The 113,110-nt window shown below is 50.8% G+C and carries 118 protein-coding genes and 1 tRNA gene (1 of these 119 cut by a window edge); 43 read left to right on the top strand and 76 right to left on the bottom strand.

Going from position 1 to position 113,110, the window contains the following annotated elements:
- The 31 genes from EG028_RS12115 to rpsJ all read right to left on the bottom strand — a co-directional run.
- On the bottom strand, positions 1–215 hold the beginning of the coding sequence (locus tag EG028_RS12115) for a hypothetical protein (protein WP_120516899.1). The gene continues 592 nt to the left of window position 1, outside the view; the window shows 215 of its 807 coding nt (coding positions 1–215); its start codon is at positions 213–215; the stop codon falls past the left edge of the window.
- Positions 216–494: 279 nt separating this feature from the next.
- Positions 495–983 carry a 50S ribosomal protein L17 gene (rplQ, locus tag EG028_RS12110; protein ID WP_120516900.1) on the bottom strand — a complete coding sequence of 163 codons (489 nt, stop codon included), beginning with the start codon at positions 981–983 and terminating at the stop codon, positions 495–497.
- Positions 984–1,089: 106 nt separating this feature from the next.
- Positions 1,090–2,085, bottom strand: coding sequence for a DNA-directed RNA polymerase subunit alpha (locus tag EG028_RS12105; protein ID WP_120516901.1), 996 nt, complete (start codon positions 2,083–2,085; stop codon positions 1,090–1,092).
- A 73-nt stretch (positions 2,086–2,158) separates the two neighbouring features.
- Positions 2,159–2,764, bottom strand: a complete 606-nt coding sequence (rpsD, locus tag EG028_RS12100; RefSeq protein WP_120516902.1) for a 30S ribosomal protein S4 — start codon at positions 2,762–2,764, stop codon at positions 2,159–2,161.
- Positions 2,765–2,932: 168 nt separating this feature from the next.
- Positions 2,933–3,331 (bottom strand): 30S ribosomal protein S11, encoded by a 399-nt coding sequence (rpsK, locus tag EG028_RS12095; protein WP_119078771.1) that lies wholly within the window; start codon positions 3,329–3,331, stop codon positions 2,933–2,935.
- 105 nt (positions 3,332–3,436) lie between these two features.
- A complete protein-coding gene (gene rpsM / locus EG028_RS12090) occupies positions 3,437–3,817 on the bottom strand; it encodes a 30S ribosomal protein S13 (protein WP_120516903.1) in 381 nt (126 codons plus the stop codon).
- Positions 3,818–3,861: 44 nt separating this feature from the next.
- Positions 3,862–3,978: a 50S ribosomal protein L36 gene (gene rpmJ / locus EG028_RS12085; protein ID WP_072360626.1), complete on the bottom strand. Its 117-nt coding sequence runs from the start codon at positions 3,976–3,978 to the stop codon at positions 3,862–3,864.
- 34 nt (positions 3,979–4,012) lie between these two features.
- A complete protein-coding gene (gene infA / locus EG028_RS12080; protein ID WP_012789309.1) occupies positions 4,013–4,231 on the bottom strand; it encodes a translation initiation factor IF-1 in 219 nt (72 codons plus the stop codon).
- Positions 4,232–4,487: 256 nt separating this feature from the next.
- Entirely contained in the window at positions 4,488–5,306 is an 819-nt protein-coding gene (map, locus tag EG028_RS12075) for a type I methionyl aminopeptidase (RefSeq protein WP_120516904.1), read from the bottom strand.
- A 125-nt stretch (positions 5,307–5,431) separates the two neighbouring features.
- The gene (secY, locus tag EG028_RS12070; protein WP_120516905.1) at positions 5,432–6,775 is read right to left on the bottom strand and encodes a preprotein translocase subunit SecY; all 1,344 of its coding nucleotides are present in this window, start codon (positions 6,773–6,775) and stop codon (positions 5,432–5,434) included.
- Between the two features lie 79 nt (positions 6,776–6,854).
- On the bottom strand, positions 6,855–7,301 hold the full coding sequence (rplO, locus tag EG028_RS12065) for a 50S ribosomal protein L15 (RefSeq protein WP_120516906.1): 447 nt from the start codon (positions 7,299–7,301) through the stop codon (positions 6,855–6,857).
- A gap of 95 nt (positions 7,302–7,396) precedes the next feature.
- Positions 7,397–7,582, bottom strand: coding sequence for a 50S ribosomal protein L30 (gene rpmD / locus EG028_RS12060; RefSeq protein ID WP_120516907.1), 186 nt, complete (start codon positions 7,580–7,582; stop codon positions 7,397–7,399).
- A 76-nt stretch (positions 7,583–7,658) separates the two neighbouring features.
- A complete protein-coding gene (gene rpsE, locus EG028_RS12055; protein ID WP_120516908.1) occupies positions 7,659–8,177 on the bottom strand; it encodes a 30S ribosomal protein S5 in 519 nt (172 codons plus the stop codon).
- A gap of 59 nt (positions 8,178–8,236) precedes the next feature.
- Positions 8,237–8,590 carry a 50S ribosomal protein L18 gene (gene rplR, locus EG028_RS12050; RefSeq protein WP_120516909.1) on the bottom strand — a complete coding sequence of 118 codons (354 nt, stop codon included), beginning with the start codon at positions 8,588–8,590 and terminating at the stop codon, positions 8,237–8,239.
- A 120-nt stretch (positions 8,591–8,710) separates the two neighbouring features.
- Entirely contained in the window at positions 8,711–9,265 is a 555-nt protein-coding gene (gene rplF / locus EG028_RS12045; protein WP_120516910.1) for a 50S ribosomal protein L6, read from the bottom strand.
- A 120-nt stretch (positions 9,266–9,385) separates the two neighbouring features.
- Positions 9,386–9,784, bottom strand: coding sequence for a 30S ribosomal protein S8 (gene rpsH, locus EG028_RS12040; RefSeq protein ID WP_120516911.1), 399 nt, complete (start codon positions 9,782–9,784; stop codon positions 9,386–9,388).
- A 101-nt stretch (positions 9,785–9,885) separates the two neighbouring features.
- Positions 9,886–10,155 carry a 30S ribosomal protein S14 gene (gene rpsN / locus EG028_RS12035; protein ID WP_120516912.1) on the bottom strand — a complete coding sequence of 90 codons (270 nt, stop codon included), beginning with the start codon at positions 10,153–10,155 and terminating at the stop codon, positions 9,886–9,888.
- 6 nt (positions 10,156–10,161) lie between these two features.
- Positions 10,162–10,737, bottom strand: coding sequence for a 50S ribosomal protein L5 (gene rplE, locus EG028_RS12030; RefSeq protein ID WP_120516913.1), 576 nt, complete (start codon positions 10,735–10,737; stop codon positions 10,162–10,164).
- Positions 10,737–11,075 carry a 50S ribosomal protein L24 gene (rplX, locus tag EG028_RS12025; RefSeq protein ID WP_120516914.1) on the bottom strand — a complete coding sequence of 113 codons (339 nt, stop codon included), beginning with the start codon at positions 11,073–11,075 and terminating at the stop codon, positions 10,737–10,739. The genes rplE and rplX overlap by 1 nt, the downstream gene beginning before the upstream one ends.
- A gap of 193 nt (positions 11,076–11,268) precedes the next feature.
- On the bottom strand, positions 11,269–11,637 hold the full coding sequence (gene rplN, locus EG028_RS12020) for a 50S ribosomal protein L14 (RefSeq protein ID WP_120516915.1): 369 nt from the start codon (positions 11,635–11,637) through the stop codon (positions 11,269–11,271).
- 71 nt (positions 11,638–11,708) lie between these two features.
- Positions 11,709–11,966 (bottom strand): 30S ribosomal protein S17, encoded by a 258-nt coding sequence (gene rpsQ / locus EG028_RS12015; RefSeq protein ID WP_120516916.1) that lies wholly within the window; start codon positions 11,964–11,966, stop codon positions 11,709–11,711.
- 103 nt (positions 11,967–12,069) lie between these two features.
- On the bottom strand, positions 12,070–12,273 hold the full coding sequence (rpmC, locus tag EG028_RS12010) for a 50S ribosomal protein L29 (RefSeq protein ID WP_120516917.1): 204 nt from the start codon (positions 12,271–12,273) through the stop codon (positions 12,070–12,072).
- A 64-nt stretch (positions 12,274–12,337) separates the two neighbouring features.
- On the bottom strand, positions 12,338–12,757 hold the full coding sequence (rplP, locus tag EG028_RS12005; protein WP_120516918.1) for a 50S ribosomal protein L16: 420 nt from the start codon (positions 12,755–12,757) through the stop codon (positions 12,338–12,340).
- A 51-nt stretch (positions 12,758–12,808) separates the two neighbouring features.
- Positions 12,809–13,606 carry a 30S ribosomal protein S3 gene (rpsC, locus tag EG028_RS12000; RefSeq protein ID WP_120516919.1) on the bottom strand — a complete coding sequence of 266 codons (798 nt, stop codon included), beginning with the start codon at positions 13,604–13,606 and terminating at the stop codon, positions 12,809–12,811.
- 57 nt (positions 13,607–13,663) lie between these two features.
- Complete coding sequence (gene rplV, locus EG028_RS11995; protein WP_120516920.1) at positions 13,664–14,017, bottom strand: 50S ribosomal protein L22; 354 nt, start codon at positions 14,015–14,017, stop codon at positions 13,664–13,666.
- 130 nt (positions 14,018–14,147) lie between these two features.
- Complete coding sequence (gene rpsS / locus EG028_RS11990) at positions 14,148–14,414, bottom strand: 30S ribosomal protein S19 (protein WP_120516921.1); 267 nt, start codon at positions 14,412–14,414, stop codon at positions 14,148–14,150.
- A gap of 59 nt (positions 14,415–14,473) precedes the next feature.
- Entirely contained in the window at positions 14,474–15,307 is an 834-nt protein-coding gene (gene rplB, locus EG028_RS11985) for a 50S ribosomal protein L2 (protein WP_120516922.1), read from the bottom strand.
- 95 nt (positions 15,308–15,402) lie between these two features.
- Positions 15,403–15,702, bottom strand: coding sequence for a 50S ribosomal protein L23 (rplW, locus tag EG028_RS11980; protein ID WP_120516923.1), 300 nt, complete (start codon positions 15,700–15,702; stop codon positions 15,403–15,405).
- Between the two features lie 67 nt (positions 15,703–15,769).
- Entirely contained in the window at positions 15,770–16,414 is a 645-nt protein-coding gene (rplD, locus tag EG028_RS11975; RefSeq protein ID WP_120516924.1) for a 50S ribosomal protein L4, read from the bottom strand.
- A gap of 1 nt (position 16,415) precedes the next feature.
- Positions 16,416–17,039 carry a 50S ribosomal protein L3 gene (gene rplC, locus EG028_RS11970; protein ID WP_120516925.1) on the bottom strand — a complete coding sequence of 208 codons (624 nt, stop codon included), beginning with the start codon at positions 17,037–17,039 and terminating at the stop codon, positions 16,416–16,418.
- A 167-nt stretch (positions 17,040–17,206) separates the two neighbouring features.
- Entirely contained in the window at positions 17,207–17,512 is a 306-nt protein-coding gene (rpsJ, locus tag EG028_RS11965) for a 30S ribosomal protein S10 (RefSeq protein WP_012789286.1), read from the bottom strand.
- A gap of 221 nt (positions 17,513–17,733) precedes the next feature.
- Between rpsJ and EG028_RS11960 the strand changes: the two genes are divergently transcribed.
- Entirely contained in the window at positions 17,734–18,516 is a 783-nt protein-coding gene (locus EG028_RS11960) for an energy transducer TonB (protein ID WP_162946489.1), read from the top strand.
- Positions 18,517–18,580: 64 nt separating this feature from the next.
- Here the strand turns inward: EG028_RS11960 and EG028_RS11955 are convergent, their stop codons facing one another.
- Positions 18,581–19,180 (bottom strand): porin family protein, encoded by a 600-nt coding sequence (locus tag EG028_RS11955; RefSeq protein WP_120516927.1) that lies wholly within the window; start codon positions 19,178–19,180, stop codon positions 18,581–18,583.
- 195 nt (positions 19,181–19,375) lie between these two features.
- Between EG028_RS11955 and EG028_RS11950 the strand changes: the two genes are divergently transcribed.
- Positions 19,376–20,485 (top strand): PQQ-dependent sugar dehydrogenase, encoded by a 1,110-nt coding sequence (locus EG028_RS11950; protein WP_120516928.1) that lies wholly within the window; start codon positions 19,376–19,378, stop codon positions 20,483–20,485.
- A 170-nt stretch (positions 20,486–20,655) separates the two neighbouring features.
- On the opposite strand, the gene EG028_RS11945 is transcribed toward EG028_RS11950, so the two are convergent.
- A complete protein-coding gene (locus tag EG028_RS11945; protein ID WP_120516929.1) occupies positions 20,656–21,243 on the bottom strand; it encodes a hypothetical protein in 588 nt (195 codons plus the stop codon).
- A 204-nt stretch (positions 21,244–21,447) separates the two neighbouring features.
- The gene (gene fusA / locus EG028_RS11940) at positions 21,448–23,592 is read right to left on the bottom strand and encodes an elongation factor G (protein ID WP_120516930.1); all 2,145 of its coding nucleotides are present in this window, start codon (positions 23,590–23,592) and stop codon (positions 21,448–21,450) included.
- A gap of 695 nt (positions 23,593–24,287) precedes the next feature.
- Between fusA and EG028_RS11935 the strand changes: the two genes are divergently transcribed.
- From EG028_RS11935 to EG028_RS11915, 4 genes are read left to right on the top strand one after another with little or no spacing between them, the layout of a single operon-like run.
- Complete coding sequence (locus tag EG028_RS11935) at positions 24,288–24,794, top strand: T9SS type A sorting domain-containing protein (RefSeq protein WP_162946491.1); 507 nt, start codon at positions 24,288–24,290, stop codon at positions 24,792–24,794.
- Between the two features lie 16 nt (positions 24,795–24,810).
- Entirely contained in the window at positions 24,811–25,965 is a 1,155-nt protein-coding gene (gene porV / locus EG028_RS11930; RefSeq protein ID WP_120516932.1) for a type IX secretion system outer membrane channel protein PorV, read from the top strand.
- Positions 25,966–25,991: 26 nt separating this feature from the next.
- On the top strand, positions 25,992–26,384 hold the full coding sequence (locus EG028_RS11925; RefSeq protein WP_120516933.1) for a hypothetical protein: 393 nt from the start codon (positions 25,992–25,994) through the stop codon (positions 26,382–26,384).
- Between the two features lie 5 nt (positions 26,385–26,389).
- Positions 26,390–29,446 (top strand): collagen-like domain-containing protein, encoded by a 3,057-nt coding sequence (locus EG028_RS11915; RefSeq protein ID WP_185096815.1) that lies wholly within the window; start codon positions 26,390–26,392, stop codon positions 29,444–29,446.
- A 108-nt stretch (positions 29,447–29,554) separates the two neighbouring features.
- Here EG028_RS11915 and EG028_RS11910 read toward each other — a convergent pair whose 3' ends face one another.
- The 5 genes from EG028_RS11910 to EG028_RS11885 form a co-directional block, all read right to left on the bottom strand.
- Entirely contained in the window at positions 29,555–29,914 is a 360-nt protein-coding gene (locus tag EG028_RS11910) for a hypothetical protein (RefSeq protein ID WP_120516934.1), read from the bottom strand.
- Positions 29,915–30,002: 88 nt separating this feature from the next.
- Entirely contained in the window at positions 30,003–30,470 is a 468-nt protein-coding gene (gene rpsG, locus EG028_RS11905; protein WP_120516935.1) for a 30S ribosomal protein S7, read from the bottom strand.
- A 32-nt stretch (positions 30,471–30,502) separates the two neighbouring features.
- Entirely contained in the window at positions 30,503–30,883 is a 381-nt protein-coding gene (gene rpsL, locus EG028_RS11900; protein WP_027318727.1) for a 30S ribosomal protein S12, read from the bottom strand.
- A gap of 135 nt (positions 30,884–31,018) precedes the next feature.
- A complete protein-coding gene (locus EG028_RS11895; RefSeq protein WP_120516936.1) occupies positions 31,019–31,318 on the bottom strand; it encodes a hypothetical protein in 300 nt (99 codons plus the stop codon).
- Between the two features lie 908 nt (positions 31,319–32,226).
- Positions 32,227–33,333 carry a branched-chain amino acid aminotransferase gene (locus EG028_RS11885; protein WP_241559120.1) on the bottom strand — a complete coding sequence of 369 codons (1,107 nt, stop codon included), beginning with the start codon at positions 33,331–33,333 and terminating at the stop codon, positions 32,227–32,229.
- A gap of 125 nt (positions 33,334–33,458) precedes the next feature.
- On the opposite strand from EG028_RS11885, the gene EG028_RS11880 reads away from it, so the two are divergent.
- From EG028_RS11880 to EG028_RS11865, 4 genes are read left to right on the top strand one after another with little or no spacing between them, the layout of a single operon-like run.
- Positions 33,459–33,956, top strand: a complete 498-nt coding sequence (locus tag EG028_RS11880) for a hypothetical protein (RefSeq protein WP_123864649.1) — start codon at positions 33,459–33,461, stop codon at positions 33,954–33,956.
- Between the two features lie 51 nt (positions 33,957–34,007).
- Positions 34,008–34,595: an RdgB/HAM1 family non-canonical purine NTP pyrophosphatase gene (rdgB, locus tag EG028_RS11875; RefSeq protein WP_120516938.1), complete on the top strand. Its 588-nt coding sequence runs from the start codon at positions 34,008–34,010 to the stop codon at positions 34,593–34,595.
- Positions 34,582–35,022, top strand: a complete 441-nt coding sequence (locus EG028_RS11870; protein ID WP_120516939.1) for an acyl-CoA thioesterase — start codon at positions 34,582–34,584, stop codon at positions 35,020–35,022. Before rdgB ends, EG028_RS11870 begins: the two co-directional genes overlap by 14 nt.
- Complete coding sequence (locus EG028_RS11865) at positions 35,019–35,591, top strand: nitroreductase family protein (protein WP_120516940.1); 573 nt, start codon at positions 35,019–35,021, stop codon at positions 35,589–35,591. The genes EG028_RS11870 and EG028_RS11865 overlap by 4 nt, the downstream gene beginning before the upstream one ends.
- 4 nt (positions 35,592–35,595) lie before the next feature.
- Here the strand turns inward: EG028_RS11865 and EG028_RS11860 are convergent, their stop codons facing one another.
- The 12 genes from EG028_RS11860 to EG028_RS11805 all read right to left on the bottom strand — a co-directional run bounded on the left by EG028_RS11860 (position 35,596) and on the right by EG028_RS11805 (position 53,486).
- Positions 35,596–37,143, bottom strand: coding sequence for a glycerol-3-phosphate dehydrogenase/oxidase (locus tag EG028_RS11860; protein ID WP_120516941.1), 1,548 nt, complete (start codon positions 37,141–37,143; stop codon positions 35,596–35,598).
- A gap of 392 nt (positions 37,144–37,535) precedes the next feature.
- Positions 37,536–39,026 (bottom strand): glycerol kinase GlpK, encoded by a 1,491-nt coding sequence (glpK, locus tag EG028_RS11855; protein ID WP_120517022.1) that lies wholly within the window; start codon positions 39,024–39,026, stop codon positions 37,536–37,538.
- A 10-nt stretch (positions 39,027–39,036) separates the two neighbouring features.
- Complete coding sequence (locus EG028_RS11850) at positions 39,037–39,387, bottom strand: PadR family transcriptional regulator (protein WP_120516942.1); 351 nt, start codon at positions 39,385–39,387, stop codon at positions 39,037–39,039.
- 47 nt (positions 39,388–39,434) lie between these two features.
- Complete coding sequence (locus EG028_RS11845; RefSeq protein WP_120516943.1) at positions 39,435–40,850, bottom strand: glycoside hydrolase family 125 protein; 1,416 nt, start codon at positions 40,848–40,850, stop codon at positions 39,435–39,437.
- Between the two features lie 66 nt (positions 40,851–40,916).
- Positions 40,917–42,053: a sialidase family protein gene (locus EG028_RS11840; protein WP_120516944.1), complete on the bottom strand. Its 1,137-nt coding sequence runs from the start codon at positions 42,051–42,053 to the stop codon at positions 40,917–40,919.
- Complete coding sequence (locus EG028_RS11835; RefSeq protein ID WP_120516945.1) at positions 42,050–44,623, bottom strand: sodium:solute symporter family transporter; 2,574 nt, start codon at positions 44,621–44,623, stop codon at positions 42,050–42,052. Before EG028_RS11835 ends, EG028_RS11840 begins: the two co-directional genes overlap by 4 nt.
- A 9-nt stretch (positions 44,624–44,632) precedes the next feature.
- Positions 44,633–45,562, bottom strand: coding sequence for a dihydrodipicolinate synthase family protein (locus tag EG028_RS11830; RefSeq protein WP_120516946.1), 930 nt, complete (start codon positions 45,560–45,562; stop codon positions 44,633–44,635).
- 1 nt (position 45,563) lies between these two features.
- A complete protein-coding gene (locus EG028_RS11825; RefSeq protein WP_120516947.1) occupies positions 45,564–47,051 on the bottom strand; it encodes a RagB/SusD family nutrient uptake outer membrane protein in 1,488 nt (495 codons plus the stop codon).
- A 79-nt stretch (positions 47,052–47,130) separates the two neighbouring features.
- The gene (locus tag EG028_RS11820; protein ID WP_120516948.1) at positions 47,131–50,487 is read right to left on the bottom strand and encodes a SusC/RagA family TonB-linked outer membrane protein; all 3,357 of its coding nucleotides are present in this window, start codon (positions 50,485–50,487) and stop codon (positions 47,131–47,133) included.
- 492 nt (positions 50,488–50,979) lie between these two features.
- Positions 50,980–51,672: a FadR/GntR family transcriptional regulator gene (locus EG028_RS11815; protein WP_120516950.1), complete on the bottom strand. Its 693-nt coding sequence runs from the start codon at positions 51,670–51,672 to the stop codon at positions 50,980–50,982.
- Between the two features lie 49 nt (positions 51,673–51,721).
- Entirely contained in the window at positions 51,722–52,216 is a 495-nt protein-coding gene (locus tag EG028_RS11810) for a cupin domain-containing protein (RefSeq protein ID WP_120516951.1), read from the bottom strand.
- 109 nt (positions 52,217–52,325) lie between these two features.
- A complete protein-coding gene (locus EG028_RS11805; RefSeq protein ID WP_120516952.1) occupies positions 52,326–53,486 on the bottom strand; it encodes a PepSY-associated TM helix domain-containing protein in 1,161 nt (386 codons plus the stop codon).
- A gap of 131 nt (positions 53,487–53,617) precedes the next feature.
- Between EG028_RS11805 and EG028_RS11800 the strand changes: the two genes are divergently transcribed.
- From EG028_RS11800 to EG028_RS11785, 4 genes are all read left to right on the top strand, one after another.
- On the top strand, positions 53,618–53,989 hold the full coding sequence (locus tag EG028_RS11800; RefSeq protein WP_123864648.1) for a hypothetical protein: 372 nt from the start codon (positions 53,618–53,620) through the stop codon (positions 53,987–53,989).
- 635 nt (positions 53,990–54,624) lie between these two features.
- A complete protein-coding gene (locus EG028_RS11795) occupies positions 54,625–55,215 on the top strand; it encodes a TetR/AcrR family transcriptional regulator (RefSeq protein WP_120516954.1) in 591 nt (196 codons plus the stop codon).
- A 37-nt stretch (positions 55,216–55,252) separates the two neighbouring features.
- A complete protein-coding gene (locus EG028_RS11790; RefSeq protein WP_120516955.1) occupies positions 55,253–55,498 on the top strand; it encodes a hypothetical protein in 246 nt (81 codons plus the stop codon).
- Positions 55,499–55,530: 32 nt separating this feature from the next.
- The gene (locus EG028_RS11785; RefSeq protein WP_120516956.1) at positions 55,531–56,805 is read left to right on the top strand and encodes an MFS transporter; all 1,275 of its coding nucleotides are present in this window, start codon (positions 55,531–55,533) and stop codon (positions 56,803–56,805) included.
- Positions 56,806–56,867: 62 nt separating this feature from the next.
- On the opposite strand, the gene EG028_RS11780 is transcribed toward EG028_RS11785, so the two are convergent.
- A complete protein-coding gene (locus EG028_RS11780) occupies positions 56,868–57,203 on the bottom strand; it encodes a VOC family protein (RefSeq protein ID WP_241559121.1) in 336 nt (111 codons plus the stop codon).
- Between the two features lie 249 nt (positions 57,204–57,452).
- Between EG028_RS11780 and EG028_RS11775 the strand changes: the two genes are divergently transcribed.
- The 5 genes from EG028_RS11775 to EG028_RS11755 all read left to right on the top strand — a co-directional run bounded on the left by EG028_RS11775 (position 57,453) and on the right by EG028_RS11755 (position 61,664).
- Complete coding sequence (locus EG028_RS11775) at positions 57,453–58,079, top strand: TetR/AcrR family transcriptional regulator (RefSeq protein WP_120516958.1); 627 nt, start codon at positions 57,453–57,455, stop codon at positions 58,077–58,079.
- A gap of 62 nt (positions 58,080–58,141) precedes the next feature.
- Positions 58,142–59,458: an ABC1 kinase family protein gene (locus EG028_RS11770; protein ID WP_120516959.1), complete on the top strand. Its 1,317-nt coding sequence runs from the start codon at positions 58,142–58,144 to the stop codon at positions 59,456–59,458.
- 52 nt (positions 59,459–59,510) lie between these two features.
- A complete protein-coding gene (locus EG028_RS11765) occupies positions 59,511–60,542 on the top strand; it encodes a hypothetical protein (protein WP_120516960.1) in 1,032 nt (343 codons plus the stop codon).
- Between the two features lie 46 nt (positions 60,543–60,588).
- Positions 60,589–61,185: a zinc-ribbon domain-containing protein gene (locus EG028_RS11760; protein WP_120516961.1), complete on the top strand. Its 597-nt coding sequence runs from the start codon at positions 60,589–60,591 to the stop codon at positions 61,183–61,185.
- Positions 61,186–61,265: 80 nt separating this feature from the next.
- The gene (locus tag EG028_RS11755; protein ID WP_123864647.1) at positions 61,266–61,664 is read left to right on the top strand and encodes a hypothetical protein; all 399 of its coding nucleotides are present in this window, start codon (positions 61,266–61,268) and stop codon (positions 61,662–61,664) included.
- 58 nt (positions 61,665–61,722) lie between these two features.
- Here the strand turns inward: EG028_RS11755 and EG028_RS11750 are convergent, their stop codons facing one another.
- The 3 genes from EG028_RS11750 to EG028_RS11740 are packed head-to-tail and all read right to left on the bottom strand — an operon-like array spanning position 61,723 to position 68,784.
- Positions 61,723–64,044, bottom strand: a complete 2,322-nt coding sequence (locus tag EG028_RS11750; protein WP_120516963.1) for an arylsulfatase — start codon at positions 64,042–64,044, stop codon at positions 61,723–61,725.
- A 24-nt stretch (positions 64,045–64,068) separates the two neighbouring features.
- A complete protein-coding gene (locus EG028_RS11745; protein ID WP_120516964.1) occupies positions 64,069–65,538 on the bottom strand; it encodes a SusD/RagB family nutrient-binding outer membrane lipoprotein in 1,470 nt (489 codons plus the stop codon).
- Between the two features lie 24 nt (positions 65,539–65,562).
- On the bottom strand, positions 65,563–68,784 hold the full coding sequence (locus tag EG028_RS11740; RefSeq protein ID WP_120516965.1) for a SusC/RagA family TonB-linked outer membrane protein: 3,222 nt from the start codon (positions 68,782–68,784) through the stop codon (positions 65,563–65,565).
- A gap of 634 nt (positions 68,785–69,418) precedes the next feature.
- On the opposite strand from EG028_RS11740, the gene EG028_RS11735 reads away from it, so the two are divergent.
- Genes EG028_RS11735 through EG028_RS11725 form a run of 3 tightly spaced genes read left to right on the top strand, consistent with a single transcriptional unit; the run spans position 69,419 to position 72,231 of the window.
- A complete protein-coding gene (locus EG028_RS11735; protein WP_120516966.1) occupies positions 69,419–70,552 on the top strand; it encodes an FG-GAP repeat domain-containing protein in 1,134 nt (377 codons plus the stop codon).
- Between the two features lie 20 nt (positions 70,553–70,572).
- Positions 70,573–71,097, top strand: a complete 525-nt coding sequence (locus EG028_RS11730) for a DinB family protein (RefSeq protein WP_120516967.1) — start codon at positions 70,573–70,575, stop codon at positions 71,095–71,097.
- 42 nt (positions 71,098–71,139) lie between these two features.
- Positions 71,140–72,231, top strand: coding sequence for a suppressor of fused domain protein (locus EG028_RS11725; RefSeq protein ID WP_120516968.1), 1,092 nt, complete (start codon positions 71,140–71,142; stop codon positions 72,229–72,231).
- Positions 72,232–72,279: 48 nt separating this feature from the next.
- Here the strand turns inward: EG028_RS11725 and EG028_RS11720 are convergent, their stop codons facing one another.
- A complete protein-coding gene (locus tag EG028_RS11720; RefSeq protein WP_120516969.1) occupies positions 72,280–73,428 on the bottom strand; it encodes an acyltransferase family protein in 1,149 nt (382 codons plus the stop codon).
- A 110-nt stretch (positions 73,429–73,538) separates the two neighbouring features.
- Here EG028_RS11720 and EG028_RS11715 point away from each other — a divergent pair, with 110 nt between their 5' ends.
- The gene (locus EG028_RS11715) at positions 73,539–73,790 is read left to right on the top strand and encodes a DUF4342 domain-containing protein (RefSeq protein WP_120517023.1); all 252 of its coding nucleotides are present in this window, start codon (positions 73,539–73,541) and stop codon (positions 73,788–73,790) included.
- A gap of 31 nt (positions 73,791–73,821) precedes the next feature.
- Positions 73,822–74,238 carry an ADP-ribosylation/crystallin J1 gene (locus EG028_RS11710; protein ID WP_120516970.1) on the top strand — a complete coding sequence of 139 codons (417 nt, stop codon included), beginning with the start codon at positions 73,822–73,824 and terminating at the stop codon, positions 74,236–74,238.
- Between the two features lie 76 nt (positions 74,239–74,314).
- Here EG028_RS11710 and EG028_RS11705 read toward each other — a convergent pair whose 3' ends face one another.
- The gene (locus EG028_RS11705; protein ID WP_120516971.1) at positions 74,315–74,725 is read right to left on the bottom strand and encodes a c-type cytochrome; all 411 of its coding nucleotides are present in this window, start codon (positions 74,723–74,725) and stop codon (positions 74,315–74,317) included.
- Between the two features lie 165 nt (positions 74,726–74,890).
- On the opposite strand from EG028_RS11705, the gene EG028_RS11700 reads away from it, so the two are divergent.
- From EG028_RS11700 to EG028_RS11675, 6 genes are all read left to right on the top strand, one after another.
- Positions 74,891–75,286, top strand: coding sequence for a hypothetical protein (locus tag EG028_RS11700; RefSeq protein WP_120516972.1), 396 nt, complete (start codon positions 74,891–74,893; stop codon positions 75,284–75,286).
- A 46-nt stretch (positions 75,287–75,332) separates the two neighbouring features.
- Positions 75,333–75,779: a YqgE/AlgH family protein gene (locus EG028_RS11695; protein WP_120516973.1), complete on the top strand. Its 447-nt coding sequence runs from the start codon at positions 75,333–75,335 to the stop codon at positions 75,777–75,779.
- Between the two features lie 231 nt (positions 75,780–76,010).
- Positions 76,011–77,057 carry a right-handed parallel beta-helix repeat-containing protein gene (locus tag EG028_RS11690; protein ID WP_120516974.1) on the top strand — a complete coding sequence of 349 codons (1,047 nt, stop codon included), beginning with the start codon at positions 76,011–76,013 and terminating at the stop codon, positions 77,055–77,057.
- Between the two features lie 183 nt (positions 77,058–77,240).
- Positions 77,241–77,645 (top strand): ribosomal maturation YjgA family protein, encoded by a 405-nt coding sequence (locus tag EG028_RS11685; protein ID WP_120516975.1) that lies wholly within the window; start codon positions 77,241–77,243, stop codon positions 77,643–77,645.
- Positions 77,646–77,657: 12 nt separating this feature from the next.
- Positions 77,658–78,266 carry a Crp/Fnr family transcriptional regulator gene (locus EG028_RS11680; RefSeq protein WP_221198103.1) on the top strand — a complete coding sequence of 203 codons (609 nt, stop codon included), beginning with the start codon at positions 77,658–77,660 and terminating at the stop codon, positions 78,264–78,266.
- Positions 78,267–78,333: 67 nt separating this feature from the next.
- Positions 78,334–79,125: an alpha/beta fold hydrolase gene (locus EG028_RS11675; protein ID WP_120516977.1), complete on the top strand. Its 792-nt coding sequence runs from the start codon at positions 78,334–78,336 to the stop codon at positions 79,123–79,125.
- Positions 79,126–79,206: 81 nt separating this feature from the next.
- Here the strand turns inward: EG028_RS11675 and EG028_RS11670 are convergent, their stop codons facing one another.
- Entirely contained in the window at positions 79,207–79,683 is a 477-nt protein-coding gene (locus EG028_RS11670; protein WP_120517024.1) for a DinB family protein, read from the bottom strand.
- Between the two features lie 148 nt (positions 79,684–79,831).
- Positions 79,832–80,956: a glycoside hydrolase family 43 protein gene (locus EG028_RS11665; protein WP_120516978.1), complete on the bottom strand. Its 1,125-nt coding sequence runs from the start codon at positions 80,954–80,956 to the stop codon at positions 79,832–79,834.
- Between the two features lie 313 nt (positions 80,957–81,269).
- Here EG028_RS11665 and rhuM point away from each other — a divergent pair, with 313 nt between their 5' ends.
- The 4 genes from rhuM to EG028_RS11645 all read left to right on the top strand — a co-directional run bounded on the left by rhuM (position 81,270) and on the right by EG028_RS11645 (position 83,779).
- Positions 81,270–82,262, top strand: a complete 993-nt coding sequence (rhuM, locus tag EG028_RS11660; RefSeq protein ID WP_120516979.1) for a virulence protein RhuM/Fic/DOC family protein — start codon at positions 81,270–81,272, stop codon at positions 82,260–82,262.
- A 158-nt stretch (positions 82,263–82,420) separates the two neighbouring features.
- On the top strand, positions 82,421–82,642 hold the full coding sequence (locus EG028_RS11655) for a hypothetical protein (RefSeq protein ID WP_123864646.1): 222 nt from the start codon (positions 82,421–82,423) through the stop codon (positions 82,640–82,642).
- A gap of 10 nt (positions 82,643–82,652) precedes the next feature.
- On the top strand, positions 82,653–83,015 hold the full coding sequence (locus EG028_RS11650) for a plasmid mobilization protein (protein ID WP_120516980.1): 363 nt from the start codon (positions 82,653–82,655) through the stop codon (positions 83,013–83,015).
- Entirely contained in the window at positions 83,012–83,779 is a 768-nt protein-coding gene (locus EG028_RS11645) for a relaxase/mobilization nuclease domain-containing protein (protein ID WP_120516981.1), read from the top strand. The genes EG028_RS11650 and EG028_RS11645 overlap by 4 nt, the downstream gene beginning before the upstream one ends.
- A 163-nt stretch (positions 83,780–83,942) precedes the next feature.
- Here EG028_RS11645 and EG028_RS11640 read toward each other — a convergent pair whose 3' ends face one another.
- On the bottom strand, positions 83,943–84,167 hold the full coding sequence (locus EG028_RS11640) for a hypothetical protein (protein WP_120516982.1): 225 nt from the start codon (positions 84,165–84,167) through the stop codon (positions 83,943–83,945).
- 27 nt (positions 84,168–84,194) lie between these two features.
- Entirely contained in the window at positions 84,195–84,419 is a 225-nt protein-coding gene (locus tag EG028_RS11635) for a hypothetical protein (RefSeq protein WP_123864645.1), read from the bottom strand.
- A gap of 420 nt (positions 84,420–84,839) precedes the next feature.
- Here EG028_RS11635 and EG028_RS11630 point away from each other — a divergent pair, with 420 nt between their 5' ends.
- From EG028_RS11630 to EG028_RS11615, 4 genes are all read left to right on the top strand, one after another.
- Positions 84,840–85,100, top strand: a complete 261-nt coding sequence (locus EG028_RS11630; protein WP_120516983.1) for a helix-turn-helix domain-containing protein — start codon at positions 84,840–84,842, stop codon at positions 85,098–85,100.
- 23 nt (positions 85,101–85,123) lie between these two features.
- Positions 85,124–86,485 (top strand): antiviral reverse transcriptase Drt3a, encoded by a 1,362-nt coding sequence (gene drt3a / locus EG028_RS11625; RefSeq protein ID WP_120516984.1) that lies wholly within the window; start codon positions 85,124–85,126, stop codon positions 86,483–86,485.
- A complete protein-coding gene (gene drt3b / locus EG028_RS11620) occupies positions 86,486–88,561 on the top strand; it encodes an antiviral reverse transcriptase Drt3b (RefSeq protein WP_120516985.1) in 2,076 nt (691 codons plus the stop codon).
- A gap of 389 nt (positions 88,562–88,950) precedes the next feature.
- A complete protein-coding gene (locus EG028_RS11615; protein WP_120516986.1) occupies positions 88,951–90,474 on the top strand; it encodes a recombinase family protein in 1,524 nt (507 codons plus the stop codon).
- Here EG028_RS11615 and EG028_RS11610 read toward each other — a convergent pair.
- Both EG028_RS11610 and EG028_RS11605 read right to left on the bottom strand, forming a co-directional pair.
- Positions 90,456–90,529 (bottom strand) — tRNA-Met (locus tag EG028_RS11610). The two genes, EG028_RS11615 and EG028_RS11610, sit on opposite strands and share 19 nt — an antisense overlap.
- Positions 90,530–90,679: 150 nt before the next feature.
- Entirely contained in the window at positions 90,680–91,150 is a 471-nt protein-coding gene (locus EG028_RS11605) for a group II truncated hemoglobin (protein ID WP_120516987.1), read from the bottom strand.
- A gap of 160 nt (positions 91,151–91,310) precedes the next feature.
- Between EG028_RS11605 and EG028_RS11600 the strand changes: the two genes are divergently transcribed.
- Positions 91,311–91,703 (top strand): BlaI/MecI/CopY family transcriptional regulator, encoded by a 393-nt coding sequence (locus EG028_RS11600; protein WP_120516988.1) that lies wholly within the window; start codon positions 91,311–91,313, stop codon positions 91,701–91,703.
- Between the two features lie 10 nt (positions 91,704–91,713).
- On the top strand, positions 91,714–93,675 hold the full coding sequence (locus EG028_RS11595) for a M56 family metallopeptidase (RefSeq protein WP_206614445.1): 1,962 nt from the start codon (positions 91,714–91,716) through the stop codon (positions 93,673–93,675).
- A 91-nt stretch (positions 93,676–93,766) separates the two neighbouring features.
- Here the strand turns inward: EG028_RS11595 and EG028_RS11590 are convergent, their stop codons facing one another.
- The 5 genes from EG028_RS11590 to EG028_RS11570 all read right to left on the bottom strand — a co-directional run bounded on the left by EG028_RS11590 (position 93,767) and on the right by EG028_RS11570 (position 98,132).
- Positions 93,767–94,528 (bottom strand): sugar isomerase domain-containing protein, encoded by a 762-nt coding sequence (locus tag EG028_RS11590; RefSeq protein ID WP_120516989.1) that lies wholly within the window; start codon positions 94,526–94,528, stop codon positions 93,767–93,769.
- Positions 94,529–94,539: 11 nt separating this feature from the next.
- A complete protein-coding gene (locus tag EG028_RS11585; RefSeq protein WP_120516990.1) occupies positions 94,540–95,685 on the bottom strand; it encodes an MFS transporter in 1,146 nt (381 codons plus the stop codon).
- 131 nt (positions 95,686–95,816) lie between these two features.
- The gene (locus EG028_RS11580) at positions 95,817–96,758 is read right to left on the bottom strand and encodes an ROK family protein (protein ID WP_120516991.1); all 942 of its coding nucleotides are present in this window, start codon (positions 96,756–96,758) and stop codon (positions 95,817–95,819) included.
- A 148-nt stretch (positions 96,759–96,906) separates the two neighbouring features.
- Entirely contained in the window at positions 96,907–97,317 is a 411-nt protein-coding gene (yiaA, locus tag EG028_RS11575; protein WP_120516992.1) for an inner membrane protein YiaA, read from the bottom strand.
- A gap of 29 nt (positions 97,318–97,346) precedes the next feature.
- The gene (locus EG028_RS11570) at positions 97,347–98,132 is read right to left on the bottom strand and encodes an NIPSNAP family protein (RefSeq protein ID WP_120516993.1); all 786 of its coding nucleotides are present in this window, start codon (positions 98,130–98,132) and stop codon (positions 97,347–97,349) included.
- A gap of 111 nt (positions 98,133–98,243) precedes the next feature.
- Here EG028_RS11570 and EG028_RS11565 point away from each other — a divergent pair, with 111 nt between their 5' ends.
- Entirely contained in the window at positions 98,244–98,519 is a 276-nt protein-coding gene (locus EG028_RS11565; RefSeq protein WP_120516994.1) for a hypothetical protein, read from the top strand.
- Here the strand turns inward: EG028_RS11565 and EG028_RS11560 are convergent.
- The 8 genes from EG028_RS11560 to EG028_RS11525 all read right to left on the bottom strand — a co-directional run bounded on the left by EG028_RS11560 (position 98,513) and on the right by EG028_RS11525 (position 110,590).
- A complete protein-coding gene (locus tag EG028_RS11560) occupies positions 98,513–100,027 on the bottom strand; it encodes a DUF1565 domain-containing protein (RefSeq protein WP_120516995.1) in 1,515 nt (504 codons plus the stop codon). The two genes, EG028_RS11565 and EG028_RS11560, sit on opposite strands and share 7 nt — an antisense overlap.
- Positions 100,028–100,126: 99 nt before the next feature.
- Positions 100,127–101,422, bottom strand: coding sequence for an IPT/TIG domain-containing protein (locus tag EG028_RS11555; protein ID WP_120516996.1), 1,296 nt, complete (start codon positions 101,420–101,422; stop codon positions 100,127–100,129).
- Positions 101,423–101,456: 34 nt separating this feature from the next.
- The gene (locus tag EG028_RS11550; RefSeq protein ID WP_120516997.1) at positions 101,457–103,286 is read right to left on the bottom strand and encodes a RagB/SusD family nutrient uptake outer membrane protein; all 1,830 of its coding nucleotides are present in this window, start codon (positions 103,284–103,286) and stop codon (positions 101,457–101,459) included.
- Positions 103,287–103,304: 18 nt separating this feature from the next.
- A complete protein-coding gene (locus EG028_RS11545; protein WP_120517026.1) occupies positions 103,305–106,718 on the bottom strand; it encodes a TonB-dependent receptor in 3,414 nt (1,137 codons plus the stop codon).
- Positions 106,719–106,927: 209 nt separating this feature from the next.
- Positions 106,928–108,043, bottom strand: coding sequence for a FecR family protein (locus EG028_RS11540; protein WP_120516998.1), 1,116 nt, complete (start codon positions 108,041–108,043; stop codon positions 106,928–106,930).
- Positions 108,044–108,060: 17 nt separating this feature from the next.
- The gene (locus EG028_RS11535) at positions 108,061–108,603 is read right to left on the bottom strand and encodes an RNA polymerase sigma factor (protein ID WP_120516999.1); all 543 of its coding nucleotides are present in this window, start codon (positions 108,601–108,603) and stop codon (positions 108,061–108,063) included.
- A gap of 117 nt (positions 108,604–108,720) precedes the next feature.
- A complete protein-coding gene (locus EG028_RS11530) occupies positions 108,721–109,434 on the bottom strand; it encodes a hypothetical protein (RefSeq protein WP_123864644.1) in 714 nt (237 codons plus the stop codon).
- A 13-nt stretch (positions 109,435–109,447) separates the two neighbouring features.
- Positions 109,448–110,590 carry a BamA/TamA family outer membrane protein gene (locus tag EG028_RS11525; RefSeq protein WP_120517001.1) on the bottom strand — a complete coding sequence of 381 codons (1,143 nt, stop codon included), beginning with the start codon at positions 110,588–110,590 and terminating at the stop codon, positions 109,448–109,450.
- Between the two features lie 567 nt (positions 110,591–111,157).
- On the opposite strand from EG028_RS11525, the gene EG028_RS11520 reads away from it, so the two are divergent.
- Both EG028_RS11520 and EG028_RS11515 read left to right on the top strand, forming a co-directional pair.
- Positions 111,158–111,784 (top strand): DUF4136 domain-containing protein, encoded by a 627-nt coding sequence (locus EG028_RS11520; RefSeq protein ID WP_120517002.1) that lies wholly within the window; start codon positions 111,158–111,160, stop codon positions 111,782–111,784.
- A gap of 19 nt (positions 111,785–111,803) precedes the next feature.
- Positions 111,804–112,454 (top strand): outer membrane beta-barrel protein, encoded by a 651-nt coding sequence (locus EG028_RS11515; RefSeq protein WP_120517003.1) that lies wholly within the window; start codon positions 111,804–111,806, stop codon positions 112,452–112,454.
- Positions 112,455–113,110 lie beyond the last annotated feature (656 nt).

Here is a 113,110-nt window from a genome sequence, read left to right as displayed (position 1 = left end):
AAGCGGTTGCGGTAGCGTTTTTTCATGATGGCCTGGTATTTTTCTTCGGGTATCCCCTGCTCCCGCCCGTACAGTTCCACGGTGCCGTCCGGGTGCTGGGCTTTCCAATCCGCGTAGGTAAGCGGGAACTTTTTACCGCAATGGTCGCAGAAGGTGATGTATTCGGATTTCATGGCGCTCATTTCCGCGCAATGACCGCATTTCAGGTAATACATAGGTATAGGTGTTAGGTACTCAGTCCTAAATTACGATTTTTTAACATATCTTTTGCAGGCTGGGGACAAATTGTTGATGATTTAAGCAAAGGGTGCACATATTGCCCCGGCTCCGAAGCCAGGTTCTTTTTGAAGGGTATGTTATCAACCATGCATATACGTCCGGTTTTGTTTCCCTTACTCTCAAAAATAAATCCGGGACCAAACAGCACTGGCCTTCGGGCATAAAAAAAGGGATAAAGCTTTCGCCTTCTCCCTTTCCTATATCGTTCAGATAAACTATTCAGCGGCTTTTTCTTCAGCAGCAGGAGCGGCCGGAGCTGCTTCATCTGCTTTCTTTTTAGCACCACCTGCACGACGGGTTTTCTTAGCAGGAGCTTTATCTGCTTCTGCAGTTTTACCGTAGATTTCGTTGAAATCAACCAGTTCGATCAGGGCTACTTCCGCATTGTCACCAACCCTTTTGCCGAGTTTGATGATACGGGTGTAACCGCCGGGACGGTTGGCGATTTTCTCACTGATGGTACCAAACAGTTCCTGGATGGATTCTTTATCCTGCAGGTAGCTGAATACGGTACGACGGTTGTGCGTATTATCGGTTTTAGCACGGGTCAGCAGCGGCTCGATGTAAACGCGCAGTGCTTTTGCCTTGGCTAAAGTGGTTTGAATACGTTTGTGACTGATCAGCTCGATGGCGAGATTGCTCATCAGGCTTTTGCGGTGAGCGGAAGTCCGGCTCAGCCTGTTTAATTTTACTCCGTGACGCATGACATTTGTTTTGTGTTCCCTTGCACCGTGTCAGGAATTACAAGGTACTTGTTATAAAATACGAATCGCGACACCATATGGCATCGCGATTCGAGTAATATGTTTTCTATTCTTCGTCCAGTTTCAGTTTGGACAGGTCCATACCGAAGTGCAGACCTCGTTCGCCCAGTACCTGTTCGATTTCGCTGAGGGATTTCTGACCGAAGTTCCTGAACTTCATCAGTTCTTCCTGTTCGTACTGTACCAGTTCGCTCAGGGAGTTGATCTTCGCGGCTTTCAGACAGTTGAATGCGCGTACGCTGAGATCCAGGTCCTCCAGGGGAGTTTTCAGGATCTTACGCAGCTGCAGGGTCTGTTCGTCCACTACATCTTCTTTCTCAGTGTCTTTGGTATCGAAGCTGATGTTTTCATCGGTGATGATCATCAGGTGTTGGATCAGGATGCGGGAAGCTTGTTTTACCGCTTCTTCCGGGTGGATGGTACCGTCGGTGATCACTTCCATGATCAGCTTTTCGTAGTCGGTCTTTTGTTCCACACGGGTGTTTTCGATGCTGTATTTCACGTTTTTGATGGGCGTGAATACGGAATCGATAGCGATGTAGCCGAAGATTGCATCTTTGGGCCTGTTCTCTTCAGCCGGTACGTAACCGCGGCCTTTGCCGATGGTCAGTTCGATGTCCAGCTTAGCGGAAGGGTCCAGGGTGCAGATCAGCAGTTCGGGGTTCATGATCTGGAAAGAATTGGTTGCTTTCTCGATCATGTCCGCACGGAACTCAGTCTTGCCTTTGATGGAGATCTGGATCTTTTCGCTGCTTACTTCATTCTCCACGATTTTTTTGAATCGTACCTGTTTCAGGTTGAGGATGATCTCAGTCACGTCTTCCGTGATCCCTTTCAGGGTGGCAAACTCGTGATCGGCGCCTTCAATCTTTATTCCCACAATGGCATAGCCCTCTAATGAAGACAACAGTACACGGCGGAGCGCGTTACCGATTGTCACACCATAACCTGGTTCTAATGGACGGAATTCGAATTGAGCTTCAAAGTCGGTAGACTTCTGCAAAACGATCTTGTCAGGCTTTTGGAAATTAAGAATTGCCATTGATATGCTTGATTTTTGAGTTTTAACGTATGTTATATGGTTAAAGCCACCCGTTAAGGTGGCTATAACTTTATTACTTGCTGTACAATTCCACGATCAGTTGTTCCTTGATATTCTCAGGAACGCTCTCTCTCTCAGGATACGCGATGAAAACACCTTTCATATCTTTTTCGTTCCAGTCCAGCCAGCTGAATTTCGGGTTTTTACCGCGGATTGCGCTGGTCAGGGAAGAATTACCGGTGGTCTTTTCTTTCAGACCGATAACGTCTCCGGGTTTCAGTTGATAAGAAGGAACATTCACGATCGCGCCGTTTACGGTTACGTGTTTGTGCGCCACCAGCTGACGGGCAGCCGGGCGGGAAGGTGCGATGCCCATACGGAACACGGTGTTGTCCAGACGAGCTTCCAGCAGTTTGATCAGTACCTCACCGGTAACGCCTTTCCTGCGGTTAGCCTCTTCGAACAGGTTGCGGAATTGTTTCTCCAGCACACCGTAAGTGTATTTGGCTTTTTGTTTTTCTCTCAGCTGCAATGCATACTCACCCAGTTGTTTACGTTTGCGTTGCGCACCGTGCTGACCGGGAGGGTTGCTGTTCTTGCCTAAATATTTACCGTTGCCTAAAATAGGCTCTCCAAAAATCCTGGAGATCTTGGTCTTCGGACCTGTGTACCTTGCCATGTTCTGTGGTTCAGATTTTTAGTTCCGGTGTACGCTCATTTAAAAATCTTAAAATTCGATCGCACACCCACTGTGATTAATAAATATACTAATTATCCATTACGAATACGAATTACCCGATACAAATGTTCATTGCAACGGATAATTCGTACAAGAAAATGCGTTTGACTATACCCTTCTCTTCTTGGGAGGACGGCAACCGTTGTGCGGCAGCGGAGTCACGTCTTTGATCAGGGTTACCTCGATACCGGAGTTGGAGATAGCGCGGATTGCACTCTCACGGCCGGCGCCGGGTCCTTTCACAAATACATCTGCTCTTTTCAGACCTGCATCAAAAGCGGTTTTAGCAGCATCGGATGCAGCCAGCTGAGCAGCATAAGGAGTATTCTTCTTAGAACCCTTGAAGCCCATCTTACCAGCGGAAGACCAGGAAATAACCTGACCCTGCTTATTGGTGATGCTCACGATGATGTTGTTGAAACTTGCAGAGATATGAACGTCTCCGAAGTTGTCCACCTTTACTACCCTCTTTTTAGCGGCAGCTTTTGTATTAGTTGCTTTTGCCATAATTCGTTAAAATTCCAACTATGAAATTCCAGATCGTTGATATAAAAACCCTTTATGCCGCAACTCCCCTGATCTGGAAAGAGTACACGCAGCAAAGGGATCTTACTATTTCTTCGGTGCTTTCTTTTTACCCGCAACCGTCTTACGCTTACCTTTCCTGGTACGGCTGTTTGTACGGGTACGCTGGCCTCTAACCGGCAGACCTTTCCTGTGACGCAGACCACGGTAGCAGGCGATATCCAACAGACGTTTGATGTTCATCTGAACCTCAGAACGCAGCTGACCTTCTACTTTCAGTTCGTTGTTGATGATGTTACGGATGGCGCCCTGTTCGTCGTCATTCCAGTCCTTCACCTTTTTGTTCAAATCAATGCCTGCTTTCTCCAGGATATATACGGAGGTAGAGTGACCAATACCAAAGATATAAGTCAGACCAATTTCACCTCTTTTGTTTTTAGGAAGATCAATACCGGCTATACGTGCCATATTAATTGTTTAGTTTTTATTCGTTTAATTTATACAGATGCTGATTAACCCTGACGTTGTTTAAAACGGGGATTCTTTTTGTTGATCACCAGCAGTTTACCCTTGCGGCGAACGATCTTGCAATCTGCACTTCTTTTTTTGATGGAAGCTCTTACTTTCATGAGTCAATTGTTATAAATCTACCAGAGTTGTTTTTTACTTGTACCTGAAAATTATACGACCCCTGCTCAAATCGTAAGGGCTCATCTCTACACCAACCTTATCTCCCGGCAGGATGCGAATATAGTGCATCCTCATTTTTCCAGAAATGGTAGCCAATATCTCGTGTCCGTTTTCCAGTTTAACCCGGAACATCGCATTTGATAAGGCTTCTAGAATAATACCATCCTGTTTGATCAATGCCTGTTTCGCCATAAAAATTTTTAGGAATGCAAAGATACCATAAAAGTTTCTGAAACCGAAAAAAATACCCGAAATAATCTTTTAAAAAGCAGTAAGCTGTGGATAACTTTTTAAATCATCCGGCCGGCTTGATAAAAGTTATTCACCCCCAGTTAGTTATAGAGTTAAAAACAATATAATCAATGGCTGGATCTGTATTGGCATTTTCCCCGTTTTCCCCCAACAGCCGGCAAATATACGGATTTCCCCCGTCATAACCGCAGCTCCTTTAAGACACCGCGGCAGGAATATGTCCTGAAAATAATGCAGTATTTGTTCTCTCCGCCACCTCGATCTCCGCAAATGAAGATAACATATCCGGCTTCCCTTTTGCTACCGCCACCGTATGTTCATAGTGAACGCTCGCCTTCCTGTCGCGCGTTACCACCGTCCAGCCATCCTCCAGGTACTCCACATCGCGGGTCCCCAGGTTCACCATCGGCTCGATGGCGATCACCAAGCCTTCCTTCAGCACCGCTCCGCTGCCTCTGCGGCCATAATTAGGCACCTGCGGGTCCTCATGAAGGTCACGGCCCAGGCCATGCCCTACAAGCTCTCTAACCACGCCGTAACCCCTCTCCTTCTCAACATACTCCTGGATGGCATACGCAATGTCGCCTACGCGGTTGCCCACAATAGCCTTTTCGATGCCTTTGGCCAGTGCCACCTTCGTGGAAGCCATCAGTTTCTGTACGTGTGTGGGGATCTCGCCGATGGCAAAAGTATAGGCGCTGTCTCCATGGAAACCGTTCTTATACACGCCTACATCCACGGATACGATATCACCTTCGCGCAGCGTATACCCGTTGGGAATACCGTGTACCACGGCTTCGTTTACAGATATGCAGCAGGTATTGGGAAAACCTTTGTAGTTTTTGAACGAGGGCACCGCCCCATGATCGCGGATGAATGTTTCCGCGATCGCGTCCACATCCAGGGTGCTCATACCCGGTTTGAGCCTTGAGGCCACTTCAGCCAGGGTAGCACTGACGAGCTGGGCGCTTTCACGGATCAGCTCGATTTCTTCTTTCGTCTTATAATGGATCATAACACGCGAAATTAGGTAAAATTGGTGATTCGGTAAGGTTCCCGCGGCAGGGGAATCCTCTATAAGAAAACAGCCATCCTGGAACATGGTTCTGGATGGCTGCAAATATTGTGCAAGATTGTTTATCAGGCGTTGGCCGGTGTGGTTCTGCCTTTGATGCGGCCGGAGCTCATCAGGCCATCGTAGTGGCGCATGAGCAGCTGGCTTTCGATCTGCTGCAGGGTGTCAAGAATTACGCCTACCATGATCAGCAGGGATGTACCGCCGAAGAAGGTTGCGAAATTGCTGTTGATCTTCAATGCAGCGGCAATGCCGGGCATGATACCCACGAGTGCGAGGAAAAACGCGCCCGGAAGGGTGATGCGGTCCATTACGGCGCCGATGTAATCAGCGGTTGCTTTACCGGGTTTTACACCTGGCACAAAACCGTTGTTCTTTTTCATTTCATCCGCCATCTGGGTGGGGTTGAAGATGAGTGCTGTATAGAAGAAAGTGAACACTATCACCAGCACTGCATAGATCACGTTGTACCAGGGATTGGTATGATCGCTGAAAATGCGGATGAAGGTGGAAGCGTCTGCACTTTGCGTGGCGAATCCAATGGCGGTAGCCGGTATGAACATGATGGCCTGCGCAAAGATGATGGGCATTACACCGGAGGCATTCACCTTGAGGGGAATGAACTGGCGTACGCCACCATATTGTTTATTGCCAACAATACGTTTTGCATAGTTCACGGGTATCTTGCGTGTGCCCTGTACCAGCAGGATAAGACCGATGGTGATCAGGATGAAGAATGCCAGCTCCACGAGGAAGATGAGCAGACCGCCGCCCGCGCCGGTTGTTTTCAGGGAGAATTCCTGGAGCAACGCTTCGGGGAGACGGGCAAGGATACCGGTCATGATGATGATGGAAGTACCGTTACCAATCCCTTTATCCGTGATCTTTTCACCCAGCCACATTACGAACAGGGTACCTGCGGTGAGTACAACCGTAGTGGACAGCCAGAACAGGAATGTACCGTATTCGGGTATCAGCGCCGCGCCGGACTGCGTTCTCAGGTAAGCAACGTATGCGCTGGCCTGGAATGCGGTAACTATTACGGTAAGCAGGCGGGTGTACTGGTTGATCTTTTTGCGGCCGCTGTCCCCTTCCTTCTGCAATTTCTGGAAGTAAGGAACCGCGATGGTCAGCAGCTGTATGGCGATAGACGCCGAGATATACGGCATGATGCCCAGTGCGAAAATGGAAGCACGCGAAAAGGATCCCCCGGCGAACATGTTGAACAGGCCCAGAATGCCTTTCTGGGACGTTTCAGAGAAGTTGGCCAGTTGGTTGGGATCGAGACCGGGAAGGGTGATATAGGAGCCCACACGGTACACAAGTACCAGGAGCAGCGTGGTGAGAATGCGTTTACGCAGGTCCTCGATGCTCCAGATGTTCTTTATGGTTTCGATAAATTTCTTCACAGGAAGATAAGAGTTTAATAACGCGTGTAAAATTCGAAAAGACGCACTACTCCGTAGGCGCCTTCTCTATCGTAATTTCTTAAACCAGTTCAACAGTTCCACCGGCTGCTTCGACGGCTGATTTGGCTTTCTCGCTGATCGCGTTCACTTTCAGCGTTACTTTGCTTTTCAGTTCACCCTGGCCGAGCACTTTCACTTTGTTCGTCTTGCTGATCAGGCCGTTCATATACAGATTTTCGAGGGAGAATTCCTGGATACCGTATTTTTCGATGATCGTTTCCAGTTGGCCGATGTTGAATACTTTATATTCAGTACGGTCGATAGGAATAAAACCGCGTTTGGGCAAACGGCGCTGGATAGGCATCTGACCGCCTTCGTGGCCTCTTTTGCTGGAGTAACCGGTGTTGGATTGAGCACCTTTGTTACCTTTCGTAGCAGTACCACCTTTACCGGATGCTTCACCACGGCCTAAACGTTTTTCTTTATGTACTGCGCCTTTTGCAGGCCTTAAATTCTGTAAGTTCATAGCTTGAATTGTTTTACTTACGCGGAAATCAACCGCTCGCTTTACAATGATAATTCAAAAAAGTAAGATGCCAATATAAAAATCAAAATTTTACATTATGCATTCACTTCTTCCACTTTTACCAGGTGGTTCACTTTACGAACCATGCCCAGTATCTGGGGAGTTGCTTCCACCTCTACGGTGTTGTTCATCTTTTTCAGTCCGAGAGCCAACAGGGTCAGCTTCTGACGTTCAGGACGATCGATACCGCTTTTTACCTGGGTGATCTTAATCTTTGCCATTTTCTTTATAATATTTCCAATTAAGAATACCGCGCTCCTGCTTCAGCAGCCGGAACCGGGATTTGGAATCAGGTGCTTATCCGTTGAATACTTTCTTCATGGATATGTTGCGCGCTCTGGCGATAACGATCGGTTCGCGCAGCATGCCCAGGGCTTTGAAAGTCGCTTTCACCACGTTGTGGGGATTAGCGGAACCCAGGGATTTAGCGAGAACGTCGGTGATACCGGCGCTTTCCAGTACGGCGCGCATAGAACCACCCGCGATCACGCCGGTACCATGGGCAGCCGGTTTGATCAGCACTTTCGCCGCACCTTCCTTCGCGAGCTGGTCGTGAGGAATGGTACCGTGATGTACCGGGATCTTGATCAGGTTCTTCTTAGCGTCGTCGATACCTTTGGTGATAGCTTCCTGCACTTCCTTGGCTTTGCCAAGACCGTGACCCACTACGCCATTTTCGTTACCTACAACTACCAGCGCGGAAAAACTGAAAGTACGGCCGCCTTTGGTGGTTTTAGTAACCCTGTTGATAGCCACAACCTTTTCTTTCAGCTCCAGATCGCCAGCTTTTACTTTATTGAATGAATTCTTTGCCATTTTTATTTAATAAGAATTACGATATCAGATTGTTTATTCTTCTAATCCTTTATTCAGCATTAGAACATCAGGCCGCCTTCGCGTGCTCCGTCTGCAGTAGCTTTTACACGACCATGGTACAGGTAACCGCTTCTGTCAAAAACACAGCCGGTGATACCCAGTGCCACAGCTTTTGCAGCCAGGGACGCGCCCGCCATTTTGGATTTCTCTGATTTGTTACCAGTTGCGCTAACGATCGCTTTCTCACGGGTGGAGGCTGCGGCCAGTGTAGTGCCGGTGGTATCGTCTATCAACTGCAGATAGATGTCTGAATTACTGCGGAATACAGACAGTCTCGGCTTTTGTGCAGTTCCGCTGATCTTTTTACGGATACGGTAGCGGATATTCTGTCTTCTGTTAAGTCTTGTAATCATTACTAAGTGTATTTAAGGCCCGATGCTGCCGGGACTATGTTCAGCAAATACCGCAATATTGCTATAACGGTATTCGCTGCTGGTTTAATAATTCTGTTTAGTGTCAACCGCGTGTTACGATTACTTACCAGCTGATTTACCGGCTTTCTTGCGTACCACTTCATCGCTGTAACGCACACCTTTACCTTTGTACGGCTCGGGTTTGCGGAGGCTGCGGATCTTAGCGGCAACCTGGCCCAGCAGTTGATTGTCGATACCCTCCAGCATGATCTGCGGGTTCTTACCTTTTTCGGTAAGTGTGCTTACTTTCAGTTCTTTCGGCACTTCGAAGATGATGTTGTGGGAATAACCTAAAGATAAGTCCAGCAACTGACCTGCGTTCGCAGCCTTGTAACCTACACCCACCAGTTCCAGTTGTTTCTTGAAACCGTCGGTAACACCGGTCACCATGTTGGCGATCAGTGCGCGGTACAGACCGTGCAGCGCGCGGTGACGGATCTGGTCGGTCGGGCGTACTACGTTCAGTTCGCCTTCTTTCACTTCCACTTTGATATCGCGGTCCAGAACCTGTTTCAGTTCGCCTTTCGGGCCTTTTACCGTGATCTCGTTTGCAGCGGAAACGCTTACAGTTATACCGCTGGCCAATTTAATAGGAGCTCTGCCTATACGTGACATGTTCGTCAGTTTTATTGTGTGATTCCGGCATCCCGTGTTCAGCCCGTATAGAAGGCTTAATTCTCAGATATGCCGTAATCCCGTCCCGCAGCTGTTATACTCCGGGACGGGATGAATATATTAATATACGTAGCAAACTACTTCGCCACCTACGTTCTGTAATTTTGCTTCCTTATCGGTCATTACACCTTTGGAAGTAGAGATGATAGCGATACCCAGACCGTTTTTGATGCGTTTGAAATCGCCCGGTTTGGAGTACTGGCGCAGACCGGGACGGGAGATCCTTTGCAGGTCCTGGATCGCAGGAACCTTGGTTTGCGGGTCATACTTCAACGCTATCTTGATGAGGCCCTGTTTGCTGTCCTCTTCGAACTTGTACTTCAGGATATAACCCTTGTCGTACAGGATTTCGGTAATACGTTTCTTCAGTTTGGAAGCCGGAATTTCCACGATCCTGTGATTTGCCATCTGGGCATTACGGACACGTGTGAGAAAATCTGCTATTGGATCAGTAACCATTGTTTGATTTAGTTTACAAAAGTTATTACAATGCGATATCCAATCGATATAGAAAGGAAAATCAAATACTACTCAAGCCTTTCGGCATTCGCTGCGCGAAATTACCAGGAAGCTTTTCTTACGCCGGGGATCTTACCAGCCAGTGCCATGTCGCGGAACATGTTACGGCAAACGCCGAACTGACGGATATAACCTTTCGGACGGCCGGACAGCTGGCAACGGTTGTGCAGGCGAACGGGAGATGCATTTTTGGGCAGTTTGTCCAGTTCTGCGTAGTTACCTTCTGCTTTCAGAGCAGCGCGTTTCTCAGCAAACTTGGCTACCATTGCCTCTCTCTTTCTTTGTCTGGCTTTTACGGATTCTTTTGCCATGTGATATTATTGATTATCTTTTTTGATGTTCTTGAACGGCATACCCAGTTCTTTCAGCAGCTCGAAAGCTTCTTCGTTCGTCTGGGCGGTAGTTACGAAAGTGATATCCATACCGGTGATGCGGGTTACCTTGTCGATATCGATCTCCGGGAAAATGATCTGCTCGGTTACGCCCAGGGTATAGTTACCACGGCCGTCGAAAGCTTTTTCGTTCACACCTTTGAAGTCACGTACGCGGGGCAGGGATACAGCGATCAGCCTGTCCAGGAATTCGTACATGTTCACGCCGCGCAGCGTTACACGCGCACCGATCGGCATGTTCTTACGCAGTTTGAAGTTGGAGATGTCTTTTTTGGACATGGTCGCGATAGCTTTCTGACCAGCGATACGGGTCATTTCGTCTACTGCGATATCCACCAGCTTCTTGTCGCTCACCGCGCCGTTGATCCCCTGGTTCAGGCAGATCTTTTCCAGGCGGGGAACCTGCATGATGCTTTTATAATTGAATTTCTTATGCAATGCACTAACTACCTCGGTACGGTATTTGGTTTGCAGCCTGGGTTGATATGATGTGTTTGCCATTATTTGATTACCTCCCCTGATTTTTTAGCGATACGAACTACTTTACCGTTTTCTCTTTGGCGGCCTACACGGGTAGGTTTGCCAGCCTTAGCGTCCCACAACATTACGTTGGAAATAGCGATCGGCGCTTCCTGCTTAACAATACCGCCTTTGGTATTCTGTGCAGTAGGTTTGGTGTGTTTGGTGATGATGTTAACGCCTTCAACCAATACACGGTTTTTGTCGGTAATTATTTCCAACACCTTGCGGGGCTTGGTCCGGTCTTTATCATCGCCGGTAACCACCACAACCAGGTCGCCTTTCTTAATGTTGAACTTAGGCTTAAATCTAGTTTTCATCTGTTTGTTTGTTTAAACGCCAAGCAGAACACTTGCTCCGCTTGATTAATATTATGTCGTTTTTAAAACGGGCTGCAAAGATATGCAAAGATTTCGGATCTTGAATTCCAGTTCTCAAATAAAGGTTTTCTGTATACATAATCCCTTTATTCACACAACCCGAATCCCAGATCCGAAACGTTATATCGACTCCTTAAAGCACCTCAGGCGCCAGGGAGATGATCTTCATGTATCCTTTATCGCGAAGCTCACGGGCAACCGGACCGAAAATACGGGTACCGCGGGGCTCGTCGGAGTTGTTCAGCAATACAACGGCGTTGTCGTCGAAGCGGATGTAAGAACCGTCACGGCGACGGAGTTTCTTCTTAGTCCTTACTATAACAGCTTTGGTTACGGTGCCTTTTTTTACACCACCACCGGGGATGGCGTCTTTTACCGTTACTACAATCTTATCGCCTACACCGGCATAATCCTGTCCGGAGTTGCCGAGCACACGGATGCAGAGTACTTCTTTGGCACCACTGTTATCAGCTACGTTCAGCCTTGATTCTTGTTGTATCATCGTAATACGTTGTTAATTGTTTAGCAGCGGCTGCAGGTTCTTCCAACCGGCAGCTTGAAACAAATGAATAATTACTTTACTTTTTCGATTATCTCCACCATACGCCAGCATTTGTTTTTGCTCAGCGGACGGGTTTCCATAATCCGTACGGTATCACCAATGCTGCACTCGTTCTTTTCGTCGTGTGCCATGAACTTGGTGGTCTTCTTTACGAACTTACCATAGATCGGGTGTTTCACCTTACGCTCAACGCTAACGGAAACAGTCTTATCCATTTTGTTGCTGGATACTACACCAATCCTGGTTTTTCTTAATTTTCTTTCGGTCATTTTGAAAGTTATTTTACCTCCAAACCGCTGTTACGCGGCTATAATATTGTTTATTGTTTGCTGGTTACAATAGCTATCACTATTTCACCCTCCCTCCGGGATCTTAGAATCCCAGCGCTCTTCTGCGGATCTCAGTCTGGATGCGTGCGATCTCCCTTCTCATGAAGCGGATGCTCATGGGATTTTCGATCGGTGTCACCGCGTGGCTGAACGTGACCTTTTTCAGGCGAAGTGCTTCCTCAGAAAGTTTTTCTTTCAGGTCTTGGTCACTCAGGCTTTTAAGATCCAGTTTTGCTGCTTTTGGCATTGTATTAAATTTTGTTTCTGGTTATCAGGTTTGTTTACTTGATCTGGTTTACACCATCATACGCTTAGGCAACATAGTCGCGGCGCACAACGAATTTCACCTTGATCGGAAGTTTCTGTGCCGCCAGTTCCATAGCTTCTTTCGCTACTTCCATGGAAACACCGTCTGCTTCAAACAGGATGCGACCGGGCTTCACTACGGCTGCCCAATGGTCTGGCGCACCTTTACCTTTACCCATCCTCACTTCCAGCGGTTTGGCAGTGATCGGCTTGTCGGGGAATATACGGATCCACACGTTACCTTCACGCTTCATACTCCTGGTCAGCGCCACCCGCGCAGCTTCTATCTGGCGGTCTGTGATCCACTTAGGTTCCAATGCTTTGAGGCCGAATGAACCGAAAGAAAGAGCTGCGCCCCTCTTTGCGTTACCTTTGATGCGGCCTTTGTGCATCTTCCTGTGTTTCGTTCTCTTGGGCTGTAACATCGTTTATGTTGTTAAAAAGTTGTTTAAATGATATTTCTAACGGCTGTGTGATTATTTGCGCGGACCACGGTCTCCACCACCTCTTCTGTCGCCACCGCCACGGTTGTCTCTTCTGTCGCCGCCACCACGGTGCTCACCACCACGGCCGCCACGATCTCCGCCACCTGTACGTCCGCCTTCTTCCTTACCGGATACAGCGTTCGGGTTCAGGTCACGTTTTCCGAGTACTTCACCTTTACAAATCCACACTTTGATACCGATCTTACCGTAAACGGTCAGCGCGAACAGGGAAGCGTAGTCGATGTCCATACGGTAAGTATGCAAAGGTACGCGGCCTTGTTTCATCTCTTCGGAACGGGCAATTTCAGCACCGCCAAGACGGCCGCCTACTTTTACCTTGATACCTTCCGCACCCATACGGAGCGCAGTAGCTATCGCCATTTTGATGGCACGTTTATAGTTGATACGGCTTTCGATCTGTTTTGCGATCGTTTCAGCAACGATGGTTGCATCCACCTCAGGGCGACGGATCTCGAGGATGTTGATCTGAACATCTTCTTTACCTGTCAGCTTCTTCAGCTCTTCTTTGATGCGATCCACTTCGTTACCGCCTTTACCTATGATGATACCAGGTTTGGAGGTATGAATGGTGATGATGAGCTTACCCAGTGTACGCTCGATCACTACGCGGGAGATACCGCCTTTGTTGATACGTGCGTTCAGGTAAGTCCTGATCTTGTTATCTTCGATCAGCTTGACAGCATAATCTTTTTTGCTGCCATACCAATTAGAGTCCCATCCTCTGATGATACCTAACCTGTTACCAATAGGATTTGTTTTCTGACCCATGTTCTGGTTTTATTTGTCTATGAGTTTAAATATAATTTTTCCTACAGCTTGCCTCCGTTATTGTTGTACAGGACGACCGTCAACAACAATTGTTACGTGGTTACTTCTCTTGCGGATACGGTAACCCCTGCCTTGCGGAGCGGGACGCATCCTTTTGAGAACGCGGCCACCGTCTACAAAAACGGTTTTAACGAACAGGTTAGCATCTTCTACCCTTGCACCTTCATTCTTCACTTTCCAGTTGGCCACTGCGCTCAGCAACAGCTTCTCCAGCGGAGTGCTCGGATGTTTGGGATGGAATTTCAAAATATTCAAAGCTTTCTCAACCTCCATGCCGCGGATCAGGTCTGCAAGCAAACGCATTTTGCGGGTAGATGTCGGATTATTGTTCAGCTTAGCTACTGCTTCCATTGTGTTTTGTTTCTGTGTTATATAAGTTTCTTATTTCAGCTTCCGGTCCTGCTGTTTCCTGCAACTTTCTTTGTTCTCTTTAACTGTTTGTCTCAGCGGAACCGAAAACGGGAAACTTTAAAAACGGATACTACATTTTCTTGTTAGCGTGTCCTTTAAAGTTGCGGGTAGGAGCAAACTCACCCAGCTTGTGACCCACCATGAACTCCGTTACGTAAACCGGGATGAACTTGTTGCCATTATGCACGGCAAAAGTGTGGCCCACAAAGTCGGGAGTGATCGTAGAGCGGCGGCTCCAGGTTTTGATAACCGTGCGCTTGGTGCCCTCGTTCTGTTTTTCTACCTTCTTCTCTAATTTAAAGTCTACGTAAGGACCTTTTTTAATGGAACGACCCATGTGTTTGTTTATTTAAGATTTCAACCCCGGTTGCCCAGGGCTGAACCTGTTATACGTAATTATAATTTCTTACCGTCTTTGCGGCTGATGATCAGTTTGTCAGAGCTCTTATGCGATTTCCTTGTTTTCAGGCCCTTCGCATATTTACCTGTCCTGGACCTCGGGTGACCACCGGAAGATTTACCTTCACCACCACCCATCGGGTGATCCACAGGGTTCATCGCCACACCACGGTTACGGGGCTTGATACCTCTCCAGCGATTGGCACCGGCTTTACCGATAGACTGCAGCGCGTGATCTGAGTTAGAAACGGTACCTACGGTAGCCATACAAGTGCTCAGCACTTTGCGCAGCTCGCCGGAAGGCATTTTCAGAACAGCATATTTTTCCTCCTTGTTGCTCAGCTGTGCATAAGCACCGGCGCTGCGTGCGATTGCACCGCCTTTGCCAGGCTGCAGCTCGATGTTGTGTACAACAGTACCCAGGGGCATATTTTTCAACGGTAACGCATTACCCAGCTCAGGAGCTACTTCAGGTCCGCTCACTACGGTAGAACCTACCTGCAGGCCCTGGGGGGCAATGATGTAACGCTTCTCACCATCCGCATAGTTCAGCAGGGCGATAAATGCGGTACGGTTCGGATCGTACTCAATAGTTTTTACAGTAGCGGGAATGTTTACTTTATCGCGTTTGAAATCTACGATACGGTATTGTTTTTTGTGTCCGCCACCGATGTAACGCATGGACCTTCTGCCCTGTGCGTTTCTACCGCCGGTTCTCTGTGCCGGAGCCAGCAGGCTCTTCTCAGGAGTGTCCGTGGTCAGCTCTGCATATGCATTACCTATCTTCCAACGGGTACCGGCTGTAATCGGTTTGTACTTTTTCAGTGCCATTTTCTACTTAATTCAAAATGATTTAATAGACTATTATAATTTGATCTGTATATACATCCAGGTTAACGGCTCACACCGCTAACGGCACTGGTATATTATATGTTAGCATACAGATCGATGGATTCTCCTTCTGCCAGGGTAACCACTGCTTTCTTGTAAGAAGGCTTGCGGCCGGAAATAAAACCTGCTTTGGTAAAACGGGTCTTGTTTTTGCCGGGCATTACCATGGTGTTCACTTCTGCAACAGTCACACCGTAGAAATCTTCCACTGCTTTTTTGATCTCCAGTTTGTTGGCTTTTTTGTCAACAATGAAGTAAAAGCGGTTGAACTTCTCGGTAGCTTTGTTTACCTTCTCCGAAATCACCGGTTTGATTAAAACATCAGACAGTTTCATCTGTTAATATTTATTATTGCCGCCCCCGGGTTTTACCCCGCATCACGGCGCTTTGTTTACTAATTAATTACGCTTCAACCACGTCAGCCTCTTCGGTAAAGATCTTGGCCGCGCTCTCGGTGAACACCAGGAAGTTGCTGTTCATGATATCGTAAGTGTTCACGTCGCTCAGCACAGTGCTGTCCACAGTAGGGATGTTGCGCAGTGACAGGTATACGTTATCGTTGTACTCGGGGAGAACCACCAGGGTCTTCTTACCGCCAACATTGATGTTCAGTTTCGCCAGGATAGACTGGAACGCTTTGGTTTTAGGAGCATCCAGGTTGATATCTTCAACGATGATGATGCTGTTTTCCTTAGCCTTGGTGGACAGCGCGGAAATCTTAGCCACGTCTTTCACCTTGCGGTTCAGTTTAATATCGTAACGGTGAGGTTTGGGACCGAAGATGGTACCACCGCCTTTATAGAGCGGGTTACGGATGTTACCTTTACGGGAACCGCCGGTACCTTTCTGTTTGTGCAGCTTGCGGGAAGCACCTTGCACTTCAGCACGGGTCTTAACCTTGTGAGTACCCTGGCGCTGTGCAGCCAGATAAGACTTTACAGCCAGGTAGATCACGTGATTGTTCGGCTCTACGCCAAAGATCTCTTCAGGGAGCTCGATGGTTCTGCCGGTTTTTTTACCTTCTATATTTAAAATATCAAGTTGCATGTTACTTCTGGATTAAAACGATTGAACCAATGTGGCCGGGAACGGAACCACTTACCAGGATATAATTCTTCTCAGCGAATATCTTAACGATCTTCAGACCTTTCACTTTCACTCTTTCGTTACCCATCTGGCCTGCCATACGCATACCTTTAAATACGCGGGAAGGATAAGAAGAACCACCTACGGAACCGGGAGCTCTCTGACGGTCGTGCTGGCCGTGAGACGCTTCACCCACACCGGAGAAACCATGGCGTTTTACAACACCCTGGAAACCTTTACCCTTGGAAGTACCCACAACGTCAATTTTCTCACCTTCTGCAAATATTTCGCAGGTGAGAGTTTCGCCGAGGGCCTTGGCCACGGATGCATCCGGGTTGCGGAATTCAGTAACGTAACGTTTAGGGGAAGTTTGTGCTTTCGCGAAGTGATTCTGTTCTGCTTTGGTGGTGTTCTTTTCTTTCTTTTCACCAAAAGCTACCTGAACAGCGTCGTACCCGTCAGTGCTCTGGGATTTCACCTGGGTAACCACGCAGGGACCGGCTTCGATAATGGTAACAGCAGTCTGTTTGCCGTTGGCCTCGAAGATGCTGGTCATACCAATCTTTTTACCAATAATACCTTTCATTGTGTTATATATTTAGCCCAGCGCCTGAGGGATCTCTAGCTATCCTCAGGATGAGCGGTTTAAATGCTTTATTGGGCGGCTACCCGGAAGGCGTAGCCTATTGTTGATGCTGTCGTCATAAAACACCTCCGGCGGGCCTTATACCCGCCTTGCTGAGGCCCTTTTTCCTACGCTTTGATCTCCACTTCAACCCCGGAAGGCAGGTCGAGCTTGCTCAGCGCGTCCACCGTTCTGGAAGAAGATGTGTAAATGTCCAACAAACGCTTATGCGTACACAGTTGGAATTGCTCACGCGCTTTTTTGTTCACGTGCGGAGAACGCAGTACCGTAAAGATTTTTTTCTCTGTAGGTAAAGGTATGGGACCTGTTACCACGGCACCCGTGTTACGCACGGTTTTAACGATCTTCTCGGCAGACTTATCCACCAGATTGTGATCGTAGGACTTCAGCTTGATTCTAATTCTCTGAGACATATGCAATGAACTTCTTCTTTATTACCCCTCAATTTGGGAGGGCAAAGGTAATGTTTATTTTAATTGCGACAAATAATTTTGAAGGATATTTCCGTGGATTATTGACTTTCTGCCGCTGTTTCCATAGTTTTATACATGTCCGGGCTAACTCCCCCAAGTTAGTCTATTTATTTAACCTTTTTATTACCAATCGTTTACCTCCGTCAACAGCACTCTTTTTCATGCAGATCCGCCCGATTGTTATATTTTTCTTTTTTTCCCTCCCTGCCTTCGCCCAGCAACAGGATTCCACCGTCAGAGAGCCAGATCCCGGTTTTTATGAAAATATCCAGGCGGACCAGCTACCCGCTTTCCCCGGAGGCCCCGAACGGCTGCGCAGCTACATCAGCTCCAACCTTACCGTCCCTTATATCCGCCTCGAAAACGATACTACCGTGGTCGTGACCGTCGATTTCGTGGTGGAGCACACCGGCGAGCTCAGCAATATCCGCGTCCGTAATCCCGGTTTCCGCCAGCTGGACAAGGAAGTACTCCTCATGTTCACCCGCATGCCGCCCTGGGAACCCGGTTACCTGCACCGTAAACCGGTGAGCCTCAACGTCTCCCTGCCCATTACCGTGAACCTCGGCAATACCAAACGCAAACCCTACGACGTGCCCGTGCCCGAGCTCAGCAACCTGCCGCAGTACCGCGGCGGCGGCCAGGCCCTCGCCTACTTCATCCGCAAAACCCTCCAATACCCGGCCGAAGCCCGCAAAGCCGGCATCGGCGGCGCCGTTACCGTTGAATTCCTCGTAATGTCCAACGGTACCGTGGGCAACGCCGGCACCCTCGGCGAGGTGATCGGCTACGGGTTGGAAGAAGAGGCTGTCCGTATCGTGGAAAAAATGCCCCGCTGGATTCCCGCAAAACTGGACGGGAAAGCCGTTACGGCCAAACATAAAGTGATCATCCGCTTCGAACCGCCCAGGTCCTCCGCCGCGCAAAAAGAGAAAACGGACTGATACCCGCTTTTTCAGCGCGTACCAGCCCGTTCACAGGGTGTATTTCCGACTTTTTGGGTGCTCCCTATTTTTTCATGTCAGATTCTATCTGCCGTTGCATTTTTCTGCCAGGCAGGTAAATCTGGAAACCCAGGTTCAGCCCGACGTTGTGCGCGGTAGTGGAACTGCCGAAACCTACCGTCAGGTCGTATTTCAGCAATGCTTCCAGGGCAATGTTCGGCGTAATAAAATAGGCCAGGCCGGGGCCAAAACCAATACCAAGGCCGTTCGTGTTGGTACTGCTACCGCCGTCCGTATCCCTGTTTACACCATTTACGCCCGCACTTGCTTCCAGGAACCAGCGGGTTTTGTCCAGCACCTCGATGCTTTTATCCCTGATGTAATACCGGCCGAAAGCTCCCACACCGTAAGTAAACGTAGTGGAACCATTACCAGTGCTGAGGCCCAGGTTCACCTTGGGGCCAATGGCGAGGTCGTCTTTGATAAACCATCCGGCCTGCGGAGACAGGTTCAGGTTGAAGGTACTTCCGCCGTCCTGGAATGTACCGCCGATGTTGGCGAGCTGTGCGCCTACGAGCACATTCCCCTTCTGCGTTTGTGCCTTAATGTTGCTGCTGAATAATACTCCTGCCAGGATGAGGGTTAAGTAACCGATTTTCTTCATAGTAAATTGTTTTTGATGATTTTGCTTGCGATGAACATTCAATGGCAGGGGATATAACAGGATATAGTTGATTATGAATACAATAGCCTAAGGTTTTAACATCTGCGCCCGGAAAAAGTTGACTGCCCCGGCTTTTTTTTAAGCTGGCAGGCAATTTGTTGCTGTTGTTACTGTTCTTTACATAAATCTGCAACTATGAAACCACTGGCCATATCAACCCTTTTCCTCTGCCTGCTTGGCGCTACTTTAGCCTGCAAAAAGAATCCCAGCAACCCCAAACCGCCGGAGGAAGACCCGGACTGGCCTACCGATAAAGTACGGGTAGTGCTGGACAACAACATTTCCCGCCCCTGGGAGATCCTCTGGGGCCCCGACAATCATATCTGGATGACCGAAAGAGGCGGTAAAATCAGCCGGGTGGACCCTAAGACCGGCGAGCTGAAGCCCCTCCTTACGCTGCCTGATATCGTCGCCAACGGCGAAGGCGGCCTGCTGGGCATGGTGCTGCATCCCGATTTTTCCCAAACGCCTCATGTATATGTCGTTTACAACTACGGAAACCCCTATAAGGAAAAAGTAGTTCGTTATAATTATCAGAACAACGCCCTCTCCCAGCCCACCGTCATCATTGACAATATCCCGGCCGCCGGCATTCACAACGGCTCCCGCCTGGTGATAGGCCCGGACCGGAAACTGTATTACACCACGGGAGATGCCAATGCCAACGCAAACGCCCAGTCGGACGCTTCGCTCAGCGGCAAGGTGCTGAGGCTGAACCTGGACGGCAGCATCCCCGCGGACAACCCCATTGCCGGCAGCCCCATCTGGAGCCGCGGGCACAGGAACCCACAAGGGCTGGTGTATGTGAACAATATCCTGTATGCTTCGGAACATGGCGCCGGGGTGGAAGATGAGGTGAACGTCATTGAGAAGAACCGCAATTACGGCTGGCCCAACGTGGAAGGGCCCTGCAACGGCGGGGAAGTGACCTTCTGCAATGCCAACAATATCAAACCGCCCATCTGGAGCACCGGCAACGGTACTTTCGCCCTCTGCGGCCTGGATTATTACAACCACGACCGCATCTCCCAATGGAAAAACTCACTGCTGCTGGTGAGCCTCAAAAATGCCACCCTCTACCAGCTGAAACTCTCCGCGGACGGGCAAACCGTGACCAGCTCCAAAAACTATTTCGTAAACCAGTTCGGCCGCCTCAGGGACGTATGCGTATCTCCTTACGGCCGTGTGTATATCTGTACGGACACTTCGCCCGGCAAGATCATCGAGATCAGCGATCCTGAATAGTTCCGTCAGGGTGTCAATAACCAGGGGCCGCTTCTCCATGAGAGCGGGCCCTGGTGTATCTGCCAGTTTCCCCACGGGTGGCCCTGAAAAGCATCCGTCCGGAAGAACGGCGGGTAAAAAAGTATTTCCCGCAGGCGGCGGGAAGCACTGCCCCCGGGTCCGGGCATGCTTCAGTTACGGGTAACGCCCGCGGTCACATCCCCGGCGGACGCTGCCCGCCAGGCGCATTCGTGCAGCACCATACAGTCCCGCGCCGTGTCTACAGACATGCTTACCCAGCCCAGGTAAGCCGTCTGCCCGCTCATGAACTGCATGCCCAGGTATTGCCTGTCCGCCGCCACCCATGAGCCACGCCAGGTAACAGCACCTGTTGGGTTGATCCTTGGGATGAAGATTTCGCAGAGGTAGGTATCATATCCGTTCCATTCGCGGGGATGGTCCGGTACCAGCGGGATGTTCTCGTTTTTCCTAAGCCGTGCCACGGAATCGGGGATGGACAGGAGTTTGGCGGAGAGCATACTCACCACGGCAAATTTGGCGTGGGTGCCTTCGGTATCGTTGATAAGCCCGACGGTGAAATAAAGGTCGCCGGCGCTGTCTTCGTCCACATCCAGCGAAAAAGGTTGCAGGTAACGCACTTCTGTATCGTTCAGCGTGCGGTGGCGGTAGTCAGGTTTGGGTTCTTTTACGGTTTTGCGGCAGGCGGCAGTCAATGAGATCACCGCGGCTAAAGCCGGGAGGAGCTTGAGGTTGAGCATGGCATTTCAGTTTGAGGTTACCCTGTTAAGCGCCGAACGCCGCGAAAAGTTACAAGATGAAACCGAAACGCCATTATGGGTTGCTGAAGTGACGGTAAGGGCTGCTGAAATAACCCCTCCGGCCGTTTGAGGCCTGGCTGCATAAAAAAAGCCCCGGCAAACGCCGGGGCCTTTTTCTTATTTCTATCTATCAACTTGTGCTAATTAGGCACTCACTTTACCTTTCACCTTAGCCACCACTTCTTCAGCGACGTTGGTAGGTGCGGGGTTGTAGTGAGAGAATTCCATGATGGAAGAAGCACGTCCGGAAGACAGTGAACGCAGCTGCGTTACGTAACCGAACATTTCGCTCAGGGGCACTTTGGCTTTGATCACCTGTGCGCCATTGCGGCTTTCCATACCTTCCAGCATACCACGGCGGCGGTTCAGGTCACCTGTTACGTCACCCATGTACTGGTCGGGAGTGGTTACTTCTACTTTCATGATAGGCTCCAGCAGAACCGGTTTGGCTTTACGGCCGGCTTCACGGAAGGCTGTTTTGGCGCAAAGCTCGAAAGACATTGCGTCGGAGTCAACTGCGTGGAAAGAACCGTCGAACAGTTTAACTTTCAGGCTCGTGAGCGGGAAGTTAGCCAGTACGCCGCTACCCATGGAGTTTTCAAAACCTTTTGCCACAGCGGGAATGAATTCTTTGGGGATTGCACCGCCAAATACCGCATTCTCGAACTGGAAGGTTTTGCCTTCGTTTTCTTTCAGCCATTCTTCATCAGCAGGGCCGATCTCTACCTGGATGTCCGCAAACTTACCGCGACCACCTGTTTGTTTTTTGTAGACCTCACGGTGCTCAACAACTTTGGTGAAAGCTTCTTTGTAAGCAACCTGCGGCGCACCTTGGTTTACTTCTACCTTGAATTCGCGACGCATACGGTCTACGATGATCTCCAGGTGAAGCTCACCCATACCACTCAGGATGGTCTGGCCGGTTTCTTCATCTGTTTTTGCTCTCAGGGTAGGATCTTCTTCTACCAGTTTAGAGATAGCCAGACCCATTTTATCTACGTCCACCTGAGTTTTAGGCTCAATAGCAACGTGGATTACGGGTTCAGGGAAAGACATTGATTCCAGGATGATCGGATGATCTTCCGCGCACAATGTATCGCCTGTTTTGATATCTTTAAAACCAACGGCAGCTCCGATATCACCGGCTTCGATGAAGTCGATCGGGTTCTGCTTGTTAGCGTGCATCTGCATGATACGGCTGATACGCTCGTTTTTGCCGGTACGGGTGTTCAGTACGTAAGAACCACCGTCCAGGCGGCCTGAGTAAACCCTGAAGAATGCCAGACGACCTACGAAAGGATCCGTTGCGATCTTAAACGCCAGCGCCGCAAAAGGTTCTTTTGCATCGGGGTGACGCAGGATCTCTTCACCATTATCAGGATTGATACCGGATACTGATTCAACGTCCATCGGAGAAGGCAGGTAGCGGCAAACGCCGTCCAGCATTTTCTGAACGCCTTTGTTTTTGAAGGAAGAACCGCACATCATCGGGATGATAGCCATGTCGATGGTGGCTTTGCGGATAGCTTCGTGGATTTCTTCTTCGGAGATGGAATTGGGATCTTCAAAGAATTTTTCCATCAGTTTGTCGTCGTATTCGGCAACTGCCTCAACGAGTTTCGCGCGCCATTCTTCAGCTTCGTCCTGCATGTCCGCGGGGATAGCGATCTCTTCAAAAGTTGCGCCTTTACCGGCTTCGTCCCAGATGATACCTTTCATGGTGATCAGGTCCACAACGCCTTTGAAGTTGTCTTCAGCGCCGATGGGGAGCATCAGGGGAACGGGGTTTGCACCGAGCATTTCCTTCACCTGTTTTACCACGTTCAGGAAGTCCGCACCGGAGCGGTCCATTTTGTTCACGAAACCAACGCGGGGAACACGGTATTTGTTCGCCTGGCGCCATACGGTTTCAGACTGGGGTTCAACACCGGATACGGCGCAGAACAGTGCTACCAGTCCGTCCAGTACACGCAGGGAGCGCTCTACCTCTACGGTAAAGTCCACGTGGCCCGGAGTATCGATGATATTGAATTTATACTGTTTGGTATCCGGCAGCGGTTGACCCTGCTGTGTAGGGAAGTTCCAGAAACAGGTGGTAGCAGCAGATGTGATGGTAATACCTCTCTCCTGCTCCTGGGCCATCCAGTCCATGGTAGCTGCCCCTTCGTGAACCTCACCGATTTTGTGGGTCTTCCCTGTATAATACAGGATACGCTCTGTGGTAGTGGTCTTACCGGCATCGATGTGCGCCGCAATACCAAAGTTTCTTTGAAATCTTAAGTCTGCCATAAAAGTAAAATGACTATAAGTAATGCAATTTGGGGGGCAAAGGTAATCATTATTTATCAATAAATAAAGACGATATTCTTTGCATAATTGTTAAATCTCCGCGCCCGGCCTTCCCGGCTCATCGCCCACCTCCCGCTAATGTTCATTCTGTGCCTGATCCGCATGCTTCCGGGGCAAAATTAGCCATTCCCGCCGTTAATTTGTCATCCAAATCCAACCGCCGGTCATTCCAAAACCGCCAAAAATGAAATGACGTATACCCAGTAGTGAGTAGTTCGTATATTTACATTGTCGAACTATTTGAACCCCGTATGTTAACACTCAATTACTTAACCGAAAATAACTAATCCTGCCGGGCGTAAACCGAATACCACGCCCGGTATCAGACCGTATGGAGGCAGCATAACAGTAACCATTCATCACCCGGCATTATTTTGACCGAGAGCCAGGCGGCTGACCAAAACGCCGGCCAAGTGCATAACAGCAGCATTTCCGGGAGCCCATGAACTGACAGCACAGTCTATCCCTCACATACAGGCCCATTTTTTCTTCAGTTTCCGGCAGAACCGTCTTGCAGCAAACACTGCATATGGAACGCTATTGTCATGACTTTCAGCCCTTTCGCACAAGACACTCCTTGTGCGCAGGCTGTTTATTGCCCTGTTTTTCCAAAACCATCACATAACCATTCATGTATGAAACATTGTTCTACCAGACTCCTCTTAATGGCCATTTTCCTGGCAATGGCGTGGATGCCCGCGCAGGCGCAGCTCGTCCTCGTCAGGGAAGTAGTGGCCAGCAGCGGCGGTACCGGCACTGCCGGAAACATCCAGCTGGACTACACCATCGGTGAACCGGCCGTGATCACACTCTCCGCCGGCAACATTACCCTCTCCCAGGGCTTCCACCAGCCGGAAGTGATCCCAAAGCCGCCACAGGGGGCAAATCCTATCCTGGATTTTATGCTTTTCCCCAATCCTGCGCTCACTACCGTCAGGATTTCCTTTAACCTCCTCACAGACGCTACCGTCGTGTTTATGCTCATGAACACTTCCGGACAGGTCATTTTCCAGGAGGTTAAACAATACGGCGCCGGGAAGATCACCATCCCGACACCGGTGGACAAGCTCGCTTCCGGCATATACACCGTCATCTTCAAGGTGAACGGGCATGTATTCACCGAAAAACTCATTGTTCAGTAGCCTAAAACAGATCACCATGAAGCAATGGATATTGACTGCACTGATGGCCGCCGTGGCCGTGCATCCGTTGATGGCACAAAAATCACAGCAGCAACCCCTCAATATCGGCGCATCCTTCCTGCTCGTAAACCCAGATGCCCGCACCAGCGGTATGGGCGACGCAGTCACCGGCGCCGAGCCGGACGCAAACAGTATGTTCGGCAATGCCGCCAAACTTCCCTTCGCCGGGCCCTGGGGCGTGAGCGCATCCTACGCCCCCTGGATGTTTGACCTCAACGATCAGAAAACACACATGGCCTATGTATCCGCCTTCAAAACTTTTGAAGAGCAGCAAAGCATAGGCATCTCCGTCAAATATTTCAATTACGGGGAAGTCACCTTCCGGGATGAAAACGGCATGGAACTCCAGCAGTACAGGCCCAAGGAATACGCCATAGACGCCACTTACGCCCGTAAGCTGGGGCAGAAGTTCAGCCTTGCCGTGGCTCTGCGGTATATACGCAGCGAGATGGGCTCAGGCACCTTCAACGGGCAGCAATTGCAGCCCGCCAATGCCGTGGCCGGGGACGTAGGCCTGTATTACCAGGCATACGCGAACCACATCGAAGGCGGCAACCGCTATTGCTGGGGCGTGAGCTTTACGAATCTCGGTTCCAGGCTCAGGTATTCGGACGATAATACCAAAAAGACCTTCCTGCCCATGAACCTGCGCATCGGCGGCGGGTACTCCTTTGTGCATACGGAAGATCACACCTTCACCCTGGCCGCGGACGTGAACAAACTCCTGGTGCCCACCCCGCCCATTTACAAGCTGGACATCAACGGCGTGCCTACCAACGAGATCGAAAAAGGAAAAGACCCCAACAGGGGCGTGGCGGATGCCGTCTTCTCCTCCTTTGGCGATGCGCCGGGCGGATTCCAGGAAGAGCTCAGGGAGTTCTCCGTGGCTGCCGGTATGGAATACAACTACCAGCGGAAGTTCTTTGTGCGCACGGGTTACTTCTACGAGCACCCTGACAAGGGCAACCGCCAGCATTTTACCGCCGGCATCGGCGTAAACATCCAGGGATTCCAGGTGGACGTGGCTTACCTCATGCCCACCGGCACCAGCCAGATCAGGAGAAGGAGCTTCAACTTCACGCTCATGTACTCACCCTTCGTCAACAGATAATCATAAAACCTCACAAACACTTCGATATGAAAGCAATATTCCTGTTCATCATTTTCCTGACAGTGGCCGGCATTTATGCTGCCAGTGCGCAGCAAAAAACGAGGGACGTGCTGTTCCCCAGTTATGCCAGCGATCAGGCTAAGCTCAAAGCAACCGCTTCCCCGCTGGCGGCAAAGCCCGTAGAGGCCACTCTTTCCAGCAGCGAAGCCATTAGAGCCCGGATCTTCACCAACTACCAGAAGCCAGCGGGCAGCGCTGCTCCGCGCCCGGTGCAAAAAGCTTCAACGGCAAACCTGTCTTCTTCCAAACCTGCTACTGAAGCAAATAAGGAAATAGAAGCACAGCGCGAGGCCCTGAAAAAAACCATCACCCCTAAACCTGACCAGGGTCCGGACAACAGCCCCAAACCCAAAAACTGAGCACCATGAAAAAAATATTATTCCTTGCTATATCCATGCTTCTGCTCATAACGCAGGAGAGTTTTTCCCAGAACGGCCTGTCTGGTTTTAACTACCAGGCAGTGGCCCGCAACAACAACGGCACCGTGCTGTCCGGCCAGCCTTTGACGGTACGGTTCACCATCCGTGGCGGGTCCGCCGCGGGTCCCGTACAATACCAGGAAACACATGCCACCAATACCAATAGCCTCGGGCTGTTCAACTTACAGGTAGGACGCGGTACACCCGTTACCGGCACTTTCGCGGCCGTTCCCTGGGGAGACGTGAACCAGTTCCTGCAGGTGGAAGTGAACCCCGGCAGCGGCTTCGTATCCATTGGCGCTAACCAGCTGATGAGCGTACCCTTTGCACAGTTTTCCGCCAATGGTACTCCCGGCCCCGTTGGTCCGGCTGGCCCCGCTGGTGCTCCCGGCGCGATGGGCTTACCCGGGGCACCCGGTGCGGTAGGACCGGCTGGTCCCGCCGGCCCGGTAGGTGCGGCCGGCCCTGTGGGGCCTGTAGGTCCCGCTGGTGCTGACGGCCCGGTTGGTCCGGCCGGAGACATAGGGGCCCCTGGTCCCGTTGGTCCTGCAGGTCCCGCTGGCCTGGCTGGTCCTGCTGGCCCTGCCGGTCCGATTGGCCCCGCTGGTGTAGCTGGCCCGCTTGGCCCGGTTGGTCCCGCTGGTGTTGCTGGTCCGGTTGGTCCGGCTGGCCCTCTTGGTCCGATCGGCCCTGCCGGCCCTGCCGGTCCTGCCGGCCCCGTTGGCCCTGCCGGTGCCCTTGCTGGCCCGGCAAGCGGTGATCTTGGCGGCACCTATCCCAGCCCCCTGGTAGTAGCGTTACAAGGCAAGCCGGTTACAAACGCCGCGCCCGTCCTGGACCAGGTATTAAAATTCAACGGCGTTAGCTGGACGCCCGCTACCATCCCCGGCGGCGGCGGTTTTGTACTGCCTTTTGTGACCACAGAAAATAATGCCGGTACCTTGTTTTCCATCACCAATGATGGTGACGGCACCTCCATTGAGGGCATCAACAACACGGCTACTTCCAACATTGCAGCCGTCAGGGGTATTGTGAGCAGCGCATCGCCCGGCGGTTTTTCTGCCGGCGTAAGAGGGATCAACAACGGCACTGGCGGCCTTGGTGTGGGCGTGTACGGCTCACAGGCAGGCTCAGGCTGGGGCGTGTACGGCACTACGCCTAATGGTCTCGGCGTTTACGGTAATGCATCTGCCGGTGGCACCGGCGTTTATGCCAACAGTAATACCGGTACCGGCCTCACAGCTACGAGCAACAACGGCACCCCTGCCAATATAGCCATCTTCAACAACGCAAATAACAATAGTGTATTGACTGCCAACACAGTAGGCAACGGAACAGTTGTGAACGTCACCAGCTCGGGTAACGGCGCGGGCGTACGCAGCTCAACCGCCGCTGGTTTTGCGGTGCATGGTATAACCAGCGCCGTAACTTCCGCTGGTGTTATAGGCGATAACACCGCGGGTGGAGAAGCGGTGGTAGGCCGCACTACCAGCGATATTGCAGGCGCGGTAGTAGGCCGTAATGATGGGGGTGGTTACGGCGTGCGCGGTTTCATCGCTACCAATGCCACCGGCACCGCCGTAGGCGTGCTCGGGCAGGTAGGGCTGAATGGCAGCACCGGCCGTGCGGGCAGGTTCGAGAACTTTAACCAGACCAATACCATGGGCAACGTACTGGAGGTGGAAACCAACGGCAACGGCAATATTCCCGACAACACGCAGGGCAATGCCGCTTCATTCCTGGTGGATAATACCAATAGTGTAGCTGCTGCCGTGCGCGCCGAAGTAAAAACCATCTTCGGCAACTTTGGGGCGGCCGGTGTATTCGGCATATCCTCTGGCACCGGCGGCTTTGCAGGGCTCTTCCATGCATCCAATCCCGCGGGGAACGGCGCCTCGCTGGTAGCGATTACCGACGGGAACGGCAATGCCATTACCGCCAATGCCAGCAAAGATGGCAACGGCGTAGAAACCAATATCGACGGCGCGGGGAACGCTTTATATGCCTGGGTGCCCTCTTTTGCCACGGGCAGGGCGGGGCGTTTCAATATTTTCAATGAAGACAATATCAGCGATGCAATCACCGTAACTACCGTAGGTAACGGTATTGCGGGTAACTTCAAGGTAGATAGGGTTACCGGTACCAAAGCGGCTGTTCGCGGGGAAGTGAACTCCCAGTTCTCCAACTTCGGAACGGCGGGGATATACGGTATTTCTTCCGGCACTGGCGGCTTTGCAGGCCTTTTCCATTCCAGCAACCCCGCAGGCAACGGCCCTGCAATTATCGCAATTGCGGACGGTAACGGCAACGGTATTACCGCCAATGCCAGCAACGGCGGAGACGGTGTGGAAACCACCGCGGACGGGACCGGTGCGGCTATCTACGCCTGGGTGCCCAACTTCGGCCAGGGCAGAGCCGCGCGCTTTGTGAATTTCAATACCGGCAACACCAACCCCGCGCTCACCGTAGAACAGCACAGCAACGGCTCCATCGCGGTGTTCAAATCCGGCAACCCCGGAACAGTGAACGTAGCCCGCATCAACGCAGCTGGCAGGGGCTTCTTCAACGGCGGTACTCAAAACAGCGGGGCAGATATTGCCGAAGCTTTTGACGTAACCGGCGCCATCGGCGAATATGAGCCGGGCGATGTAATGGTGATCTCCACCAGTACGGACCGTACGATGGAAAAATCCACCACTCCCTACTCCACCCTGGTAGCCGGCGTATACGCCACCAAACCGGGCGTGCTGCTCACGGAAGTGGAAGGTGTGGAAGATATCACGGATATGATCCCGATGGGCGTGGTGGGCGTAATACCCACCAAAGTGTGCGACGAAGGCGGGCCGATCAAACGTGGCGACCTGCTGGTCACTTCCAGCAAAAAAGGTTACGCCATGAAAGCCGATCCTGAAAAGATCAAAGCCGGCCAGGTAATCGGGAAGGCTTTGCAGGAGTTGCCTTCAGGCACCGGAAAAATCAAGGTACTCGTCAACGTTAAATAATGTTGAAAAACCGGGTACGCTGGCTACAGTGCCAGCAGACATACTTTTGACCTCAAAGGTATATGTCTGGTTTTGTGAGGGGGCTGTTCCTTTTGGAACGGCCCTTTCTTATTTGGCGCGGGGGAAAAAGTACGACCGATAGGTATGTAGGAACTCTGTGAGGGTGATGATGATCAGGATATGCATAAAATCGTTGTCCCTGAATTTGCTGAGAAAAGCCCACCAGAGCGGGTAATAATACAGGCAGATCAGGATGGTGTAGAGAATGAAGGAGCAGGTCAGGCGGATGCGTATCTTATTGAACCCCAGGGGCACGCTGCAACACTTGACGATCAGGTAGCTGAGGGTGAGCACATACCCGGGGAGGTAAGCGCCCAGGGAATAATCTTCACGGAAGGTAAAACTCAGGGTAAAATAAAGACCGGCAGCGGCGCTGACGATCAGCACAGGTATAAGGGTGGATTTCATGGGTGGAAATATACAAAAAAGCGAACATCCCCCGATATCCGGGGGATGTTCGCTGAGTTATATGCATACCGCCAGGGGCGGGAATGTACTAAACTTTGAAGTGGGAGAAAGCTTTGTTCGCTTCAGCCATACGGTGGGTATCTTCTTTCTTTTTGAAAGCGGCGCCTTCACCTTTGCTGGCGGCAACGATTTCGTTAGCCAGTTTCTCAGCCATGCTCTTACCGTTCCTTTCACCGGCGTAACGTACCAGCCATTTGATGCTCAGGGACACCTTACGGTCAGCGCGTACTTCAGCGGGGATCTGGAAGGTGGCGCCACCGATACGGCGGCTGCGCACTTCTACGGCAGGAGTAACGTTAGTTAATGCTTTTTTCCAGATCTCATATCCGTTTTCGTTAGTCATCTGGCTAACGCGGTCTACTGCATCATAGAAAATTCTGTAGGCAATGCTTTTTTTCCCTTGTTCCATGATGTTATTCACGAAGCGGGTTACCAGCTTGTCCTGGAATCTTGGGTCCGGAGCCAGGGGTAATTTTTTCGCAGCTTGCTTTCTCATTTATTAGAAAAATTGTAACTATTTATAATTGATTATTTCTTAGCCTTTTCCTTTTTGGTACCATACTTGGAACGGCTCTGCTTCCTGTCTTTCACACCGGCGGTATCCAAAGAACCACGAACGATATGGTAACGAACACCCGGAAGGTCTTTCACCCTGCCGCCGCGGATCAGTACGATAGAGTGCTCCTGCAGGTTATGGCCTTCACCCGGGATGTAAGCGATCACCTCGATCTTGTTGGTGAGGCGCACTTTCGCCACCTTACGCAAAGCGGAGTTCGGCTTCTTAGGGGTGGTTGTGTACACACGGGTGCATACGCCACGACGCTGAGGACAAGCATCCAACGCTCTGGATTTGGACTTGGCCCGGATAATTTCTCTTCCTTTTCTTACTAATTGTTGTATTGTAGGCATTCTTACCTAATTTATATTTTTCTGCTTGTTTACAATTACATCCAAATAGCCCATTGTGAGAATTTGGGAGGGCAAAGGTATCACTTTCTATTTAGAAACCAAAATTGTGAAAGAGAAAATTAGAAAAAAGCGGGATTAACCGGCATTTTCCAACAATAAATCCCCCGCAATCTGCTCCCACTCTGCTTCCAGGGCACCACGGAAAACCGCTTTGCCCGCCCTTGCGTACCAGTAAGCCGCATTGCCCTGGTCTCCTTCCTTGCGGTGAAGATAGGCATGCACCCAGGAACCTGCCCGGGAATGGTCTTCCTGCGCGATATCGTGGCTCCGGTCCCAATCCCCCTTACCATCCCACCAAAGCGCCAGCAAAGCCGGCGTAAGCCCGGCAGGCGGCAACTGTTGGTCCAGCGAAGTTTTAAAACCGGCAATCGTCATAAGTCCGCAAAGATACAAACCGGGAAGCATCCGGGCAACAGGCATCCCGGAAAAATGCCCGCCCAGCCTTTACTACTTGTTTACTACTTCTGTACTGCTTAGGAACAGCTTCGCTACTACTTCACTACTGCTATTACACTACTCTTAGACTACTCTACTACACTATCACTACTCTTAGACTACTATTAGAGACCAATTGTCATGCTCATGACAAAAGTACCCATCCATACACTCCCCATACACTATCCTAGGCGTATCCCAGGAGTATCCATGGAGTATCTATACTTCAACGGTGACGATCAGTGCCTTTTTTCCCAAAAAACATAAAGGTTACATAAAGGTTAGACAAAGGTTACACCGGCTTTTATAAAGGTTACAGTGAGTTAGACAAAGGTTAGCGGGCATTTTGCCCGGTCTTGTCCTGATATAGGCTTACAATGATTTGCGGTGCAAACCCGGTGTAGACCCGATATAGACCCGGTATAGACCCGGTGTAGACCCGATGTAGACCCGATGTAGACCCGATGTAGACCCGATGTAGACCCGATTTAAACCCGGTGTAGACCCGGCGCTGATCCTCCACATTAGTGCCCCAAGCTAGCCCAAAGCCTGTCATTGCGAGGAGCCGCAGCGCTAAAAGTGGGTGGGGCGACGAAGCAATCTCCTCCATCGGATGGATGTACGCCAGGATATGGAGATTGCTTCGTCGCGGCTCCCGCACAAATCCCCCGCGGCTCCTCGCAATGACGGCCTTTTTCACAACGACGCCACAAACAAGGCCGGTTCTGTGGTAGATTTTCCCGCATTACTAAAGCCCTTCCACTAAAGTGCATCGTTTTAACTAACGGCTAAGACCAATAAAAAAGGGCCCCTTACAGGGCCCTTTGCGACGTAATATCATGACATCATCAGATGTGGAAATTCCAACTGCGGCTGTCTTCCGCTTTCCCGGTACGGATCGCATCCAGGCGGCTGATCACCTCGGCGCCGATCTCGTATTGGGTGGTATCCATACTGATCCTGTGCTCTTTATAATCCAGCTGCTCCACGTAAGCCACGCTCGCGGCAGTACCCGTGCCGAATACCTCGCGCAGGGTGCCGTTTTCGTAAGCGGCCACCACCTCTTCGATGGACACCGGGCGCTCCTCCACTTCCAGGCCCATATCCGTGAGCACATCCATCACGCTGGCGCGGGTAACGCCGGCCAGGATAGTGCCGTTCGTAAGATCAGGGGTAATGGCCCGGTTCCCGATGATCACAAACACGTTCATCGTGCCGCATTCCTGCAGCCATTTGTATTCGTGGCCGTCCACCCACAGGATCTGGTCGTAACCGTCCTTGCGGGCCTGCATGGTGGGGTACATGGCGCCGCCGTAGTTGCCGGCCGCTTTCGCATAGCCCACACCGCCGGGGAATGCGCGGATGTATTTGTCCTGCACCAGCAGGTGGATGGGTTTATTAAAATATGGCCCTGAAGGGCTGTTGATGATCGCAAATTTGTACGTGTCCGAAGGGCGTACACCAATGAACTCGTCAGCCGCAATCATAAAAGGACGCAGGTACAGGGAGCAGCCTTCGTTTGAGGGCACCCATTGCCTGTCCAGGTCTATCAGCATGGCCATACCGCCTACGAACAGCCATTCAGGCACATCGGGCATACCCATTCTTTCCGCGCTTTTATTAAAACGCGCATAGTTGTCGTAAGGGCGGAAGATCATGGGATTGCCTTCCTGGTCGTTATACGCCTTGATGCCTTCAAAAATAGCCTGCCCGTAATGCCAGGCGGCGTTTGAAGGGCTTACGCTCAGGTTCTGAAAAGGCAGGATCTCTGCGTTTTTCCATTCTTTTCCGTCAAAATCCGCCACCAGCATATGGTCGGCATATTTTTTACCAAAAACCAGATTGTTAAAATCCACTTCAGCCAGGCGGCTATTTGTTGTTTTGGTGACTTTAATTCTTCTCTTCGCCTCTTCCATTACTGTAGATTTAGCGGTGGGATGCTCAACTGCCATCATGGTTTATCAGTTTAATCTCAATATTTTTACACTTTCTTAAGCAGGTACCGTTCCACCGAACGATCCGCAAATAAACGTTTTTTCCCCGAGAAGGGATCGTCACATTAAACCTTAACACAATATTTATGAGCCTTGAGCAATTGGAGCTGGACCCTTATCTTTTAGCGCAAATGTACGACCAGCCTATCATCCCAGAGGCGCGCAAGGCGGCTCCCGTCACGGAGAAAGCGTTGCCCAAAGTGAAATATTTAGGCGAAAATCAAAAAAACATCCTGCTGCTGATACAAAACGAAAGCGAAGCATATTTAAATGAGGAATTATTCAATCTCCTCACCAATATTTTGAATGCCTGCAAACTCGGAATGCAGGATGTTGCATTGGTGAACGCGGCAACTTACCCGGGCCTTACCCTCGCCGGTTATAAAAATGCAGTCCCCTTCCGCCAATGCATCATTTTCGCGGTACCGCCCGCCAACATTGGGCTTCCGCCGATGCAAGCCTACCAGCTGGAGACGCATGAACAGCTCCCCTGTCTTTATTCTGACGAATTGCAACTGATTGCAACAGACAAAGCCCTGAAAGGCCGTCTTTGGATGGGACTGAAACAATTATTCGGTATTTAATCTTCAAACCAACGCGCCGCAAGTATCTTCGCGGACAGCAAGTAAAGACATATGACTTTCGTATTCGCCACGAACAACAACAATAAGATCAAAGAGATCCGCTCGCTGCTCGGCAACGAGTTTTCCATCATTACCCTGGAGGAAGCGGGCATCGATATAGACATTCCCGAGCCGCACGATACGCTGGAAGAAAACGCGCGGGAGAAATCCACCGTCATTTTTAACATGACCGGCAAAAACTCCTTTTCGGAAGACACCGGCCTGGAGATAGACGCACTCAACGGCGAGCCCGGCGTGCTCTCCGCCCGTTATGCCGGCGAGCAGAAAAGCGCCCCGGACAATATCGACAAGGTATTGCGCCTGATGGAAGGCAAAACCGGCCGCAGTGCGCGTTTCCGCACCGTTATTTCCCTGATCATCGACGGCGCCGAGCACCAGTTTGAAGGCGTGGCGGAAGGTGAAATCCTCCATGAAAGAAAAGGCGGCGAAGGGTTCGGTTACGATCCCATCTTTCAGCCGCTGGGCGGGAGCAAAAGTTTCGCGGAGATGGAGCTTTCGGAGAAAAACCAATACAGCCACCGGGCAAAGGCTTTTAAAAAACTGATCACATTTTTACAACAACAGCATGGCAAGAGTTAAGATCGATATGCCGGCCGTTTTCCGCTTCAGCACCGTCATCCCGGTGAGGATCACGGATGTGAACTACGGCGGGCATTTGGGTAATGACGCGATCGTGTCCATCCTGCACGAATCCAGGATGCAATACCTCGGGTCCCTCGGCTGCACCGAGCTGGACTTTTTCGGCACTTCGCTGATCATGGCGGACCTGGCCGTGATGTACAAGGGCGAAGGATTTTACGGCGATGCGCTCACCGTGGAAGTGGCCGCGGACGAACTGAGCAGCCTGGGTTACGACCTGTATTACCGCCTGAGCACCACCCGCGACGGCAAACAGATCATTGTCGCGGAAGCCAAAACCGGCATGGTGTGTTTTGACTACAAGACCCGCAAAGTTGCGCGGCTGCCCGAACTATTTAAACAACAAATCGACAATACAACAGCATGAACGATATCACACAGATCATTACCCACCGCCGCACGGTAAAACCTACCAGCATGAACGGCAAAAAGGTGGACGACGCAACGGTACAGGAATTGATGCAGCTCGCGGACTGGGCGCCTACCCACGGCCTCACCGAGCCCTGGTATTTTGTGGTGTACGGGGGCGATAAAGTACAGGAATTCTGTACCGCGCACGCAGAACTGTACAAAACCTACACACCGGCCAACCTGTTCACAGAGGGCAGTTACGAGAAACTGAAAACGCAGGGAGACCTCGCCAGCCACGTGATAGCCATCTGCATGAAACGCGGCTCCAATACCAAGATCCCGGAGATTGAAGAGATCGCGGCAACAGCCTGCGCAGTGGAGAACCTCTGGCTGGGCGCCACCGCCAAACAACTGGCCGTATACTGGGGCTCCGGCGGCATGACCTATCACCCCGCCATGCAGGATTACCTGGGCCTCCGCGATGAAGATAAAGTACTTGGATTTTTATATCTCGGGTATACAGACGAAGCTCCACGCACCGGCAGGCGCGTGAAGCCGCTTGAAGAAAAAGTAAAGTGGATGTAATTATCTATTGTAACAGGTACGTTCTGGCCAGCTCCCGGAAAGAACGTACCTGTTCTTCTTCCCACTGTTTGTCTTTGCCGGTTTCTTCCGCCATGATGGATGCGACCCCGGGCGCTACGCGCAGGGCTTCTTCCGCATCCAGGAACAGGGCGCGGGTCCTTCGCGCCAGCACGTCTTCCACCGTATGCGCCATTTCGGTGCGCACCGCCCAGAGCACCTGTGCTTTTACAATGCCCAGGGAACTACTGATTACGTCCCCGGCGCCCGGCAGGTTTTTCACCCCGGCCGCATCGGAGCCGTAATAATATAAAGGATCTTTTTCGTCCAGCTTTTGTGCGGAACCATGGACGGCCAGGTGGCGGGTTACGGATTGGGTAACGGGCCATTGTTTCACTTTCTCCAGCCTGTCTATCACATCTTCGCCCATTTTGCGGTAGGTGGTCCATTTGCCGCCCAGTATGGTGACCAGGCCGGTGGCGGACACCATGATCTTATGATTACGGGAAATCTCTTTTGTTTTTTCGCTCTTCTCCGGTTTGGCGAGGGGGCGCAGGCCGGCCCAGACGCTTTTTACGTCCGCGCGGGTGGGCGTTTTTTCAAGGTACTGGCCGGCGGTCTCCAGGATAAAACCGATCTCTTTTTCCATGGCTACGGGGTCCAGGCTGATCTCGTTCACCGGGTTGTCCGTAGTGCCTACCACTATTTTATTATGCCAGGGCACGGCGAACAATACGCGGCCGTCGCTGGTCTTGGGGATCATGAGCGCGTTTTCGCCCGGCAGGAAGCTGCGGTCCAGCACGAGGTGTACGCCCTGGCTGGCCACGATCTTACGTTTGATGGTGGGGTCATCCATTTCCAGGATATCGTCCACAAACACGCCGGTGGCGTTGATAATGCCTTTGGTATGAACGACATAGCTGCGTCCCGTTTCGGTATCTTCCACGGTGATGAGGCCCAGCTGACCGCCGCCGTTTTTCTTCAGGCTGGTCACTTTCATATAATTGAGGGCGATGCCGCCTTTGTCGTAGATGGTCTGCATGAGGTTCACCGCCAGCCGGGCATCGTCAAACTGCCCGTCGTGGTAAAGGATGCCGGCGGCAAGGCCGTCTTCTTTGAGGCCGGGGAGTTTTTCCATCGTCTTTTTGCGGGAAAGGTGAATGGAATCGCCGAGGCTGAGGCGCCCGGCCATCCAGTCGTACACTTTCAGCCCGACGGTATAAAAAACCCCTTCCCACCAGCTGTAGGCGGGTATTACAAAAGAAAGGTTCCTGGCAAGATGTTTAGCGTTTTGCAGCAGCAGGCCGCGCTCTATGCTGGCTTCCCTGACAAGGGCCACATCGCCCTGCGCCAGGTAACGGACGCCGCCGTGAAGTAGTTTTGTTGCTTTACTGGACGTGGATTTTGCAAAATCAGATTGTTCGAGCAGCAGTGTTTTATATCCCCTGGTAGTAGCTTCCAACGCAGCACCCAGCCCCGTGGCCCCTCCTCCTATCACGACTACATCCCATTCCTCGTTATTGCCGATCTTTTTCAGTTGTTCTATGCGGTTCATTTTCTCTATGTATGTTCAAAAGGCATTATTATACAATATACATCGTAATCCGATACTGGCAAATTTAATCGATTTTACGGCAGGTTCGGGAGAAATTTCTGTTAAGGCTCATATTTTCTGAATATTAGTAGGTTATGATTGATAACGTTTGACGCGGATATTTGGTTGGAAGTTATAACATTACGATGGAATTTGAAAGCATTTTAAAGTTTTTTTGAAATTATTGAAAGAATGTGAAAGAAAACAAAAGGCGGAAGAGGTTTCCCCTTCCGCCTTATATTATAACTGTCGTAACTATCGTCTCAAATATATCGCGTCTGACTGCGGTCATTTACGCAACGTACCCATGATTACAAACTGGTTGGCAAACATGCCGGTGATCTGCCGGCCGCCTACAGATCCCAGTTCTTCACCCGGGCAATGGCTTTCTGCCATTTTTCCCGCAGCCGGGTATCTACCGGTACGGTGGGGCTGAATACCCTCGCGATCGTGTATTGGTCTTTTATTTCCTGCAGGGTCCAGAAGCCGGTGGCCAGCCCGGCCAGGTAAGCAGCGCCCGTGGCGCTGGCGGGCATTACCCGCGGCCGCATCACGGGGTATTGCAGGATGTCCGTCTGCATCTGCATAAAAAAGTCGTAGGTGGCCGAGGTACCATCTACCCGCAGTTCGGTAATAGCCCGGCCGCTGTCTTTCTCCATGGCATCCAGCGCATCCGCGATGCCCAGGGCTACGCCCTCCAGCGCGGCGCGGGCAATGTGGCCGCTGGAGGTGCCCCTCGTAATGCCGATGATCATGCCCCGGGCGTAAGGGTCCCAGTGCGGGGTGCCCAGGCCGGAAAGCGAAGGCACGAACAATACGCCGCCGTTGTCCGGCTCGGTTTGCGCGAGGGCTTCTATTTCAGCGGTGGATTCTATCAGCCCCAGCCCGTCCCTGATCCAGCGGAATACGGAGCTGCCGCCAAACACGCTGCCTTCCAGCGCATACGTGACATTGTTCCCTATCCGCCAGGCAATGGTGGTGAGCAGGTGATGGTCGGACACGATAGGTTTGGAACCGGTGTTCATCAAAGCGAAACAACCGCTTCCGTAAGTATTTTTTACCATCCCCGGTTCCAGGCACATCTGCCCGAAGAGGGCGGCCTGCTGGTCTCCCGCCACGCCGGCAATGGGAATGCTGGCTTCCAGGATACCGGGGGCGGTGTGGGCGATCACTTCGCTGTTGCTGCAAATAGCGGGCAGCAGCTGGTGCGGGATGTTGAACAGGCGCAGCAGCTCCTGGTCCCATTCCAGCGTATGGATATTGAACAGCATGGTGCGGGACGCGTTGGTCAGGTCGCTTACGTGGGTTTTGCCCGCGGTCAGTTTCCATATCAGCCATGCGTCTATAGTGCCGAAAGCCAGCTGACCCTGCTCCGCGCGGATGCGCGCGTCGTGCACATGATCGAGTATCCAGGATATTTTGCTGGCGGAAAAATAAGCGTCGAGGATGAGGCCGGTTTTGCGTTGTACGAGGCCGGAGAAACCCTGGTAGCGGAACTCGTCCACCAGTTTGCTCGTACGCCTGTCCTGCCAGGGTATGGCATTGTATACCGGTTCGCCGGTGGCGCGGTCCCAAATTACGGTGGTCTCACGCTGGTTCGCAATACCGATGCCGGCGATCTCGGAAGCCCGGATGCCGGCAGAGGCGATCAGCTCTTCCATGACGGACAGCATGGTGTACCAGATCTCGTTCGGGTCCACTTCTATCCACCCGGGCTGCGGGTAATATTTTTCATATTCCTTTTGCAGCTGCTTCACCACCTGGCCCTGCCGGCTGAACAGCACTGCGCCCGCCGCGCTGGAACCCAGATCAAGGGAAAGTATATATTTCTTGTCGCCGTTCATTTCCTGTTTTTTAAACATCCTTCAGGTCCGTAATAGCCTGCATCAGTTCACCGAGATATTGATACATCGTTTCCAGGTATTCGTTCCCCTGGTCCGTCAGCTTATAATATTTGCGGGGCACGCCCTCATCCATTTCCACCCAGCGGCTTTCCACCAGCTTTTCTTTTTTCAGGCGGCTCAGCAGCGGGTAAATAGTGCCTTCGGCAATGTCCATATCAGCCAGTTTCTTGATCTCGCTGATAAGCTCATAACCGTACCGTTCCTTCTTTTGCAGCAGGAGCATAATGATATATTCAAACAGTCCTTTTTTGATCTGGGATTGCCACCTGGTGATGAAATAGGCATTTTGCTTATTCTCCATAAGGGATCGGGTACGTTATAAGACAATTAAAAATAAGCAATAATCGCTTATGCCAGCAAGTGCGGCCTTTCGCGGTATACTTTCCAGATGAACTCGCCGAAGATCGTGTTTGCCCAGGCGAACCATGCGCGGGTGAACTGTGCGGGATCGTCCTTTTGGAAGGATTCATGCATAAACCCTTTGCCGGCATGGCATTTCTGCAAAGTGGCCAGGCATTGTTTTATTTCTGCTTCGTTGTTGCTGGTAAGCCCCTGCATCACCACACTGATGGGCCAGATGCGCTGCATACCGGTATGCGGGCTGCCAATGCCTTTGCCTGCCTTGCCTTCGAAGAAGAAAGGGTTTTCTTTGGAAAGGATCAGTTTGCGCGTGTTCGCATACACGGGATCGTTCGCCTTTACCGCGCCGAGGTACGGCAGGGCCAGCAGGCTGGGCACGTTCGCATCGTCCATGAGGTTGAAGCTGCCGAAGCCGTTCACTTCAAATGCATATACTTTGCCGAATTGCGGATGTGAAACGATCGCGTACTTCTGGATGGCCTGCTCCACTTCCGTGGCCAGCGCGCGGCATTCCGCCGCCAGCTTTGCGTCTTTGTGGAAAGCGAGCACCATTTCAGCGGCCTGCCGGAGGCTTACCACCGCGAAGAAATTGGAAGGTATGAGGAAAGGGAAGATGGTAGCATCGTCGCTGGGCCTGAAGATGGAGCAGATGAGGCCGACGGGCTTCACGGGGTAACCGTAGCCGCTCAAAGGTACACCGTCCGTTGCCCAGGAGGTATTGCGCTGGAAATGATAAGGGCCGGGGCCGTCTTTCCTTTGCTGCTCCTTAAATGTTTTGACGGTGCTGATGATGGAGTTTTTCCATGCCTCGTCAAACGGGGCGGTATCGCCGGTGTTTTTCCAGTACATATACCCGAGGCGGATAGGATAACAGAGTGAATCGATCTCCCATTTACGCTCGTGGATGCCGGGTTTCATATCCGTGATATCGGTCTTCCATTCGCCCTGTTTGTTTTCGTCTTTATAGAACGCGTTCGCGTAGGGGTCTTTGAGGATACACTTCACCTGGTGGTTGATCACACCGGCAATGAGGTGTTGAAGCTCTTTGTCTTCCTTCACCAATGGCAGGTAAGGACTCACCTGGGCGGTGCTGTCTCTCAGCCACATGGCGTCTATATCTCCCGTAATCACATAGGTGTCAGGGCGGCCGTTGTTGGTAAATTCAACGGTGGTATCCAGCGTATTGGGGAAGCAGTTTTCAAAAAGCCAGGACAGCTCCTGGTTTTTGCTTTTGCTTTTAACGGCGGCTATGGCCTTTTCCACCGCTTCGCTGCGGAACTTTCTTTGTGCAGCGGGGATGCGCACTACAGGAAAATCCTGGGTGCCTGCCCAGCTCAGCGCGGGGCGCAACAGGATAGCGGATGACAGTACAGCGGACTGCCGGAGAAACTTTCTTCTGCTCATATTGCTTGATTAATCCTGAAAAATAGCAAAATCAGGAGGTTATCAGGCAATAATTTTTGGAAAATCTTACTTCTTATACTTCCGGGTGGTGAAAATGATGCGGCTGTATTTGTCTTTTTCGTAGAGGATGCCGATCTCCCTTTTGCCGATGGCCAGGATGTCCGAATAGGCGGAATTGTTCTTTTCGCCGGTGCTGTCTATCGGGTAACGCTGCGTCCAGGTTTTGCCTTCGTCCTGGCTGATGCGCAGGGTGAGGTTATCCCGGTTCAGGGTATCGGCGGCGTTGGAGAATGCGAGGATAGCTTTGCCTTTTTTGAAACCCAGCGTGATGAGGCTGCCCTGGCAAACGGGATCCGGCAGGTTGTGGTCGTAATAAGCGGTGTCCCAGCTGCGGCCGTCGCTGCTGATGGCAATGATGCGGGCTTTGACGTTTTTCTGCTGGTTGCGTACGTTCAGCATCAGTTTGTTATTGCCCAGCTCAGTGGCCATGGCTTCGTTGCCGCCGGGGAAACTCACGTCTTCGCTGATCCGGAAGGTTTTACCATGATCATCCGAATAATATCCGCCCGCCCGGTATTCCATAAAGCGGGGCTGCTGATCGCCGGCGGAGTGATTGGTGGCTACATAGATGCGGCCTTTGAAGGTGCCGGTGGTGAACTGCATGGCGTGGCCGGGGGTATTGAAAAAACAACGCCAGTCTTCCGTGAAGTTGTAAGGCGCCTGTTTGGGACGGTGTACCATGGCGGTGATGTTCACCGGTGCATCCCAGGTATCGCCTCCATCTGAAGATGTTACGTACCATGCTTCGCGCAGGCCGTTGCCTTTTCTTACTTCGCTTTCATGATTGTTGCCGGTATTGTAAAAAAGGAAAACGCGGCCGCGGGGATAGGCAGGGTCGGTGAGGTCCACTACGGGAGCGGGGTTACCGGCCTGCATATCCTTGTTGTCGGCTACTAACCGGAGGGGGCTCCAGGTCTTCCCATTGTTTTTGCTTTTTTTCACCACGATGTCTATATTCCCAAAGTCGTTCGCATCGCCTACCCTTCCTTCCGCAAAGGCCAGCAGCGTGCCATCCGGCAGCTTCACCAGGCCCGGTATACGGAATGATTTGTATCCTTCTGTACCTGATTCGTAAACGGTCACCTGTGCCCAAACGGGTAAGCAGGCGATGATCATAACGGCTATGCTGAGAATTTTTTTCATGATGCTATTTGTGTTTTGTCTTTTGATTCCGGGAAAATAAGGCTAAAAATGTATCCCATCACCACGCAGCCGATCACGGCAAACAGCGGGTAGAGGAAAAAGCTGATCGATTCGCTGCGCTGCACAAAAAAGAGGCCGATGCTGCTGAGGATAAACCCGATAAATATGCCTTTGCTGTTGATCTTCGGGAAAAAGATACCGGCAGCGAACATACCCGCCAGGCATCCGCCGAACAGGCCGATGATCTTCAGGTACTGATCCCAGATGGAAACGTTTTGCAGGTATACGAGATAGACGGCAATGGCGCAGCCGGTAGCGCCCAGCAGCATGGTGATGCGTTTGGCGAATACGAGGCTTTGTTTGTCCGTTGCGTCTTTTTTAAATCCTTTATAAAAATCTGTAGTGATCACCGTGGCAATGGCGTTCATACTGGAACTGATGGTGGACATCGTGGCTGCGAAAAGCCCCGCGATCACCAGCCCTGACAGGCCTGCGGGCAATTGCTGCGAAATGAACCAGGGGAACACATCGTCCGTTCTGCCATGCGGGTTCAGGTCTGCCGGGTGATGCCGGTAGAAGAACCAAAGGGCCGTGCCCACGCCAAAAAATATAAACGTGGCCGGGATCACCATCAATGCGTTTGTCCAGATGGAGCGGCGGGCTTCCCCTTCGGTGGCCGTGGTGAGGTAACGCTGTACTACCACCTGGTCCGAGGTATACGTCACCAGGTTCGTCAGGAAGGCGCCTACCACTATCACCCACAGCACAGGCTGGGACATGCTCCAGCCAAGGTCCGCCACTTTGAATTTACCGGCCTGCGATGCTTCGGAGAAAAATGCCCCGAGGCCGCCGTCCGTATTGGCGGCCATAAAAAAGAAACTTACGAGCGCGCCGCCAAGCAATACAAATACCTGCATCACTTCCGTCCACACTACCGCCTCTATGCCGCCAAATACGCTGTAGGCCGTCGTGACCAGCGTAGTGAGCCCGATACATAAAAATATATTCGTGCCCGTTACCGTGCTCAATACCAGCGCGGGCAGGTAAATCACCACGCCCAGGCGGCTGAGCTGGAATATCACGAAAGTGAGGCTGCCGAGCAGTTTCACTTTCGCGTCGAACCGTACCTGGAGGTATTCATACACGCTGGTAATTCTCAGCTTGCGGAAATAAGGCAGGTAAAAACTCGTCACAATGGGCACCACGGCGATGATCATCAGGTTGTTCAGGATGTATACCCAGTCCGTGGCGTAAGCCTTGGCGGGGATCGCGATGAAAGTAAGCGCGCTCAGCTTGGAGCCGAAGATGCTCAGACCGGCGGCCCACCAGGGTATCTTTTGTCCTCCCAGGAAAAAGTCGCCCGTGGTATCTCCCATTTTCCTGGACACATACACGCTGATGCCGATTACCACCACAAAATACAGGGCGATCACCAGCCAGTCCAGTCCGCCGAACCTGCCGCCGGGCTGCTGTGGCGCGGCCATGAGTACATGACGGCTGCGCACCGCGGGCCTGGCTTCGCCGCCGGGCAGCACGATGGTGCCGTTCCAGATCACCAGTGGGGTAGTCACCGGGGCGTACACGCTGGCATGCGGGTTAGCAGAGGCATCCGCTTTTTTACTCACCGGCATGGCACCGGTTACAGACCAGGTGTCTGTGATGATATTATAAGCCAGCACATCCTGGCTGAAACCTGGGTGCTCGTCTTTCAGGTCGTTCACTTTGGCGGCATTGCTGCCATCGTCCCCGCCGAAAAGCAGCAGGTGGCTTTGCCCGGCCGTATAAGCCGGTGTGGGTGCGGCTGCCAGCGGGTGCGGCAGGTCCGCGATCTTTTTCCAGCCTGTGGCCGGCGTGTATTCCCAGCAGTCTTTCAGGTACTCGCGGGGAGCGCCGGCGGGCTGATGTACACCGCCGAACAGGTAAAAATTCCCGTTCATTGTGCCTGCCATCGCCAGCATACGCGAAGCGCCCGGCAGCGGGGGAAGTACTTTCCATTCCTGCTTTCCGGCGGTAGCGTCCAGGCTCAGGCTCCAGAACTGTTGCTCTGTGGAACCGTTGAGGGTGTTCACGCCGCCGGCGAGATAGATCGTGCCGTTCATGATGGCGCCACAGGCGTTGATCACGGGCGCCGGCAGATCGGGCAGGGCCTCGCGGGTGATCTTACCGTCCGCGTAACGCAGTATAAATGCATCCTTGTAGTTGGAACCGGCATCACCGCCTCCGAGGCAGATCAGTGCGTTCTGCGCGGAGAGGGACACGCCGTAACCCATGGGGCGCGGCAATGTACCGGCGGCTTTCCATTGCCCGCCAGGTGTTTCCAGCACCCATACGGAATCGTGCCAGGTTTTGACACCACCCGCCCAGGGACGGGTATTGCCCGGGAAGTTCGCACCACCCGCAATGATAAGCGCGCCGTTGCTCACGCCGGCATAACTGCCGGCCAGGCCGTCCTTATCCGGCAGCTGCGCCCCTTCCTTCCAGGAAAAGAAAGACTCGGGCGCCTGCTGGGCAAAGGCGTTCAAAGTGAGTAAACAGGCAACCGCCACTAACCATCTTTTCAATATTCGCATGCAGGTGTATTAAGATGTTTGAACTGTTTTCCGCGCGGGCGCCTTGTCAAAAAAAGACAAACGGGCCAGCTCTCCCTGGAACCTGTTATAGGCCTCCGGGCTGAAGGTGGTCAGCGGGAGCCTGCAGGGGCCGAGGTTCCAGCCGAGCATCTGCATGATGGCTTTCTGGCCGGGGATAGGCGGATATTTCACCAGGTAGCGGATCACTTCCACCATGTATGCGTGAGAAGCGCGGGCTTCGTCCATACGGCCGGCTTTGAAAAGCTCCATGGTTTTGAGATATAATGGCGCGGCGAAAGTATAGGTACTGCCGATAGCACCTTTTGCGCCCACAGCCATGGCGGGCAGCAGCATTTCGTCCAGCCCGAAAAGGATATCGAATTTACCGTTTTCATATTCCAGGCAGGACTGGTATTCCTGTAAAGAGGTAGCAGTGTATTTGATGCCCGCCAGGTTCGGGATAGCAGGCCCCGCAATGCGGAGGAACTCGATCATATCCATGCCCACGCCGGTAAGGTGCGGAATGTGATAATAATAGAAAGGCAGTTCCGGAGCGGCAGCTGCGATCTGTGCCATGCTGTCCGCCAGGTTCTGCACAGAGGTGGGTTTAAAATAAAATGCGGCTACGGCGGAGATGGCGTCTGCGCCGATGGCTTGTGCATGAGCGGCCAGCAAACGCGCTTCGGCGATGCTGCTGTGGCCCACGTGTACAAACACCAGGAGCCTTTTGCCCGCAGCTTTTACAAATGCTTCCGCCACTTCCATTCTTTCGGCGGTGGTCATGTTCGGCCCTTCGCCGTTGGACCCGCAAACGAAGATACCCCGCAGGCCGTCTTCCACCAGCTTGTCCACCAGCGCGGGAATGAGTGAATGATTGATAGCGCCGTCCTCATGAAAGGGAGTGAAAGCTGCGGCAATAAGTCCTGTTACTTTTTCCATATTAGTTATATCCTTCGGTTTGTTTAATAAGACTGTTGTTAGCCAGTACGGTGGTGTTCAGCGGCCAGAACAAAGGCGTGGTTTTGCCTACGAGGTTCGGTACATACTGGTATACGTTGATGGTACCGCCTTTGTGAAATCTTACGAGGTCGTACCAACGTTTGTTCTCAAAGAACAGTTCACGGCCGCGCTCGTTGAGTATCTCTCTTTCCACGCTCAGTTTGTCCGTGGCGCCGGTGTATTCGCCGGTGCCTGCACGCAGTCTTACCTTTTCAAGATAATCAATTGCAGTTGCAGTTTGGTCGAGCGCCGCATATGCTTCGGCTTTCATCAGGAAGATGTCCGCCAGGCGGTACATGGGTATATCGTTGTCTGCCACGCGGCTGTCCGGGTAAATGGTGCCGGTGAACTTGGTGATCCAGGAGATCTTGAGGGTGTTGCCCTGCCTTTCCGTTACCCAGGTAAAGGGTATCCGTTTGTCCGCCGTGTTGGTGAACAGTGCCCTGGATGCGGGGCTTATCTGGTAAGCGCCCTGGCCGTTGGCGGAGGTTTTGGCGAAAGGAATGCTGTCCAGGTTATCCGCGCCTTGTACGCCGGTTTCAAAAGGAAATGCGTTTACGCAGAAATGCGATACCGCGGGTACTCCTCCTGCCGCCGCAGTGGATTCATCTCTCAGGAAGAAGGCGGCCAGCAGCATTTCACGATTGGAGGAAGCGCGGGAGTTGGCGGCGGTTTTGAAATCCGCACTCAATGTTGCGCCTGATTTTTCCACTTCTCCGATCGCTTCGATAGCTGCGTTCAGGTCCGCATTGCCACCGCCAAGTACTTTGGCGCTCCAGAGCTTTGCATCAGCCTTTAATGCCTGTGCGGAAGCATAGGAGAAACGGTATTTGGACGGGATCAGCGCAGGTGTGAAACCGCTGATGGATCTGAACTGCGCGATGGCCTCGTCCAGGTCCGCCACGATCTGGCGGAGCACGTCGGGAGCGGGAGAACGGGCCAGCAGCGGCACTTCGGTATCGGTCACGGCTTCCAGCATCAGCGGCGTATCCCCGATGATCCGGGTAAGGTGGAAATAAAAATATGCACGCAGGCAATAGGTTTCTGCCAGTATTCTTTTTTTCAGGTCAGGATTGGATGCGAACTCAAAACCCTGGATTTTTTCCAGCAGGAGATTACAATGGCCGATTGCCTTGTACCAGTCCGCATAGTTCAGCGCGCCGGAGCTGGGCGTAAGGTTCTGCGCCCAAGCCACGGTAAAACGGGAGTTCAACGCTGAAATAAGTTCCTCGCTCCTTTCAGTGCCGTATGTTACGTTGTTGGCAAACACTCGCATGAACGGGTAAATGCCGGTAAGATAAGGCTCAAAATCACTCTCATTCTGCCAGTAAACTGCTTCCGTAATGGAGGACTCTGGTTTTACTTCCAACAGTGCATCACAACTGGTGAAGATCAGTAAGCCAAGTATATATGGGAATATCTTTTTCATCCGTTAATATTTTGATTTTTTAAGATCGGATGGAACCTTGCAATAACATGCCCGGTTTCATAACTTAATTTTTTTGCGGTTAGAACCGGAGTGTACCACCCAGTGAGAACTGCCTCGGCCTTGGATAAGCAATCGCATCAAAGCCGGTGTAGGTTTCAGGATTGATACCGGTATACTTCGTGAGGTAGCCTATGTTGAACACGCTGAAGAATACATTCATGCTGGTAGAACGGATCTTTTGCATCCATGCCTTGGGAAGATCGTAGCTGAGCGTGATCTCGCGGAGAGCGAGGAAGTCTCCTTTTTCGATCATGGCGGATACGTCGGAGGAATAGCTGTTGTTCACGCCAAGGCTGGTGTTGCGCAGGTAGTTGCGCTGCCCGAAATCGTAGTCCGCAAAAGAGAAACGTGCGTATTTTTTACCTACGTCGCCGGGCTTCTGCCAGATGTCCGCACCAAGCGCCTGCTCCGGCGCGCCTTCGTTAAAGGCGCGGCCCTGGCCAAGCGAGCGGGCCAGCGCACCGTTGCTGATCATATGCCCCGTGGCGTAGTCCAGGGAAACCCGAAGGTTAATGCCTTTGTAGCTGAAACTGTTCTGCCAGCCACCGATCTTATCCGGCGTACGGTAGCCCATAAAAACCTGGTCCTTGGTGTCTATCACGCCATCGCTGTTCAGGTCCGCAAAAATGAAATCGCCCGCGCGTTTGCCCACCAACTGGCCCTGTGGAGAGGAAAGCAGGTCCCTGTGCGTCTGGTTCCATTTTTGGGCTTCTTCGTCCGTGGAGAATACGCCTTCCACTTTGTATGCCCAGAGGCCGAAGGGTCGTTCGCCTTCAGCGTAGCCACCCACTTCTATTTCTTTGCCCTGCGCAGGGTCCCATACACGGTCCCCGCCCTGGCGGTTTTTGTCGCGGCCATTGCCCGGCAGCTCTTTAATCCTTTGTTTATTATAGGAGAAACTAAAATTAGTGTTCCAGGTGAAATCGCCCTTTCTGAGCACGGTACCGCCGATCTCTACTTCCCAGCCTGTGTTCTGCAGTACCCCATTGTTGTATATGATGGAAGGGAAAGGAGCTTCCGAAGGCAGCGGCATGCTTGCCAGCTGGTCTTTGGTGAGTTTATTGTACCAGTCCACAGTCACATTGATGCGGTTTTCCAGGAAACCCGCTTCGATGGCGATATCCGTGGTGGTCGTCGTTTCCCATTTCAGGTTCGGGTTGCTCAGGTTGCTGCGCACGATACCGGAGCCCAGCCCGTAATTCACGGTGGAATATCCGCCGTAAGTATCCGTGATACCCAGGTTACTGTCTCCTGACCCGCCCCAGCTGGCGCGGAGTTTCAGGGAGCTTACCGGTTTGATGTGCCAGAACTTCTCGCGGTGAATGTTCCATGCCGCGGATACAGAAGGGAAATAAGCGTATTTATTGCCGGGAGCAAAGTTTGAAAAGCCATCGTAACGAAGGGTGGCGCCCACGATATATTTCGAATCATAATCGTAGTTCACCTGCCCGAAGAAACTCGCGGAACGCTCTTCCACCAGCTCTGTGCCGAAGTCCGTTACGTTTGAAGTAGGGACGTTGCCGATAGAAATAACCGGAAGTTCCTCGATCGTATAAATATAGTCGTTGGCCGCACGCTGGGAACCGATGTTTATCCTGCTGTTGTTCTTTTTGGTGAAGTTAAAACCGCCCAGGATAGTAAAATTATGACGGTTCTGCAATGAGAAGTCGTATTGCAGCACCTGGTCTATCATCACCTGGCGGAAGTTATCCGTCCTTTCATTTTTCTGGCGCTGCGTGGAAGGCTGTATCTCATCCTCCGGTGTTTTTTTGCGCATGAACATATACCGGTAATCCTGCAGCAGGTAAGAAACAGAGGGTCTGAAATGGAGACCTTTGATGATAGTCCAGTCACCCGCGAGGCGGGATATGAGGCGTTCCGTGTTTGAGCGTACGTCATCGTATTTAATGGTGTGCAGGCGGTTGCGGGCTGAATACAGCTCGCCCACAGCGGGATTTCCGTCGTCTTTCATGATGCGGATAAGCGGTGTGAGGCGTGTGCCACGGGTAAGTTCGTTGGTGAAATTTTCCACGTAGTTGGGCAGCACGTTCTGATAGTTCACAGATGCGTCTATCCGGAAGTTATCCGCGGCCTGGAAGCCGAAATTGCCCAGTACATCGTACCTTTTATAATTGGTTCCGACGAAAGTGCCGGCCTGATCAGTATAACCGAGGGACACATTGTAGTTCGCCTTTTCGGAACCGCCGTCCACGGAAACATTGGTATTGTTGGTAAGGCCGGTATTCCAGATAAGATCCTGGTATTGGTTATCCGCGTACAGCAGCCTGGTACCGGGATTGATGGGATCATCCATTACCATCCAGCCTTTGGAGAGCAGGTCATCTACATACGCCTGGCCTTCCACCGCCACGATGTTGTCGTAGAGGGCGGTGAGATTCACGTTTTTGCCGTACTGGCCTTTGGCGGTATATACACGGGTGCCTGCGGAGAAGCCGCCGTTGTTCAGCAGGTTATTTTTATCAATGCGGTCGGACGTACTTTGAACCGTAGTACGCGCGAGACGGAGATAATCTGTTGCATTGAGATATTTATAGTCACGCGCTTTGGTTTCCCAGGTAGTACGGTGGTTGATGGAAAGGTTCATTTTGGAGCCGAACTTTCCCGATTTTGTTTTGATCACCACTACGCCATTGGCGCCCTGGGCGCCATATATGGCGGTGGAAGCCGCATCTTTCATCACCTGGATGGATTCGATGTTGTCCGGGTTCACATCGTTCATGGAATTGCGGAAAATACCGTCGATCACGAACAATACGTTGCTGCCGCCGGATACGCTTGACAAGTTGCCACCGGAAGTACCGAGGCCGGTGCCATACACGTTCAGTTTGGTACCGCCGCGAATGATGATGTTGCTGGCACCCGCGCCCGGCTGGCCGGAGGAAATCGGAATGGACACCCCGGCAATTTTACCCTGCATGGCCTGCACGGGGTTTGGATTAGAGGTGTTCTTCAATTCCGCGGGATTCAGCTTCGATATCGAAGCGGATGTCTTGGTCCGGGACTGCTGCATATAACCTACCACCACTACGTCTTCGAGCGTGCGGTTATTGGTTTGCAGCTGTACGTTCAGGGACGACTGGCCATTTACGGGTACCTCCCGGGAAATAAATCCCATGTTGGATATCACGAGAATGGCGTTGCCCGGTGCGGCGATGCTGAAGCTGCCGTCCGCTGCTGTAAAGGTTCCTTTGGTGGTACCTTTCACCTGCACGCTGGCAAACTCGATGGCCCTGCCGGTGGAGTCCGTCACCTTACCGGTAACGGCAGATTGTGCGCCGGCTAAATGCGGAAGCAGGATGATGGAGACGATGAGTGACAGCCTCCATAATGTAGAGATAGATTGGATCAGGTTCATAACGAATCACTGTTTAGACAGTAATGGAATTTGATTGCAACTTTATTTGATTACTACAGTACTATTGTAGATATGTCCTACATATATCAAAAGTAGGGGAAAATATTTCAATCTTCAAAGAATTTTTTTGAGAAGCGGGGAGATTTTTACGGCCTGTGCGGAGCTGATAAAATAATAGCGGAGAAGGGCCCTGATGTGCCTTCCGGGTGCTAATAATGTAACAATCCCGGTGGGAATACCGGGGGTAAAAACCGGGAAAACCAGTTTGGGAAAGGATTTGAGAATCACATTACTCAGCGGAAACCATACACCGGCGGATGGCAATGAAGACAGGGAGGAATTTCCCGGGCCGGATCTGTAAGCAATAATGTAATGAGAGAGGTTGGGCGATAACCCGGAAAGCAGTATGGGAGCGTTGTTCCGGGAATTAAAGATCGTCCTAAGTGAAGGTTTCCGGTCTGGCGGGTATTGCCCGCCAGCCGCCTCCATGTATTATTTCAGCCGGTTAAAATGCGGCTTCAGGTGCTCGTGCATCCCCTGCCTGAACTCTTCCTTGCTGCCATCTTTGAGGATATTCACCAGGTCCACATGCGATACTTTGCCGATCTGCGGCACCTTTTCGAGGCTGATCACATACCCGAAAATAGGCAGCAGCATGTTCTGAAAACGCATGAGGGTTTCGTTGCCGGTCATCTGGTAGATCTTACCGTGGAAAGCGATCTCGTTGTTGATACGGAAAGCCTGTCCTTTTCCGCCAGGGTCCTGGCTTTTGGCAATGGCTTCCAGCTCCGCGATATCCTTTTTCTTTTTACGCAGGTACAGGATATCGGCGAGGCCCATTTCGAGGGTAAGGCGCAGCTCGAAGATGTCCTGGAGGGTGCTGTCATCTATGATCAGCGGGTCCAGCACGCGTTCGAACGATCCGAGGATGTCCGGCGTGGAAAGGATCATGCCACGGCGTTTTTTAGTTTCTATCATGCCCAGCATACGCAGGCGGCTGAGGGCTTCACGGACAACGTTGCGGCTCACGCCCAGTGCATCGGCCAGTTCCAGTTCTGAGGGTAAAGCGTCTCCGGGTTTAAACAATTTCTTTTTGAGGTAGTCGCGCAACTCCTTTTCCACTACATCCGCCATGGTACGTTGCGAAATAGGGCCCAGATCCTTCATGAGATCAGTTTTTGCCATTGGGTTCGGTTATTTTGTATAAATGTAGAACAAATTAATGAATCGTTCCTTACGATCTTGTCAGCAAAGCTATCAATCCTGCATGCTGCGGGAATAATTCCGAGAGTTCCTTTCTGCCCGCCAGCTCAAAGTCTATGAAGTCAAAACCCGGTGCTACAGTGCATCCTACCAGCGCAAAGCCGCCCGTTTCCTCCACGCAGGAGGCAAACCAGCTGCCCGCGGGTATCACCAGCTGCAATTGTTCCCCCTGGGCGTAATTCCTGCCCAGGCGGTGCACTTTCAGCAATCCTTCAGGGGTGATCTCATAAATGTGCAGGGTGGTACCATCATAAAAATGCCACATTTCATCGGAAGCGATACGGTGAAAAGCGGAAAAATCGCCGTCTTCCAGCAGGAAATAAATACCGGTGGATGCGCTCCTGGGGCCTGTGAAGCCAGCCGGCTCCACCGTGGAGGCGGCCCGATAGGTTTCACGGAAGGAACCTCCTTCCACATGTTTAGTCAGCTGTAGTGTGTCCCGCCAGTAAGCCGCTGTAGTTTTCATGCTTTAAACATACAGCGTTTTTGGGAATTCTGTTATAACACGCGGTTGTACGGGGAAATTATTCTGCCACCCTGTTTGCGGGGGAAACGCCGCTTGTAATCCCGGATTATTAGGCGGCGGCCACCTTCTGCTGTATCTTCTTCTGCGCTACGGGTTTCTTTTTCTTCCTTCCCCACCAGATGTAAATACCGGTAATGGGCAGGCTCGCGCAGATCAGGCTGGCGCAGAACATGAGGATCTTTCCCGCCAGGCCCCAGACGGCACCGGTGTGCACATCGTAGTTCATGCGGCGGAATTTATCACCCACGCCTTTTTCGCTGTACTTGCCGGCATAGGGGCCTTTGCCTTCCAGGGGCTTCAGGGTGTATTGGTCAAATTCGTAATTGTCTGTTTTGTAATAAGTACCCGGGCGGTGATTGATCGAAACGCTCAGTATGGCTTCCGGGCCTTCGCCGAAATAGATGGAGGTACCCGCGCGTTCGGGAGCCAGCTTGCTCACCCGCGTCCAGGCCGTATCCGTAGCCTGTTGCAGGGTATACGGCCGTTGTTTCACGGTCGTATCGGAAACAGGGTACACCGCGTCTTTCAGGGACTTACCGCCGGTAGTGACGTAATAGAGCGAATTGCTCCACCACTCAAAACCCCATACCAGCCCGGTGATCACCAGCACAAGCGCCACGATCATGGCATAAAAGCCCAGTACGTTGTGCAGGTCGTAGTTGAGCCGGCGCCATTTCGCATCCCATTTGATGGAAAAACGCTGTTTGCGCGCGGCTTTATTTTTCGGCCACCAGAGCACCAGCCCGGTCACCAGCATAATGAAAAAGATCAGGGTGGCATAAGCCACGATAGGCTGCCCAATTTCGTGCGGCAGCCAGAGATAAAAATGGCCTTCGAGTATAAAACGGAAAAAGTCGGTTTCGGCGTTCCATACTTTCAGGACTTCGCCGGTGTAGGGGTTGAGGAATACCTGGTAGTAATATTCGGGATCGCCGCCGTAGAACTGTACCACGGTGCTGTAATCATCCCCACCGTAACTGATACCGTTCGCCGTTTTGCCCGGCAGCTGTTTTTCGGCAATCTCCCGCAGCACGGAAGGAGGCAGGGGCTGTACGTTCGCCTGGTACTCCGTATGGTAATACGATCCTGTGAAAAGGCTCCGCAATTCCCATTCAAATGCCAGCAGGCACCCGGTGATACTAATGATAAATACCACCAGCCCGGACGTCAGGCCGAGCCAGAGGTGTACTTTCCCTACTAATTTCTTCATTTGCCTTTAAAACTTTCACCACAAAAGTCCGAAAGGCGGGCCGCTCCGGCAACTCGGATCGGGAAAATCTTCAGCGGATCGGGAAAAAAACGGGCGCACGCTTACAATATATTTACTATATTTACTATGCTTTGCGTCCTTTACTCGCCATATGTCTTTTTGCGGCCCTCGGCATGCAGTACGCCACCCGGCTTACCGGGTACGTGCAGTGTATGGTGACGGCGTACATCGTGAACCATACCGATCTTGCGGTGGATTGCGAATGTATCCGGCACCTCGCAGCTACTTTTGGCGGGGATTATTCAGGGGATCAGCAAATGCAGGCAAAACCGGTGGTATTGAAGGTACAGGACTATGTGCCTGTGGCCGCCGAAACCGCCGCACTGCCCCTGCTGCTTCCCTCCCGCCCCGTTCCGGGCATGCTTCCCAGCCTGTACCGTTATACCGGGGTGAGCGCAATCTTCCACCCTCCCTGTAAGGCTTCTTCTTCTCTTTTTATTTAATCACTTAATGTAATCTTTTCACCTGCGGATGGAAAAAACGTGGATCCGTTCCAGTTTCCAAGACCACAACGGCTGCTTTTAACCTCCCAGGGTGAGATCACATTCCTTCATGCGGCCGCCGCATGGGAATGAACTATCTGCGCGCGGGCTGTCCGGAAGCCTGCAAACAGTAAGTCGTTCCCGGTATGTGGCTGCCGCATGTTCAAAACCCTTTTATGAAACTAACATTGCTGAGTTATATGGTCTGCCTTGCAGGCCTCATGGCGCTGATGCGATGCAGTACCCCGCCGGAAAGCTACCGGAGGAATCATGATCATTAACAGGCCATTATGGCTTACCAGCGCACACCGGAGCTTTCGCCGGCGGAAGCTTCGGCCGGTGTATGCCGGGCAGCCTGAAGGCCCTTTAAGCGGGAGCCATACAGGGAAGGGAGTTATAAACTTCCGGGAATGCCCGCCAGGCGGTGATCTTAAGGAAAACCGGACGCGGATCCCATAAGAACATCTACAAACAGGCTTTCCCGAAACGGACGCAAAGCAACCGGGACCATTCTCAACAGGAGTGGTCCCGGTTTTTTTATCCAGCTGAAAATATAATTTATAAATAAGCGAACGCTCACTTATCTTTGTACTGCAATGCGTACAAGAGACGAAAACAAGGTATGCCTGCTTCACCACAAGGCCATTGAAATGATCGTGCGGGAAGGGCTGGATGGGTTTGGGGTGAACAAACTGGCCAAAGCGGCCGGTGTGTCTCCGGCTACCATTTACATCTATTTTAAGGACCGGGAAGACCTGATCGTGAAGGTGACCCTCCATGTATCCGACAGGATGCTCAGGGAAAGCCTGGAGGGGTTTGACCCGGATGCGAGCTTTGAAGAAGGTTTGCGGAACCAGTGGCAGAACAGGGCCCGTTACTTCCTGAAGAACCCGCTGGACGTGGAGTTTATCGAAAAGATGCGGTATTCTCACCTTTACGACAAGGTGGCCGAGCATATGTACACCACTTTCAAAGACGTGATGGGAAAGTTCTATCACAACGCGGTAGCGCGAAAAGAACTGATCCCGCTGCCGTTTGAGGTGTATTGGGCCGTGGCTTACGCACCGTTGTACCAGCTCATTAAGTTTCACACACAGGAAAAAACCTTTGGCCACAAAAAATACACCTTTACCGAAGAAAACATGGAGCAGGCGCTCCAGCTTGTACTAAAAGCACTCAAACCATAAAGACCATATTTATTAACCTGACTAAACGCAACCGCTTATGACCACAGCATATTCAACTGTAACCGCCCGTGAAGTGCTGGTATTCCGTACCAATATCCGGTTCAAAAAAGATCTCCGGCAGATCGGGCCGGTACTGGAAAAAGAACCCGGCGTACTGAAATGGAACGTGGACCGTGAAGACACGGACAAGGTGCTTCGCATCGAAGCCAGCCAGCTGGCTCCTGAAAAGATCATTCAACTCATCAGCCGTGAAGGTTTCCTTTGCGAAGAGCTTCCCGGCTGAGCAATCGTTCAACATACACTACGAAAACATTTATGGACACAACAAACGCTCCTAAAGCAAGGCTATTCTCCCGCTACCAGGTCTTCATTATAGCCATCCTCGCATTACTGCAATTCACCGTCATACTGGACTTCATGGTACTCAACCCCCTCAGCGAAATACTGATGCGGAAGTGGGACATTACCGCCGCCCAGTTTGGCCTCGTGGTTTCCGGTTATGCTTTCAGCGCCGGTATTTCCGGCGTGCTCGCGGCGGGTTTTGCAGACAAATTTGACCGTAAAAAAATGCTGCTGGTATTTTACACCGGCTTTATCATCGGCACCTACCTCTGCGCCCTGGCGCCCAATTACCAGATGCTGCTGGCCGCCCGTATCGTGACCGGCCTGTTTGGCGGCGTGATCAGCGCCATTGGCATGGCCATCATAGCGGACCTGTTCAGACCGGAAACCCGTGGCCGCGTAATGGGTTTCACCCAGATGGCGTTTGCCCTCAGCCAGATCGTGGGCATACCCGTAGGTTGGGAGCTGGCCATCCGGTTTGAATGGCATGCCCCCTTCTGGATGATCGGCGTACTGGGCACGATCATGGGCATCCTGATAGCGGTGTACATGAAGCCGATCACCGAACATCTTAGCAAAAGAACCGAGAAAAATGCCTTTAAACACCTCTGGGATACCCTGCGCAACCGCCGGTATACGCTGGCTTTCGGCACCATGGTGCTCATGGCCACGGGCGGTTATATGCTCATGCCTTTCGGGAACGCATTTTCCATTCACAACATGGGTATCGATCCCAAACAGATCACCATCCTGTTTATGGCTGTAGGCGCCGCAAACCTTATCTCCGCGCCGTTTATCGGCCGATTCAGCGACAAGATCGGGAAGGTGAAAGTGTTTTATGCCGCCAGTTTTATCACGCTGGTAATGGTGATCATTTTTACGCACCTGGGCCTCACGCCGCTCTGGCTGGCCATTTGCATCAATGCCGTGATGATGATCGGGGTATTTGGCAGGATGATCCCCGTGCAGGCGATCATGACCTCCATGCCTTCAATGCAGGACCGTGGCGCTTTTATGAGTATCAGCGCATCCATCCAGCAGCTGGCGGGCGGCCTCGCAGCCGTGCTGGCCGGCAAGATCATTCACAAAACCAGCACCGGTTATCTTGAACATTATGATACCCTCGGATTTGTGATCGTGGGCGCGCTCATTATCACCACTATCATGATCTACTTCCTTAACCGGCAGATATTTGCGGAGAACACGAACGCCACCCCGCCGGAAAATGTAGCGGCCGCGGTGCATTAAACGTTATAAAAAAGAAAAAGAGGCTGTCCCGAAAGGAAGCCTCTTTTTTTATGCGATCAAATTTATTGCGCCTTGAACAAAGGATTGTAGATCAGCCCCAGCATATTCCCCCAGGGGTCTTTCACCACCGCCACCTTGATAGGATCACCCACGGAGGCTGGCGGCCGGAAAGCCGTAGCGCCGATGGACAGCAGGTAATTGTAAACCTCGTCAATATCCTCCACGCCCCAGTAAGTCTCCACCGCGCCCTGCCCCGGGTGCTCCGTGCCTTCCGGCACAGCCTGCACGCCAAGCTCATACCCGCCGATCTCAAAACCTACGTAAAACGGTTCGTCGAAGTAAGGTTGAGTGCCAAATGCTTCCGCATACCATTCCTTCCCTTTTGTGATATCCGTCACGCGGTAAATAGTTGTCCGTAATCCTTTAAAAACTGTGGCATAAACATGATTTTTATCATGTCGAATATACGTAATAATTCTGTTGGGAAATATTTAACATATCTCCCGAAATCCTTTACCGGTCAATATTACCGTCAAAAGGCAAAAAGTATTTTTACCCTTTTAACGGCTGGTATCCGCTGCGTCCGTAAATTTGTAAATATATCCCCTGACCCACTCCGAATATTCATCGTTAAAACGATTTTTCATATGGAAAAACACACTATCCGCGAAGCTTACAAACGCTACTGGCTGGAGAACGGCAAAAAACCCGTATCCGTATATGCGCTCTGTAAAATACTCGACTCCCCGGAATCCGCTTTTTACGGTCATTACAGCTCTTTCGACGCCGTGGAGGAAGACATCTGGCTGGATGTATTCCAACGCACCGTTGGCCAGCTGAAGACGGACGAAACTTACCTGCAGTACAACGCGCAGGAAAAACTCCTTGCCTTTTATTTTCTGTGGGTGCAGAAACTGAAGGAAGACCGCAGCTATATCCTCCAGCAGTCCGAACGTTCCCGCCTGCCGCTCAGCCAGCTGGGGCAGCTGAACGCTTTCAAAAAAGCATTTTACGAATATGCTGCTGATCTTATCAGGGAGGGGTATACCACCGCCGAGATCAAGGAAAGGAAGTTCATTTCGGACAAATACACGCACGGCTTCTGGGTACAGGCGCTTTTTGTGCTCCGGTACTGGACAGAAGACAGCAGCGCGAATTTCGAGATGACGGATGCCGCCATCGAAAAGGCCGTGAACCTCAGCTTCCAGCTGATGCATTCCAACACGCTGGACAGCCTGCTGGATTTCGGGAAATTTATATTGACCAGGAAGTAATTATTGCGGATGAAACCGCGAAGCGGTTCCATGAGGCCAATAAAAAAGACAAAAGAGAACTCATGAAAGAACAGACGAACATACCTACCGGCAAAGTGGAAAGAGCAGGGCGTTTTGTGACAACAGGGCTGAAAGTGGGAACCAATTACATCAAACATTACACGCGTAAACTGATGGACCCTTCCATTACCAAGGAAGCCCTTCACCAGGAGAACGCGGATGATATTTACGAAACCCTGAGCAACCTGAAAGGCAGCGCACTGAAAGTAGCGCAGATGCTGAGTATGGACAGGGGCATGCTCCCCAAGGCATATACCGAACGGTTTGCCATGAGCCAGTACAGCGCACCGCCTTTATCAGGCCCGCTGGTGGTGAACACATTTGTGAAAACGCTCGGCAAATCTCCCGCCCAGCTGTACGACAAGTTCGATTTGAAAGCCAGCAACGCGGCTTCCATCGGGCAGGTACACCGGGCGGAGAAAGACGGCAAACAACTGGCCGTAAAGATCCAGTATCCCGGCGTGGCCAGCAGCGTGAAGTCCGACCTGCGCATCGTAAAACCCTTCGCGGTACGCATCGTGGGGATGAATGAAGTGGACATGGACAAATACTTCGACGAGATCGAATCGAAGCTGCTGGAAGAAACAGACTACAACCTGGAGCTGCGCAGGTCACAGGAATTGTCCGAGCAATGCGCCCATATTCCCAACCTCGTGTTCCCCAGGTACTACCCTGAAATGTCCTCGGACCGCATCATTACGATGGACTGGCTGAACGGCAAACACCTCAGGGAATTCCTGGAAACCAATCCCACACAGGAAATACGCAACAAGATCGGGCAGGCGCTCTGGGATTTTTACCAGTTCCAGGTACACAAGCTGCGCAAAGTGCATGCGGACCCGCACCCCGGCAACTTCCTGCTGCGGGAAGACGGCACGGTGGGTATATTCGATTTTGGTTGTGTGAAAGAAGTGCCGGAAGATTTTTATGTGAACTATTTCCTGCTCACGGACAAAGAAGTGCTGAAAGACGAGGCCCGCCGCCGGGAAATATACACCAACCTCGAAATGATCCATCCCAGCGATACGGAAAAAGAGGTTGTGTTTTTCTCCGGGCTGTTCCAGGAAATGATCCGCCTGCTCACGCATCCTTTCACCGTAGAACGTTTCGATTTCGGGAACGAGGATTATTTTAACGAGATATACGCCTATATGGATTATCTGGCCAACCTGAAAGAAGTACGCGAATCGAAAGTGGCGAGGGGCAGCAGGCACAGCCTGTACATCAACAGGACTTATTTCGGTCTTTACTCCATCCTGAGCGACCTGAAAGCGGACATCATCACCGGCCAGCACAGGATACAGGAACTGATGGGATAACGCGGTTACGTATTTTTCAAAATATGTGGTAAATTTTAGCAAATTCCACCACATGAAACGTTTCCTTTCCGTCCAGTTCATTACGCCGGTATTATTGTTATGGTGCGTATCCGCCCGCTATAACGATCCGGCCGCAAACACTACATCTCCGGGCACTGCTCCGGGGAACGAAAATTCCTTTTACCACAAAGGCCCCTTGCCCGCCAAACCCGCATTTAAATGGGCCGGGGCCTGGCAACCGACCCGCAAAAGCTCGGGAGACGGCATTACCCAACTCGATATCAAGATCGGCAGCTTTATAACCCTGCCGGACAAGGAATCGCTCGCACATGTGATCTTTAATGTACAGAACCGCTTCCCCGGCGCTAAACCCTGGGCCACCTGGGCCGTGGGTGACCTGAGCCGCGCTACACCCTCCTACGCCGGCATCAGCGACGAAGCCCATGAACAATACCTGGATTACATGGACCAGCTGGGCGTGACCGTTTTTCTTGAAATATTCCCTTTTAAGGCCAACCCGAAAAAAGGCACGGGAGCCACAGACGTAACCGGGGAAATAGACCGCTGGCTGGGGAAGTTCAAACATCATCCCTGCGTGGGGGGTATGGGCATCGAGCTGGAATATTTTGGCAAAGCGGGAGATTCCGCTGCCCGTGTATGGGATGAAAGGATCAAGTCGCATAAGGCCGCGTACCGCATGTTCCTCCGTCATTACAGCCCCGACCATATGCCGCCGGCCTACCGTGGCAAGGGAGATATCATTTTTATCAACGACGCCTCCGAAGGAACGCTGGAAGAGCTGAATAAAGGTTTTGCCGCCTGGGCGAACCGCTTCGCCCCCAGCGCCTGCGCCTTCCAGCTGGGTTATCCCGCAGACGAAGATTGTATGGACGGCAGCAACGCCACCGGCTGGTGGAAACTGAAAGATCCCGTAAAAGACTGGGGAAATGCCCTTTTGCCCTTGATTTCCAACCCCAACCAGGAATTGGGCTACATCTGGGTGACGGCCAAAAGCGGGAAAACCTACAATACCGCCTGGGACCTGACCAAAGGCTCTTCCCTCCCGGTTGCTAAATCCAATTAAATATATTTATCTTCGTAATGCATTATACACTTAAAACCCTTTCCCTATGATCATCTATGGTTGGAAAACAACACCCCTCGGTTACGAAGACCTCGGCGCCAAATGTTCCAGTTGCGGGACGATGATGTCCGTCCAGGTTTTTGTTTACCAGAAATATGCCCACATATTCTGGATACCGTCTTTTCCCATTGGCAAAACCGGCGCGTCCAACTGCTCCCATTGCAAGCAGACGCTCGCACCCAAGGAAATGCCAGCTGAACTGAAGCTGTCTTACGACGGTCTCAAGTCCCGGTCCAAAACGCCTGTCTGGACATTTTCGGGCCTGATCATATTCAGCCTGCTGGTGATCTGGGGCGTCTTTGCCGCCAAACAGTCCTCCGCGGCAAACGCTAAAATGATCCTGGCGCCACAGGCCGGCGATATTTACGAAGTAAAAGAAGGGCCTAGCAGTTATACGCTTTACAAAGTAGCCAGTGTGCAGGGAGACAGCGTGTACATCCTGCATAACATGTACGAAAGCAACAAAAGGAGCGGCCTTTCCGACCTGATGAAAAAAGAATTTGACACGGAACCGGAGGTGTTGCTGAAAAGCGAACTGATGGAATTGTTTGACAAAGGAACGATCGATGATATAAAAAGATAACCGCGGAAAGCATTAAATATCAAAGGCTATGCTGATTGGCATAGCCTTTGGTATTTATGGTTGTATACAACCCGATCAACATGAAAACGTTCATTCTGCCATTCATCATTCTCGGAACCATCTTCTTCAGTTCCTGTACCACTGAAAAGAACGAAGTTGTGATTCCCAACCAGACCATTATCGGAAACGTAGCTACGAATATGTGGGTACTGAATACCGGTAACAATTCTTACCAGGCTATACTGAACATCCCGGAGCTGGACGGCGAAACCGTGGAGCTGGACGCTGTACAGGTGTACATTTCCTTTGGCTCAAATATCTGGGAACCGCTGCCGCAGGTATTCGGAGGTGTTTCTTACCTGTATTCCTACAGCCCGGGCAAGCTGTACCTGGACGCACAGAACGCGACCGGTACCGCACCGGTAAAAATTACCGCGCCGATTGATATCAAGATCGTCATTATCAAATCGCAGTATTAAAAAAAGAAAGGGCTGTTCAAACGAACAGCCCTTTTTAACAGTTGCAGGAAACGAGTTCCTATTTATATTCAATCGTTACGTTCTTCAGATCGCCGGTGAACTTAAACGGCGTCCTGTAGCGGTCGGACACGGGTGAGTTCAGGTCCTGCCCTACGTCTATCGCGTCTTTGTAAAACCCGATATACCGCCCTTCAGACTCCCTGATCGTACGTTCTCCCACTTTCACACCATCGATAAAAATAGATTCCGTGCCGCCGTCCACATCCGGTTGTTGAGGCCCTTTTACGCCATGGGCCACGGGGCCGCCTTTGCCTGTGTAGTTCAGCTCAAAGCGCAGCTGGTGTTTGCCCGGGGTGATGTTTTTGGAAGACTCAAGGTGTTTTACAATAGAGCCGGTGTTGTGCGCCACCTGGAATTTACCGTCTTTTACAAACAGGCTCAGGCCTTCAAACTCGCTGCCCGTGGCGAATAATACACCATGGTCCTGCGGATTCCGGATGTTCACTTCCGCTGTAATGGTAAATGATTCTCCCTGGAACTGCGGGCCGCTCATGGTCAGCAGCTGATCCACTCCCGGGTATAAAACGATCTTGTCCGCTGTGCCGAAGGCGCTTCTTTCCCTGCCTGCCGCGCCCCTGCCCTGTGTGGCGTCTACCAGCGGGTATACGTTGTATTTCTGCGCTTCCGCGTCAAACAACTCCTGTAATTCCTTCAGTTTGGCCGGGTTCTGTTTGGCCAGGTCTATCCTTTCGTTAAAATCCACTTTCAGGTCGTACAGCTCCCATACATCGTTTTCAAATTTGGTGCCTGCTTCATGGAATACCGATGCTTTCCAGCCGTCTTTGTAAATGGCCCGTTTGCCTCTCAGCTCGTAATACTGTACAGTATGGCGGTCCGGCGCGGCAGCATCGTTGATGGAGTAATAAAGGCTGGTGCCTTCAAAAGGTTTTTGTTTTACCCCTTTGATAGTTTCCGGCACTGTAGCACCGGCCAGATCGATAATGGTAGGCGTGATGTCACTCACGTGGCTGTACTGGTTGCGGATGCCGCCCTGTTCTTTGATCTTTTCCGGGTAATACACAATCAGCGGGTTGCGGGTGCCGCCTTCGGCGTTCGCATCTGTTTTCCAGAGGCGGAAAGGCGTATTGGTGGCCTGCGTCCAGCCGGCGGGGGCATCCATGAAAGAATGTTCCGTGCCGAACTTGTCAATGTTTTTTGCTGCCTCCTGCACTTGTTTACCGTCATCCTGTTTGCTCACATAACCGTTGAGGGCGCCGTGTTTCGGGCCGTGACTGGAGCCGTTGTCGCCAATGATCGCGATGACGAGCGTATTTTCGAAATGGCCCGTTTCTTTGAGATAATGGATCACGCGGCTGAATTCGTAGTCCGTATGCGTCATGAACCCGGCATATATTTCCATGTAGCGGGCGTATACTTTCCTGGCTTCGGGGCTCAGGCTTTCCCAGGAGGCAACGGTTGGGTCACGGTCCGGCAGTACTGCATTTGCGGGCAGGATGCCGAGTTTTTTCTGGCGGGCGAATACTTCCTCGCGGTACCAGTCCCAGCCTTTGTCGAATTTCCCTTTATAGAGGTCGCTCCATTTTTTATCCACCTGGTGGGGGGAGTGAATGGCGCCGACAGAGAAATAAAGGAAGAAGGGATTTTCCGGCGCGATGGACTTCTGGTTCGCAATATATTTGATCGCTTTGTCTGCCAGTAGCGTAGTCACGTGTTTGCCGGAAAGGTCGGGCACGGCCACCTGGTTGTCTTCATACAGGTTCGGGTGATACTGGTCCGTGTGGCCGAGATGCCATCCGTAAAAATGATCAAATCCTCTTCCCAGCGGCCACCTGTCAAAGGGCCCCACGGAGGTGATCTCATTCAGCGGTGCTACGTGGTATTTTCCTACGATGTAGTTGCTGTAATTGTTTTCTTTTAAAATTTCAGCGATGGTGCCTTTGTCCGCGGGCATCACGCCATCATAGCCGGGGTATCCGAGGGCGCCGTAATTCAGATGCCCCATGTGCACGGAATGGTGATTGCGGCCGGTGATAAGGGAAGCGCGGGTGGGTGAACATACGCCGGTGGTATGAAAGTTGGTATAACGCAGCCCTTTGTTTGCCAGGCTGTCCAGCATGGGCGTCTGCATCAGGCCGCCAAAGGCGCTGGAGGTACCGTAACCCGCGTCGTCTATCAGCAGCACGATCACGTTGGGCGCATTGGCGGGCGCTTTCTTTTTAGCCGGCCACCACTCCACAGATTCTTCCACAGTCTTCCCGATCTTTCCTTTATATACCGTCCCCGCGCCATTCTGTGCGGAGGCGGTGATGCTGCCGAAAGTAGCCAGCAGCAGGAGGTTTGTTTTGATATTCCTGGTCATTGTTTGTTTTTTGTTCGTTGATGTTTATTGATCCCACCAGAGTTTAGGGGTTTGCAGGTTGGAATTTTTCACCGGCAGTTTCGGGTTGAGGTTCGCCTCGCTGTTTGGATACGCGAAGCGGCGCGGTATCGCCCCCGTGGGGTTGATGGCCGTTACGCCGCCGGTAGCGGGCGCCAGCGAAGGGTAACCGGTGCGCCGGTAATCCGTCCAGGCTTCGGGATTCAGGAACAGCGCGATGTATTTCTGTGTGATGATCGTCTCCAGCTTCTGCCCGAAACTCCCGGCCAGCTGCACTCTTTTATTGATGTAGTCATCTTTTTTCTCCGGCGAAGCGAAGGGGTCGGCGGTGGAGGTCACTTTGTCGAAAGAGCTGCGCACGGCGGTTTCCAGCGCGGTTTTTATCAGCGGGTCATTTTCGTCCAGGATGAGGCGGGCCTCCGCTTCGATGAATTTTGCTTCCGGATAACTTAAAACAGATACCGGCGAAATGCTCCGGCCGTAATAAGTCCTTTCCCCTGCAATGTTCGAGGCCGCGGAAGGCACGCCCGGCAAGGCGCCCACATAAGTATCAGCCGGCGCGGGCGCCGGGCGCGGGGCTGCAAACGCGGCTCTTCTCGGATCCACCGGGATGGTGGGCGGGTTGCCGTTCAGCAGGTTGACGAAATAAGCACCCATGCCATACCATCCTGGCCTTCCTGCGTTTTGGGTAAACCATGGCGATGCCTGGTTGTTCGAGTTGCCGAAGACCACGTCAAGATCACCATCGTTGTTCTGAATGCCGCGGTAAGTATTGCCGTCGTACAGGAACTGCAGGGCTTCACGGGCGGCTTTCTGCGCATCTACACCGGAGAGATGAAGGGCATACCGGGCTTTTAAGGTCCAGGCGGCGGCTATCCACTGCGCGGAATTTCCGCCATATACTACGTCTTCTTTCCCGGGCGCAATGCCGGCGGTTTGTTGCAGATCGGTGATGGCGGCGGAAAGCAACGTTTGTATCCGTCCATAGATCACTTCCTGGCTTTCATAACCTGGCGCGAGGATGTCCGGATTCAGCGCTTCTTCATACGGGATGTTCCCGAAGGCATCGGTCAGCGTACCGAGGGCTACGGCTGTCAGTATTTTGGCCACACCCGCATACCGTGGCGCATTGGTATTCTCCGCTTTTTTGATGATGCGGGACAGGTTATTGAGCACAGCCGTATAAGCCTTGCCCCATGAGCCGTCGAAGTTGCTGGTGGCAAAATCGTAACGGTCTTCGTTCACCGCAAAACCGCCAATGCCGCTGATGTATTGGATAAACACGGAAGAGCGAAGGGAAAAATCCGCGGCGTTGTTGTATACCAGCGCCACTTCCGCGCTGGGCAGCATGCCCGCCAGCGGTATGTCCGAAGGGTTGTTTTTATTGATATTGGCGTCTTCCAGTAAATTGCCGCAGGAACCGGCCAGCGGTATTACAGCGAGCATTACCAGTCTTCTCAATGTCTTTTTGTTCATTGCTGAAATTTTTACTGTGTTTGATCAGAAGGAGACTTTCAGGGCGGCACCGTAGCTTTTGGTGGTGGGATAGTTGAAAAAATCCGAGCCATAGCCGTTGGTGGAGCCGCCGCGCAGGTTCACGTCAGGGTCGCTGCCGGTGTAGTTTGTCCAGGTGAAAAGATTCCTGCCGGTGAGTGTGAGTTCCAGCTCGGACAGCCTGATCTTTTGCAGCAGGCTTTTCGGGAAACTGTAACTCAGGTTCACGTCCCGCAGCCTCAGCCACCAGAGATCCTTTTCAATATACACCGACCCATAGTTGATCGTGCTTTTGTACCACGCTTCACCCGGCACTACTTTGATCGTATTCTGTTTACCGCTTGAAAGGCCTACTCCTTCAAATACCACCTGGTCGTAGCGGTTTTCTGTTTCTTTCGCCACACCATTGTTCACCATCTGCGCCAGCGTGCTGTTGTAGATGTCGAAGTACTGCCGGTTGTCCAGCAGGAAAGAAAGGGCAATGTTTTTGTAACTCAACGTATTCCGAAGGCCGGCGTTCCACAAGGGATTGGGGTCGCCGATCACGCTGGGCGTGGCTTCCGCAACGGGCAGGCCATAGTTGCTGTTCGGCGCGCCGTTGATCTGCTCACGGTCGTCTATGAGTACCTGTCCGTCCGCATTGGTGCGTAATGCCCTGCCGTAGATCACGCTGAAAGCGTATCCCGGCGCGATGATCTGTGTACCACCGTTCGTGCTCATCAGCGAAATCATACTGTTATCCCCTGTCAGCTCATGTACAAAACTTTTATTGTGGGAGAAGTTCAGCACGGTGGTCCAGCGGAAGTTCCGTTTGTTGAGGATCACACCGGTGATGATCGCTTCCACGCCACTGTTCGTAATGAGACCGGCGTTTGTAATAAAGCTGCTGTAGCCGGTGGATGCGGGAATGCTGACGGACAGTATCTGGTCGCGGCTTTCGTTTTTGTAATAGGTGGCTTCCACGCCCAGCCTGTTTTTGAAGAACCAGGCTTCCAGGCCGCCTTCGTAGGAGGTGATCCTTTCCGGCTTCAGGTTTTTATTGCCGAGGGTAGCATCCAGGCTGTAACCAGCCAGGCCGTTGAAGGGGAAGTTCAGCGTCTGCCCCTGCGCCGATCCGTTCAACGTGGTGGAAGAATAGTAGGTGCCGAGCGAATACGGTTGCGCGTCGTTGCCCACCTGGGCGTAAGAGGCGCGCAGTTTCAGGTAATCCAGCCAGGGAACGTCCCAGTTCAGGGATTCATTCACGATCCAGCCGAGGCTTACAGATGGATAAAAGAAAGAGTTCTTTCCTTTTGCCAGTGTGGACGTCCATTCGTTCCTGCCCGTTACGTTCAGGATCAGCCAGTTTTTGTAATCCAGTTCAGCGCTGGCGTAACCCGCTACCAGCCTTCGTTGCGTGGTGGCCTGCTGTACGTTGAAAGTGGAGCCGTTGCTGATGTTTTCGAAACCCGGCAGGTTGAGGTTATTGCCCTGGTTCACCGTGGCATCCAGCTGGTGATCGAAATAGTTATGGCCGGCAATTACTTTCAGGCCAAAACGGTCCGAGAGTTTTTTGCTGGCGGTGAGGTAAAGATCGGTGTTGATATCCCGGTTAAGGAAAGTATAATTGATGAGCACGCCCGCGGGAAAAGCCACTGATCCTTTGTTGAAAAGGGCCATTCTTTTTTCATTGTAAATGTCCGTTCCCACCCTGAATGTAGCCGTGAGCCAGTTGAAGAGTTTGTAATTGGTTTCTTCCACCAGCACCACGCGGTTGTTGTTGTCCGTATGCGGGTTGTTGTTCAGCGACCAGTACGGACTGTCAAAGCCGAACGTACCGCCCGCATATGCGCGCTGGGAGCCATCTTCGAAGGTGTAGGAGCGCGGGTCATCCGCAGGGTTCTTCAGGCCGTTGGTGATATCGAAATTGGCGGGAGTATTGATCAGGCTGCGCAAAGCGCCACCGGGCGCGCCACCGGGCAGCATCCTGTTCCCCGATCCGGTGTTGAAATAATTCACGGACAGGGAAAAATCCAGCTTGTCGCTGGCCTGGAAGGTAGCGCCAAAACGGGCCGTGTTGCGGAAGAAGTCCGTGGTAGGCACAACTCCCTGCTGATACAGCCTTCCGAAGGAAAAATAATAACCGAACTTTTCCGTTTTGCCCGTTACGCTCAGGGCATTGTCATTGGTATAACCCCGTTCAAAAAAATTGCCGATGTTGTCGTACAGGTTCACGGGAATACCGTTGGACAAGGGATTGCTTTTCCCGACGATCGTCCCGTTCACATCCCATTTGCTGGGTGTGCTGCTATAGGTAAGCGTGTCCAGCAGCGGCCCCCAGCTGTCTTCCGAGCCATTCTGCCCGGGCACCACGTACCGTTTCCCTGATCCCTGGGCAAACTTTCGCTGGATGGGTTGCAGCCTACGGGCAATGGATTCGAAAGTAAGACTGCTGTACAACGATACTTTCAGCTTACGCGGCTCCTTCCCGTTGCCGCCCTTTTTGCTGGTGATCACTACCGCCCCGTTCGACGCGCGGATACCATATAATGCCGCAGCAGCCGGTCCTTTCAGCACAGCGATACTTTCAATGTCGTTCGGGTTCAGGTCCACCGCGCGGTTCGACTGGTTCACTATCTGGTTCGCATTCTGTATGGCAAGGCCCGTATTGGAATTGTCGATGGGCATACCATCGAGGATAAACAGCGGGGAGTTTTCCCCCAGCACCGATGCGCTGCCGCGGATGCGGATGGTGGCCGAACCGCCTGGCTGGCCGCTGCTGTTGTTGATCTGAACGCCTGCTACTTTCCCGCTGAGCGCGGAAACGATGTTGGGCTCTTTGGTGGCAGTTACTTCTCCTCCTTTTAAGTTCTGTACTGAATAATTGATCGACTTTTTTGTACTCTTTATTCCCAGCGCGGTTACGACCACTTCATCCAGCTGCCCTATGCTGTATTGCAGCACGATTGCGACATGTTGCTGACCGTTGACGGGTATTTCGCGGGAATTAAAACCGGTGAATGAGAACACCAGGTTGCCACCATCGGGGACTTTGATACTGAATTTACCGGTGCTGTCCGTTACCGTGCCGTTCGGTGTTCCTTTCACCGCTACGGTAACCCCTTCCAGTATTTCTCCTTTGTCTGACCTCACCTCGCCGGAGATTTGCTTAACAGCAACCGACTGAGCCGAGGTTACGGTGGTGATGGCCAAAAGTAATTTGAGCCATAATAACCACTTAATTTTCATACGAATTTATTTATATTCGGTCCAAGTAATAAGGCGGCGGAAGAACATACAATGTCCTTCTGCCATGATTTGCGTCAGCCTTTTTATCAGGCCGGTTATCGCTCCAACGATGCCGGCCATCTTTTTTAGGAATATCTACGGACCGGCCCTGTCCGAGGGCGGCGTAAGCGGATGTGCCATGGAATTATTTATGATGAAAAAAGAAAACAAAAAAGGAGAAACGGATCAGCACTCGCAACAACAGCCACGGTTGACATTGGCGGTTTTACAATAAGTTCCGGAAATCAGGAACCGGTCAGGGAAACGTGCCTGATTTGGTCTCATGTGCCCAATGTTTAAAGTTTAAACAAAGCTAGCCTGTGACCCGAACGCCAGCCAACAGCGCGCGGAGTCAATGCGAAACAAAGATAATCGTATTATCCTATAAAACAAGTAGACTAATATAATTTACATAAAATAGTCCGGTGCCGTGCGGGAGTTGCCCCTATTGCGGTAGGGCGGTCATTCAAAAATACCGGTACATTCCAGCCTGGCTGGCAGGATGGCCCGGGTTGCCGCTCTGTGAAATTTTGCGCTTATTGTGGAAAGCCTGATTTTATTTCCTATTTTAAGTGACCCTTTTAAAATTCCATTTATGAGAACATGCATTGTTTTCTGTTGTGTATTGTTATCGCTCACCAATATTACCCGGGCACAGGTTTCGTTCAAAAAACATACCCTCAGCCCCGTTTTTATTGCGGAAGGGGCCACCACCGGTGACGTGAACAAAGACGGCAAAACGGACATCCTGGCGGGGATATACTGGTTTGAAGCGCCTTCCTGGAAAAGGCACCTCATCCATACCGATACATTAAATCCAGTGCCCGGCTATAGCACAACTTTTCTGAATTTTTGCACGGACGTGAACAATGATAGCTGGCAGGACCTTATCCGTTTCGACCAGCCAGGGGCCGTATGCGCATGGTATGAAAATCCGCGCGGCAAAAACACTCTCTGGAAATCCCGTACCATACTTGAATCCGCCGGCAACGAAACGCCGATACTCGTAGATGTGGACGGAGACGGTAAAAAAGACCTGATCTGCAATGATTCCAAAGCCAGGAAAGTACTCTGGCTGAAAGCGCCTTCAGCCAAAGGAGATACCCTATGGATACAGAATATCATCAGCAATGACAGTCTCAGGGGCACCCACCGCTACACGCACGGCCTTGGCTGGGGCGATATGAACAAAGACGGCAGGAACGATGTGATCATCCACACCGGCTGGTGGGAAGCCCCGGCAGATCCGTCGCAGCCCGACTGGACATTTCACCCCGCGGACCTCGGGAAAGAATGTTCCAATATGTTCGTGCTGGATGCAGACGGGGACGGCGATATGGACGTGGTGAGCTCCTCCGCGCACGCATACGGCATCTGGTGGCATGAGCAACAGCCGCAGGGTTTTACCACGCATGAGATCAGCAAACAATTCTCGCAGACGCACGCGATGGCTTTTGAAGACATCAACAACGACGGCCATCCTGACCTGATCACGGGCAAACGGTATTTTGCGCACAACGGCAAAGACCCCGGTGCGTTTGAGCCCGCTGTACTCTACTGGTTCGAATACAAACCGGGAAAAACACCCGCCTGGGTCCCGCACCAGGTGGATGATAATTCAGGCGTGGGCAACAGTTTTGCAGTGACCGATCTGAACAAAGACGGCCTGAAGGACATTATCATTTCAAACAAAAAAGGAGTTTATTATTTTGAGCAGGAGAAAAAATAACGGTTAACAAATCTATTAAAATGACAACTCCCCCAGCACCCGAAGTATGGCAAAGAGGCCCGGTGGAAGGCATTCCCCCGCTCCTGCAGCCTGTGGCCCATGCATTGCTGCAGGCCCGTGAAGAACTGGAAGCGCTGATGCGGGGCTTCAGCGAAGAACTGCTATGGGAGCAGCCGGCCGGCGTAGCTTCCCCGGGCTTTCATCTCCAGCATCTTTCCGGTGTGTTGGACAGGCTGCTTACCTACGCACGCGGCGAAACCCTTTCCCCCGGTCAGCTGGAATTGCTGCGGCTCGAAAATGTAGCCCCGCAGCCCGGCGTTACCGTTAGCCAATTGCTTTCCCGGTTCCACCAGCAGACAGATCATGCGCTGCGGCAACTGTCACAGACGGACGAAGCTACACTCACAGACTTTCGCGGGATAGGCCGGAAACAAATACCCACCAATGTGATCGGGCTGCTGGTACATGCGGCGGAACATACCATGCGCCATATCGGGCAGTTAAATGTGACCGTACGAGTACTGAAATCCTGGGCCGTACAATAAATAATTTGTAGTTTCCACCCGGATCAAATAATCCATTTTTTGATGAGCACACCTAAAGTATTATTGCAGGAACCCAACAACCGCGACACTTTATACGCTGTGGTGGAACAGGATGAACGTACCACCTACTTATATATTTACCCTTCCGAACAGTTTTCCGAACGTTACAATATGCGGGCCTGCTGGCTGCGAAACCTCCGGCCCGCCCCGGATACCCGCGATTACCAGGCTATGGAAGAAGGCATAGCACCCTTGCTAGAAGCGCGTTATTGCAATCATCCGCTGGGCCGCGAACCGCTTGTAGCCGAACATCTAAGCATCATGTGGAGCGAAGAAGATGATGGCGCCGCTGTATTTTACCATGGTGAACCTTTCGGTTTCATACCCGGCTGGAGCCTTTCTTCCGAACAACCCGCCAGCTATGCGCTGGATTGCACCACTCCCGTTGACAACTGCGGCCTTTTCCCCCTTAGCGGCGAAGCGCTGTATGAACGTCTTCAGAAAACATCCGCTTTCTGGGAGAAATGGAGCGATGAGGACAACAATCCCTGGTCCGGCATCCAGCAGGAGTTTCTACAAGCCTATGAGGCGCATTTTGGCAATACACTGCAATATTACGCGATCGATCAGCAGCAGTGGCCGCCGATGGCGCTCGCAAAATTCGAGAAAGATGACATTGTATATTTCCTGAGCCTGGGAGTGAGCGTACGGCCCATGCCCTGGGTGGAATTGTTGTATAATGAACAGGCGCCCGGTTTCAGAAGGATGGAGCTGGGCCTTGCGGTCAGCAAAAAAGATTATACGGAAATGGAGATCATGAACATGGCGCAGGCCGTATCCGGCATGGCAGACAGTCCCTGGCGCAACCTCAGCTGGCTGGGAGAAGGGCATACCGTCGGTTCGGCGAATGTACCTGCGGGTTATGACAGTTTTGTGCTGTCTTCAGCCCTATATACAGGCCCCGCCATCGATCTGCCGCAGATGGAAGGAGATACCGTAAATCTATACTGGGCAAGCCCCATCACCCTTGCGGAAAGAGAGAGCGCCCATAGTAAGGCCAACGGCGGGTATGAACTGCTCGAACAAATGATCGGGAACGGTATCACCCATGTTGTCCGGAAAAGGAAAACCTGATGCATCATGGCAAATACAAAACAACTACGGTCGATGATTATATTTCCATTAGGCGGGATTTAAACGCCGCTCTCTCCTGCGCTCCAGTACCCGCTGTCTTAATTTCAAAAAAGGCTCCTCCACCGTTTTATTCAGCAACAAGGCTCCCAATACCGCTACCACGAGGCACAGCAGGAACATCAGGCTGCCCTTCGGCGCAAGGCCCGTTTTGATCAGCAATGGCTGCGCCAGGTGGATCACTCCTTTATGCGTCAGGTAAAGACCAAATGACAGTTTAGCCATCAGCGCAGTGAAGCGGCTGCCGTATTTATACAGAAAACATCCCGGGCTCACGGCCGCCACCACCAGCAATCCATAACCGGCAGATACCGCCGGGAAGCCAAATACGGAGGCGTAAAAATCTTTCTGATCTTCCACCAGGAACCAGGCACCGGTTAAAACCAGCAGGCCCAGCAACAAGATTGTGTTCCCGTGTTGCGTGATCTTTTCCTTCACCGAAGGCCTGAACACAAACAACGCCGCAATGGCCACCCCGGCCAGCAATCCGTCCAGCCGGTTGTATGTAGGATAATACATGTGTTTGTACCAGGTGATACCAAAGGTATCATTCCCCGCATCCGGCGCGATCAGCAGGTACCAGCTTAACAATCTCGCGATAAAACCGAAGATCAGTACCGCGAGCAACAGCTGCCCTCCCCTCCTTTCCGCATTGAAATGGATCATGGTCACCAGCACCAGCGGGAACAGCAGGTAAAAATGTTCTTCCACGCACAGCGACCAGACATGCGAAAATGTTCCGAAATTTTTGATATCAAAACCGAAGTTCTGCGTAAAGGTCAGGAACTTCCAGAGCGGCGGGAGCGCCTCTTTTTCGTGAAAAGCGGGGATGAGGAAATAAACAGCCAGCACAACGAGGTACGCCGGTATGATCCTGAAAACGCGTTTGATAAAAAACTCGGGCAGGGACACCTGTTTTCCGCGGGCCATGTTCTCAAACAGCTGGGAAGAGATCAGGTAACCGCTCAGCACGAAGAACAGGTCCACGCCGGTCCAGCCAAAGCCCATTATTTCATCCAGCCACCGCGGATGCTGAAACATCCGGTAGTGGTAAAACAACACCGTGATAATGGCCAATGCCCTCAAATGATCCAGCCCGGCCAGCTTCCCGCCGGGAGCCGTTACTGTTGATTGTGTCATAGATTTATAGCTCACCTGTTAACGGGTATGGCTAAAATATACATTTCGGGCAAGGATTACAATCGTTGGGGACAGGCGGGGAAAAACTTATCTTTAATAAAATACGCTTTATGAGTTTCAAAGAAACATTTACCCTGCATGGCGAAAACCTGGTCAAAAAGGTGAAGGAACTGATCGAGGAAGGAAATGTCCGGAAGATCACCATCACGGATAAGGATGGTAAGGAAATCATGAACTTCCCGCTGACGATCGGTGTGGTGGGCGTGGTGCTGGCGCCGATGCTGGCCGCTGTGGGAGCCCTGGCCGCGCTTATCGGCGAGTGTTCGATCACCGTGGAAAGGGACGGACCGGAAGAGGGGTGACCGCGCCAATTATGTATCTTGTGAATGAATTATGAAAACGATCACTTTGTACCGGCCTACCGGTTTACAGGAGCTTATACTGATTGCGGCCTCCGGCTTTAAAGCTTTCCCGCCCAGGCTTTCGTGGCAGCCTATATTTTATCCCGTACTGAACCAGCAATATGCGGAGCAGATCGCCTTTGAATGGAATACCAAAGACCAGGGCTCCGGTTATTGCGGCATTGTCACCTGCTTCGTTATTCCTGAGGCATTGTTTCAAAAGTATGAGGTGCAGAATGTAGGCGGAGAAATTCACAATGAACTGTGGGTGCCCGCAGAAGAGCTGGAAGCCTTTAACCGGGCGATACAGGGGAGAATAGAGATAGTGAAAACTTTCCTGGGAGAGGAATACATGGCGCCGGAAGATGAAGTGCTGGCGAAAATGATAGCGGACCTTGCGCAGCAATAAACAGGGCCGCTCCTTTTAAAACAACAGAAAGCCTCACTCTCGTGAAGCTTTCTGATTATGTTCAATATTTTCCTTTTTATTTTGCAGCCGGTGGTGCAGCCTGCGGGGCTTTCAGTGGCTCTTTATTGCCTTTGTGGCAGGTATAACAGCTTACTTCCGCTACCTGGTGGCCTTTGAAATATTTTTTATTGATCTTCGCGGTCATCCTCATCATATCCCTCGCGATTTTTTTATGATCATTGTCGTCGCTGGCAAAGTCCATCTTTTTAGGGTCCTCTTTGCTGGCTACATGGCAAAAGCTGCATTTTACACCCAGCGCTTCCTTGTAACCTCTCATCACGTTTTCGAGCTCTTCATGGCTGATGTTTTTGGGGAGCACTTTCAGGTTCTTTGCTTTTTCATGCTCCTGCTGCGGCAGTGAAAGCGAACAAAGCGTGATGGAAAGTGCTACCGCTGCCATTAATAACATACTGTTCTTCCTCTTCATACAAATTTGAATTTTTTTTGAGTTAGCGATTTGACCTGGTTTGATACAAATATTATAAAAAAAGTGCAGAAATTGATGTTATCCCGCTTTTCTGTCCGCAGGCAATAGACCGCTCCCGCCCGCGTTATATACACAGCGTCATAACCATATCCGTTAACTGAACATATGCGTTTCCCCGTACAGATATTAGCCGTTTTTTCCGTTGCCCTGCTCCTGTATGGCTGTTCCGGCTCCATGGGCGTATTTCAGCGGAAAAACCAGGTATACCAGCCGCCCAGGCTGGGTGCGGAATACCGCTTTGAAGAAGGCCTGCGCAGGCAGAAAAATCCCCAGAACCTCTTCAGCAAAAAAGAAAGAAAAGACATGGAGAAAATGGGAAAGATCACTCCCCAGGAACGCTCCGCTCCCAACACACGCATTACAACCATGCAGGCAGACAGCATCCTGACCGGCAAAACAAGGGATACCACCCATACATCCTACGCAGATAGTACACAAACTATCCCGGCGGACACCTCACTCCCGCGCCCGGCCGATACAACCAGACACCTTAACAGGTAAACAAGCCCCCAATTTAAAAGGGCAACTTAAATTATCTTTGCCCAGTATGAAACCAGGCATCTTTTTAAAAAGCACTTCTCTTTTGGATAACACCTTTTTTGGAACGTCTGTGATGTACATCACGGAGTATAATGAAAAAGGAGCCATGGGTTTTGTGGTCAATAAAAAATTCAGCCGGAACCTAAACGAGCTGGAAGAATTTAAACATATCCTTCCTTTCCCGATATACGTTGGCGGCCCGGTGGACCAGGAGCATCTTTATTTTCTTCACCGGCGGCCAGACCTGGTAACGGGCGGCGAACCCGTGGCCGATAATGTTTTCCTGGGAGGAGACTTTCAGGCAGCTGTAAAACTGATCAACAACAATACCCTCACCGCAAACGATATCAAGGTATTTATCGGCTATTGCGGCTGGGACTACCGGGAACTGGACCAGGAGCTGGCGGAAGGCAGCTGGCAACTACTGGAAGCCGGCAATCCCTTTTCCTTATAATTGATTCCCCGCTCTATCCCGCCATTGTTACGAAAACCCGCTTTTTTTCCCATCCGGATACTCCCTCCGCTTGTTCCGATTGTCTTCTTATTAAAGCAGCCCTATGAGGCTGGCAGGTACAGGCCGTAACAAATCCGGCGCAGGCATCGTGTGTTCAGAGCACAATCAAAGTTATAGTCAACCAGGATCAGCACCCTTTCACACTTATTCATAAACTCAAAACACATCGTTATGAACCAAAAAATGTATGCAAGTATGCCTGTTATTTCACCGGGAACTATTATTCTCTGCCTGGCAGCCCTGTTTTTTTCTTTCACCGGCTGTTATAAAATGGAGCCGCCGGTCTCATCCGAAAACATATCCGCGGTCAGCAGTTACCAATCTTTGCTGACGGTGCCCGAAATATATGTAAATGACGTAGGAGCCGACGGTACCGATGCGCTGAACGATACCTGGGCCTTTCAAAAAGCTATTGACTCCATGGCGGGTTTAGGCGGCGGTGTGGTAAGGGTACGGACCGGCAATTATTACATTGATGCGGACACTTCCATCAAAATGAAAAACAATGTGGTGCTGTACATGTACGACACCACCCGCAAGCTGATAGTACGGCCTACTTCCTCCACGCGTTACCACGCGATCATGGTGGAATTTGTGGATGGCGTGAGCATTTTTGGCGGCAAAATAGTGGGTGACCGGGACATACATACAGGCAGCACCGGGGAATGGGGCATGGGTATCGCCATATACGGAAGCACGAATGTAAAAGTCAACCGGACCTATATCTCCAACTGCTGGGGAGACGGCATTGTAGTGGGAAGCCGCAAGCTCGCCGGCGTACCGACCGTCAGCCGCGATGTGATCATCAAAAGAGTGACCAGCACCAACAACCGGCGCCAGGCCCTGACTATCGGCGGTGTAAACGGCCTGGAAGTGGACAGCTGCCTGTTTACCTACACAAACGGCACGGCCCCACAGGATGGTATCGATATTGAGCCGGACAGTGATACCGCCCAGTATGTATATATCACCAACTGCGAGATCTCCAATAATGTCGGGAATGGAATAGAAATGAACGCCAAAACGACCACCACGGCTAAAGTCCGGAACATCTACGTGACCAATAACTATGTCCATCACAATGCCTATAGCACGTACATCCTCCATGTTCAGAATTCTACGATTAATAATAACCGTTTTATACTGAACACCGTTCGTAACCTCATATATGCGAAAGACACTTCCAATTGTATCTTTACGCCCAATACGTTTAACTGACCATTCAAAAGCCGGGCGGGTGGTGCACCTGTCCGGCTTTCATTCCCATGCTCCGCTTAAACGCAGTGCTTCTTCATCACCTCCCGAAAACGATTACCCGCAAATCACATTTGGAAACCAGGAAGATTATCTTAATTTTTAAATACATCATTACCGGTACAAAGATTCGCCTAAATTACATGCATGAAACTTCGTTTTAGCTGGTTGTATTTCACCCTTGCCGTTCTGATCTTCATTGTGGAAGTCCTGATCACCATGTATCTCAACGATGAGTTTATCCGCCCTTACGCCGGGGATTTTTTGGTGGTGATCCTGATATATTGTTTTGTGCGCAGTCTCCTGCAGGCGCCCGTAATACCGGTGGCATTGGCTGTGCTGGCGTTTTCCTACCTGGTGGAGACACTCCAGTATCTGAATGTGGTAAAACTTCTCGGGCTTGAACATTCCCGGCTCGCCAATATTGTCATCGGCAATTATTTTACCTGGTCCGATATACTTGCCTATACGCTGGGTGTAGCGTTTATTATACTGATGGAGCGCATAAAAAAGATACCGCGGTTTTCAAAGAACTGGCCGGCAGGATCGTAATACGGCGTTCTTATGCCCGGAACTTCCCTATATTTGGGCCCTGGCTTTGATCCGATGGAACGCTACGAATACTTTAAACAATTTCATGACATCAGCCTGGCGGACTACCGCCTGCTGACGGATAACCTGAAACCCCGCTCTTTTAAGAAAGGGGATTGTATTACCGTGCCCGGTCAGGTCCAACGGGAGCTATACTTTGTAAAAAGCGGCGTGCAGGTGGCTTATTTCGATTCAGGGGACAAAACCTATGTCATTGATTTCAGTTATTCCCCCAACTTATGCGCCATCGCCGAATCCTTTTCGTTCCAGGTGCCTTCCAGGTACTTTTTAACCTGTCTCACAGAAAGTGAATTCGAGTGCCTCAGCTATGAAGATCTTCAAACGCTGATGGACCAATCCCGGCAGATAGAAAGACTCTTCAGGCGGATGATCGAAGCCATGCTGGCAGGTATGATCGACCTCCATATCAACCTGCGCGCCCTGACCATCGAAGAGCGATACAAAGCTTTTTGCCGGAGAAACCCGCAATTGCTCCATCTTGTGCCGCACAAATACATCGCTTCGCATTTAGGCATAGACCCGACTAACTTCAGCAAACTGTACAATCATGTGAAGTTCTGATCTTGGTATACACCAAGAATTGTTTGCCCGCCGCTTTCGAACTTTGCGGTAAGCAAACCAAAAAAACATGAACATTGCAGGAACCAATGGAAACTATGCCAATGTCAACGGGCTCAGAATGTATTATGAAGTGCATGGAGCAGGCAGGCCACTCCTTCTTTTACCCGGAGCGGTTTCCGGAACCCGTACGGCATTCGGAAAATTAATCCCCCTGCTGGCGGCACACAGGCAGGTCATTGCCGTCGAATTCCAGGGTTATGGGCACACGGCCGATATTCCGGAGCGACCGCTTTCATACGAACAATTTGCCGATGATGTGATTGAATTACTGCATGTTTTGAAGATCGGGCAAACGGATATTTTTGGATATAGCACCGGAGCAGGAGTAGCGCTACTCGTGGCCATACGCACACCGGCCCTTGTCGGAAAGCTCATCCTGGCTTCCGTTAGCTACCAAAGCAGCGGGCGTCATCCGCAGCTCGCTGAACTGGAGAAACTGCTGACCGCCGAAACCATGAAAGGCACGCCTTACGAAGCAGAGTACCTCAGCACCGCCCCAAATCCCAGTAACTGGCCTGAGCACCTCGCCAAAGTAACGGCGTTCAACCAGCGGGAGGATGATATCCGGAATATTAAAGCTCCCGCCCTGATCATTGCAGGTGATGCAGATATCGTTCAGCCCGGGCATGTGGTGGAATTGTATAAACTATTGGGTGGCGGCAGCCTGGGGGAGTTGTCCATGCCAGCCTCACAACTGGCTATATTACCCGGAACCATGCATACAGCCTTGACTAATAAAACAACCCTGCTAATGGCCATGATACCTGATTTTCTTGGATTCAACATCAGTACACAATAAGCCGCAATGCCATCAGGAGTATTTACTCTTTGGTGAAGGTGGTGCAAGCGCTGTCCTTGCAATTATTTTGACCAGGGTATTTTATTTCCATGCCCCCATTAACCTCCTCAGCACAATGATCTCTCCGGTATGATAACTGTTATGGTCCGCTATCAGCATGGCTTCCCTAAGCAGGTTCTGCCCGGTGCCATGCGGAAAAGGCGTAAAAAGGTCGGCCTCCGGCGCCTCCAGCAGTTCTGTGAATGTCTTGCGGTCCCTGGCGATCTGCGCAATGCTTTCCTCCCATGCAGCGGCATTTTCCGGTGCACGTTCCGCCGGCCAATAACCTTCCGGCCATTTTGGCGATTCGTAATCGGGGTCGCGGGAAAATTCCAGAATATCCAGTTGCGTAATACGAATATGCTCTACCAGTTGCCATATGCTATAAGGCATGCCGTCAGGAACCTGGCCCTGTAATTTGGCGGGCAATCCTTTTACGGCCTGCTCAAAGGTAGCATGGGCATGGCCGCCGTCGAGGAGTTCTTTCAGGTTCCTGATAAGGATGGGAACTTCTTTCATAATGTGTGTTTTGTTTTGCCAGTACAAAAGTAACTAGCTTAAAGACGAAAAGGACAACTACGACGAAGGCAGGCTTTATTCTTCTTTTGTCAGAGGCCTGTAGCTTTTAATTCCGCCCATCTCATAAGTGTAAATAACGAGTTGCAGGCTAGTTAATTCCGCCGGGAACCGGTTGTGGCACCGTTGTCGGGCCCTGCACCACCAGCTTTCCACCTGGTAATATCTTCATCCGGTCTATAAACACCACGCGCTTGTCACCTGTTTCCGATGTGCGGCCATGATATACACAGAACATTTCTTTGCCGTCCGGTGAATACGTAATGCTGTTATGACCGGTGCCAGTTACCACGCCACCCTGCTCAACGTTTTTTTGCAGCACCGGGTTGTTGGCTGCTTTTGTAAAAGGCCCTAAAGGTTTTTTCGACGTCGCATAGCCTACCGCATAATTTTTGCCGCCAAAATAATTGGCGGAATACATCATATAATAGACATTTCCTTTTTTGAAGATCGAGGAACCTTCCGTCCAGCGGCGGTTCACTTCTTTGGAGGTAACCGAGCGGCTTTCCCATTCAGCCTGTTTATCTTTCATGCTCACAGGCGGGCGCAGCAACAGCGCCGGTTCACCAATCACACCACTGAAATCTGGTTTTAATTCTACTCCATATACCCAGCTTTCTTCGATCTCATTGAACCATCCTTTACTTTTTGCCCAGGCAGCTATTTCACTTTGTACCGGATGTTTGTAGCAGCAGCGGGAATAATAGAGGTATACTTTTCCGTTTGTATCGAATAATAAATTGGCATCGATAATAGGGTAGCCCGGGTCAAAAACAGGTTTATTCGCTACATCGATAAACGGACCTGTTGGTTTATCCGCCACTGCAACCCCAATGCGAAAGTTCTCGAGTTCTTTTGCCGGATTTTCTTTCCATTGGGCACTGTAAAACATATAGTATTTGCCATTTATAGCATACACTTCCGGCGCCCAATAAGCACCTCCCCAGGCGGCTTTTGGATCGCTCCAACCATTTGCGTTATCATGAAAATACACTTGGCCTTCGTTTTTCCAGTTAACTAGATCGGTGGAAGAATAGGCAGCGAAGCCGTTCTTTGCTCCACCGGTCCCATACATATAATATTTGTCGCCTTTGACATGTAATACGTAAGGATCACCCAGATCAACAGCTAAGGGATTGGTATAAGTGGGTTGTTGAGCGTTCAGGGTTACAGCTGTCAACATTATTAAAAAAGAAACCAGGATACTTTTTTTCATGTTACCTGCATAGTTTAAGTTCCAATATATAAATTTTCGGTATCCTGCAGGCATTAATATAAAAGAAAAAGGCTTTCGGCAAAACGGGAGATTGTTTGAACACCTGGTGGAGCTAGCTGAACTTTTAGAATCAATTACATATCCGCTTTAGATCGGGAACCGTGATGTAATTAATTAAAAATGAATTGGTTGCTTTGTTTCTACAAGAATAAGCAGCCGTGTTCTCCGTCTAAACTTCAAGATTTCATTACTGAAATCAAAAAGTCACTGGCCGATCGCTTAATTTTATACATACCAGAAAACTGAATTTACAATGGAAGAGGGTCAGATCATCATCTATCAAACTGAAAGCGGGAATACTTCGATAGAGGTAACTATAGATCAGGATACCGTTTGGCTTTCCCAGCAGCAAATGGCAGATTTATTCGAAAGCACCAGGCAAAACATCAGTTTACACATTAATAATATTTATAAAGAAAAAGAACTCGATAAAATGGCAACTGTCAAGGAATCCTTGACAGTTCAAAATGAAGGTAAAAGAGCCGTTAAACGAAAAATAGAGCAATATTCCCTGGACGTAATCATTTCCGTTGGTTATAGAGTGAAATCAAAACGCGGAACTCAGTTTCGAATTTGGGCCAATAAAATTTTAAAGGACTACCTGATGAGAGGTTACGCGCTGAACGAACAACGCTTAAAAAAACAAAACCAATACCTCTCTACTCTAAAACATACTATCCAATTGATAGGAAAAGTAGCGGAAACTCATAATTTGTCTTCCGACGAATCAACCGGCCTGTTAAAAGTAATTACGGATTACTCTTATGCACTGGATATTTTAGACAAATATGACCATCGCAATCTTACAATTGAGAAAACCCATGCTGAACAAACGTTTATTGCAACATATGAAGAGGCCTTGAATGCCATAACTATGTTGAAAAATAAATTTGGTGGGAGCATCTTGTTCGCCAATGAGAAGGATGAATCTTTCCGCAGTTCAATTGCCGCTATATATCAATCTTTTGACGGCCAGGAACTATACACCAGCGTAGAAGAAAAAGCTGCACACTTGCTATATTTCGTCGTTAAAAATCATTCTTTTTCAGATGGCAATAAGAGAATTGCAGCCTTTCTGTTTGTTTGGTTCATGGAAAAGAATCAAATCCTGTACCGGGAGGATGGTAGTAAAAGAATAGCAGACAATGCATTGGTAGCACTTACGCTAATGATAGCCGAAAGCGATCCATCTGAAAAGGATATCATTGTTCAGGTTGTGGTTAACTTGATTAACGACTATAACTAGCCGAATTAAAAATGGCTTCCAAGAAATACTTGAAAGCCATTTTACCTTCGTAGCGAGATCGGGAGATTGTTTGAACACCTGATGGAGCTGGCGGAGGTTTTCACACCGATCATTGAAGCCCTGCCACCTGATACCGTTAACCCCTTAAACATTTGCAAATGAGCCATTTACAGACAGAAATCGGCTTTCCGGTTCGATTTTTCTTTTCACCGGCAACTTTACATAAATTCCTACACACCAGCCCCTCCCCTCTTCTCGGTTTGGCCGATGAAAGAAAAAGAGTTTTGGTAAGAGCCAGCTATGTTTTGACTTCGTCAAAACTGGCTGGCTCCCCTCATGCCTACGGCATTTGGGGAGGGAAAATTGAAAGTTTGATTTAAAAAGCAGCTTATGTTAGTGAAGAGAAACAGAGGAGGAAGGCCCCCTAAGCAAGTTAAGAAAACGGAACAACTAGCGGTAATGTGTACCAAAACCGACCGCTTTGTAATTCGGGCAATGGCCAGAACCGCAGGGCTGACAGTATCGGAGTATTTATTAAAAGCTGGACTTGGCATGCAGGTGATCCGGGCAAAAATTCCTAAAGAGGTTTTAGTCTTTACGGGCAGAATAAACCATACTGCCGGGCTATTAAACCAGCTGGCCAGGAAACAAAACTTCGGGCTTTCCCTGAATGAAGTTGACAAATTGGTGCTGGCAGGCACCCTTCTGGAACTCCAAAATCTTTCTGCACAGATTAAAACCTACCTCCAATGATCGGTAAAATTATTATCGGGAAAGGTTTTAAAGGGTGTATTTCTTACTGCCTCAGCCCGAAGAAAGGGGAAGGCGAAAGGGCCGACGTACTTCATTATAATAACTGCTATGGCAGCAAGACGGAGCTGATCCGGCAGTTTGAAGAAGTTCGTGGCCTCAATCCGAAGTTGGGTAAACCGGTTATGCATGTAATCCTGAGCCTTTCTCCAGAGGATAAACCTTCACCCAGCAGCATGGAAAGCATTGCACAGCACTGCGCCGATGATTTGGGATTTTCCGATTGTCAATACCTGGTAGTATCCCATAATGACACCCGGCACCAGCACATCCATATTATTGTCAACCGGGTACGATATGATGGAAAAACCCTTTCCGATAGCAATAATTATAAAAAGATCGCACAGTTCTGCCGGAAGGCGGAGCAGCGGTTCGAGCTGAAAAAGGTGTTGATGCCCCGGCGTTTTCTTCCTCCGGTCATTCAGCTATTGCCGCGGAAGGATACCCGGAAAGAGAACCTGAAGGCAGATATCAAAGCCACTTTGGTGAGGGCCAATGACTTTACCGCTTTCCTTTCATTGATGGAAAATAAGGGGTACAAGGTAGAGAAGAGTCGGGGTATCGCGTTCATTGATACTAAGAATGTACGGATAAAAGGCAGCGAGGTTGGATATTCGCTTTCCACCATTCAGCAGACACTTGACTGGATGCACCGCAAGCAGCGGATTATACAGCCTGTACCACGTAGGAGGGGTATGCGAATGTAAACCGGGGAAGGGCCTAATGCCACCCCTTCCCCCTCCCCCTTCCCCGCAGGGGTTTCCAAACAATTTTCATTGGTGCGGAGTGGAAAAGAAAAACCCCGAGCCTTGACAGGCCCGGGGATTTCATGAATGGATCATTGAACTTGTAACCGTTTTCTATGAAGTGCTATTTATAAATTGTATCCATGAGCGCGCCTAGCAAGTCCACTACAAACATTTTATTTGCCCGCTCTTTCTTATCCCACATGTCCGCGTGGTCGCTTCCCATTGCCGCGATCAGCAATTCCCATAATTCGGCCTTTACTTGCTTGGCCTTCGGGTAAGCCTCCTTTAAATCCCGAAAGGCTTCATTACCTCTCAACTCCTTCGCTGTCCTATCTCTTGCGCTCATGGATACGATTTTTAGGGGTTCACATAGTTATCTGCAGGTTTCGAGAGCTTTCAATAAAACCGCCTTCTTGACCTCGGCAATTTCCTCGGCTTCCTGCCGCTTTAAATGGGAATTGCGCCGTATCCTGTACATGTAACCGTAATCGCTCCATTGCGTCTTTTGGCAGACGGTTTCCCGGAATTCCCTGGCTAGGTTAACCATTAATTGATGGGCTTCGCAAAGCGGGTTGGGCGTGATTCTACTTCTTCTCATATGCTCTATTTTAAAAAGTGAATAATAGAACGGTGCGCTTGCGGGGAGAAGAGGGCTAACTAAAAAAGAAACGCGGCACTCAACTCACCGCCGGGAAGCCCCTTGGAAGGCTATGGACAGGCAAGAAGAGCCCGCGCTTTAACGCGAGCTTTCTCCTTTTCCTCTCATCCATATTAAACTTTCCAAGGTTTTCCCGGTGAGACTCAAAGAAGCGAGCTTCTAATATTTTCTGAAGTCGCTAAAATACGATTTTCATGGCAGTAGCAATGTGTCAGGAATACTGTACATTGATTCCTACAGGATCAAATATACAACACAAAAATCAAAAAGCTATTATTTAGATCATATTTTTTAATTACTCTTAATTAATATGATTTATATAAACGTAATTTTATAGGTGGATTTTGTTTTACTTTAGAAATGGCACGTAGGAAAACACAAAAGGAAGTAGACCCTGAATTTGAGCTTTTCAAGAAGAAGGTCGGGGAACGTATGAAAGAGCTTCGTTTAGAACAAGGATACAACAGCTACGAGCAATTCGCCTTTGCTCACGATATCGGCCGGGCACAATATGGAAAGTATGAACGGGGTACAGAAGATTTACGGTTAAGTAGTCTCTATAAAATACTAAGAAAATTTGATGTTAGCTTCCCTGACTTCTTTGAAAGCCTAGATAAATAGCATACATTATAATACCTATACCAATGCTTGATCAATCATTCTCTGCGGAAAATTTCAGAACAATATTAGATATTGAGAATAGAAAAGGAATTGATCTAGGTAGTCAATTTTTCCCAGACGTTTTGGAAATTACCCAAAAAATCAAAAAAATCAATGCTGATCTGAAAACTGCACGCAGGATTCAAGATAAGCTAATGCGCGCGGTGGAAATTAAAAAAGTGCTTCAAGAAAAAGAAAAACTAATTGAAGAAAAAGAAAAGCTACTATCTGAAAAGCTAATACGAGTTAGCGAAGAGATTCTTAGTTCCCGTTTCAAATTTGAACTCCAAAAAAATGACGACTTTGGTGATAAACCAATATATACAATTGAAAAAGAACCTTCGGTCTATTTCTCACTTAAACAAACCCAATATAACTTTAGAAAGCTATATAAAGTTAAGCAAGCGGATAGATTTCAAATTGTCAGTCAAGTTAAAACATTAATTTGCGACGGGTTTCCCAAAGTTGTTCTTAGAACAGACATTGAAAACTTCTACGAATCTATCCCTCACAAGAATCTACTTGACAAACTAAATGAAGAAAATCTTCTTTCATTTTATTCTAAAAGGATTATTACCAAAATTCTAAACGATTACAAACTTAAATCGGGAAGCAATGTTGGCATTCCAAGAGGAATCGGTATTAGCGCTTATTTAGTCGAGCTATATTTGCGAGACTTTGATAAAGAAATAAAGGAGCTGCTAAATGTTAACTACTATGCTCGCTATGTCGACGATATAATAATATTTTTCATACCTCCAATTACAAACATTCAACGTGATTATATCAGTGAAATTGATACTATAATAAGTAAGTATGGCTTAAAGAGAAACCACTCAAAAACAAAATTAATAGCGTCAATTCCTTCAACAAATAATCAACAACATTCATTTGAATATCTTGGATATGAAATGGCATTTGGATACACACAAAAAGATCCGTCACCTCCCAAAATTATGATAAGCAAAAAGAAGGTCAATAGGTACAAAGAACGGATCATATTTGCATTAGAACACTATATAAACTATTCAAAGATCAATGAAAAAGACGCGCGTAAGATGCTAATAAAAAGGATTCGGTTTTTAACAAACAATACAAGGCTAATAAACAACAAAAGAAACATTACTACTGGCATTTTTTCCTCAAATAGTTTAATTAACACGACGGGCAATTTAAAGGATTTAGATAATTACTTGTCTGGGCAGGTTCAGAAGTATCGGCTGAATCAGCCCGTTCAACAGCGAATAGGAAAATATTCTTTCGAGAAAGGCTTTCTTGAAAAAAGGTATACAAAATTTACTTCAAACGATCTTTCTATGATTATGAAAATCTGGAAAAACAGATAAATGAAAAAAAAGTATATTAAATACAAGAAGGAAAGAGTGGTCTTTTCCGATGTTTTACCGTTTGAAATTCCAGTTACATTCTCAAACAGACACTTCTATAACTTTTTAACAAGGTATAAAATCGAAATAAAGGACGGGAAGCTAACATGGTTGAACCATAGCCCATCTCTGCCGCTAATAATTCCATTAATTTTTGGAATTGAAAAGGATAAATGTCAAAATATAGGTAATGGATATGTCGACGATACAAAGTCAATGACTATTCCCTTCAATTTCAAAATTTCTCACAAGGAAAATGATTTTAGGGCTTTAACTTTAATTCATCCAATCAATCAAATTTCTGTTGTCGAATTCTATGAAAAGTACAAAGAAGCCATATTATACTATTGCAACCAAAGTGAATTTTCTATTAGAAAGGCCCATAAAGTTGCAAAATATCGATATTATAAAGATCGCACTCACTATACAACTTTAGCCCAAGACCAAGAATTTGAATCCTTCGAGGAATATAACAAAGAATATGAGCATTTAAAAACCTTCTTTGTTTACAAGAATTATGGAAATATTCACAAATTCTACGAATCCTATAAGTACCATAGATGCGAAAAAAAATACAATAGGCTTTTTAAGTTTGACATATCAAGATGTTTTGATAGCATTTATACTCATTCTATATCCTGGGCGCTATTCAATAAAGAATACATCAAATTAAGAATCGGATACTCCCATAAAACTTTCCCTGGGGAATTCGATTCCTTAATGCAACGGATGAATCATAATGAAACAAATGGGATAGTTATTGGACCTGAATTCTCAAGAATTTTCGCGGAACTAATATTACAAAAAATTGACACAGAAGTAGCAAAGTCGTTAAAAAACAAAGAAAAGATCTACAATAAACGCGACTATGAAATATTCCGTTATGTCGACGACTACTTTGTTTTTTACAATGAAGAATCAACTAAAGAAAGAATCATTAAATCTTTTAGACTAAACCTAAAAGACTTTAAACTTTCACTCAATGATTCAAAAAATATCCATTATGAAAAGCCAATCATAACCGAAATCACAATTGCCAAGCAGAGATTAACAGAACTCATACAAAAGCAACTGATTTTTGAAATTTCTACTCAAAAAAAAGAAATTTCTACCTTGGAAATAAATGGTGTAGAGAAAATAGGCACTGAAAACGACGAGATAAAAGGTTCTATCTATGTAAGTTCTAATACGCTAATTACTAAAATAAAAACTGTTATTAAAGAAACAGGTGTCGAGTATAAAGATGTTCTAAATTATACTCTTGCCTTAATTGATCGTCGGTCTGCCAAAATATTAAAGGATTATAAACGTGTGGATAAGGCGCCGGGCAGTGAAAAAAATATCGTACGATCAATACTTGAGATTTTAGATGTCACCTTCTTTTTATACTCAGTTTCTCCCAGGGTCAATACGACTATTAAGCTAAGCCGGATATTGCGTAGATTTACAGAGTTCTTAAAAAGTAAGCATATTAAAAACTTAGACTTCAAACATCTGGTTTTCAAAAAAATTTACGACAACATTTACTTCATATTGCATAAGAATAAAACCGTCGAGCACACTCAGGTTGAAACACTTTATCTTCTAATTTCTCTGACAGAACTTGGTAAAGAGTATAATCTATCTGAGGAAGTATTATGTTCTTATTTTTGCATTGAAACAGATAATCAAAATAATTTGATCGCTAAAAATGAACTAAACTACTTTTCGATAACTGTCCTCTTATTTTATATTAAAAGTAAAAAGAGATATGATAAACTTAGGAAATGCCTAATGGATCATATAGAACAAAGGTTTAAGGAATTTGCAAATGATGGCATCACTAAGCGAGCAGAACTCGTATTTTTATTATTTGATATTATTGTATGTCCTTATCTTGATATTAAATTTCGAGAAAATATTCTAAATTTATTTAACATTACGTCGCACAATGACATACAAAGTATCATTAACGAACGTAAATTTTGGTTTACAAAGTGGACAGACTTCAATCTAGGCAAAGAATTGGATGCAAAACAAAGTCAAGAAGTATATTAAAATTCTCATATGCTCCGCTCAAATTAAAGCTCGCAAGGGTTCCCACACACAAGCATTAGTTTACTTCTTATATGCATTAAGAATGTAGACACCAAAGCAGCCTGGGCGGGCTGCTTTTTTTATTGCTCATTTACTTAACCCTTAATTAAACGTTAAAATCATCCTCACAATTAAAAATTGATGACATTTGTCAACAATTTTCCCTAACAAAAATTTGGAATCCCTATCTCCTATTTCGTATATTCGTCGTCCACCACATTCCCCGCATCCCTCACCACATAGTTTATTATTTTCCACAATATAAACACCGGGCATATGAATCAAGAAGAGATTGAATTTTGTGAGTTAATGGCCTGTATCATTGTCGAACTTATTTTAAACGAAACGTTATGAATGCAATCGGGTACGTACGAATCAGCACGAAAGACCAGTCCAAATACTCATTGGACTATCAGAAAAGCAGCATTAAAGAGTATTGCACGAGAAACAACCTTGAACTATTGAACCTGTTCGAGGATGATGGGGAAAGCAGCTTCACCTTCGACCGCCCGGACTGGATAGCCTTGGAAGCCTTCATAAAAAAGCACAAAGGCAAAGTTCAGTTCCTAATAGTGATGGATCATGACCGCTTCAGCCGCAACCTGCCGGAAGCCCTCATGAAAATAAACCACTTGGAAATGAAGTTCGGGATAAAGGTACTGGCCACCAGTGAACCGGTAGACCTCGACACCACCGACCCCAACGTTTTCATGACCCGCGCCTTCAAATACATGATGGCAAACAACGAGCTTTTCAACATCCGCCGCCGAACTTCCCAAGGCATCCGGCAGGCTTTGGAAAGCGGGCGTTTCGTCAACAAAGCTCCCTTTGGTTACAGGAATGTGAAAGTCGAAGGCGGGAAAGGATTCATAGAGATCGATGAAGAGCGGGCCTTTGTTATCAAAAAGATATTCCGCGATTATCTATTAGGCCATCCCTTTAAGCAAATACACAGAGAAGCAAAGGCGCTCGGCTTTACCTATTCCGGTAACTCCGCCGTTCCCCGCGTCCTGAATAATTGCCTGTATGCCGGGCTGATAAAAGTGCCGGCGAACAGGAAAACCCCGGAAAGGATCATCCCCGGTTTGCACAAACCCATTATTACAGAATCAGAGTTTTGGCGGGCGCAAGAACTGCTGGGCAACCTCAAACCTAACAAGTCCATGCCTATTGAAGAGGTTCCCCTACGCGGAATTCTGAAATGTACCTGCGGCCAGAATCTGACAGCAGGCAAGAGCAAAGGCAAGAAAAAATACTACAATTACTACCGCTGCCGGATACACAACGGCCGTAACTTCCCGGCCACAAAACTGCATGCGCAGCTGGATGAAATTCTCGAACTCAGCAGCTTCCGCCCGGATCAAACCATCTTCATTGCTCAAAAGGCCAAAGAAAGAATGGGAGAAGCCCTGAACGAAAGAACCCAACAGGTAGCCATAAAATCCCGGCAGCTGGAAGAAATAAACCAGAAGATTGAAAAAAACGAAACCCGTTTAATGGAGGACGTTATCGAGCCTGACACCTACAAAAAGTGGCACAAGAAATTTCAAATCCAGCGCGCGCTGTTAATGGAAGAGATCAACTCGCTGACGAAAAACAGAAATGAAAAATGGGATAAACTGTACCAGGTTCTCCCCTACCTGACCTCCATAAAAAGTATCTATCGAAAAGCAACTGTTACACAAAAACACAGCATCCTGAGAGGGGTGTTCAAACATGGCCTCACATATCACGAAGGCGCATTTAGAACACCTTCGATCAATCCGGCGCTTGCACATAACGCGGTGAAGCTCAAAGAAAAAGGACTGCTCTTTGTAGAACAGTCCTCTAATGATTTGGGTGAAAATCCCATTCGTAGCGAGATCGGGAGTTGAACCCGAGACCTTTGGGTTATGAATCCAACGCTCTAACCACCTGAGCTACCTCGCCAAATCCGCGTCTGAAATCCCTGGTAGTACCAGCCGTTTCAAATTCGGAGTGCAAAGATACAGGCTAATCGGTTAAAATCAAAAGTTCTCGGCAAAAAGTTTTTATTCCGCTATGGTAGCGCATCGGGAGCGGTATTATTCCGTCCATCCTTCACGGTTGATACGGTCCGCCGGTCTCCCCCCAGCCCCACTTGGGCATCGGCTCGCCTTCGCTGATGGGGTTGTCCGCTGTGCTGGAATTCATGATCGCAAGGCGGCTGCCCCATTCCAGGTACCCCACCAGGGCGGAGCGGAACTCCGGGTCCGACGCCAGGCCTATTTCATCCGCACTGTCCAGCAACAGCGCCATCCAACGCCTGCGCTGCGCTTCCGTCAGCATTTTGCCCAGGTGGTGGCGCACCATCCCGGCATGACTGCCATTATCATCCTCTGTGTATGTTTTGGGGCCGCCAAACACCTCCGCTATAAAATGCGCCACATGTTTGCTGTGCTCCGGGTTCATATGCCTGAAGACAGGCTCCAGCAACTCATCCTGCAATACCTTGCCATAAAAAAGTTCCGTCAGCCGCTCAAAGGCCTCCCGGCCACCAGCCCATTCGTATAAAGTTGGTACAGTTTTCATAAGACAGCTAATTTATGCTTTTTTCAGACCTGATAATTAACCGCCCTTCCCCATTGATTTTCAATATTTCCCATCCCCTCCCTCCCGGCCCGCCTCATCCTTTTTTGAAAATTCAATGGGTAAAATTTTGTTCGTACGAAATATTTCCTACCTTTAGTACATGAAGAAGCAAAAACTAGAAGCGAACCCTGAGCCTACCCGCTCCGAACTGGAGATCTTACAGGTGCTCTGGCAGCTGGGCCCTTCCACCGTCAGAACGGTGAACGATGTGCTGAATGAACAAAAACGGGAAGTGCAGTACACCTCTACCCTGAAACTCATGCAGATCATGGTGGACAAAAAACTGCTCAACCGCGACGAGAGCCAGATGAAACATGTGTACAGCCCCGCCGTGGAGGAAGATTCCACCAAAGGCCACCTGCTGGACAGGTTTGTGGACACTATGTTCAACGGTTCTGCCAGCAGCCTCATGATGCAGCTGCTGGGCAATAAAAAGACTTCCAAAAAAGAACTGGACGCGATACGCGAGCTCCTGAAGAAAATGGAAAAATAAAATTGCTGTTATGCCTGTTACCGCATGGATCTCCGAAGATATTCTGCAGGCCCTCTGCCGCACTTTCCTGCACTCCCTCTGGCAGGGCATTCCCGCCGCACTGCTGGCCGGGCTGGTACTGCTGCTCACCAAACGTTCCAGGGCCAGCCTCCGGTACAACCTCCTGGGCGCTGTGCTCCTGCTGTTCATGGCAGGTGCGGGTTTTACCTTTTATCTTGAAATGCAGGCTGCTCCCGCTGCCCCGGCCGCCATTGCCGCTGCCGTGGCTGTAACTTACGCCCCCGTTCCGCAGCCGGACCTGCTCGCGTGTATCCTGCAGTTTATCGATGCGCACACCATGCAGATCATGATGATCTGGGCGCTTATATTCCTCCTGAAATGTATCAGGCTGGGCGCCGGCTTCTACCACATCTTTCGCATCCGCCATTCTAATACCATTCAACCGCCTGTGGAATGGGCCGGAAAGCTCCGGCAGCTGGCCCTTTCCCTGGGCATCCACGCTCCTGTAAAACTGATGGAATCCGCCAGGGTACAAATGCCGTTTACTGTCGGCTGGCTGAAACCCTGCATCTACGTACCCGCAGGCCTGCTGGCACAGCTGCCCGCGGACCAGCTGGAAGCCATCCTGCTGCACGAGCTGGCACACATCCGCCGCCGCGATTATCTTGTGAACATCCTGCAGCGTTTTGCGGAAACGATCTTTTTCTTTAATCCTGCCCTGCTTTGGATCTCCGCCTGCATCCGGGAAGAACGGGAAGCCTGCTGCGATGACATTGCCATGGCTCACACTCCTCACCGGGCCAGTTACCTGCAGGCGCTCGTGGCCTTTGAAAACGCCGGGGAGCCGGAATTGCAGCTGGGCATGGGCCTGGGCCGCAAACGGTTTTACCTGCTGGACCGCGTGAAACGATTGCTCACCAACGAAAACAAAAAACTGACCATTATGGAAAAAGGTATTCTTCTCCTCGGGCTTGCCGGTATCACCGCATTCGGGTTCGTACCTGCCGGAGAGCAGTCAGTTGCCCAAGCTGCCACCACCCCGCAATTAGAGCTGGAAATAGTGAAAGACACCACGGTGAAGCCTTTTAAGGTGGTAAAAGTTAAAAGGGACACGGTAATAAGGCCGGTAAAACGGGTTCCCCTGAAATCGGATTCCGTGAAGGTATACAAGCTGAAATCCAAAGACAGCGTTCGTGTCATTACATTCAGCACAGACACCGTATACTATAAAATGTACAAGCAGCTCCAGTCAAAAGACAGCTTACTGGCCTACAAGCTGTATCAGATAGCTATGGATACCACCCGCCTCAAAAGCATGAAAGGCCAGTATCTGAAGGAAATGAAAGTGGATAGTGTATACCGGATGCAGTATCTGGAAAAAATGAAGGGTTTTGATTCCACATTTATGCATGTGCTAAAAAGCAACCTGACTACGCAATCTGACCAGTTACACTATAAGTTATATAAGATGGCGGCGGACACCATTCTCCTGAAAAGTCTTAAGATGAAGCTTTCTTCCCATTGGGACAGCACCTATAAGAACCAGAAATTTAAATCTTTGTCAGCCGATTCCACCCTGCAAAAAAAGATGAAGTCAAAGCCCGCCCGTAAAGAAGCCGGAGGCGATGATCTTTTCAAACCCACCTCTCTCCAGGTAACTAAAGTACCCCAACGGACGGTGAAAATAAACGCCTTTCTGAAACAGGTACAATTGAATACCGATGTGATCAGGATAGAACCGATCACGTATGCGCTGTTCGAAGCGTATGACGCGACGGGCTCCCTGCCCCAGGAAAAAAAGCCCGCTGCGCCTGAGCGTAAAAAGAGCCCTGTTAAAGAAGTGAAAAAAGAACCCGCGAAAATAAAATGGCATTCGCCGAAACATATCAAACCCTCATTCAGGGAAAAAGCAGAACAGTCATTGCCGCCGGCCCTGCAAAAACAGTTTGTGCCACCGGCAGACCAATGCTGATAACTTTCTATTACTAGTCTTACCTTACAACAAAGGCTGCCTTGTCCGGGCAGCTTTTTTTTGTCCTGAAATTCCTATACACCAGTCCCGTCTATACCCCCGCAATCCTCTCCTTATATGCAGCCAGCGCATCTTCCAGCCGCTGCCGCGCGGTGGTATCGCCCGGTACATTGTGGGAAGGGTGAATATGCAGCTGAACGCCCCGCTCCGAAAGTATTTCCGCCACCGTACATACCGTCATCCACACACAGGTGATAAATGCCATGGTGGACACCGGGCCGATTTTATCCTGGTGGTTCTTCAGCGGCACGGACGCATCGCCGATAGGCGCACAGGAATCCACTACAATATCCGCTACGTCAAAGATGGTCTTGCCGCTGGAATGACGCGTCTGTTTACCCTTTGCCTCTTCGGCGGAGCCGAAAGCGATCACTTTCATGCCGCGTTTTTTTGCTTCAATGGCAACGTCGATGTTCACATTGTTGATACCGGAATGGGAAAACAGCCACATGGTGTCCCTTGGGTCGAAGTTGTAGCCTTTCATGATCTCCACACCATAACCTTCCACCCTTTCCAGGAATACAAACTGGTGGACGCCCATTTCGCCGGTGATGCGGGTAAAAAAGGTGAGCGGCAATTCTATCATCGGGTGAAATCCCACGAAGCCGCCGATGCGCGGGTACATCTCTTCGATGGGAATAGTAGCGTGACCGCAGCCGAAAGTGTGTACCCAGCGGCCGCAGGCGATACTGTCCGCCATGGTTTCCGCGGCCATGCGGATGTTGTCCATTTGTGTGTCCTCGATCTGCGCCATTACCTGCCGGGCATTGGCCAGCCATTGTTTTGCGAGCATATGGATAAGGTTTATTTTAAACGTCTTACGATCCGGCTGCACAGCAGCAACATCAGGAGCCACTCCGCGAACGCCACCGTGATGAGGTGCTGCACACCGTACGCCTGCACAATAAGCCCCATCATATAATTCACCAGCATATTGCCGATGAGTGCTATCACCAGCACAAAACTGAAAGCCGTACCCGAATGGGCGGCATACCGCTCCCCGACAAACCCGAGCATGATAGGAAAACCACCCGCCAGCCCGGCGCCCAGCAATATCAATCCCGCCGCGGACCATACAAACGAGCTGCTCACCTGCAACAATACAATGCCCGCCGGCATCAGCAATAACGACACCACCAGCATACCCGCCGGCGGTACGGTGCGGAGTACGGTCCCTGAAAGCAGGCGCATAACGGTAAACCCTGCCACATATAACGACAAGGCATACAGCGCCGCCTGCTCTTCCATATGATCGCCCGCGGTGAGATAAGTGGTCGTCCAGTTGTTGATGATCGCTTCGAAGCTGCTCTGGAAAAACAGGAAGAATCCGATCATCACCAGGGTAAGGTCTGAGAACAAACGCCCTGCCTGCGCGAGCGGAAAACCCTGCTGGTGTTTGGCAGGCGGGAAACGGATAATGGCGAACATCAGCGCCATCGCCAGCGTAAGCCAGCCTACTGCGGACACGATCTCGAACCATTGATAGTGATGTTTCAGCGCGCCCAATACCTGCGGCATGCCCAGCGCGCCAATGCCGAACGATACACCCAGCAGGCTCAGCGATGCGCCTTTCCCGCGCATGGTGATATCTGCTACCACAGCGTTTGTGGCGCCATTCACCACCCCGCCGCTTAGTCCGAATAAAAATATCGAGGCCTTTAGCCATGTGAGGGAGCCGGCGTGCGCGATACCCTGGAACCCCAGGCCTAAGCCCAGGCAGGCCAGTACCAGTAATAACTTATACCCATACCGGTCGCAGATGGGACCGAAAAAAAGCGAGCCGGTAAGAATGCCGATGGGCATGATCGAAAACAAGGTGCCCGCGGCCACGCCGTCCAGGCCGAATTTCAGGCGCAGGTCCAGCACTACGGCGCCCAGCGTGATCAACGTAATGCCGAACAGCAACAGGCCCAGACAGGCCGCGATAAAAACCACTTGTTTATTGTACATACTTCACCAGGTTAATCATAAGGATGACATGTTTCATGCCTGCCATCCGCAATTGCGCGGGGCATTCCATACAGCATCCTGTTTACCATACCGCTTGCCTGTCCATTATTGACGGGCATTCCATATCGTTCTTAAACAGTTCCTTTATCCGCCGCCCCATGCATCGCAATACAGGCGGCGCCGTACAATCCTGCCAGGTTCCCAAGGCCGGCGGCTTCCAGTTTCACCTGGCCCATGCTCACGGGCTGCGCCCATTTGGCGGCTTCCGTGCGGATAGCGGGAAGGAAACGCACCGCGGGGCCAAACACACCGCCGCCGAATATGATCTTCTGCGGGTTGAAGAGGCTTACGAGGTTGGCCACCGTCATTCCCCACAGTTCTATACATTGGTTAAATACCTGTATGGCTATACGATCATTCCGCTCAAATGCCTCCATCACATCACCGGCCGTGATCCCTTCTTTCGCCAGCATACCCTGGTAGGCGGCATCTTCTTCGATCAGCCTCTCCGCTACTTTTGCGATACCTTCTCCTGAGGCCTGGCTTTCCAGGCAACCGCTGGCGTTGTAATCCGTTTTATACGGCCTGTCCAGCGCAAGCCAGCCAATAGCGCCCGCAATATCCGCCGCGCCGCGCAGCACCCTGCCATCTGACAAGATGCCCGCGCCGATGCCCGTACCCACTGCCAGGAACACCGCGTCGCTGCATCCTTTGGCATTCCCCTGCCAGGCTTCGCCCATGATATAACAAGCCCTGTCTCCTTCGATAAATACGGGGATATCGCCGCACACTTCCCGTATCTCCCGCAGCAGCGGATAATCGTCCCAACCGGGAATATTCGGCGCCCACACCGTACCGGTCTCGCGGCGGCTGATGCCCGGCACCGCCACCCCGATGGCGGTAATATCCGTTTCCCGCATCCGGGAAAGGATACAGCCGGAGATCATCTCTCCCACGGCTTTGCCGCTTCTTTTTTCCAAAGGGTGATACGTGACGCTGCCGGCGGGCCCGGCCTGCGAAAACAGTGCGGACGCGAGTTTGGTGCCGCCAAGATCAATAGAAAGTACTGCCATCGTTTGTTTTTTGTGAGTGGGAAAACAACCGCCGCATGTTTCATAACGTACCTGGTAATAAGACAGTCTATCGTCCGCTTGCCGTTACCCGGAACAAAAAAAGGCCACTCCTTTACAGGAGATGGCCTTTCATAGAATTCAGGAAAGTTTACTTTTCTTCGGTAACACCGGCTTTGGCAGCCTGCGTGTCACGCGTGTTTTTCTGTACGGCAATGGCCCCAAATATGCTCAGCAGGAACGCGAACGCATAGAAACCTTTTTCACTGGGGAGCAATGTCGCATTCCACAAACCTACTATCAGCAGAATGATGGTGAGCAGCATGGATACCCAGCTGATGCCGTAATAGATGTCCGTTACAGGAACGCCTTCCAGCCTGTCCCGTACGCACTTCTGAACGGAAACGGCGGCAAATAAACCGTACATAAGGATCGTGAAATAATACCCCTTTTCATTGAGCTGCATTTCAGCGTTCCAGAGACCGATGATGTACCCGAGCATACCCGTGAACAGGGCAACCCAGGAGGCAGCTACGAATGCTAACGATGGTTTTTGTTTCATGGCATAGGTTTAGTTCACCACCAAGTTAATCAAATATCTGAATATTCAACCGGGCGCAGGAAGTACTGAGTATTCTTACTCACATTGTTCTTATACTCCTGCATCGCGGAGAGTGTTTTCCATTCCGCGTCTGCGCTGAATGTTTTCCAGTGGGCATCCCTGTCCGCGCGGTCTTTGAAGGTGGTCATGTACATCAGGTTCGGCATATTACCGCCGGATATCACTTCACCGTAGAACACTGCGTTAAAACCTAATCTTTTGAACAGGCCTACTTCATTGCCGTCGTTGAACATCTTTACTTTATTTACATAATATTTTTCCGTGGGGCCTTCGTAGCTGCGTAATTCGTATACGCGTTCGCTTTTGGGGCCGGTAAAGCCGGGCAGCTGAAGCACCGGCTGATCCCTGAAGGCCTTCAGCAGGATAGACTCCAGGCGCGTATACGGAGCGTTGTTATAAACGGCGTCTATGTACGAAGCGCCTGCTTTGGCAAATGCCTGGTCTTTACCCAGCACGGCGTCCAGCTTTTCGAACTGCTCCAGCGAACGGAATGGAATGAGCACATAGATCTTCAGATCGGCCGTATCCTGCTGGATAGGTTTGAACACGCCTACTTTCCGGATCCCTGCGCGGTGCAATGCGGGAAGGTAAGCCATGGACAGAAAACTATCCACGCGCTGTACCTGGGTTTCTGTTTTGAGATGATAGACCTTGATCTGGTAAAATTCCCGGGCGGGCGGTGGCGTAGTGGCCGAAGCGTCCGAAAACAGGGCAGTCAGCAAACATAAGAAAAGACAAAGGGTGGAATATTTCATATAAAACCGGATTTAACCAGCGAATAAAATACTGCCATTCCGTTAAAGATGCAAATAGATGTGTTGCGCGGCGCTTTTTTCGTAGCTTAGAAACAACTTTAGCAACAATACATGAAGATAGCGGAAGACAAATGGCGGCATTTTTTTGTAGGGATACCGATGGGGAGCATTTTGCAGATCGTGGCGGAATATATAGCGCCGGGCCGCATGGTAGTGTCCGGCATCCTGGCGCTGGTAGCGGTAATCGGCATCAGCTATGGGTTTGAGCTGTTCTCCAGGATCACCGGCAAAGGCCACCACGAAATAAAAGACGCGGTGGCCAGCATATTGGGCGGCATCATCGGGATAGCCGTTACCATAACTATCCTGATGACTGTTTTTTATTGATGCGCGCCGATACTTACTTTATTATTCTGAATACGCGGCTGGCCTGAAAAGTCCAGCGTGCCGATCACATCCGCGGGCAAGACATATCCCGCCTGTTTTGCAGGGGAGTTTGCCGGGATGCGGAAATCTTCCGTCAGCAGCGGATCGCTTCCTGCAATAGACCCCGCGTCCACTCCGCTGGCTGCTTTCCAGGCGTTAAAATCCATGAAGGGCGTACCGTTCGTGGTATTCCATATCCAGCCGGAGGGAGAGGCGGAGAAATAAAGATTGTTATCTATCACGTTGCCGCTGCCGGTGTTAGTGTATTTGTGCAGAAAGAGGTCGTCCGGCCCGGCCACTACGAGGTTGTTGCGGATCACATTGTCAAAACACTGTTCCGTCAGCCGCAGCTCCCCTTCTATTTCCCCGAATGCGCCGCGTTCGCGGTTGTTTGTTACCAGTGTATTATTCACTACATAACAGTTGCGCGTGCCGCCGCTGGTATACCCGAGATATCCGCCGAGATAGATGCCCGTGCGGTAACTGCCCGTAACGATATTATTCCGTACGATGCAGTCGCTGGTCGGGTAGGCGTCATTTTCGCTGACGATACCGATGCCACGGTCGCAGTCGTAGATACGGTTCCGCTCCACGGTGATCTTCCGCGCGCCGTCCACGTATATGGCGATGGCGCCGTGGCCGTGAACGGGCCCCACCGGCCCGGTGGACATATCAATGTTATAAAGCGTGTTTTCAGAGATCAGGCCGTTGCGGGCGTAATTGTAGGCCGCCACGGGGTTTGCCGCGTATCCGCCCGCTGCGTCTATACCGATGTTCTCCGCGTTGTAGATGGTGTTTTTCCGGATGATGAACCCGTCCACATACCCGTTGATGGTCAGGTTTTCGCTGTAGCCGGTGTTGCAGTCGTGTATCTCGTTTTCTTCCACCAGTATGTTTTTCATCGGCACTTCCGTATTGCCGATTATTTCGATGCCATGGCCGCTGCGGCCGTCGCCCGGCGCTACATTGTGTTCTATGTTGTAGATCCTGTTCCTGCGGATGATGATATTGGAAGAGCCGGCATCCGCAACGATGCCGTTTACATTCGCCCAGGGTGTACTGCTTTTCAGGTTGCAGATGTCAAAACCTTCAATCTGTACATAACTCGCGTTGCGGATGGTTACCAGCGCTTCTTTCCCGGCCACCGTCAGCCCTGTGCCGTCTATCACCGGTCTTTCGCCCGCATAGGCTTTGAGGGTGATCATTTTCTCCAGTCTCCCGGCTTTCGGGAAAAAGACCTTTTCATAATAATTGCCCGCGCGCACGATTACCGTATCGCCCGGCAATGCTTTTGCCAGTGCAGTGTTGATGCCTTTCAACGGAGCCTGCAAAGTACCCGCGGCAGCGTCATTGCCGGATGGTGATACATAAAAGGTATTTTGCCTGGGCGCTTCAGCAGGGGCGGGCGGGTTGCTTTTGCTGCAACCCGCGGCCGCCAGCAGGCTCACGATCAATATTGTTTTTAACATGATTATTTTTGTTATGCGCGCAGCAGTTTCCTGCCGCGAATATGAGTCATCTGTTTCCGCTGCTTCTTTCCGGCATTATTCCCTCCGGATATGGCGTATTTATTCTGATATGATTTTCCTTACACGGTTATTATTCTTATCCAACACATACACGGTACCGTTCTTGTCCACCGCTACGCCCAGTGGCCCGGCAAATGCCGCGGCCTCGCCAATGGCGTTTGCATAACCGGATGTACCGCTGCCGGCATAGGTGCTCACCTGCCAGTCCCCGGGTTTGATAAAACGGATGCTCTGATCCGGGTTGTAAGCACCACCATCCCAGGTACCATTCCCCGCGATGTATATATTCCCATCCGCGTCTACTGCCAGGCCCCAGGGGGTGGCGAATTTAGCGGCGGTGCCGGCGCCGTTCTGATAACCCGGCACGTCGTTCTGACCGGCAATGACGGTCCGCGCCCAGGTACCTTTGGCCAAACGCAGGATGACGTGGGTACCGCTGGCAGCTACATACAGGTTGCCCTGTTTGTCGAAGTCCAGGCCGCCGGGATTGTAGATGCCATCCGCCACCAGCGTTTTCATGCCTTCTGAAGGAATGCGGTAGATGGCGCCGCCGCCGGTGTTGGCAAAAAATACTTCGTTGCTGGTTTTATCCACCGCTACCTGCCAGGTTTCCATCCCGGCATCAAGCCAGGTGGTCACCACGCCGTCCGGTGTGATCTTTTTGATCTTCCAGCTGCCGGGGTCCGCGGTGTATACATTTCCCTGTGCGTCCACGGCTACGCCATACGGTATCCTGAAGCGGGCGCCCGCGCCGGTGCCGTCATTGTCTCCTTCTTCGGGGCTGCCGGCCAGCGTGGTCACCCTGCCGGTGCTGTCTATTTTACGGATGCTGTGATTGCCGGGGTCTGCCACATACACATTCAGGTCATCGTCCACGGCGATGCCGCTGCCACGATACCAGCTTTCGCTGTTGAAGCGAAACATGGCGTCTTCTCCCTTCCCGTTCGCAAAACCGGCAACACCACTACCCGCCAATGTGGTCACGCTTCGGGTGAATACATAGTTGAACTCCGCATCGCTGGACACTTCTTTGCCGCCCACTTTCACTATTACTTTGCCGGAGCCGCATTTCCGGGGCACTACTGCCATGATCTGTTTGCTGTTGCTGCCTGTTACGGCCAGGCGTTTACCGTTGATGCTTACTTCCACCTCCGTGGTATCGCCGAAGTTCACACCGCTGATGAGGATGGAAGTGCCGCCGCCGCCCTGCATGGGCAGAAAACTTTCCACGGCGGTCGGCGCGCCGGCCACGTGCCTGTTATTGTCGCCGTCCTTTTTACAGGCGGCCAGCATGAGGCTGCCTGCTATGAGATATCTGAAAAATGATCTGATCATATCGTGAATGATTGATTGGTCAAAATAAAATGGATCACCAGCCCGGGTTCTGCACCAGTGCACGGTCCCGCTCTATATCACCCAGGCTGATGGGAAACAGGTACATCTTGTTGTCCCAGTAACGCTGCTGGTACACTTTGCGGGTGTAGAACTGTGTGAAGGAAAAACCAAGACCATTGTCGTTTGCGTTCACATCCAGGCCGTAGATGGCGGTGTATTTCGGAAGACCGGCCAGCAGGCGGCGGGTGAGCGTATAATAACGGTCTGCTTCAAAACACAGTTCCACCTGGCGCTCGCGCAGGATGTGCACGCGCATTTTTTCGCGGTCGCCCACCGCATCGGGGTACACGGCTTCGATGCCAGGCAGGCCCGCGCGGGTGCGGATCTCGTCCAGGTATTTGATGATATCGGGGTTGGACGGTTCGTATTCGTTGAGGGCTTCCACGTAGTCCAGCAGTATTTCGGCATACCGCACCAGGATATACGGGCCATGGAAACTCACGTTATCATTCCGGATATTACTGGCGGGGCTCACGCGTTTCAGCGGAAGGTAACCGGTGATGTTGCTGCTGCCGGCGGATTTCTGGCCGGATTTGCCGTTGTAATAGAACTCCACGCGGCCTTGCCCGTTCGCATTGTTGTCCGAAGAATAATAGTTGCGGTCGTCTGTATTCTGCGCGGGCACTACGGGGCGTGCGTTGTACATGATGTTCGCATAAAAACGCGCTTCGCGGTTGGCGTACATGTTCCATTCACCGGTGCGGTGCGCCCATGAGCGGTCCGGATCGCCGGCGTTTGCAAAACCTGTCTCCACGTAGCCGGACAACGGATCATCTATCGTGCGGCCGTTTTTCATAGAGAAGGCGTCCACCAGGTTCTGCGTGGCGCAGTACATATTGTACCCGCCCGGGCCGGGAGATACGCATTTGGTCCAGCCCCAGCGGCTCCAGCCCACCACTCCGAAAATGATCTCGTTGTTCCAGTTGGTAAGATGCACATCGCGTACGGAAGCATAAGGGTCAAAGGTGCTGCCGCCGTTGTCCAGGTTGGTGAAGAGTTTGTATTTACCGCCGTCGATCACTTTTTTGGCGGCGTCCGCGGCTGTCTTCCAGCGGTTAACGTCTGCGGTGAGCGGCGCCAGGGGTGTGTTGTCCTGGTTTTTGAAATTAGCAAAAGCCGGGTTCCCGTTCCAGAGAGGGCTGGCAGCCAGTATGGCGGCTTTGGCCTTGATGGCCAGGCAGCTTCCTTTGGTGGGGCGGCCCAGGTTGGTCGTGGATTCCCATTCATCGGGCAGCACGGCGGCGGCCGCATCCATTTGTTCGTTGATATAGGCCACGCACTCGTCAAACGGCGCGCGGGGATATTTGTTATAATCCTCGTTCTGGCTCAGCAGGCCGGTTACTTTTACAAACGGCCCGTATTGTTTCAGGATCATCCAGTAGAAATAACCGCGCAGGAAAGCCACTTCGGCTTTGTATTGCGCTTTCAGTTCCGCGCTCAGCTGGTTGCCGGGCACTTTGTCTATGTTCTGCTCCAGGATAAAGGTTTTCCGGATACCGGTATAATAACCGCCCCAGTTGTAAAAGTACCCGCTGGAAGGGCTCCAGTTCCCGGATACCATCTGCCGCACGTTCACCGTGCCGATGGATACGGAGGATTCGTCGCTGGCGCCCATGGTGGCAAAGTCGCCGCCGTCCGTGTTATAGATATGGCTGTAAATGTTGTAGAGATAACTCTCCGCGTTTGCACGGGTCGTCCAGATCATTTCCTCCGTGAGCAGGTTGTCCGGTTTTTTGTCCAGGTACTTCGTGCAGGAGGTGAAAGTCAGCAGCAGCAGTAATATGAGAGATGTATGTTTGTTCATATGATCATCCTTTTTACGTTAGAATTGTGCCCTCAGCCCCAGGGTGACGGTTTTTGAATACGGGTATTTGGCGCCGTTGGAGCCCAGTTCGGGGTCCCATACTTTAAACCTGCTGAAGGTGAGCAGGTTGGTACCGGCAGCATAGACCTGCAACTGGCTGATGCCTTTCACATGGTTCGCGGCGGTGATGATATTATAGCTCAGGGAAGCCTGCTTGAGTCGCATAAAGCCGCCGTCTTTCAGCCACCAGTCACTGTCCACGTAGTTATTATCGGAGGTGTTGGCTACCGTGAGGCGGGGGTACCAGGCGTCCTGGCGGGGATTGTCTTTCGTCCAGCGGTCGGTAACGTTGCTGAGGATATTCGCGGGATATTGCCCGATGCCGGTGAACGGCACCACGCCTACGCCATTGGCAGTACCGTCGCCCATGGCGGTCCGTGAGCCGTTTGCCATGATGGACACATCGGCCACGCCGGCAAACAGCGCGCTCAGCTCAAACCGGCGGATGCCCAGGTTAAACCCATAGCCGTAAGACCATACCGGGAATTCCGATTTGCCAAGGTAAGTGCGGTCATTGTCATTGATCACGCCGTCGCCGTTCAGGTCCGCATATTTGATATCGCCGGGATATACGGTGCGCATCTGCGTGGGGCTTTTCTCCACATCATCCTGGTCGGTGAACAGGCCGATGGCTTTGTAACCGAAGTATTCCCAATGCATGCGGCCTTCGGGCTGCTGGTAGTCGTAGATGAATTTTGGATTATCACGGAATACGATGTTGTTGCGGGCGTAGGTGAGGTTGCCGAATACACGGAGGGAAACGTTCCTGCCGAATTTGGCGAGATATTCCACGCTGCCGTCCACCCCTTTGTTCACCATTTCGCCCATGTTGGCAAAAATGGCACTCTCGCCAAAGCCGCCGATGGAGGAAATGGAGTTGCGCTGGATCAGGATATTCTTACGGTTGTCTCTAAATACATCCACCGTGATGTTTACCTGGTTCGCAATGCCTATATCCAGCCCCAAATTTGACTTCTCCGATGTTTCCCAGGTAAGATCCTCGGTGCCGATCACACGGGCGTAATTGCCGCCGTAGAACTGCGGGGAAGAACCAAAAGAAATACCGTTGCCACCTTCAAGGTAAGTGAGGTAACCAAAACGGTCCTGGAAGATAGCGTCGTTGCCGGTGGTGCCGTAGCTGGCTCTCAGTTTCAGGAGGGAGATCACTTCCTGGCCCTGCATAAACCCTTCTTTGGAGATAACCCATCCCGCCGCCACGGCGGGGAAGAAACCCCAGCGTTTGCCCGGCTCGAAGTTCTCGGAACCGGTAGCCCCCATATTTACTTCAAAAAGGTATTTATCCCTGAACGCATAGGTCACTCTCGCGGCCAGGCTCTGGTTGCGGAATGGAATAGAGTTTTTCACATTACCTGCCGTGCCCCGCTGGCGGTTCCGGATGGTGCCTACCATTAACCCACCGAAAGTATGGTCGCCAAAAGTGCGGTCGTAGGAAAGGTTCCCTTCAAGATACATCACACGTTCTCCTGAAGAATATTCGCTGTAACCGAGAAAGTTCTGCCCGTTGCGTACGCGCTCCAGGTTCAGCTTGCCGTCCGGGTTGCGGGAAGCGGCATACCAGAGGTCGTTCGTACCCAGGCGCTGGTTGCCGAATTCGGCGTAGCTGTCAAAGGAAAAGCGGCCGGTCGCGCTGAGGCCCTGCGTAAGGCCGTCCAGCTTTTGTGTGAGGCTGAGCACAGATTGTACAGACGGGCGGAATTCCGTGCTGTAACCGCTGTTCTGCACCAGGTTAAAAGGGTTGTTGCCGCCGTTGTTGCGCGGGCCGGCCCATATATTGTCAGGGTATTGAACAGGGAATGAAATAGGATTCGCGGAATAGGAGTTGTACCAGATGGCCGCCGCGGAGTTGCCGGGGTAACGGCTGTTCACCAGCATGGCGGCGAGGTTCAGCGATAAAGTAGTTGTTTTGGTCAGGTTCAGGTCCACATTGCTCCTGAAATCGTATCGTTTGAAATTAAGGTTGGGGTTGTAACCGTTTGCTTTGGAAACGTTGTATTGACCGTCCTGGTTATAAAAACTCATGGACACATAATATCTCATGGCTTCGCCGCCGCCGCTTACGTTCACGTTTGCATTAGCCATAGGCGCCCAGTCTTTGTAGATGCGGTCTATCCAGTTCACATTAGGGTAGAGATAAGGATCGAGGCCGCTGGCGGTTTTGGCGATGGTCTCTTCGGAATAGGGAGCGGCAGCGCCCGCGTTTTCCTGCGCCTCGTTGTACAGGCGCATAAAACTTACACCATCCAGCAGGCTGGGCAATATGGTAAAACCGTTATACCCGGATTCCACTTTGGCGGATACTTTGGGTTTGCCCGCCACACCGCGTTTGGTGGTGATGATGAGCACGCCGTTCGCGCCTCTTGCGCCGTATACCGCCGTGGCGGAGGCGTCTTTCAACAGGCTGATGCTCTGCACGTCTTCAGGGTCGATGTTGTTAAATGCGCCGCCGTAGGTGCTGTTCACGTCCTCACGCTGCACCCCGTCCACGATGATCAGCGGGCTTACGCTGCCGGCGAACGTACCGATGCCGCGCAGCGTGAAATTCGGGTTGTCGTACCCGGGCTCTCCCCCGCCGCTCTGCATGGAGATCACACCGGCTACTTTACCGGCCAGGTTGTTCGTGAGCGAACGGACCGGGGCCTGCATGTCCTGCATGTTCACGGTAGCCACGGAGCCGGTCACCGTCACTTTTTTCTGTTTGCCAAAACCCACCACCACCACTTCATTGAGCTTGTCAATTTTAGGGGTGAGCGTTACTTTCAGCACTTTTTGCCCGGCGAGTTTGATCTCCTCGGTGTTCATGCCTATCATCACCACTTTCAGCACTTCACCGGGCGCGGCGCCGATGGAAAAGATGCCAAGAGCGTCCGTGATCACGCCGCGGCTGGTGCCGTTCACGGACACGGTCACCCCGGGCAAGGCATTCCCTTCGGCATCCATGATCTGCCCTTTTACCGTCTCCTCCCGCTTATCCTCCTGTGCGGCGAGCGGCTTTGCAAGCGTTTCCTCCGGCTTGCGGTCCAGCACGATGCGGTTGCTCCGTACTTCGTACACAATGCCTTTGTTTTTCAGTACAAAGTCCAGTACGTCTTTCAGTTTTGTGTTGCGGAAGTTGAGGTTCATTTTTTCGCCGTCGTTCAGCAGCTGGTTGCTGTATACGAGGGTGAAGCCGGTTTGTTTTTTAATGCTCCGGAACACCTGGAGCAGGCTCATGTCGTTTCCCGCCACCGTTACCGGCATCTGTAAGGTGGGGTCCTTTACCTGTCCCGTTGCGGGCAGCAGCATGGAAAACAGGATGCAGCTAAGCGCGAGGAACCGCATAGCGTGCCGATTGCGCATACATTGTCTCATCATGGAATGTTGGTTGATATATAAATACAGCATAACTACACCCGGTTTATTGAAACGGGTGACAGCCGTTAGGAAATTTTTTTTGCGCTGTAGAATTATTCCTGGCGAATGCCTGCCCTGGCAGGCTGGCGGGAGCCCCTGACCCGGTTGCACAGCAGGCCGGCGCCCCCGCTCCGATGGCGTTACTTCCGGGGAGGTCTGTCCTTCTCCTGTTATTTCAGGTAAACTGTCTGATTCTCGATATGAATTTCCGCGCCGGCGGTGGTTTTCAGGTCGTTGAGGAATTCCTGGAGGCGCGCCCGGTCCATCAGGCCGGTGATGGCCACGGTGGCAAACCGCTCTCCTTCGGCCTGGAAGCGGATGCCGTAAAAGCGGGATGCGGCGGAGGTAAGCTCTGCAAGCGGCATTTGATGAAAATAATATACCCCGCTCATCCAGGCAGTCACTTCTTCCTCGTCAAAAGCGGTAGTATTAAACCCTTTGCCGGAATAGTCCGCCTGCAGGCCGGGCCTGAGCGTAAGCTGCCTGCCGTCGCGGCTTTGCAGCTGCACGCTGCCTTCCACGAGCGAGGTACGTTCGCTGCCCGGCTGATAGGTATTTACGTTGAAGGAAGTGCCCAGTACGCGTACGGCTGTTTGAGGGGTATGTACAATAAAAGGATGTTCCGCGTCTTTAGCTACTTTAAAAAAAGCTTCGCCTTCCACGTACACGTCCCGCGTGGGTCCATTAAAACTGAAAGGGAAACGCAGGCTGCTGGAGGCATTGAGCCATACGGTGGTGCCGTCCGCCAGCACCATTTTATAACTGCCGCCCGCCGGTACGCGCAGCGTGCTGCTGGAGGTATCCGTGCTCTGGTAGGCCAGGGTGCCGTTACTGCTTTGCAGGGTGGCTTGTTGTAAGGATATGGTCTGTGTGCTGTCCCCGTTCAGGGTAATGGTCTGGCCGTTTGCCAGCACCAGGTTCACCGTGGAAGAAGGTAGTTCCGGCAGCTGCGCCGTTTGCCCTGAGGGATTTTGCCCCTGCCACAGCAGGACGCCCCCGGTAATGGCCAGGCCAGCCACTACGGCTGCCGCGGCATACCACATACGGCGTACGCCGCCACGGGAAGTTCTCCGGCTTATTATTTCCGCCAATGCCCCGTCCACGGACAGGTCACGGGCAAAGGCTTCCGTACGCCGGGCGCGGTCCCCTTCTGAAAAAGACATCCACACCTTTCTGAATCCCTCGTCTTCCTTCAGTTTCGTTTCGATATAAATCTCCTCTTCAGGCGTCAATGCGCCCGAAAGGTGTTGTATGTATAATTGAAATATTTGCTCCTGTTCTTTCATATTACCGGGTTAACAAGTTAGTACTTTTTAGTTTGTACGGTGCTCCGCAATAGTTTCAGCCCGCGTTTCAGGTGGGTCTTGAAGGAATTCAGGCTGATGCCCATTTCCTCCGCCGCCTCCTGGTAACGTTTCCCCTGCAGGTAGATCATCTGGATAGCCATCCGTTTCTGACCGGTGATATTATTTAAAGAAGAATGCAATTGTTTGTAATAATCCTGCGGCGCGTCCGGCTCTTCGGGGCCTTCGGTTTCGTACTGGCTGAAAAACGCCTCGTGGTGGTCCAGGCGGATACGCTGTTTTTTGAGATGGTTCAGGCAGCGGTTGCGCACTGCGGTGTGCAGGTAACCTTTTACATCGCCCTGGAAGTTGTTGTACAGTTTTTTGTCCCATATGTCCATGAAGAAGGTCTGCACAAGGTCTTTGGCCTCCTGCTCCTGTTGCAGGAACCAGAATGCGTTTACGCAAAGCATCTTGTAATACTTCTCGAAGAGTGCTTCAAAAGCGGATTCATCCCCTTCTTTCAGGCGGTCCAATAAAAGAGTATCCGGAGAATGACTCATTGGCTTACATTCTTTACCGTGGTTTGGTGGCTGTGCAGGAGTAGCGGCTTGCACAACAATAATTCCTGATCTGGCTGACTGTTTACTGCTGGTAAGATACTCAATAATTTGAATTTCCTAATGGGCGGTATCCGGTTTCTTCCGCCCTATCGGGATGCCTACACCCACCAAAATCTGCCTGTTCTGCCCGTTCAGCCCGGATTCCCCGTTATATATATTAAAAAGGCCCATATTGTATTGCAGGTTCAGCCGCAGCCCTTCTCCTTTCATGAGGGTGTATTGCATATCGAAGGTGAGGCCGGCGTCTACCAGCTTGATATAATCTTTTACGTTGTGCATATACATCAGCGTGCCGTCGTTCACATCGCGGGTGAAATTGTCCTTTGCATGCATCCTCCCCGCCAGCTGGGGGCCGAAGCCAAGCGCAAAAGACGGTGTGATGTTGTACCGCAGTATGGGTGAAATGTTGATGTAAGTGAAATTCCTGTTGAGGTCCGCGCCCACCAGCCCGGAATCGGCGGGCTGTACCAGCCTTTCGGTATAGTTCAGCTGTTTGGCGCCTTTCGGGCTTTTCATGATGATATACATACAAAGGTCCAGTTTCGGTTTCAGCTTAAAAACGGTATACGCGCCAAAAGCAAGGCCTATCCGGGGCTGCTGGCCGTCCCCGTCCGTGATCCAGCTGCCCGAGCCGCCGAGGTAGATGCCGAGTTTGATATTGTCGTTCTTGATCTTGCCGCCAAATACCAGGGCTATCAAAGCCTGTGCGCTGGCGGCCTGCGCTGTGATGCACAGCATGCAACACAAAATAATGCGTTTGATGTTCTTCATGATGCATTGCGATTTATTTCATCCAGGCATTCCCGAACTGAATGTAAAAGCCATATTGTTCCGGGCCGCGGGCGATGTCCGCTCCCATGTATAACCCGAGTTTGCGCGCCAGTTTATACCGGAAACCAGTTCCGAAATTGTATACCCACTGGCTGCTGCCGAAGTCGCTGTACTGGTCAAATGCTTTGCCCGTACCGCCGAAGAACACCGCGCTCCAGCGTTTTGTGACGTTCCACCGCTGCTCCGTTTCCACCAGCACATTCGTTTTCCCCTGGTAACGTCCCTTCGGGATGCCCCGCAGGTCTATGGACGGCAGGAAATATATCGGCACATCACCAATCACCTGCTGCATATCCCCCCGGAAGCCGCATACCCAGGCGGGAGAAAATTCCAGGTAGGCATAACCGAAACCGTTCATCTTCACATAGTCATAATCGCTGCCGAATATATGGTCGGACCAGTTTGCGTTGATATGCGCCTTTACGCCTTTATTCGGGGTGAAGGTATTGTCGCGGCTGTCGTACTCCACCAGTATGCCGGGTATGCTGGAAGTATTTTCCAGCTCTTTGGGGCCAAGCAGCGAATCGAGATGCGGGGTATTGCGCAGCTTTGCTTTTGTTTTGGCGAAAAAGTATTGCACGCCGCCATGGAAGTTGGAATACCCGATCCGTTTTTTCAGCCGGAGGAAAGCGGGGATCATTTCGATGTTAAGGTCCAATTCCTGCTCTTTATTGAGAATGGTTTTATAGTATGACAGGTTCATATTCGTGTATGCGGCGGTAATGGCATAACGTAAGTTCCATTTTTCGATGGAGCCCGTTCTGCCTGCGCCTACCGCCCAGCTTTTGCTGGACGTGTACATGACGGCGGCGCCGGTGATAGTGGGCGGCGAAGGTGCCAGGTGCGCGTACTTACCGGTCCGCTGCTTTCGCGGGCTGATCAGCACCGGTACAATAGCAGCGCCATAGCCGAGAGCGGGCTCTGTGATGGGATACGGTACCGGCACAAAACCATGCGCATTAATGATCCAGTCACTAAGATCGACGGCGCCATCCAGTGAATCTCGCAGGCTGAATTTTCGTGTATGCTGTGCATTAACCTGGATATACAGGAATACTTGCAATGATAATAACAGGATCAGTCTTCTGATAACCATTTTAAAACAGTCTTGATGGTGAAGCTGATGAGGTTAGAAATGTTTTTGCCGGAGAATGATATTGACGAAGTGTGAGGTTGTATATGCAGGAAGTTAAGCCTCTCGGGCTTTACACAAGTTACCCGCAAATTAAAATCTTTCCAAAAATCATTTCATGAACAATTTCGGATAAAAGAATGTTGTAGAAAAACATCATTAAAATACACAGACGTGTATACAGACACAAAAAGCCACGATTATATCACAAACGGGTTTAAAAGGCCACAGAACGCAACTCTATTAAGATGAAAATGTTGAATATTGTATATTTGAAAATGGAAATCCGTCACAGATTTAAAACACCACTGAAACAACCGGCAACAGACAAAGACGAACTCTTTATTCTTTAAGCAACAAACAACCCATAGCATCTCATCCGTATCAAAGAAAAACAAAGTTATAACGGCTCCGGCCTGTTATGACAAGGGCAAACCGTGCAATATTCCGCTCGCTTAAAACGCTTAACCGCTACGCGGAACCTTGCATGCCTGCAACAGGGAATAGTTCTCCAGATATAAAATTAATGCTATGAAAAGACATGCACTTTTACCCTTATCGCTTGTGCTTCTCCTGCTATCCTGCCGGAAAGAACCCGACCTCAGCCAGTTGTCATCGAACTTCGTGGTGCAGACGGATGCCGCCAAAGGCGTTTCGTTCAGTAATTACAAAACGTATTACATCTCGGATACGGTAGCGCTGATATCCACCAGTAAAACGGATACGCTGCTGCCCTCAGCTGATGCGCTGCAGCTTGTGAACACGATCAAAAGCAATATGAACGCCCGAGGGTACACTTTCGTGCCTAAAGCGCTGAAACCCGATCTTGGCATCAACACCCTGGCGGTGAAAGACGTGAATGTAGGAGTGGTGTATCCCGGTTGGTGGTGGGGTTATCCCGGTTATTGGGATCCCTGGTACTGGGGCTGGTATTACCCCTATTATTATCCCTGGACCGTGGCTTATTCCGTTACTACAGGCAGCGTGATCGCGGAGCTTATCGATCTCAAGAATGTAAGCACGGACCAGAAACTACAGGTAGTATGGACCATGTCGCTGAACGGCGCGCTGGGCAGCTCGGGCTCGTCCAACCTGCAAAGGGCGATAGACGGCATCAACCAGGCTTATAACCAGTCACCGTACCTGACTACCAAATAACCATCCAAAACTAACCGACATGAAAAATATATTATTCACCGGCATACTGGCATTATTCCTGGCAGGCAACGCTTCGGCACAATCTTTCGGTACCATGGAAAGCTCCTCCCGCCCAACGGGCACCTGGAGTAATCTCTGGGGTCTGTCCTGGGAAATATCCATCCCGACGAACAATGATTTCCTTACCAAAACCAGCTTCGCCGGCGGTAAATTCGAATACCGCCACTTTTTCCCGGGCAAGCCGCTTTCCCTCGGCGTGTCCGTCAGCTGGAATTCGTATGAAGAATACATCCCGACCCAGACTATTACCTACGACGAAGGCTCCAGAGCCATCACCACCGATATGGACCGCGTGATCTATACGGTGCCCATTGCGGCGATAGGCCACTATTACTTCAATTATGGCAAAACCGCAATGCCTTATGTAGGTCTTGGTATCGGCACGCAATACAGCGAGCAGGATATTTATTACAATATCTTCCTGGATGAGGAGACGAACTGGGGCTTCCTGGTACGGCCTGAAGTAGGCGTACTGATCGCACCGGGACAAAAGAACTGGGGCATACTGGCGGGCGCGAGTTATTCTTTCGCCACGAACAAAAACGATGCTTTCCAGATCGACAATCTTAAAAATTTCTCTTTCAACATAGGATTATTCCTGGCTTATTAAAGAGATGTAAGTTTTTGATGAGTGCTAATTTGTTTATGCTTAGGAGCGGCCGCATCTTTTCCAGGATGCGGCCTTTTTTATGCCTGAAAATGCCCTATCCAGGGTGTTAAAATACTATCAAATGCCTGCTGCCAACTTACGGTCAACCTGCTGCCATCCTTCGGTGATCCTTCGGTGGTGTTCGGTCGTGGTACGGGTTTGAGGGTGTTTCACCGAAGGATGACCGAAGGATCACCGAAGGATTGCCGAACGATTGACGGCAAAAAGCGCGTTTCAGAGACGGCGTTTTTGCATTCGTCCCTGCTTTCACCGAAGCCCGTCCCTGATCAGGGGCAATTCCATCCCAAATTTTTACATCGTACCGCCTTATTCCGTAAGTTTGTTGTATCCCTCCCCCTGCCCCTTACCATCCCCTGTAATATCATTTTCACTACTGTACTCCACTCGTTTCCGGTAATACCGGGCACTAAAATACTCTGCACTGAAAGTGCAAAGGTTTGGAATCCGGATTGCTTCGGCGCTGATCCTCCGTCATCCTATGTTTGTAGTGGCTATAAAATAGGAAGAACTTAGTTTTATGTAAAAAAAACAGAAGAGGAAAAAGGAATCAGATTATTTGTCGTCATTGGTCAAAAGACCGTTCGCAATGCTAATCC

The organism is Chitinophaga barathri (assembly GCF_003807585.1).
GTDB lineage: Bacteria > Bacteroidota > Bacteroidia > Chitinophagales > Chitinophagaceae > Chitinophaga > Chitinophaga barathri.
Note: the sequence above shows the minus strand (reverse complement) of the source record. Positions and strands in the feature narration are given on the sequence as shown.

Excerpts from the sequence above, each read along its gene's own strand:
- EG028_RS11630 (WP_120516983.1), top strand. The coding sequence starts at position 84,840 with ATGGCACGTAGGAAAACACAAAAGGAAGTAGACCCTGAATTTGAGCTT.
- rpsK (WP_119078771.1), bottom strand. The coding sequence starts at position 3,331 with ATGGCAAAAGCAACTAATACAAAAGCTGCCGCTAAAAAGAGGGTAGTA.
- rplO (WP_120516906.1), bottom strand. The coding sequence starts at position 7,301 with ATGAACTTACAGAATTTAAGGCCTGCAAAAGGCGCAGTACATAAAGAA.
- EG028_RS11650 (WP_120516980.1), top strand. The coding sequence starts at position 82,653 with ATGTTAGTGAAGAGAAACAGAGGAGGAAGGCCCCCTAAGCAAGTTAAG.
- EG028_RS11820 (WP_120516948.1), bottom strand. The coding sequence starts at position 50,487 with ATGAACCTGATCCAATCTATCTCTACATTATGGAGGCTGTCACTCATC.
- rpsS (WP_120516921.1), bottom strand. The coding sequence starts at position 14,414 with ATGGGTCGTTCCATTAAAAAAGGTCCTTACGTAGACTTTAAATTAGAG.
- EG028_RS11570 (WP_120516993.1), bottom strand. The coding sequence starts at position 98,132 with ATGAAATATTCCACCCTTTGTCTTTTCTTATGTTTGCTGACTGCCCTG.
- rplB (WP_120516922.1), bottom strand. The coding sequence starts at position 15,307 with ATGGCACTGAAAAAGTACAAACCGATTACAGCCGGTACCCGTTGGAAG.
- EG028_RS11745 (WP_120516964.1), bottom strand. The coding sequence starts at position 65,538 with ATGAACAAAAAGACATTGAGAAGACTGGTAATGCTCGCTGTAATACCG.
- EG028_RS11870 (WP_120516939.1), top strand. The coding sequence starts at position 34,582 with ATGGCAAGAGTTAAGATCGATATGCCGGCCGTTTTCCGCTTCAGCACC.
- EG028_RS11810 (WP_120516951.1), bottom strand. The coding sequence starts at position 52,216 with ATGAAAACTACAGCGGCTTACTGGCGGGACACACTACAGCTGACTAAA.
- EG028_RS11670 (WP_120517024.1), bottom strand. The coding sequence starts at position 79,683 with ATGAAAGAAGTTCCCATCCTTATCAGGAACCTGAAAGAACTCCTCGAC.
- EG028_RS11755 (WP_123864647.1), top strand. The coding sequence starts at position 61,266 with ATGAAAACGTTCATTCTGCCATTCATCATTCTCGGAACCATCTTCTTC.
- EG028_RS11545 (WP_120517026.1), bottom strand. The coding sequence starts at position 106,718 with ATGATGAGACAATGTATGCGCAATCGGCACGCTATGCGGTTCCTCGCG.
- infA (WP_012789309.1), bottom strand. The coding sequence starts at position 4,231 with ATGGCGAAACAGGCATTGATCAAACAGGATGGTATTATTCTAGAAGCC.
- rpsN (WP_120516912.1), bottom strand. The coding sequence starts at position 10,155 with ATGGCAAAAGAATCCGTAAAAGCCAGACAAAGAAAGAGAGAGGCAATG.
- EG028_RS11950 (WP_120516928.1), top strand. The coding sequence starts at position 19,376 with ATGAAACCACTGGCCATATCAACCCTTTTCCTCTGCCTGCTTGGCGCT.
- EG028_RS11700 (WP_120516972.1), top strand. The coding sequence starts at position 74,891 with ATGCGTTTCCCCGTACAGATATTAGCCGTTTTTTCCGTTGCCCTGCTC.
- EG028_RS11960 (WP_162946489.1), top strand. The coding sequence starts at position 17,734 with ATGCAGATCCGCCCGATTGTTATATTTTTCTTTTTTTCCCTCCCTGCC.
- EG028_RS11765 (WP_120516960.1), top strand. The coding sequence starts at position 59,511 with ATGAAACGTTTCCTTTCCGTCCAGTTCATTACGCCGGTATTATTGTTA.
- EG028_RS11585 (WP_120516990.1), bottom strand. The coding sequence starts at position 95,685 with ATGTACAATAAACAAGTGGTTTTTATCGCGGCCTGTCTGGGCCTGTTG.
- map (WP_120516904.1), bottom strand. The coding sequence starts at position 5,306 with ATGATCCATTATAAGACGAAAGAAGAAATCGAGCTGATCCGTGAAAGC.
- EG028_RS11640 (WP_120516982.1), bottom strand. The coding sequence starts at position 84,167 with ATGAGCGCAAGAGATAGGACAGCGAAGGAGTTGAGAGGTAATGAAGCC.
- rpsE (WP_120516908.1), bottom strand. The coding sequence starts at position 8,177 with ATGGCAAAGAATTCATTCAATAAAGTAAAAGCTGGCGATCTGGAGCTG.
- rplE (WP_120516913.1), bottom strand. The coding sequence starts at position 10,737 with ATGGCAAACACATCATATCAACCCAGGCTGCAAACCAAATACCGTACC.
- yiaA (WP_120516992.1), bottom strand. The coding sequence starts at position 97,317 with ATGAAACAAAAACCATCGTTAGCATTCGTAGCTGCCTCCTGGGTTGCC.
- EG028_RS11865 (WP_120516940.1), top strand. The coding sequence starts at position 35,019 with ATGAACGATATCACACAGATCATTACCCACCGCCGCACGGTAAAACCT.
- EG028_RS11735 (WP_120516966.1), top strand. The coding sequence starts at position 69,419 with ATGAGAACATGCATTGTTTTCTGTTGTGTATTGTTATCGCTCACCAAT.
- EG028_RS11565 (WP_120516994.1), top strand. The coding sequence starts at position 98,244 with ATGAAGATAGCGGAAGACAAATGGCGGCATTTTTTTGTAGGGATACCG.
- EG028_RS11550 (WP_120516997.1), bottom strand. The coding sequence starts at position 103,286 with ATGAACAAACATACATCTCTCATATTACTGCTGCTGCTGACTTTCACC.
- rplP (WP_120516918.1), bottom strand. The coding sequence starts at position 12,757 with ATGTTACAGCCCAAGAGAACGAAACACAGGAAGATGCACAAAGGCCGC.
- rpsC (WP_120516919.1), bottom strand. The coding sequence starts at position 13,606 with ATGGGTCAGAAAACAAATCCTATTGGTAACAGGTTAGGTATCATCAGA.
- EG028_RS11945 (WP_120516929.1), bottom strand. The coding sequence starts at position 21,243 with ATGCTCAACCTCAAGCTCCTCCCGGCTTTAGCCGCGGTGATCTCATTG.
- EG028_RS11885 (WP_241559120.1), bottom strand. The coding sequence starts at position 33,333 with ATGATGGCAGTTGAGCATCCCACCGCTAAATCTACAGTAATGGAAGAG.
- EG028_RS11895 (WP_120516936.1), bottom strand. The coding sequence starts at position 31,318 with ATGACGATTGCCGGTTTTAAAACTTCGCTGGACCAACAGTTGCCGCCT.
- porV (WP_120516932.1), top strand. The coding sequence starts at position 24,811 with ATGAAGCAATGGATATTGACTGCACTGATGGCCGCCGTGGCCGTGCAT.
- EG028_RS11685 (WP_120516975.1), top strand. The coding sequence starts at position 77,241 with ATGAAACTTCGTTTTAGCTGGTTGTATTTCACCCTTGCCGTTCTGATC.
- EG028_RS11520 (WP_120517002.1), top strand. The coding sequence starts at position 111,158 with ATGAAAAGACATGCACTTTTACCCTTATCGCTTGTGCTTCTCCTGCTA.
- EG028_RS11580 (WP_120516991.1), bottom strand. The coding sequence starts at position 96,758 with ATGGCAGTACTTTCTATTGATCTTGGCGGCACCAAACTCGCGTCCGCA.
- EG028_RS11590 (WP_120516989.1), bottom strand. The coding sequence starts at position 94,528 with ATGCTCGCAAAACAATGGCTGGCCAATGCCCGGCAGGTAATGGCGCAG.
- EG028_RS11860 (WP_120516941.1), bottom strand. The coding sequence starts at position 37,143 with ATGAACCGCATAGAACAACTGAAAAAGATCGGCAATAACGAGGAATGG.
- EG028_RS11845 (WP_120516943.1), bottom strand. The coding sequence starts at position 40,850 with ATGAGCAGAAGAAAGTTTCTCCGGCAGTCCGCTGTACTGTCATCCGCT.
- EG028_RS11725 (WP_120516968.1), top strand. The coding sequence starts at position 71,140 with ATGAGCACACCTAAAGTATTATTGCAGGAACCCAACAACCGCGACACT.
- EG028_RS11915 (WP_185096815.1), top strand. The coding sequence starts at position 26,390 with ATGAAAAAAATATTATTCCTTGCTATATCCATGCTTCTGCTCATAACG.
- EG028_RS11555 (WP_120516996.1), bottom strand. The coding sequence starts at position 101,422 with ATGATCAGATCATTTTTCAGATATCTCATAGCAGGCAGCCTCATGCTG.
- rplF (WP_120516910.1), bottom strand. The coding sequence starts at position 9,265 with ATGTCACGTATAGGCAGAGCTCCTATTAAATTGGCCAGCGGTATAACT.
- rplN (WP_120516915.1), bottom strand. The coding sequence starts at position 11,637 with ATGATACAACAAGAATCAAGGCTGAACGTAGCTGATAACAGTGGTGCC.
- rplR (WP_120516909.1), bottom strand. The coding sequence starts at position 8,590 with ATGATTACAAGACTTAACAGAAGACAGAATATCCGCTACCGTATCCGT.
- EG028_RS11935 (WP_162946491.1), top strand. The coding sequence starts at position 24,288 with ATGAAACATTGTTCTACCAGACTCCTCTTAATGGCCATTTTCCTGGCA.
- rplC (WP_120516925.1), bottom strand. The coding sequence starts at position 17,039 with ATGAAAGGTATTATTGGTAAAAAGATTGGTATGACCAGCATCTTCGAG.
- EG028_RS11665 (WP_120516978.1), bottom strand. The coding sequence starts at position 80,956 with ATGAAAAAAAGTATCCTGGTTTCTTTTTTAATAATGTTGACAGCTGTA.
- fusA (WP_120516930.1), bottom strand. The coding sequence starts at position 23,592 with ATGGCAGACTTAAGATTTCAAAGAAACTTTGGTATTGCGGCGCACATC.
- EG028_RS11515 (WP_120517003.1), top strand. The coding sequence starts at position 111,804 with ATGAAAAATATATTATTCACCGGCATACTGGCATTATTCCTGGCAGGC.
- EG028_RS11705 (WP_120516971.1), bottom strand. The coding sequence starts at position 74,725 with ATGAAGAGGAAGAACAGTATGTTATTAATGGCAGCGGTAGCACTTTCC.
- EG028_RS11815 (WP_120516950.1), bottom strand. The coding sequence starts at position 51,672 with ATGGCAAAAACTGATCTCATGAAGGATCTGGGCCCTATTTCGCAACGT.
- rpmJ (WP_072360626.1), bottom strand. The coding sequence starts at position 3,978 with ATGAAAGTAAGAGCTTCCATCAAAAAAAGAAGTGCAGATTGCAAGATC.
- EG028_RS11850 (WP_120516942.1), bottom strand. The coding sequence starts at position 39,387 with ATGGAGAATAAGCAAAATGCCTATTTCATCACCAGGTGGCAATCCCAG.
- EG028_RS11925 (WP_120516933.1), top strand. The coding sequence starts at position 25,992 with ATGAAAGCAATATTCCTGTTCATCATTTTCCTGACAGTGGCCGGCATT.
- rplD (WP_120516924.1), bottom strand. The coding sequence starts at position 16,414 with ATGCAACTTGATATTTTAAATATAGAAGGTAAAAAAACCGGCAGAACC.
- EG028_RS11710 (WP_120516970.1), top strand. The coding sequence starts at position 73,822 with ATGAAAACGATCACTTTGTACCGGCCTACCGGTTTACAGGAGCTTATA.
- rplQ (WP_120516900.1), bottom strand. The coding sequence starts at position 983 with ATGCGTCACGGAGTAAAATTAAACAGGCTGAGCCGGACTTCCGCTCAC.
- EG028_RS11880 (WP_123864649.1), top strand. The coding sequence starts at position 33,459 with ATGAGCCTTGAGCAATTGGAGCTGGACCCTTATCTTTTAGCGCAAATG.
- rpmD (WP_120516907.1), bottom strand. The coding sequence starts at position 7,582 with ATGGCAAAGATTAAGATCACCCAGGTAAAAAGCGGTATCGATCGTCCT.
- EG028_RS11645 (WP_120516981.1), top strand. The coding sequence starts at position 83,012 with ATGATCGGTAAAATTATTATCGGGAAAGGTTTTAAAGGGTGTATTTCT.
- EG028_RS11595 (WP_206614445.1), top strand. The coding sequence starts at position 91,714 with ATGCCTGTTACCGCATGGATCTCCGAAGATATTCTGCAGGCCCTCTGC.
- EG028_RS11605 (WP_120516987.1), bottom strand. The coding sequence starts at position 91,150 with ATGAAAACTGTACCAACTTTATACGAATGGGCTGGTGGCCGGGAGGCC.
- rpsH (WP_120516911.1), bottom strand. The coding sequence starts at position 9,784 with ATGGTTACTGATCCAATAGCAGATTTTCTCACACGTGTCCGTAATGCC.
- EG028_RS11775 (WP_120516958.1), top strand. The coding sequence starts at position 57,453 with ATGGAAAAACACACTATCCGCGAAGCTTACAAACGCTACTGGCTGGAG.
- EG028_RS11785 (WP_120516956.1), top strand. The coding sequence starts at position 55,531 with ATGGACACAACAAACGCTCCTAAAGCAAGGCTATTCTCCCGCTACCAG.
- EG028_RS11910 (WP_120516934.1), bottom strand. The coding sequence starts at position 29,914 with ATGAAATCCACCCTTATACCTGTGCTGATCGTCAGCGCCGCTGCCGGT.
- rpsG (WP_120516935.1), bottom strand. The coding sequence starts at position 30,470 with ATGAGAAAGCAAGCTGCGAAAAAATTACCCCTGGCTCCGGACCCAAGA.
- EG028_RS11790 (WP_120516955.1), top strand. The coding sequence starts at position 55,253 with ATGACCACAGCATATTCAACTGTAACCGCCCGTGAAGTGCTGGTATTC.
- rplW (WP_120516923.1), bottom strand. The coding sequence starts at position 15,702 with ATGAAACTGTCTGATGTTTTAATCAAACCGGTGATTTCGGAGAAGGTA.
- EG028_RS11770 (WP_120516959.1), top strand. The coding sequence starts at position 58,142 with ATGAAAGAACAGACGAACATACCTACCGGCAAAGTGGAAAGAGCAGGG.
- EG028_RS11690 (WP_120516974.1), top strand. The coding sequence starts at position 76,011 with ATGAACCAAAAAATGTATGCAAGTATGCCTGTTATTTCACCGGGAACT.
- EG028_RS11830 (WP_120516946.1), bottom strand. The coding sequence starts at position 45,562 with ATGGAAAAAGTAACAGGACTTATTGCCGCAGCTTTCACTCCCTTTCAT.
- EG028_RS11535 (WP_120516999.1), bottom strand. The coding sequence starts at position 108,603 with ATGAGTCATTCTCCGGATACTCTTTTATTGGACCGCCTGAAAGAAGGG.
- rplV (WP_120516920.1), bottom strand. The coding sequence starts at position 14,017 with ATGGAAGCAGTAGCTAAGCTGAACAATAATCCGACATCTACCCGCAAA.
- rpsJ (WP_012789286.1), bottom strand. The coding sequence starts at position 17,512 with ATGTCTCAGAGAATTAGAATCAAGCTGAAGTCCTACGATCACAATCTG.
- EG028_RS11715 (WP_120517023.1), top strand. The coding sequence starts at position 73,539 with ATGAGTTTCAAAGAAACATTTACCCTGCATGGCGAAAACCTGGTCAAA.
- rpsM (WP_120516903.1), bottom strand. The coding sequence starts at position 3,817 with ATGGCACGTATAGCCGGTATTGATCTTCCTAAAAACAAAAGAGGTGAA.
- rpsL (WP_027318727.1), bottom strand. The coding sequence starts at position 30,883 with ATGCCTACAATACAACAATTAGTAAGAAAAGGAAGAGAAATTATCCGG.
- drt3b (WP_120516985.1), top strand. The coding sequence starts at position 86,486 with ATGAAAAAAAAGTATATTAAATACAAGAAGGAAAGAGTGGTCTTTTCC.
- glpK (WP_120517022.1), bottom strand. The coding sequence starts at position 39,026 with ATGAACGGCGACAAGAAATATATACTTTCCCTTGATCTGGGTTCCAGC.
- EG028_RS11525 (WP_120517001.1), bottom strand. The coding sequence starts at position 110,590 with ATGGTTATCAGAAGACTGATCCTGTTATTATCATTGCAAGTATTCCTG.
- rpmC (WP_120516917.1), bottom strand. The coding sequence starts at position 12,273 with ATGCCAAAAGCAGCAAAACTGGATCTTAAAAGCCTGAGTGACCAAGAC.
- EG028_RS11840 (WP_120516944.1), bottom strand. The coding sequence starts at position 42,053 with ATGAAAAAAATTCTCAGCATAGCCGTTATGATCATCGCCTGCTTACCC.
- EG028_RS11655 (WP_123864646.1), top strand. The coding sequence starts at position 82,421 with ATGAGCCATTTACAGACAGAAATCGGCTTTCCGGTTCGATTTTTCTTT.
- EG028_RS11760 (WP_120516961.1), top strand. The coding sequence starts at position 60,589 with ATGATCATCTATGGTTGGAAAACAACACCCCTCGGTTACGAAGACCTC.
- rpsD (WP_120516902.1), bottom strand. The coding sequence starts at position 2,764 with ATGGCAAGGTACACAGGTCCGAAGACCAAGATCTCCAGGATTTTTGGA.
- EG028_RS11730 (WP_120516967.1), top strand. The coding sequence starts at position 70,573 with ATGACAACTCCCCCAGCACCCGAAGTATGGCAAAGAGGCCCGGTGGAA.
- EG028_RS11835 (WP_120516945.1), bottom strand. The coding sequence starts at position 44,623 with ATGCGAATATTGAAAAGATGGTTAGTGGCGGTTGCCTGTTTACTCACT.
- EG028_RS11615 (WP_120516986.1), top strand. The coding sequence starts at position 88,951 with ATGAATGCAATCGGGTACGTACGAATCAGCACGAAAGACCAGTCCAAA.
- rdgB (WP_120516938.1), top strand. The coding sequence starts at position 34,008 with ATGACTTTCGTATTCGCCACGAACAACAACAATAAGATCAAAGAGATC.
- EG028_RS11955 (WP_120516927.1), bottom strand. The coding sequence starts at position 19,180 with ATGAAGAAAATCGGTTACTTAACCCTCATCCTGGCAGGAGTATTATTC.
- EG028_RS11675 (WP_120516977.1), top strand. The coding sequence starts at position 78,334 with ATGAACATTGCAGGAACCAATGGAAACTATGCCAATGTCAACGGGCTC.
- EG028_RS12105 (WP_120516901.1), bottom strand. The coding sequence starts at position 2,085 with ATGGCAATTCTTAATTTCCAAAAGCCTGACAAGATCGTTTTGCAGAAG.
- rhuM (WP_120516979.1), top strand. The coding sequence starts at position 81,270 with ATGGAAGAGGGTCAGATCATCATCTATCAAACTGAAAGCGGGAATACT.
- EG028_RS11680 (WP_221198103.1), top strand. The coding sequence starts at position 77,658 with ATGCCCGGAACTTCCCTATATTTGGGCCCTGGCTTTGATCCGATGGAA.
- EG028_RS11635 (WP_123864645.1), bottom strand. The coding sequence starts at position 84,419 with ATGAGAAGAAGTAGAATCACGCCCAACCCGCTTTGCGAAGCCCATCAA.
- EG028_RS11540 (WP_120516998.1), bottom strand. The coding sequence starts at position 108,043 with ATGAAAGAACAGGAGCAAATATTTCAATTATACATACAACACCTTTCG.
- EG028_RS11600 (WP_120516988.1), top strand. The coding sequence starts at position 91,311 with ATGAAGAAGCAAAAACTAGAAGCGAACCCTGAGCCTACCCGCTCCGAA.
- EG028_RS11795 (WP_120516954.1), top strand. The coding sequence starts at position 54,625 with ATGCGTACAAGAGACGAAAACAAGGTATGCCTGCTTCACCACAAGGCC.
- EG028_RS11530 (WP_123864644.1), bottom strand. The coding sequence starts at position 109,434 with ATGAAGAACATCAAACGCATTATTTTGTGTTGCATGCTGTGCATCACA.
- EG028_RS11740 (WP_120516965.1), bottom strand. The coding sequence starts at position 68,784 with ATGAAAATTAAGTGGTTATTATGGCTCAAATTACTTTTGGCCATCACC.
- EG028_RS11825 (WP_120516947.1), bottom strand. The coding sequence starts at position 47,051 with ATGAAAAAGATATTCCCATATATACTTGGCTTACTGATCTTCACCAGT.
- rpsQ (WP_120516916.1), bottom strand. The coding sequence starts at position 11,966 with ATGACCGAAAGAAAATTAAGAAAAACCAGGATTGGTGTAGTATCCAGC.
- EG028_RS11805 (WP_120516952.1), bottom strand. The coding sequence starts at position 53,486 with ATGAAGAAATTAGTAGGGAAAGTACACCTCTGGCTCGGCCTGACGTCC.
- rplX (WP_120516914.1), bottom strand. The coding sequence starts at position 11,075 with ATGAAAACTAGATTTAAGCCTAAGTTCAACATTAAGAAAGGCGACCTG.
- EG028_RS11720 (WP_120516969.1), bottom strand. The coding sequence starts at position 73,428 with ATGACACAATCAACAGTAACGGCTCCCGGCGGGAAGCTGGCCGGGCTG.
- EG028_RS11750 (WP_120516963.1), bottom strand. The coding sequence starts at position 64,044 with ATGACCAGGAATATCAAAACAAACCTCCTGCTGCTGGCTACTTTCGGC.
- EG028_RS11695 (WP_120516973.1), top strand. The coding sequence starts at position 75,333 with ATGAAACCAGGCATCTTTTTAAAAAGCACTTCTCTTTTGGATAACACC.
- EG028_RS11560 (WP_120516995.1), bottom strand. The coding sequence starts at position 100,027 with ATGTTAAAAACAATATTGATCGTGAGCCTGCTGGCGGCCGCGGGTTGC.
- drt3a (WP_120516984.1), top strand. The coding sequence starts at position 85,124 with ATGCTTGATCAATCATTCTCTGCGGAAAATTTCAGAACAATATTAGAT.